Genomic DNA, 111,382 nt, shown 5'->3' on the forward strand with positions numbered 1-111,382 from the left:
GGGGCGGGAGGTGGTGGGGTGGCGCAGCCGGCCAGGAGGGCCAGGGCAGCGACGGCGAGAAGTTTCAGGCGCATGGGATGCTCCGCTCAGGGACGTTGGTTGCTGGCCATGTTCTGGCCGACGTTGTTCGGGATGACGTGGGCGGCCAGGCCGCTGCTGAACACCTGGTTGCCGACCACGCGCAGGGCGATCACCTGGTAGCGCTGGTCGACCTTGACCAGCACCTGGGTGCCGCCCAGGGCGCTGGGCAGGCTGAGCCTGTGCTCGCCCTGCTTGAGGCGCAGGCGTGTCACCTGGGTGGCGTCCGGCAGGGTGCGCCAGGTGCGGGTGTCGGCGCCTTCGGTGATGGCCGAGGCCAGGCCCACGGCGAGGCCGGCCAGGGGGTTGGCCTCGTTCAGGTTCTTTTGCGCGACGCCACGGGTCACGGCGCGCACGGTGGTGCGCAGGATGATGCCCGGCATGTCGTCGCGCAGGGCGCGGCGGGACATGGCAGTGGTGCTGTTGAGCAGGGTCAGGTCCTGCTGCCGGCCGTCGATGCCGATCTGGGCGAAGGCCTGGGTCGAGGTGTCGGCCTTGATCACCGGGAACGACAGCGGGGTGATCACCAGCTTGTCGTGGATCGGGATGGGCAAGGGGATGCGTACCGAGTCACGGGCCGGGGCCAGGCCGCTCTGCACCACGATCAGCACTTCGCTTTCATCCGCTGCCAGGGCCGCTGGCGCCGGTGGGCGGACCGGGGCCTTGGCCGCGACCTTGCGTTTGTTCTTGCCCGAGGCCTTGGCCGGAGCCTCGACCTGTACCGGTTCCACCGGGGCGTCCAGGTTCAGCAGGGCCTGTTCCAGCAGCGGTGTGTTGGGACGCAACTCGGCGGCCTTGCGGTAACCGGGGGCCGCCAGGTCCTTCTCGCCCAGGGCCTCGTAGACGAAGCCCGCCAGGTAGTGGCTGAAGGCGCTCTGGTAGCTGTTCTTCAGGTTGGTCACTTCCGGGGCGTCGAGGGCGGCCACCGGGTAGCCCTGGAGGTCCTTGTACTGGGTCTTGATTCCTTGCTTCTCGGCTTCGTCCTCGCGCTTGAGGTATTCCTTGTCCCGCAGTTCGGCGATCACCGCCTCGCGTTCGTGGGTCTTCTTGATCGCCATGCGGGCGCCGTCGAAGTCGTTGCTGGCCAGCAGGTTCATGGCCATCTGGGTGGTCAGCATGACCTTTTCGTAGTCGTAGCCTTCGTAGCGGCGGACCTTGTCGTTGATCAGGAAACTACCGAACTGGGCCAGGTATTTCTCGCTGTCGAACTTGACCGAGTCTTCCCAGTTGCCCACCACTTGGTCGGCGTGGCCCCAGGCTGCCTGGCTGCCGGCCAGGTCGCCCTTGGCGCGCAGCAGTTCACCTTTTTCGAAGTAATAGAGCAGGTCCTTGTCTCCACCCTGGTTGTTCTTTTCCAGCAGGGTCAGGGCGGCATCGAGGTTGCCGGCGCGAAGCTGCTGGTTGGTTTCCTGGAGTTCGCTGTCGTAGCTGCGAAAGACCGAACAGCCGGCAAGCAGGGTGATTGCGCCGAGCGCAACCGTGGTGAGGGCGCGGGATGCCATGGGTACTTCTTCTTCCCTGAATGAAACAGCCTGGCTGCGGGTCGGGCTGGACGAACCCTCTGGCAGGAAAGCTGGACACCTGCCAATTCCTCATTAAAAAAGGAGCTTGAATAGCGATTCGCGATAACGAGGGCGCGGCATTATAGACATCGGACCTGGCGCTGTAATGGCTTTTTAATGTTGTTTTGATCGGTGATTGCCAGTATCGGACAATGACTTGCGGAGATCTTCGACGCGCAGTTGCGGGCTGTTGCGGCAGGCAGTGCAGAGGAAACATGAGCTTGCCGGTGCTGAAACGCTTGCTCGGCAATAGATGCCGACAATGTGCGTTAACCCGATTAATACCTGTGCCGGTGCCATCGGCCTGGCCGCGAGGCTACGCAAGAAACAGCAGAGGAGGAACCGCAGGGCTAGTGCTTGCGGGCTGAAGATGTTTCAGAGGGCCGATAAACCTTGAGTGAAACCGATTGGAAGGGAACAATATGTTACTTCGTATTTCCCTTTGAGAATCATTCATGACTGCCCCTTCCCGTTTACTGGCGCTGCTGGTACTGCCGGTACTGGTGTTCTGCAGCTCCAATCTCCTGGCCGATACCGTCGATGGCGCGCCCAAGGCCTTGCATTTGCTGGACTACATCGGCGCGGACTACCCGGCCACGGTGGCGGACGGCAAGGTCATCGATGAGTCCGAGTACCGTGAGCAGGTGGAGTTTCTTGGGGTCTTGCAGGGGTTGATCGCCGACTTGCCGGCCAAGCCGGAGAAGGCCGAGCTGGAGCAGGACATCGCCAGCTTGCGCAAGGCGGTCGCCGACCGTGTGGATGGCGGCCAGGTAGCGCATCAGGCACGGCAGATGGGCGCTCGGCTGGCGGTGGCCTACGAGGTCAGCCAGGCCCCGGTCATCACCCCGGATCCTTCCCGTGGAGCGCCGTTGTACGCCCAGCACTGTTCGGTATGCCATGGCCAGCAAGGGGCCGGTGACGGCCCGGCGGGCCTGGGCATGACGCCGCCGCCGGCCAACCTGCGGGATTCCGAGCGCCTGGATCGCCTGAGCCTGTACGCCATCTACAACACCTTGGGACTGGGAGTGGAGGGCACCGACATGCCGTCCTTCGCCGATCAGCTGGATGACCGCCAGCGTTGGGACCTGGCGACCTACATTGCCGGCTTCAGCGCCGATCCGGCAGCGGCCAAGGGCGAGCAGGACTTCAATCTGGCGGACCTGGCCCGGCAGACCCCGGGGGAGGTCCTGGCCGCCCAGGGGCCACGGGCCGCGGCGACTTTCCGGGCCCAGCGGGCCCAGCCACCGCAGGTCAAGCGCGGTCCGGGGCAATTGCTGGACTACACCGCGTCGACCCTGGACAAGAGCCTCGCGGCCTATCGCAACGGCGATCGTGAGCAGGCCTACGATCTTTCGGTGGCAGCCTACCTGGAAGGGTTCGAGCTGGTGGAAAGCTCCCTGGACAACGTCGACACCGCTGTGCGCAAGGACACCGAGAAAGCCCTGATGGCCTACCGTCAGTCGCTGCAGGATGGGCTGGCGGTGGAACAGGCCGAGCAGCGCCTGGACGCAGCCAAGGCCAAGCTCAAGGAGTCCGCGGAACGGCTGGGCGGCGACAGCCTGAGCTGGTCCCTGAGCTTCATCTCCGGCTTGCTGATCCTGCTGCGCGAGGGCCTGGAAGCCATCCTGGTGCTGGCGGCGATCCTCGCCTTCCTGCGCAACACCGGCCAGCAGTCGGCGGTACGCAGCGTCAACGTCGGCTGGGGCCTGGCCCTGTTGGCCGGCCTGGGAACCTGGGCCCTGGCGGCCTATGTGATCGATGTCAGCGGTTCCCAGCGCGAGTTGCTGGAAGGCGCCACCGCGCTGTTCGCCAGCGTGATGGTGTTGTGGCTCGGGGTATGGATGCACGACCGCCGGCACGCGGCGGCCTGGCAGGACTACATCAAGAGCAGCCTGGTGGGCGGCGGCGGTCGCTTCGGGTTCGCCGTGCTGGCGTTCTTCTCGGTTTACCGCGAGCTGTTCGAAGTGATCCTGTTCTACGAAACCCTGTGGCTGCAGGCCGGTCCAGCCGGACACAACGCGGTGCTGGCCGGTGGCGGCACCGCCCTGGTGCTGCTGGTGGGTCTGGCCTGGGTGATCCTGCGGGGTTCGGCCAAGCTGCCTCTGGCGCTGTTCTTCAGCATCAACGCCGCATTGCTGTGCGCCTTGTCGGTGGTTTTCGCCGGCCATGGCGTCAAGGCACTGCAGGAAGCGGGGATCTTCGGTACCCGGCCGGTGCCGTTCTTCGACTTCGACTGGCTGGGCATCCATGCCGACGCCTACTCGCTGGGGGCCCAGGCCATGGCGATCGTGGCGATCGCGGTACTCTACAGCCGCAGCCGGATGAGCGAGAAGCGCCGCCTGCAGGCCTCCTGAACCGAGGCCTGACCCTCGCGGGCAAGTCGCTCCTACAGCGGCTTGCCCGTTTTGCATTGTGTAAGGAGAAGATTCGATGCGTGTCTGGATCGATGCCGACGCTTGTCCCAAGGCCGCCAAGGAACAAGTGGTGCGCTTTGCTCTCAAGCGCCAGTTCGAGGTACTGCTGGTGGCGGGGCAGCCGCAGATCAAGCCGCCGTTCGCCTGCGTCAAGCTCATCGTGGTGCCCAGTGGCCCGGATGCCGCGGACGACTACCTGGTGGAGCACGCGGTGCCCGGCGAGCTGGTGATCTGCAGCGACGTGCCCTTGGCCGACCGATTGGTGAAAAAGGGCGTGGCGGCCCTCGACCCACGGGGCAAGGAGTTCGATGCGCAGAACATGGGCGAGCGCCTGGCGGTACGCAACCTGTTCACCGACTTGCGGGAGCAGGGCCAGGTCAGCGGCGGGCAAGCGCCCTATGGGGATCGGGAGAAGCAGGCGTTCGCCAATGCCCTGGACCGGATCCTGACCAGGCTGGCGCGCCAGGGCTGATGCGGCGGGGGAGCACGCGCTCCCCGGCCGTTGGCGTAGTTGTTACTGCTGGCCTTCGTGGGTCAGCTCCAGTACTCGGTCCACCAGCTTGTTGATGCCGGCGGCGGCCTGGCTGATGGACTGCGCCAGCATGTAGGCCGGAGTGGTCACCAGCTTGCGTGCCTTGTCCTCGATGATCTCGTCCACCGCGCACTCGGCATGGTTGGCGCCCATCTTGCCCAGGGCTGCGGCGGTGTCGGCATCGTTGCCGATGGTGCATGTCACGCCGGGGCCATAGATCTTCGCGGCCATGGCCGGGGCGATGCACATCAGGCCCACCGGCTTGCCGGCTTCGGCGAAGGCTTCGGCCAGGGCCAGGACATCGGCCTGGACCGAGCAGGCCGCGCCTTCGGTGGCGAAGCTGGAGAGGTTCTTGGCGGCGCCGAAGCCCCCGGGAACGATCAGCGCGTCGAAGTCCTCGACCTTGGCCTCGCGCAGGTCCTTGACCTCGCCGCGGGCGATGCGCGCCGATTCCACCAGGACGTTGCGGGTCTCGGGCATGGTGTCCCCGGTCAGGTGGTTGAGCACGTGCATCTGCGGGATGTCCGGGGCGAAGCACTGCACCTGGGCACCACGCTGGTCGAGGCGCAGCAGGGTGATCACGCTTTCATGGATCTCGGCGCCGTCGAAGACTCCGCAACCGGAAAGGATCACTGCAACTTTTTTGCTCATGGGGTTTCTCCAGGTTCATCACGCTAAATGTCCGGCAGTTTGTCATCAGTCGCCGCAGAGGGATATCACGATCGGGCCGGGATTTTTCCGGGCGCGTCGAGCCGCGGCCATACCGTCTTGGAAAGCCGTTGGGTGCGCGAGTTCAGGAGTTCGAGGAGTAGGGGTTCGAGGAGTCGAGAGTCGCGGCGCCCATGTCCAGGCGCCGCGTAGGGGCCGCTTACTCGGCCGGCTTGTTGTGCTGCTCGGCTTGTTCGGCTTCGTAGATCTGCTTGGCCAGGCGGGCATTCTTGAAACGCCGCCGCAGCCACAGGCAGAAGCCCAGGACCAGCAGGGCGCCCAGGACCCACAGCTCGTACTTCTTGATGCTGCCGAGCATGCCTTCCATGACGGCGCCGAAGTGGAAGGCTGCCTGCGCCAGGGCTACCGCCCAGATCGCCGCGCCAATGCCGTTGAGCAGCAGGTAGCGTCCCGGCGGATAGCCGGACAGGCCAATGGCCACCGGCATCACGGTACGCAGGCCATAGACGAAGCGGAAGCTCAACACCCAGATGTCCGGGTGCTTGCGGATGTGCTCCAGTGCCCGATCGCCCATCATCTGCCAGCGCGGCCTGCGCGCCAGCAACTTGCGGCCATGCTTGCGCCCCAGGAAGTACCACAGTTGGTCACCGGCATAGCTGCCGAAGAAGGCAACCACCATCACCAGGTTGATATCCATGTATCCACGGAACGCGAGAAACCCGGCTAGAACCAGAATGGTCTCGCCTTCGAAGAACGTGCCGAGAAAGAGGGCGAAGTAGCCGAAATCCTGAAGAAATTGTTGGAGCATTGTCTGGATGCTGGCGAAATGAACGCGCAGCCTACCCCTTCGACGGCGTTGGGGAAAGTATCGAAATGTGTCTCGACGTGAACATTTCCCCTCAATGACAATGTGTGTTGCTGTCGGTCAACAGCTTGAGCATAACTGTCATCTGTTCGTCATAATGCCCGCTTATAACTGTCACGCTCGCCCGCCAGCGCGGGCCATGGAGTCCGTCGTGAGCTTTACTCCCGCCAATCGTCTGTTTCCGGCCACTCGTCTGCGGCGTAACCGTCGCGATGACTTTTCCCGACGTCTGGTGCGCGAGAATCGCTTGAGCGTGGACGACCTGATCCTGCCGGTGTTCGTGCTCGACGGCGAGAATCGCCGTGAGGCGGTGGCCTCGATGCCGGGCGTCGAGCGCCTGAGCGTCGACCTGCTGCTGGAAGAGGCGGCGCACTGGGTCGAGCTGGGGATTCCCGCCCTGGCCCTGTTCCCGGTGACGCCCGGGGAACTCAAGTCCCTGGACGCTGCCGAAGCCTGGAACCCGGCTGGCATCGCCCAGCGTGCCACCCGTGCCTTGCGCGAACGCTTCCCGCACCTCGGGGTGATCACCGACGTCGCCCTGGACCCGTTCACCACCCACGGCCAGGACGGCATTCTCGACGCACAGGGCTACGTGCAGAACGACGTCACGGTCGATGCCCTGGTGCGCCAGGCCCTGTCCCACGCCGAAGCCGGAGCCCAGGTGGTGGCACCCTCGGACATGATGGACGGTCGCGTCCAGGCGATCCGCGAAGCGCTGGAGCTGGCGGGTCATGTCAACGTGCGGATCATGGCCTATTCGGCCAAGTACGCCAGCGCCTACTACGGGCCGTTCCGCGATGCGGTGGGGTCGGCGCTGAACCTGGGCAAGGCCGATAAGGCCTCGTACCAGATGGACCCGGCCAATGCCGAGGAAGCCCTGCATGAAGTGGCGGCGGACCTGGCCGAAGGCGCGGACATGGTCATGGTCAAGCCGGGGATGCCTTACCTGGACATCCTCTGGCGGGTCAAGGACGCCTTCAAGGTGCCGACCTTCGTCTATCAGGTCAGCGGCGAGTACGCCATGCACATGGCGGCGATCCAGAATGGATGGTTGGCCGAGGGGGTCGTTCTCGAGTCCCTGACTGCTTTTAAACGTGCAGGTGCCGATGGCATCCTGACTTACTTTGCCGTTCGTGCTGCTCAATTGTTACGAGAGCAAAAATAGCCCTCCCAGGAACACGCGATGAATACCGAAGGACTCACAGAAGTTGCCGTAAAAGAAGCCCAGCCAGTGGTCGAGCAAGTAGCCGAGACCCCGCCGGAGCTGGAGCCCGTTCCCGCGGCCCCGGCCACCGAGGCGCAACCGGTACCGGCCATCGTCATCCCCAACCTGGACGACAGCAGCCTGTACATCCACCGCGAGCTGTCGCAACTGCAGTTCAACATCCGCGTGCTGGAGCAGGCGCTGGACGAGTCCTATCCACTGCTGGAGCGCCTGAAGTTCCTGCTGATCTTCTCCAGCAACCTGGACGAGTTCTTCGAGATCCGGGTCGCCGGCCTGAAGAAGCAGATCACCTTCGCCCGTGAACAGGCTGGCGCCGACGGCCTGCAACCGCACCAGGCGCTGGCACGCATCAGCGACCTGGTGCACGGTCATGTGGATCGCCAGTACGCGATCCTCAACGACATCCTGTTGCCGGAGCTGGAGAAGCACCAGATCCGCTTCATCCGCCGTCGCTACTGGACCGCCAAGCTCAAGACCTGGGTCCGTCGCTACTTTCGCGACGAGATCGCGCCGATCATCACCCCCATCGGCCTGGATCCGACGCACCCCTTCCCGCTACTGGTGAACAAGAGCCTGAACTTCATCGTCGAGCTGGAAGGCATCGACGCCTTCGGCCGCGACTCGGGCCTTGCGATCATCCCGGCCCCGCGCCTGTTGCCGCGGATCATCCGGGTGCCGGAAGAGGTGGGTGGTCCTGGCGACAACTATGTGTTCCTGTCGTCGATGATCCATGCCCATGCCGATGACCTGTTCCAGGGCATGAAGGTAAAAGGCTGCTATCAGTTCCGCCTGACTCGAAACGCCGACCTGGCACTGGATTCCGAGGACGTCGAGGACCTGGCCCGTGCCCTGCGCGGCGAGCTGTTCTCCCGCCGTTACGGCGACGCGGTGCGCCTGGAAGTGGCCGATACCTGCCCCAAGCACCTGTCGGACTACCTGCTCAAGCAGTTCAACCTGCATGAGACCGAGCTCTACCAGGTCAATGGTCCGGTGAACCTCACGCGCCTGTTCAGCATCACTGGCCTGGACAGCCATCCGGAGCTGCAGCACCCGCCGTTCACCCCGCAGATTCCCAAGTTGCTGCAGAACAGCGAGAACATCTTCAGCGTCGTTAGCAAGCAGGACATCCTGCTGCTGCATCCCTTCGAGTCCTTCACCCCGGTGATCGACCTGCTGCGCCAGGCCGCCAAGGATCCCCACGTGCTGGCGGTGCGCCAGACCCTGTACCGCTCCGGGGCCAACTCGGAGATCGTCGACGCCCTGGTGGATGCGGCGCGTAACGGCAAGGAGGTCACGGCGGTGATCGAACTGCGCGCGCGCTTCGACGAAGAGTCCAACCTGCAGATGGCCAGCCGCCTGCAAGCGGCCGGCGCGGTGGTGATCTACGGCGTGGTGGGCTTCAAGACCCACGCCAAGATGATGCTGATCCTGCGGCGCGAGCAGGGCGAGATCGTGCGTTATGCGCACCTGGGCACGGGTAACTACCATGCGGCCAACGCCCGCCTGTACACCGACTACAGCCTGCTGACTTCCGACGATGCGCTGTGCGAGGACGTCGGCAAGCTGTTCAGCCAGCTGATCGGCATGGGCAAGACCCTGCGCATGAAGAAGCTCTTGCATGCGCCGTTCACCCTGAAGAAGGGCATGCTCGACATGATCGCCCGGGAGACCCAGTTCGCCCTGGACGGCAAGCCGGCGCACATCATCGCCAAGTTCAACTCGCTGACCGATCCGAAGATCATCCGCGCGCTGTACAAGGCCAGCCAGTCCGGCGTGCGCATCGACCTGGTGGTGCGTGGCATGTGCTGCCTGCGTCCGGGGATCGCCGGGGTGTCGCACAACATCCACGTGCGCTCGATCATCGGGCGCTTCCTGGAGCACACCCGGGTGTTCTACTTCCTCAACGGCGGCGAAGAGCAGATGTTCCTGTCCAGCGCCGACTGGATGGAGCGCAACCTCGACAAGCGGGTCGAGACCTGCTTCCCGGTGGAGGGCAAGAAGCTGATCCTGCGGGTCAAGAAGGAGCTGGAGAGTTATCTCACCGATAACACCCACAGCTGGAGCCTGCAGTCCGACGGGCGCTATGTGCGCAACACGCCGACCGGCAACCAGAACCCGCGTAGCGCCCAGGCTACCTTGCTGGAGCGCCTTGGCAGCCCGGTCTTGCCGGTGCGCTAGGTTCAGCCGGCGCCAATGAAAAAGGCCAGCCCGAGTGATCGGGCTGGCCTTTTTGTTTGACCGGAGCTGGGCTCAGCTGACGTTGAGTACGATGCCGACCCGGGTCAGCCACTCGGCCTCGAGGGCGAAGTCCGCCTGGGTCAGCTGGTTTTCATCCAGCCAGTTGGCCGGGAACTGCACGTCCAGCTGGTCGCCGTTGGCGCTGAGCTGCACCTGGGGCATCTGCTGGGTACCGCGGATATGGTGGAACAGGATGGCGAAGCGCAGCAGCACGCACAGACGGATCAGCTTGATGCCGTCGTCGCCGAACTCGGCGAACTTCTCCCTGGGAATATTGCGGCGGTGACCGCGTACCAGCAGGGCCAGCATTTGCTGGTCCTCACGGGAGAAGCCAGCCAGGTCCGAGTGTTCGATCAGGTAGGCGCCGTGCTTGTGGTAGTGATAGTGGGCGATATCCAGGCCCACTTCATGCACCTTGGCGGCCCAGCCCAGCAGCTCGCGCCAGATGCCGTCTTCCAGGTCCCAGTCGGCCGCGACCTGGTCGAAGGAGCGCAGGGCCTTGCCTTCGACCCGCGAAGCCTGTTCCAGGTCCACGTGGTAGCGCTCCATCAGCGAGCCCAAGGTGCGCTCGCGGACGTCTTCATGGTGATGACGGCCCAGCAGGTCGTAGAGCACACCTTCGCGCAGGGCGCCTTCGCAGTGATCCATGCGCTGCAATTCCAGGGCATCGAAGATCGCCTCGAGGATCGCCAGGCCAGCAGGGAAGATGGCCCGGCGGTCGGGCTTGATGCCTTCGAAGTCGATCTTGTCGACGTCGCCGAGCTTGAACAGCTTGCGCTTGAGCCAGGCCAGGCCTTCGACGTTGATCTCGCCGCTGCCCTGGCCGCCGGCCTTGAGGGCCAGGCCGATGGCGCGAATGGTGCCGGAGGAGCCGATGGCTTCATCCCAGGTCAGGCGATGCAGCGCATGTTCGATGCTCATGATTTCCAGGCGTGCGGCGGTGTAGGCCTGGGCGTAGCGGGCCGGGGTGATCTTGCCGTCGCGGAAATAGCGTTGGGTGAAGCTCACGCAGCCCATCTGCAGGCTTTCGCGCAGCAGGGGCTCGAAGCGCTGGCCAATGATGAACTCGGTACTGCCGCCGCCGATGTCGGCCACCAGGCGCTTGCCGGGGGTGTCGGCGAGGGTATGGGAAACCCCGAGGTAGATCAGGCGCGCTTCTTCACGTCCGGAGATGACTTCCACCGGGTGGCCTAGGATCTCTTCGGCCCGGCGAATGAACTCGCCACGGTTGCGAGCCTCGCGCAGGGCGTTGGTGCCTACGATGCGCACGGTGCCCTGGGGCATGCCGTTGATCAGCTGGGCGAAACGCTTGAGGCAGTCGAGCCCGCGTTGCATGGATTCTTCGTTGAGCTGGCGTTCTTCATTGATGCCGGCGGCCAATTGAACCTTTTCACCCAATCGCTCGAGAATGCGGATTTCACCGTTCCGGGCCTTGGCCACGACCATGTGAAAGCTGTTGGAGCCCAGATCGATCGCGGCGATCAAGGACAGATTCTTGGCTTGGGATTGGGGCATGGCTGGGGTCTCGGTCGATAACCTCGCCATCCTGCCACGATCAACGGCTCGCGCCAACGCGCAGTGGCCAATGCGTTGATGCATCGCATCAAACCTTGCGCCAGCCAGCATTCCCAGATGTGCCATGAGGGACTTGAGAGCGCTGGTGCTACCGCTCATCCGGTCGATATTCGTGCGCAGGATTGCCCGAAGGGCGCCTGGACCGCGTGGAAAGGCACATGTAGCGGCCTCGACGACATTAATAGGAGATGCCGCACGAAGTTGTCCCGGCTTTTATAGGCATCGGTGGAATTCTCGCTTTGCGCCGGGCTGAGCTATACCCAAACTCAAGGGGCACCATAGTGAGAGTCAATCACCTGCGGCTTCCTGAACGCAGGAAGGGCAGATATGATGGGCCACGTTTTTTTGCTTACAACCTGGAGAATTCCATGAGCAGCGATCTCATCAAACACGTCAGCGACGCCAGCTTCGAGACCGATGTACTCAAGGCCGAAGGCGCTGTACTGGTCGACTACTGGGCTGAGTGGTGCGGCCCATGCAAAATGATCGCTCCGGTTCTGGACGAAATTGCCGAGACCTACAAGGGCAAGCTCACCGTTGCCAAACTGAACATCGACGAGAACCAGGAAACCCCGGCCAAGCATGGCGTACGTGGTATCCCGACCCTGATGCTGTTCAAGAACGGTAACGTTGAAGCCACCAAGGTCGGTGCGCTGTCGAAGTCGCAACTGGCGGCTTTCCTCGACGCGAACATCTGAACCTCGGTTTCAGCATGTTAGAAAAGGCCCCGCAAAATGCGGGGCTTTTTCGTAATTGAGGGCTAGACGCTCCGAAACTCAGGTGTTACATTCGGCCCCGCACTGGTTTCTCCAGTGCCCCCTGCAAGCCGTCGCCGACGCTCTCCTTCGAATAAGTACGCGATCCTGTCGCCTTCTCCGCGGCGCGGCCTCATTAAGCCAAAAGCTTAATTTCCCCCTCTATAAATGATTACGTCATTCCTATATGAATCTGACTGAACTCAAGCAAAAGCCGATTACCGAACTGCTCGAATTGGCCGAACAGATGGGCATAGAAAATATGGCCCGTTCGCGCAAGCAGGACGTGATTTTCTCCCTGCTGAAAAAGCACGCGAAAAGCGGTGAGGAAATCTCCGGTGATGGCGTGCTGGAGATCCTCCAGGACGGCTTCGGCTTCCTTCGCTCCTCCGATGCCTCCTACCTGGCCGGGCCGGACGATATCTACGTGTCGCCAAGCCAGATCCGTCGCTTCAACTTGCGCACCGGTGACACCATCGTTGGCAAGATCCGCCCTCCGAAGGAAGGCGAGCGTTACTTCGCGCTGCTCAAGGTCGATACCATCAACTACGACCGTCCCGAGAACGCCAAGAACAAGATCCTGTTCGAGAACTTGACCCCGCTGTTCCCCAACGATCGCCTGAAGATGGAAGCCGGCAACGGTTCCACCGAAGACCTCACCGGCCGTGTCATCGACCTGTGCGCCCCGATCGGCAAGGGCCAGCGTGGCCTGATCGTCGCTCCGCCGAAAGCGGGTAAAACGATCATGCTGCAGAACATTGCGGCCAACATCACCCGCAACAACCCCGAGTGCCACCTAATCGTCCTGCTGATCGACGAACGTCCGGAAGAAGTGACCGAGATGCAGCGCACCGTGCGTGGCGAAGTGGTCGCCTCCACCTTCGACGAGCCGCCAACCCGCCACGTGCAAGTGGCCGAGATGGTGATCGAGAAGGCCAAGCGCCTGGTCGAGCACAAGAAGGACGTGGTGATCCTGCTGGACTCCATCACCCGCCTGGCCCGTGCCTACAACACCGTGATCCCGAGCTCCGGCAAGGTCCTGACCGGTGGTGTCGATGCCCACGCCCTGGAGAAACCCAAGCGTTTCTTCGGCGCCGCGCGGAACATCGAGGAAGGCGGCTCGCTGACCATCATCGCTACCGCGCTGGTCGAGACCGGCTCGAAGATGGACGAAGTGATCTACGAAGAGTTCAAGGGTACCGGCAACATGGAACTGCCCCTGGACCGTCGTATCGCCGAGAAGCGCGTATTCCCGGCCATCAACATCAACAAGTCCGGTACCCGCCGCGAAGAGCTGCTGACGGCCGACGACGAGCTGCAGCGCATGTGGATCCTGCGCAAGCTGCTGCATCCGATGGATGAAGTCGCCGCCATCGAGTTCCTGGTCGACAAGCTGAAGCAGACCAAGACCAACGATGAATTCTTCCTGTCGATGAAACGCAAGTAACATCAGCAGGTCGAGCGAAAGCCGGGGCAACCCGGCTTTTTGCTGTCTGCACTTTGGCCATTGCGGCCTGAACGGCGCTACACTCTGCACCCCGACCGATACGGCCAACACGAGGCTCTTGCATGCAGTATCGCGATTTGCGCGACTTCATTCGTGGCCTGGAACAGCGCGGTGAACTCAAGCGCATCCAGGTTCCCATCTCTCCTGTCCTGGAAATGACCGAAGTCTGCGACCGCACCCTGCGCGCCAAGGGCCCGGCGCTGCTGTTCGAAAAACCCACGGGTTTCGACATCCCGGTGCTGGGCAACCTGTTCGGCACCCCCGAGCGGGTGGCCATGGGCATGGGCGCCGAGTCCACCGACGAATTGCGCGAGATCGGCAAGCTGCTGGCCTTCCTCAAGGAACCCGAGCCGCCCAAGGGCCTGAAGGATGCCTGGTCCAAGCTGCCGATCTTCAAGAAGGTCGTGTCGATGGCGCCGAAGGTGGTCAAGGACGCGGTGTGCCAGGAAGTGATGGTCGAGGGCGACGATGTCGACCTTTCGCAGTTGCCGATCCAGCATTGCTGGCCGGGCGACGTGGCGCCGCTGATCACCTGGGGCCTGACGGTGACCCGCGGACCGAACAAGGACCGGCAAAACCTGGGCATCTATCGGCAACAGGTGATTGGGCGCAACAAGGTGATCATGCGCTGGTTGAGCCACCGTGGCGGCGCGCTGGATTATCGCGAGTGGTGCGAAAAGCACCCGGGCCAGCCATTTCCGGTTTCCGTGGCCCTGGGGGCCGACCCGGCCACCATCCTCGGAGCCGTGACCCCGGTGCCGGACACCCTGTCCGAATACGCCTTCGCCGGCCTGCTGCGGGGCAACCGCACCGAGCTGGTGAAGTGCCGGGGCAATGACCTGCAGGTCCCGGCCACCGCCGAGATCATCCTCGAGGGCGTGATCCATCCGGGCGAAATGGCCCCGGAAGGCCCCTATGGCGACCACACCGGCTACTACAACGAAGTGGACAGCTTCCCGGTGTTCACCGTGGAACGCATCACCCATCGCACCAAGCCGATCTACCACAGCACCTACACCGGGCGTCCGCCGGATGAGCCGGCGATCCTCGGCGTGGCGCTCAACGAAGTGTTCGTGCCGATCCTGCAGAAGCAATTCCCGGAGATCACCGACTTCTACCTGCCGCCCGAGGGCTGCTCGTACCGCATGGCGGTGGTGACCATGAAGAAGCAGTACCCGGGCCACGCCAAGCGCGTAATGCTCGGCGTGTGGTCGTTCCTGCGACAGTTCATGTACACCAAGTTCGTTATCGTCACCGACGACGATATCAACGCCAGGGACTGGAACGACGTGATCTGGGCCATCACCACGCGCATGGACCCCAAGCGCGACACGGTGATGATCGACAACACCCCGATCGACTACCTCGACTTCGCCTCGCCGGTATCCGGCCTGGGTTCGAAGATGGGGCTGGACGCCACTCACAAGTGGCCCGGAGAAACCACCAGAGAGTGGGGACGGGTCATCGTCAAGGATGAGGCGGTCACCCGCCGGATCGATGCCATCTGGAATCAATTAGGAATAGATTGATGCGTGTAACCTTGCAGCCCTCCGGAGCGGTGCTAGAGACACTGCCCGGCGAGCGTATTCTCGATGCGGCGAGGCGCCTGGGCTATGACTGCCCCCAGAGCTGCCGCAATGGCAACTGTCACGTCTGTGCTGCCCTGTTGGTGGAAGGCAGCGTGCGGCAGGCCGGCGATGTGCGTGACCACGGCGAGTTCTACACTTGTATCGCGGAGCCGCTGCAAGACTGCATCGTGTTGTGGGACGGCGTCCTTGCGCTGGGAGAGTTGCCGGTGCGCAGCCTGTCGTGTCAGCTCGTTGAATGCCTGGAAGTCGGCGGTGATGTCTGGCGGGTCCGGCTGCGGGCGCCGGCGGGCAAGCCGCCGCGCTACCACGCCGGCCAATATTTGCTGCTGGAGCGGGACAACGGCGAGAAGTCGGCGTTTTCCCTGGCATCGGCGCCTCACTGCGGGCGTGACCTGGAGCTGCATGTGCTGGCCCGGGAAAACAGCGCGCAAAGCCTGATGGAACAACTGCAGCGCAACGGCATGGCCCGGGTCGAGTTGCCGTTTGGCGACACCCACCTGGCCGAGCTGCCCGATGGTCCGCTGGTGCTGATCGCCGCTGGCACCGGCATGGCGCAGATGCACAGCTTGATCGAGCATTGCCGGGCCAAGGGTTTCAAGCACCCGGTGCACCTGTATTGGGGTGTACGCCGGCCCGAGGACTTCTACCAGCTGGAGCACTGGGACCAGTGGCAGCAACTGCCCAATCTCTACCTGCACAAGGTGGTCAGCGACCTGTGTGGCTGGGAAGGGCGCTGCGGCATGCTGCATGAGGCCGTGAGCGAGGACATCGACGACCTGTCGTCGGTGCATGTCTATGCCAGCGGTTCGCCGGCGATGATCTACGCCACCCTCGACGCCCTGGTGAACGCCGGCATGGACGCCCACCAGATGCGTGCGGATGTGTTCGCCTACGCTCCGCGGTCCTGATCCTGCCGCCCCTGTACCGCGCGTTATAACTTGCTATATAGCCCATCGATATTTATCTAATTTGATAAATATCGGTAGGTTATATACCTGTCCTTCAAGTTAAGTAGCCTTGGTTATTGTTACTTACCTTGCCTTGTAACTTATGTGTCTTGTAGTTACTGCCGGGCGTTCTATTAAGTAACTTCTTTCTCGCGGGGAGCTGAACGCTATTCGCCATGACCGCCCTTGAATCCAGCTACCTGAACCTGGCTTACCCTCCGCGTCTCGATCTCGGGCCGCAGCTGACCCACGAACAACTTCGCAGCTCCATGCAAGCCACCATGGCCCGCCATCAGGGCGGGCCGGTCTGGTTGTTCGCCTACGGTTCGCTGATCTGGCGTCCGGAGTGCTCGGCGGTCGAACGGGTACGCGGGCGGGTACATGGTTATCACCGGGGCCTGTATTTGTGGTCCCACGAGCACCGGGGGACGCCCGAGCTACCGGGCCTGGTCTTCGGCCTGGACCGTGGCGGCTCCTGCAGCGGTTTCGCCTACCGATTGTCGGAAGAGTGCCTGGAAGATTCGTTGTATGCGCTGTGGCTGCGGGAAATGCCTTATCCCTCCTACCGTCCGCACTGGCTCAACTGCCGCCTCGAAGACGGCAACCAGGTCCAGGCGCTGGGGTTCGTATTGGAGCGGCACCTGCCCAGCTACGCCGGCAACCTGCCGGACCACGTGCTGAACCAGGTGTTCGAAAGCGCCTGCGGGCGCTACGGCACCACCCGCGACTATGTCGAGCAGACGGTCCACGCCCTGCGCAGCCACGCCATGCCGGATCGCAATCTGGAGGCGCGGCTCAAGCGTTGCAAGGCCTGCTGAGGGCGTAGCTCTTGGCGGCTCAGCGCACCTGCACCACCACCTTGCCCACGGCCTTGCGCTGGCCGAGGTCGTCGATGGCCCGGGCCGTCTCGGCCAGGGGATAGACTTGCGACACCAAGGGCTTGAGCTTGCCTTCGGCGTGCCAGGCGAACAGTTGCTGGAAGTTCGCCGCATTGTCCTGGGGTTGGCGCTGGGCGAAGGAGCCCCAGAACACGCCTACCACCGCAGCACCCTTGAGCAGGGCCAGGTTCACCGGCAGCTCGGGGATGCGCCCGCTGGCGAATCCCACCACCAGCAGCCGGCCGTTCCAGGCGATGGAACGGACGGCCTGGTCGAACAGGTCGCCGCCCACCGGGTCGTAGATCACATCGGCGCCATTGCCGCCTGTCAGGCGCTTGATCTCGTCCTTGAGGCTGGCCTCGCTGTAGTTGATCAATTCGTCGGCACCGGCGGCCTTGGCCACGGCGAGTTTCTCGGCGCTGCTGGCGGCGGCGATCACCCGGGCCCCCATGGCCTTGCCGATCTCCACCGCTGCCAGGCCCACGCCACCTGAAGCGCCGAGCACCAGCAGGGTTTCGCCGGGCTGCAGGTTGCCCCGTTGCTTGAGGGCATGCATCGAGGTGCCGTAGGTCATGCTGAAGGCCGCGGCGGTGTTGAAGTCCATGGCCTGGGGAATCGGCAGCACGTTATAGCCGGGCACCGCCACCTGTTCGGCGAAGCTGCCCCAGCCGGTCAGGGCCATGACCCGGTCGCCGGCCTTCAGATGGCTGACCTTCTCGCCCACTGCACTGACCACGCCGGCCGCCTCACCACCCGGAGAGAAGGGGAACGGTGGCTTGAACTGGTACTTGCCCTCGATGATCAGGGTGTCCGGGAAGTTGACCCCGGCGGCATGCACGTCCAGCAGGATCTCGTTCTTCTTCGGCACAGGGCTTGCGACCTCTTCCAGCACCAGCGTTTCGGCAGGGCCGAAGACTTTGCACAGCACGGCTTTCATCAGGGCTATTCCTTTGGGAGTGGTGGCCGATAAGTGTAGGAGTGTGAACCAGGTGGTCAACGAGCATGCCCGGCCCTGATAACCAGCCATAAGCTTGTGCTTGGGCTCAGGCTGGCGGGCCTTTATGCTAGGCCGCAAACCGGATTAAGGAGCGAATTGTGAAAGCGTGGATCATGTTGCTGCTGGCCCTCTCCCTGCCTGTGGCAGCGATGGCCGAAGAGGCTAAAGAAGGCGAAGCGCCGAAAGTCAGCTACATCAGCCTGACCCCGCCCTTCGTGGGCAACTACGGCCTGGATGGCGGCCCCAAGCTCAAGGTCTACAAGGCCGACGTGGCCCTGCGGGTGACCGGCGACCCGGCGGCCCAGGCGGTCAAGGCCAATGAGCCGCTGATCCGCAACCAGCTGGTGGCGCTGTTCGCCCAGCAGACCGCCGAGACCATGAACAATGTCGAGGCCAAGGAAAAACTGCGCCAGGAAGCCCTCAAGCAGGTGCAACAGGTGATGAACGACGAGACCGGCAAGCCGGTGGTCGAGGACCTGCTGTTCAATAACCTGATCATCCAGTAATGCTGGATCCGTAGGAGCGAGGCTTGCCCGCGATAGCGATATCGCGACCCCCGCCAGATTCCAGCCTTGCGGCTGATCGCGAGCAAGCTTCGCTCCTGCATATCGGCGTCCCGAGGCAACCTCAGGACGCCAGGCTCTTGCGAAACCGCGCCAGGGCGATGGCGAAGAACGCCAGGCCGATCCCGCCCAGGGCCAGCAGGTCGGGCCAGACCACGCTGACGCCGGCGTCGCGGAACAGGATCGCCGCGCTCAAGCTGACGAAATGCGTCGATGGCGAACCCTGCATCACCCATTGCAACCACTGCGGCATGCTGTCCAGCGGTGTACTGCCGCCGGATAACAACAGCATCGGAATGATCACCGGGATCGCCAGCAGGCCGAACTGCGGGGTCGAGCGGGCCAAAGTGGCGAGGAAGATGCCCAGGGCCGTGCTGGCGAACAGATAGAGCGCGGTGACCATCAGGAACAAGCCCAGGGAGCCGGCCAGCGGCACGCCCAGCAACCCCTTGACGACCACTTCCAGCGATATCCAGGTGCACAGCACCACCACCAGCATGTTGCTCCAGATTTTCGCCAGCATGATCTCCAGGGCTGTGAGCGGCAGCACCAGCAAGTGATCGAGAGTACCGTGCTCGCGTTCGCGCAGCAGCGCGGTGCCGGTGAGCACGATGGCCAGGATGGTGATGTTGTTGACGATCTGGATCACCGCCAGGAACCAGCCGCCCTGCAGGTTGGTGTTGAACAGCGCGCGGGTGGTCAGCAGGGCCGGGGCCTTGGCGGGTGTGTCTCCCTGGCCGGCGTAGTCGAGCAGCTCGCGCTGGAAGATCCGGCCGATGTAGCCCGCCCCCATGAAGGCCTGGCTCATGGCGGTGGCGTCGACGTTGACCTGTACCGCCGGCTGGCGCCCGGCCAGCAGGTCGTTCTGGAAGTTGGCCGGGACGTTGATCACGAAGGTGTACTGGCCGCTGTCCAGCACTGCGTCCAGCCGGTCGTAGGGCAGGGTTGCCGGGGCCTGGAATTCCGGCGGTTGCAGGGACTCCCCCAGCAGGCGCGACAGGGCGCTGTGGTCCTCGTCCACCAGGGCCACGCTGGCGTTGTGCACGCCGATCACCGAGCCGGCGGCTGGCAGGTAGATGGCCACGGTGAAGGCGTACATCAGGAACAGCAACAGTACGCTGTCATGGCGCAGGCTGGTGAGTTCCTTGAGGCCCAGGCGCAGGATATGGGCAAGCCGGTTCATCAGACCTCCTGCTTTTTCAACATGACCAGGCTCAGCCCGGTGAAGCCGAGGAAGAACCCCACCAGTGCCAGGCACTGGGGCCAGAGTTCACGCACGTCCAGGGCCTTGGTGAAGGTACCGACCGCGATGTCGAGGAAGTAGCCCGCGGGGAACAGCTGGCCCATGATCGCCGCCGAACCGTCCAGGGACGAGCGCGGCACGATCAGCCCGGAGAACTGGATGGTCGGCAGGCTGGTGATGATCATGGTGCCCAGGATCGCCGCGATCTGGGTGCGGGTGAAGGCCGAGATCAGCAGGCCCATGCTGGTGGTGGCCAGCACGTACAGTACCCCGCCCAGGGCCAGGGTCAGGCCGCTGCCCTTGAACGGTACGCCGAACAGCCAGCGGTTCATGGCCACCAGCAGCCCCAGGTTGATCAGGCTGACGGCCAGATATGGCGCCTGCTTGCCCAGGAGGAACTCCAGACGCGTCAGTGGTGTGGCGTAGAAATTGGTGATCGAACCCAGCTCCTTCTCGCGGACGATGCCCAAGGCGGTGAGCATGGCCGGGATGAACGCCAGGATCAGCGCCATGACGCCGGGGCCGATGGCGTTCACGCTAACCACGTCCTGGTTGTAGCGGAAGCGGGTTTCCAGCTTGGCCGCAGGTCGTGAGTTGCGCGGCAGGCTGCTGTGTTCCGCCAGCAGTTCCAGGTTGCCCTGGTGCACCGCCTCGACATAGTTGCGGCTGGTCTCCGCGCGAAACGGCATGCCACCGTCGAGCCAGGCGGCGACCACGGGCTGGCGCCCGGCATAGAGGTCGCGGCCGAAGCCGGGAGGGATTTCCAGGGCCAGCTTGATCTCCGAGCGTTGCAAGCGTCGGTGCAGCTCGGCGGAGTTGCGGATCGTCGGTTTTTCCTCGAAGTAGCGTGAGCTGCGGAAGGCTTCCAGGTAGGCGCGGCTTTGCGGGGTCTGGTCCTGGTCGTAGACGGCGAAGGCCAGCTTCTCCACATCCAGGGAAATACCGTAGCCGAAGATCACCATCATGAAGATCGCTCCGAGCAGGGCGAACCCCAGGCGCACCCGGTCGCGCAGCAGTTCCTTGCCTTCGCGGGTGGCCACCGCCAGCAACCGCGCCAGGCTCAGGCCCGAGTGCACGGGGGCGCTGGCCGCAGCCGGGGCTGCTGGTTCCGGCTGGGCGGGAGGTGGAGTGTCCGGGGCGCCCTGGGCGTCTTCCAGGCAGCGCACGAAGGCCGCTTCCAGGGTCTCGCCGGCGTACTGGCGCTGCAGCGCCTCTGGGGTATCGCAGGCCAGTACCTTGCCGGCGTGCATCAGGGAAATACGGTCGCAGCGCTGGGCTTCGTTCATGAAGTGGGTGGACAGGAAGATGGTCACGCCCTGTTCCCGGGACAGCTCCACCAGCAGGCGCCAGAAATTGTCGCGGGCCGCCGGGTCCACCCCGGACGTGGGCTCGTCGAGGATCAGCACTTCCGGCCGGTGCAGCACCGCCACCGCCAGCGACAGGCGCTGGCGCAAACCCAGGGGCAGGGCGCCGGACTGCTGCTCGGCGATTGCGCCCAGGTCGAAGCGCTGGATCAGTTCCTCGATGCGCGGGCCGCTCTGGTCCTTGGGCAAGTCGAACAGGCGGGCGTGCAGCTCCAGGTTCTGGCGCACGCTGAGCTCGCCGTACAGCGAGAAGCTCTGGGACATGAAGCCGACCCGCTTGCGGGTGGCCAGGTCCTTGGCATTCACCGGGTTGCCCAGCAGCTTGGCGCTGCCCTCGGTGGCCGGCATCAGCCCGGTGAGAACCTTCATGGTGGTGGTCTTGCCGCAGCCGTTGGAGCCCAGGAAGCCGAAGATCTCCCCGCGGCCGATGGCGAAGCTGACCTTGTTCACGGCGGTGAAGTCGCCGAAGCGCAGGATCAGTTCATGGGCCTCGATGGCGATGTCCTGGTTGGCGCTGGAGCGGGGCGGGATCACCAGCGGCGGATTGTCCTGGCCGCCGTCGCCCTGGAAGTGGGTGAAGGCGTCGTCCAGCTTGCCGCTGGCGGTGACCTTGGCCAGCTCCTGGCTCAGGCCCTGGGCGATCAACCGGCCGCGATCGAGCATCAGGCAATGCTCGAACTGCTCGGCTTCCTCCATGTAGGCGGTGGCCACCAGCAGCGTCAGCTGTGGTCGTTGCTGGCGCACGTTCTCCACCAGTTCCCAGAAGCGTCGGCGCGAGAGCGGGTCGACGCCAGTGGTCGGTTCGTCGAGGATCAAAAGGTCCGGCTCGTGGATCAGTGCGCAACACAGGCCGAGCTTCTGTTTCATCCCGCCTGACAGCTTGCCGGCCGGGCGCTCGGCGAAGCGCAGCAGGTCGGTGGCCAGCAGCAGGCTGTGCATGCGCTGCGCGCATTCCTTGGCGGGCAGGCCGAACAGGGTGGCGAAGAAGCGGATGTTCTCGCTGATGGACAGCTCGGGGTACAGGTTGCCGCCCAGGCCCTGGGGCATGAAGGCGATGCGCGGATAGAGGCTGCTGCGGTGGCGCCGCTGGGTGATGTCGCCCCCGAGTACCTGGAGCTGGCCCTGCTGGAGTTTCTTGACCCCGGCGATCAGCCCCAGCAGGCTCGACTTGCCGGCGCCGTCCGGACCGATCAGGCCGCAACGGGTACCGGCCGGCAGGCTGAAGGCTATATCGACCAGGGCCTGTTGCGGACCATAGCGATGAGCGATGCCGGTCGCTTGCAGCGCCAGGCCGCTCATTGCAGGTTAGCCGGCCAGTCCACGGGGGCGGTGCGCACGTAACCGGCACCGGGCATGCCCGGCTTGGCTTGTGGCACGGCGGCGGGTTGGGTCAGGCGCACCTTGACCCGGAACACCAGTTTCTGGCGTTCGTCGCGGGTCTCCACTTCCTTGGGGGTGAACTGGGACTTGGCCGCGACGAAGTTGATCTTCGCCGGTAGTGGCTGGTTGGGCAGGCCGTCGAGCAGCAGGCGTGCTTCATCGCCCACGGTCAGGCGCCCGGCGACGGAGGCGGGCAGGTAGAGGTTCATGTACTGGTCGTTGGGATCGATCAGCAAGAGCACCCGGCCACCCGCGCCCAGGACCTCGCCAGGTTCGGCCAGGCGCAGTTGAATGATGCCGTCGATGGGCGCGCGCAGGCTGCTGTCGTCGATTTCGCTGATGAGCTGGGCCACCTGGGCCTGGGCGGCGCCGATGGCGGCCTTGACCGAGGCGACCTGGGCCTGGGCCGCCAGCACTGCCGCGTTGCCGGTGCTCAGGCGGGCTTGCTGCTGATCGATGATCTGCTGGCTGGCGAAGCCGCGACGGAACAGTTCCTGGGAGCGCTTGAGTTCCTGGTTGGCCAGTAGCAGTTCGCTCTGGCGCAGTTGCACATTGGCTTCGGCGGCAGAGAGGTTTTCCCGGGCCCTGGCCACTTCGGCCTCGGCCTGGGCGCGCTGGGCTTCCAGGGTCCGGGTATCCATGCGTGCCAGCAGTTGGCCCTGGAGCACCTTGTCGCCCTCATGGACTCGCACTTCGGCCAGGCGCCCCGGGATCTTGCTGGCGATCTGCACCTCGGTGGCCTCCAGGCGGCCGTTGCCCATGCTCAAGCCTTCGGGCAGGCGGTCCTGGAGGGACTTCCAGTAGCCGAAACCACCGGCAGCGAGCAATAGGATCAAGAGGGAAACAGCGAAAACACGGGAGGAACGGCGGTTCTTCGACATGGGGTCTGCGTCCTGCGGCTATAGCGTCCTAGTCTGACGAACCTCAAGCCTGGGCCGCTTGATGCTCGTCAAATGTAAAGGGCGCTAGCCTAACCTCAATGGTTGCAGGCTGCATGAGGGACGTGACAAAAAACCGGCAACGCTGCCATGGCTTGCATGGCCATGGCGTGCGCGGGGATCAGCGCAGCGCGAGCACCGCCGCCCACTGCTCGGCGGTTACGGGCATCACCGAGAGGCGGCTGCCTTTGTGCACCAGGGGCATCTCGGCAAGGGCTGCCTGCTGCTTGAGGTAGTCCAGGCGCAGGACCTTGCCGAAGGTCTGCACATGGGCCACGTCGATGGCGTTCCAGGCGTTCTTCTCGGCGCTGGACTTGGGATCGAAATAGACGCTGTCCGGCTCCAGGGCGGTGGGGTCCGGGTAGGCAGCCTTGACGATCCGGCCAATCCCGGCGATGCCCGGCTCGGGGCAGCTGGAATGGTAGAAGAAGAACTCGTCGCCCTCGGCCATGGCCCGCAGGAAGTTGCGTGCCTGGTAGTTGCGCACGCCATCCCAGCGCGCCTGGCCGAGTGCCTGCAGGCCTTCGATGGAGAGCTCGTCCGGCTCGGATTTCATCAGCCAATAGGCCATGTGCTTGCCCTCCGACAAGGTGGGTGAACGGGTGATCTGGCAATTTTATGACAAACCGACGGTCGGTTGACGCCAGCATTTGCGTGTCGGTTCACGTTATCGCAAAATGCCGGGATTTTAAGCTTGACGCTGCCGCATGGCTTGTTATGGATGCCGTGCCGCCAGCGTGTGTGATTTGCCTGAGGGGGGGCAATCGATGAAACGCCAACCGGATTTGCTATGGATTTTGGTTATTTTGTTCGGTTTGGGCGTTGTGACCACCGGTTATGCACAGAGCCTATGGGCCAGCAAGACCGATGCTCCGGTCGAGATCGCACAACAGCAGCAACCTCTCAAGCGCTGAGTCAGCGTCGATAGAATGCGGCGCCTAGCGGGCGCCGTACCATCCCCGATCGGTCACCGTGCCCTGCAGCGGCACATCCCAGCTGGCCTGATCCAGTTTTCCGACTTTCTGGCATTCATGGGCCAGCCCCAGCAGCTTCGGCTTGCGCCATGTTTTCCGGCGCGCCAGATAGGCCAGGCTGCGGTCGTAGAATCCACCGCCCATCCCCAGGCGTCCTCCCTCTTCATCGAACCCCACCAACGGCAACAGCACCAGGTCCAGGGCCCAGACCTTGCGCTGGCGGGCGACATTGATTTTGGGTTCGAGAATGCGAAAGCGATTGGGCCGCAGCTGCTCGCCCGGACGAATGCGCTGGAAGACCATCTTGGTACGTGGCCAGGCGCTGAGGACCGGCAGGTAGGTGGCCTTGCCCCGGCGCTGGGCGGCGCGCAACAGCAGGCGCGGGTCGATTTCACCGTCGGTGGGTAGGTACAGCGATAGATGTCGCGCACGGCGAAATACCGGATCCTGCGCCAACTGTCGATACAAGCCACGGGCGGCCTGGCGCTGCTGGGCGGGTGTCAGGGCGCGACGGGCTTTGCGCAGCATGCGGCGAAGTTGCGGGCGGGAGGGCGGCGCAGGTGCGGTCATGGAGGAGGCTTTGCAAGTCGGGATGGCAGGACAGCCTACCCGGAAAAACCAATGCCAGCATGGATAACTGGCATTGATCGATAATTCAGGCTCCCCAGGCGAACCGCTGTCGACTTAGCCCTTGAACCCGAGAGTTCAAGGCGGGAGATGCAGCAGGCTTTAAGGCTTTCCGTCTAGCGGACATGCACACCAGCCCAACGTGCAACTTCCAGGGTAGTGCAAATCGGCTCAGGGACATCGCCAACTGGCAAGCACCCCAGGGAGTGGCGGGAGTATAACGCAACCGCTGTCAGGAATCAGCCTTGCTTGCGTCCGATTCTGTCGCCAGGACCAGGTCGACCCGCTCCAGCAGGTCGCGTACCTGTTCGCGGGTGGTCGTGCTGGCCTGCACGTCCGGGCGCTCCTGGCGATGCAGCAGGTCGTGGGTGATGTTCAGGGCGGCCATGACTGCGATTCGGTCGGCGCCGATGACCTTGCCGCTGCTGCGGATCTCGCGCATCTTGCCGTCCAGGTAGCGGGCGGCGCTCACCAGATTGCTGCGTTCTTCCTGGGGGCAGATGATCGAATATTCTTTGTCGAGGATCTGCACGGTAACGCTATTGCTTGAACTCATGAGTCTTGCTCCAGGGCCTTGAGGCGCGAAATCATCGATTCGACCTTACGCCGGGCGATTTCGTTTTTTTCAATGAGGTGCGCGCGTTCCTCGCGCCAGGTCTTTTCCTGAGCTAGTAAGAGTGCGTTTTGACTCTTTAGTTGCTCGACCCGGGTAATCAGCAGTTCGAGTCTGGCCATCAGTGCGTGCAGGTCGGTGTCTTCCATTGTGTCCCACTGAATTTGATCTGATGAGTGGCAACTGGCAGTACAGCAGCCGGCGCATCCGGTGCTGTCCGCTCGGCGAACTGTCCGTCGCCCAAGGCCCCGCGCGCCGTTGTGACAGGGCGCAAGGCACAACGCGACGCTAGCAATGAGTGATGACACGCCCTACGATACAAGGCCTTCATTCTAGACATTGCGCCGCTTGGCGCCTAGCTGCCCATGCCCATTCAGAACTCCCCTTACGATGCCTTCGCCACCCTGCTCAGCAGCAGCGGCCATTCTGTTTCTCCCGCCGAACTGCACGGCCTGTTGCTGGGGCGCAGTTGCGCCGGCGCCGGCTTTGAAGTCGACGGCTGGCTGGTGGACGCTGCCGAGCTGCTCGAAGGCGAACCTCAGGAAAACGTACGCAACGCCTTGATCGGCCTGCAGGAAATGGTCAAGGGCGAGCTCACCAGCGACGACATGACCGTGGTCCTGCTGCTGCCCAGCGACGATGCTCCGCTGGCCCAGCGCGCCACCGCCCTTGGCCAGTGGTGCCAGGGTTTCCTCTCCGGTTTCGGCCTCAACTTCCGCGACAGCAGTGCCCTGAGCACCGAAGGTACGGAAGTGTTGCAGGACCTTGCAGCCATCGCCCAGGTCCAGGACGCGCTGGAAGAATCCGACGACGGTGAGAACGACTACATGGAAGTGATGGAGTACCTGCGGGTCGCGCCACTTCTGCTGTTCACCGAAACCAACAAGGCCGGCGCACCGGCTGCCAAGCCTTCTCTGCATTGACCTGACAGGGACCCGGGCCTGCCCATGATCCATATCCCGAAAGCTGAATACAGCCGGCGCCGCAAGGCGCTCATGGCGCAGATGGAGCCCAACAGCATCGCGATCCTGCCGGCGGCGGCCGTGGCCATTCGCAATCGCGACGTGGAGCACGTCTACCGCCAGGACAGCGACTTCCAGTACCTCAGCGGCTTTCCCGAGCCACAGGCGGTAATCGTGCTGATGCCCGGTCGCGAGCATGGCGAGTACGTGCTGTTCTGCCGCGAGCGCAATGCCGAGCGCGAGCTCTGGGATGGCCTGCGGGCCGGCCAGGAGGGGGCGATCCGCGACTATGGCGCGGACGATGCCTTTCCCATCACCGATATCGACGACATCCTCCCGGGGCTGATCGAGGGGCGCGACCGGGTCTATTCGGCCATGGGCAGCAACCCCGAGTTCGACCGGCACCTGATGGAGTGGATCAACGTGATCCGCTCCAAGGCCCACCTGGGTGCCCAGCCACCGAACGAATTCGTTGCCCTGGATCATCTGCTGCACGACATGCGCCTGTATAAATCGGCGGCGGAAGTGAAGGTGATGCGCGAGGCTGCGCGGATTTCCGCCCAGGCACATATCCGTGCGATGCAGGCCAGCCGTGCCGGCCTGCACGAATACAGCCTGGAGGCCGAGCTGGACTACGAGTTCCGCAAGGGCGGGGCGAAGATGCCGGCCTACGGGTCCATCGTTGCGGCTGGACGCAACGGTTGCATCCTGCACTACCAGCAGAATGATGCCGTGCTCAAGGACGGCGACCTGGTGCTGATCGACGCCGGCTGTGAAATCGACTGCTATGCCAGCGACATCACCCGCACCTGGCCGGTCAATGGCCGGTTCTCGCCGGAGCAGAAGGCGATCTACGAGCTGGTGCTGGCCGCCCAGGAGGCTGCCTTCGCCGAGATCGCCCCGGACAAGCACTGGAACCAGGCCCACGAAGCGACGGTCCGGGTGATCACCGCTGGCCTGGTGGAGTTGGGCCTGCTGGAGGGCGCTGTCGACGACTTGATCGCCAGCGAAGCCTACAAGGCGTTCTACATGCACCGCGCCGGGCACTGGCTGGGCATGGATGTACACGATGTCGGCGAATACAAGGTCGGCGGCGAGTGGCGGGTGCTGGAGGTCGGCATGGCGCTGACCGTAGAGCCGGGGATCTACATTTCTCCGGACAATCAGCAAGTGGCGAAGAAGTGGCGCGGCATTGGCGTGCGCATCGAGGACGACGTGGTAGTGACCAAGCAGGGCTGTGAAATTCTGACAGGCGGCGTGCCCAAGAGCGTCGCCGAGATCGAGGCGCTGATGGCCGCGGCCCGGGGCCAGGCGTCATGAGTCGGGTCAATCTCGCCATCATCGGTGGCGGCCTGGTCGGCGCCAGCCTGGCCCTGGCCCTGCAAGCGGGCGCCAAGGCCCGGGGCTGGAAGATCGTGCTGATCGAACCCTTCGCTCCTGGCGACAGTTTCCAGCCCAGCTATGACGCACGCTCCTCGGCGCTGTCCTTCGGCGCGCGGCAGATCTACCAGCGCCTGGACCTGTGGCAGGCAATCTCCCGGCGCGCCGAGCCGATCAAGCAGATCCATGTGTCCGACCGTGGCCGTTTCTCCACTGCGCGGCTGTCGGCCATGGAAGAGGGCGTCCCGGCCCTGGGTTACGTAGTGGAGAACGCCTGGCTCGGCCAGTGCCTGTGGCAGGGGCTGGACCAGGACGTGATCAGCTGGCGCTGCCCGGCGGAAGTCACCCGCCTGGAGCCCCTGGAAGGCGGCTACCGCCTGACCCTGGATGACGAGACCACCCTGGAATGCGACCTTGCGGTGCTGGCCGATGGCGGTCGTTCCAGCCTGCGCGAGCAGCTGGGCATCGGGGTTCGCAAGCGCCCTTACAACCAGAGTGCGCTGATCGCCAACATCACCCCCAGCGAAGCCCATGGCGGCATGGCCTTCGAGCGCTTCACCGACGACGGGCCCATGGCCTTGTTGCCGCTGCCGGAAAACCGCTGCGCGCTGGTCTGGACCCGCCAGGGCATGGATGCGCAGCGCCTGGCCGCGCTGGACGAACGCAGCTTCCTCAGCGAATTGCAGGGAGTGTTCGGTTATCGCCTGGGCACTCTCAAGCAAGTGGGCGCCCGGCACCTGTACCCGCTTTCCCTGGTGGAGGCCGAGGAGCAAGTGCGCCCGCACCTGGTGGTGCTGGGCAACGCCGCCCACAGCCTGCACCCGATTGCCGGCCAGGGATTCAACCTGTCCCTGCGCGACGCCCAGGCCCTGGCCGATGCCCTGCTCGGCAGCGAACGCACGCCGGGTGATTTCTCGGTGCTGCAGGCCTATCGCGAGCGCCAGCGCCTGGACCAGGACCTGACCGTGGGCTTTTCCGACCAGGTCACGCGGCTGTTCGGCAGCAAGCTGCCGCTACTGTCGGTAGGGCGCAACCTCGGCTTGCTGGGCCTGGATCTGCTACCGCCGGCCAAGCGCTGGTTCGCCCGCCAGGCCATGGGCCTGGGTGTTCGCCCGGATGCGTGACTGGTTGGCCCGGCGTGTCGGCAAGGCACGCCTGTTGCGTTGGGTGTTGAATCTGTACCCACCCTACTTCGGCGCAGGAGTACGGATTCGCCACATCGCCGCGGACTTTCGCGAGGCTCGCGTGTCCATGGGCCTGGGCTGGTACAACCGCAACTATGTCGGCACCCAGTTCGGCGGCAGCCTGTATTCGATGGTGGACCCGTTCTTCATGTTGATGCTGATGGAAAACCTGGGACGCGACTACATCGTCTGGGACAAGGCCGCGGCCATCGACTTCATCGCACCGGGCAAGGGCCCGGTGTTCGCCCGGTTCAGCATCGACCAGGCCCTGATCGACCAGATCCGCCAGCACACCGCTGCCGGAGAAAAGTACCTGCCGCAGCTGCAGGTCGAGATTCACGATGGCTCCGGCACCCTGGTGGCGCGGGTCGACAAAACCCTTTATGTGCGGCTCAAGCCGCAAGCGAGACAGGCCTAAAGCATGGAAATGCGCGCAGATGTGCTGATTGTCGGAGCCGGCATGGTCGGCAGTGCCCTGGCCCTGGCGTTGCAGGGCAGCGGCCTGGAAGTGCTGCTGCTCGACGGTGGTTCCCTGAGTGTCAAACCTTTCGACCAGCAGGCGCCGTTCGAGCCCCGGGTCAGTGCGCTGTCGGCGGCCAGCCAGCGGATCCTGCAGCGCCTCGGCGCCTGGGACGGGATTGCCCGGCGCCGTAGCAGTCCCTACCGCGACATGCAGGTCTGGGATGGCAGTGGCACCGGCCAGATCCACTTCTCGGCGGCCAGCGTGCATGCCGAGGTATTGGGGCATATCGTCGAGAACCGAGTGGTCCAGGACGCCTTGCTCGAACGCCTGCATGAGTGCGATATCGGTTTGCTGGCCGATGCCCGGCTGGAGCAGATGCGCCGTTCCGGCGACGACTGGCTGCTGACCCTGGCCGACGGCCGGAGCCTGCGGGCGCCGCTGGTGGTGGCCGCCGACGGTGCCAACTCGGCGGTGCGCCGCCTCACCGGTTGCGCTACGCGGGAGTGGGATTACCTGCACCACGCCATCGTCACCAGCGTGCGCAGCAGCCAGCCCCACCAGCTGACGGCCTGGCAACGCTTCACCGACACCGGCCCGCTGGCCTTTTTACCCCTGGTGCGGGATGGGCAGCACGACTGGTGCTCCATTGTCTGGTCCACCACGCCCACCGAGGCCGAACGCTTGATGGCCCTGGACGACGCAAGCTTCTGCGCCGAGCTGGAACGGGCTTTCGAGGGTCGCCTGGGCCAGGTGCTTGGCGCCGATCCACGGCTTTGCGTGCCGCTGCGCCAGCGCCATGCCAAGCGCTACGTGGCCGAGGGCCTGGCGCTGATCGGCGATGCGGCCCACACCATCCATCCGCTGGCGGGGCAGGGGGTCAACCTGGGGTTCCTCGATGCGGCGGTACTGGCCCAGGTGTTGCTGGGGGCCGCCGGACGTGGCGAGCGCCTGGCCGAGGTCAAGGTGCTCAGCCGTTTCGAGCGCAAGCGCATGCCTCACAACCTGGCGCTGATGGCCGCCATGGAGGGCTTCGAGCGGTTGTTCCAGGCCGATCCGTTGCCGCTGCGCTGGCTGCGCAACACCGGGCTGAAGGTGGTCGACCAGATGCCCGAGGCCAAGGCCCTGTTCGTGCGCCAGGCACTGGGCCTGAGTGGCGACTTGCCGGAGTTGGCGCGGGCCGAGTGATCCGGGGCCAGGGAGGTGCCTGCCGATGACGAGCAGGCGCCGCCGCACAGGGCAAGGCTTTCCGCGCAACATCTGGTTACTCCTCGGCTCCGGGTTCGGTTGAGCCAGCAAATGGGAGTCCTTATCATTTCGCCTCACTTTGCATACGAGAGACTGCTCCCATGTTGGCACCGAAGCGTCTACTGACCGCCCTGGCACTCACCCTCATCGCCGGCACCGCCCAGGCCGCCGACGAAGTGGTGGTCTACTCCTCCCGTATCGACGAGCTGATCAAGCCGGTGTTCGATGCCTACACCCAGAAGACCGGGGTGAAGATCAAGTTCATCACCGACAAGGAAGCGCCGCTGATGCAGCGCATCAAGGCCGAGGGCGAGAACGCCACCGCCGACCTGCTGCTGACCGTGGACGCCGGCAACCTCTGGCAGGCCGAGCAGATGGGCATCCTGCAGCCCTTCACCTCCAAGGTCATCGACAGCAACATTCCCCTGCAATACCGCTCTTCCAGCCACGCCTGGACCGGCCTGAGCCTGCGGGCGCGGACCCTGGCCTACTCCACCGAGCGGGTCAAACCGGGCGAGCTGACCACCTACGAGGCCCTGGCCGGCAAGCAGTGGGAAGGCCGCCTGTGCCTGCGCACCGCGAAGAAGGTCTACAACCAGTCGCTGACTGCCACGCTGATCGAGACCCACGGCGCGGACAAGACCGAGGAAATCCTCAAGGGCTGGGTCAACAACCTGTCCACCGATGTGTTCTCCGACGACATCGCCGTGCTGGAAGCGATCAATGCCGGCCAGTGCGACGTGGGTATCGTCAACACCTACTACTACGGCCGCCTGCACAAGCAGAAACCGAACCTGGCGGTGAAGCTGTTCTGGCCGAACCAGGGCGATCGCGGAGTGCACGTCAACCTGTCGGGAATCGGCCTGACCAAGCATGCACCGCATCCGGAGGCCGCCAAGGCGCTGGTGGAATGGATGACCACTCCTGAAGCGCAGAAGATCTTCGCCGACGTCAACCAGGAGTTCCCGGCCAACCCGGCGGTGGCGCCGTCTGCCGAAGTCGCCAGCTGGGGCAAGTTCGTCGCCGATACCCTGCCGGTGGAAATTGCCGGCAAGCGCCAGGCCGAGGCCATCCGCCTGATGGACCGCGCTGGCTGGAACTGAGCCTGCCGTTATACTGCGCCCCGCTTTTGCGGGGCGTTTTCTTTAGCGGCTGGGCTTTTTGTGGCGAGGGAGCTTGCTTGCGCTTCAGCGCGCAGCGCTGGCAAAGCCTGATTTCGTGATTCAACTGTCGGAACGGGTTTGCAGCCCTTGGGGCGGCCAAGTCGCCAGCGGGAGCAAGCTCCCTCGCCATGCGTGTCTTGCACAAGTATTTTTGTCTGTTCAATCTGCCCGAGAGTTTTTTGTGGCCCATCCCGCCCAACGTCGTTGGTATCCCCTGGTCTTTGCCGTCGCGGCCCTGGTCCTGCTGCCGCTGAGCGTACTGCTGTTTTCCTGGCAGGCGGTCGACCAACAGATCTGGTCCCACCTGTGGGAGACCCAGATGCCGCGCCTGCTCGGCAATACCCTGACCCTGGTGCTCGGGGTCGGCGTCGGGGTCACGTTGCTGGGGGTGAGCCTGGCCTGGCTCACCAGCCTCTGCGAGTTCCCGGGGCGGCGCTGGCTGGACTGGGCGCTGATGCTGCCGTTCGCGATCCCGGCCTATGTGCTGGCCTTCGTCTTCGTCGGCCTGCTGGACTTTTCCGGGCCGGTGCAAAGCCTGTTGCGGGAGTGGTTCGGCAGTGGCCTGAGGCTGCCCAGGGTGCGCTCCACCGGCGGGGTCATCCTGGTGCTGGTGCTGGTGTTCTACCCCTACGTCTACCTGCTGGCGCGCAGTGCCTTCCTGGCCCAGGGCAAGGGCTTGATGGAGGCTGCGCGGGTGCTCGGGCAATCGCCCTGGCAGGCCTTCTGGCGCGTGGCCCTGCCCATGGCCCGACCGGCCATCGGCGCCGGCGTGGCCCTGGCGTTGATGGAGACCCTGGCGGACTTCGGCGCGGTGGCGGTGTTCAACTTCGATACCTTCACCACTGCCATCTACAAGACCTGGTACGGCTTCTTCAGCCTGTCCAGCGCCGCGCAGCTGGCCAGCCTGTTGCTGCTGGCGGTGATGCTGGTGCTGTACGGCGAGCGGCGTGCCCGGGGCGCCAGCCGTACCGGCAACGAGCGCCCTCGGGGCAAGGCCCTGTACCAGCTGCGGGGATTCAAGGCACTGGCGGCCAGCGGCTGGTGCCTGCTGGTGTTCGCCTGCGCCTTCGTGATTCCGCTGCTGCAACTGCTGGCGTGGTTCTGGCAGCGCGGGCGCTTCGACCTGGACGAGCGCTACGCCGGCCTGATCGTCCACACCTTGTACCTGGGAGGCATGGCGGCGCTGATCACGGTCAGCGTGGCCTTGTTGCTGGCCTTCGCCCGGCGCCTGGCGCCGACCCGGGGCATCCAGGCGGGTGTCAGCCTGGCCAACCTGGGCTACGCCTTGCCGGGGTCGGTGCTGGCGGTGTCGATCATGTTGGCCTTCAGCTACCTGGACCGCGAACTGGTGATCCCGCTGTCCGGCTGGCTGGGCGGAGCGGGCAAGCCCTTGTTGCTGGGCAGCCTCTGCGCCTTGTTGCTGGCCTACCTGGTGCGTTTCATCGCCGTGGCCTACGGCCCCCTGGAAACCAGCCTGGAGCGCATCCGTCCGTCACTGCCGGAAGCCGCCCGCAGCCTGGGAGTCGGTGGCCCGCGACTGTTTTTCAAAGTGTATCTGCCGCTGCTGCTACCCGGGACCTTGAGCGCCGCCCTGCTGGTGTTCGTCGATGTGCTCAAGGAAATGCCCGCCACCTTGCTGATGCGCCCATTCGGCTGGGACACCCTGGCGGTGCGGATCTTCGAAATGACCAGTGAGGGAGAGTGGGCGCGGGCCTCGTTGCCGGCCCTGACCCTGGTGCTGGTGGGACTGTTGCCGGTGATCGGCCTGATCCGTCGCTCGGCCCATCGAATCGGTTAGGTGTCAGCCCGCCACCTTGCGGCTACAATGCGCGGCATTCGGTGCGGTCTGTTGTTTGGCCGGGACGCTGGAACCGGCTGGGAGCCATGTATTCCAAGGCTTTCACCTTTGCAGCGCCAGGCCGCACCCTCGCCACGCCCGGAAGGAGAAACCCATGGGACAGCGTACGCCTCTGTATGACCTGCATCTCGCCCTCGGCGCGAAAATGGTCGATTTTGGCGGTTGGGATATGCCCTTGCATTACGGCTCGCAAGTCGAGGAACACCATCAGGTGCGCCGGGATTGTGGAGTGTTCGATGTATCCCACATGACCGTGATCGATGTCGACGGCGACCAGGCCAGGGCCTGGCTCCAGCACTTGCTGGCCAATGACGTCGAACGCCTGCAAAGCCCCGGCCAGGCCTTGTACAGCGCCATGCTCAACGAGCAGGGCGGCATCGTCGACGACATGATCGTCTACCGCCTCCAAGACAGTTATCGCCTGGTGGTCAACGCCGCGACCCGCCAGCAAGACCTGGCCTGGATGCAGTCCCGACTGGGAGACTTCCAGGTCCGGCTGCGCGAGCGGGCGGAACTGGCCATGCTGGCGATCCAGGGACCCCAGGCGCGCCAGCGCATCGCCGAACTGGTGAGCCAGCCCCGGGCCACCCTGATCCAGCAACTCAAGCCTTTCGAGGGCCGTGTCGACGGTGACTGGTTCATCGCCCGCACCGGCTACACCGGCGAAGATGGCCTGGAGATCGTCCTGCCCGCCGAACAGGCGCCGGCCTTTTTCAACGACCTGGTGGGCGCGGGCATCTCGCCCATCGGCCTTGGCGCCCGTGACACCCTGCGCCTGGAAGCCGGCATGAACCTCTATGGCCAGGATATCCACCAGCAGGTTTCACCCCTGGCGGCGAACATGGCCTGGAGCATCGCCTGGGAGCCGGCTACGCGCCAGTTCATCGGGCGTGCCGCCCTGGAAGCCGAGCGGGCGGGTGGAATACAGCACAAGCTGGTGGGCCTGGTGCTCGAGGAACGTGGCGTCCTGCGGGCGCACCAGGTGGTACGCATCGCCGATGTTGGCGAAGGTGAGATCACCAGTGGTAGTTTCTCCCCTACGCTGAGCAAGTCGATTGCCCTGGCGCGAGTACCGATGGCCACCGGCGATCGGGCCGAAGTGGAAATCCGTGGCAAGTGGTACCCGGTGCGGGTAGTCAAACCGACCTTCGTGCGCCATGGCAAAACCTTGATCTAACATTTTTGCAGCCGGCATTGCGCCGCTGTTCATTTCTTCTTGAGGACACAGAACATGAGCGATATCCCTGCCCACCTGCGTTTTGCCGAAAGCCACGAGTGGGCCCGCCTGGAAGCCGACGGCAGCGTGACCGTGGGTATTAGCGACCACGCCCAGCAAGCCCTGGGCGATGTGGTATTCGTCGAGCTGACCGAAGTCGGCCAGGTGTTCGGCGCAGGGGACCAGGCCGGCGTGGTGGAGTCGGTCAAGGCCGCTTCGGACATCTACGCCCCGGTGGCCGGTGAAGTGATCGAAGTCAACGAGGAGCTGAGCGCCAGCCCCGAGTTGCTCAACAGCGAGCCCTACGACGCCTGGATCTTCAAGCTCAAGCCGGCCAACCCGGCGGACCTGGAAAAACTGCTGGACGCCGCAGGCTACAAGGCCTCCATCGGCGAATAAGGCATACGCGGCCGGCCCCCGAGCGGGCCGGCCGCGAGCCCCTTACCTCTGCAACACCTCCTTGACCGCGGCTACCGCGCGCTCCACATCGCTCTTGTCCATCGCCGTGAACATCGGCAACGACACGATCAGGCGTCCCACCCGTTCCGCTACCGGGAACATTCCTTCCTTGAAGCCGCGCTCGCGGTACAGGCTCAACAGGTGAATCGGCGGATAGTGATAGCCGATGCCGATACCCCGTTGCTGCATCTGCTCCATGAACGTGGCGCGGGCCGGCTGGCCATCCTGGCGCTCGGGCAAGACCAGCTGGAACAGGTGCCAGTTGCTGTTGCTGAAGTCCGCCGGTGGCAGCTGGGCGCCGTAGCGCTCCTGGAAATCGCTGCCAAAGCATTCGAAATAGTGCCGGGCCAGCTCGCGACGGTGGGTGGTGATCGCCTCGATATGGGCGAACTGCCCGAGGCCGATGGCCGCGGCGACGTCGGTCATGTTGAACTTGCCGCCCAGCACATCCACGTCCAGGCCGTCGTGGCCGCTGCGGGTCACCCCTTGCAGGCGGTACTTCTCGGCCAGGCGCACTTCTTCCCGGGTATTGAGCACCAGGCAGCCACCTTCGGAGCAGGTGACGTTCTTGTTGGCCTGGAAGCTGAACGACACGAAGTCGCCGCCGGCGCCGATGCGCTGGCCGTTCCAGCTGGAGCCCAGGGCCTGGGCGGCGTCCTCCACCACCCGCAGGCCATGCTTGCTGGCCAGGGCGTAGAGGCGGTCCATGTCCAGCGGCAGGCCGGCCAGGTACACCGGGATGATGGCCTTGGTGCGCGGGGTGATGGCGGCCTCGACCTGGTCCAGGTCGAGGTTGCGGGTCACCGGGTCGATGTCGGCGAACACCGGCGTGGCGCCCACTTCGAGAATCACGTTGGCGGTGGCGACCCAGGAGATCGGCGTGGTGATCACTTCGTCGCCCGGGCCGATGCCGGCGATGCGCAGGGCGATCTCCATGGTGCAGGTGCCGGAGTTGAAGGTCCGCACGGTGCGGCCGCCGAAGAACTGCGAAAGCTGCGTCTCGAAGGCCTGGACCTTGGGACCGCTGGTGATCCAGCCCGAGCGCAGCACCTCGCCGACGGCGGCGATGGTGGGTTCATCGATGGTGGGTTTGGAGAACGGCAGGAAGGGCAGTTGGCTCATGACGATGGGACACCCGATAAGCGGACGCTGGGAACATGGATTGAGGCGCGCCGGGGCGCGCGCTGACGCCCAGCATGATGGTCCCGAAAGCCTTGGGACGCCAGAGCGCCGAGGGGCAAAATCGGCTGCTATGCTGCTTGGCACCCTGTCGCATCGACGCTGAGCGCCGTTCATCGGAGAGAGACTGCCATGCCATCCCTGACCCAGCTACGTGAGCCCAATGCATTTCTCGACCGGCACCTGGGACCCGATGCCCAGGAGCAGCAAGCCATGCTTGCCAGCCTCGGGCTCGGCAGCCGGGTCGAGCTGATCGAGCAGACGGTACCGCCAGCCATTCGCTTCAATCGCGCCCTGGACCTGCCGCCGGCCCTCGACGAGGCGTCGGCCCTGGCGCGGCTCAAGGGCTATGCGGCGCAGAACCAGGTCTGGACCAGCCTGATCGGCATGGGTTACCACGGCACCCGCACGCCCAACGTGATCCTGCGCAACGTGCTGGAAAACCCCGGCTGGTACACCGCCTATACCCCTTACCAGCCGGAGATCGCCCAGGGCCGGCTCGAGGCGCTGCTGAATTTCCAGCAGATGACCATCGACCTCACCGGCCTCGACCTGGCCAATGCCTCGCTGCTGGACGAAGCCACTGCCGCGGCCGAGGCCATGGCCATGGCCAGTCGTGTGGCCAAGTCCGGGAGCAAGCGGTTCTTCGTCGACGAACATTGCCATCCGCAGACCATCTCGGTGGTGCGGACCCGGGCCGAGGGCTTCGGCTTCGAGCTGGTGGTCGATAGTCTCGACAAGCTTTCCGAGCACGAGGTCTTCGGCGCCTTGTTGCAGTACCCGGATACCCACGGCGAGATCCGCGACCTGCGGCCGCTGATCGACCAATTGCATGCCCGCCAGGCCCTGGCTTGCGTCGCCACCGACCTGCTCAGCCTGTTGCTGCTGGCCCCGCCTGGCGAACTGGACGCGGACGTGGTGCTGGGTTCGTCCCAGCGCTTTGGCGTGCCCATGGGCTACGGTGGCCCCCACGCGGCGTTCTTCGCCTGCCGCGACGAGTACAAGCGGGCCATGCCCGGGCGCATCATCGGCGTGTCCCGCGATGCCCGGGGCCAGGTGGCCCTGCGCATGGCGTTGCAGACCCGCGAGCAGCACATCCGCCGCGAGAAGGCCAACTCCAACATCTGTACCGCCCAGGTACTGCTGGCCAACATCGCTGCTTTTTATGCGGTGTACCACGGCCCCAAGGGGCTCAAGCGCATCGCCCAGCGGGTGCATCGGCTGACCTGCATTCTCGCTGCGGGGCTGGAGCGCCATGGCATCGCCCGGGTCAACCGGCACTTCTTCGATACCCTGACCCTGGAGGTGGGCGGCAGCCAGACCGCGATCATCGAGAGCGCCAGGGCCCAGCGGATCAACTTGCGGATCCTCGGCCGTGGCCGGCTGGGCCTGAGCCTCGACGAGACCTGCGACGAAACCACCGTCGCCCGGCTATGGGATGTGTTCCTGGGGGCCGACCATGGCCTGGACGTAGCCGTGCTGGATGCCGAGGAGCTGGAGTCCGGCGTGCCCGATGAGCTGCTGCGCCGCAGCCCGGTGCTGGGGCATCCGGTGTTCAGCGCCCATCACAGCGAGACGCGGATGCTGCGTTACCTCAAGCAGCTGGAGAACAAGGACCTGGCGCTCAACCAGTCGATGATTCCCCTGGGCTCCTGCACCATGAAGCTCAACGCCAGCAGCGAGATGATCCCCATCACCTGGCCGGAGTTCGCCGACCTGCATCCCTTCGCGCCCCGGGAGCAGGCCGCCGGCTACAGCTTGATGATCGACGAACTGGAGCGCTGGCTGTGCGCGATCACCGGTTTCGATGCCATCTGCATGCAGCCCAACTCCGGGGCCCAGGGCGAATATGCCGGGCTTTTGGCCATCCGCCGCTACCACGAGAGCCGGCACCAGGGACAACGGCACATCTGCCTGATCCCGGCCTCGGCCCACGGCACCAACCCGGCCTCGGCGCAGATGGCGGGGATGCAGGTGGTGATCGTCGAGTGCGACGAGGCCGGCAACGTCGATCTGGCGGACCTGGCGGCCAAGGCTGCGCAAGCCGGCGAGCGCTTGTCCTGCCTGATGGCGACCTATCCCTCGACCCATGGGGTCTATGAAGAAGGCATCCGCCAGATCTGCGAAGTCGTCCACAGCCATGGCGGCCAGGTATACATGGACGGCGCCAACCTCAATGCCCAGGTGGGCCTGGCCCGGCCCGCGGATATCGGCGCCGACGTCTCGCACATGAACCTGCACAAGACTTTCTGCATTCCCCACGGCGGCGGTGGCCCGGGGATGGGACCGATTGGCGTGCGCACGCACCTGGCGCCCTTCGTCGCCAACCACCCGGTGGTGCCGATCGATGGCCCGCTGCCCCAGAACGACGCAGTCAGCGCCGCGCCCTGGGGTAGCGCGAGCATCCTGCCCATCAGCTGGATGTACATCGCCATGATGGGGCCGCAGCTGGCCGATGCCAGCGAGGTGGCGATCCTCGCCGCAAACTACCTGGCCACCCAGCTCAGCGGCGCCTTCCCGGTGCTCTACAGCGGGCGCAACGGGCGGGTGGCCCATGAGTGCATCCTCGACCTGCGGCCCTTGAAGGCGTTGACCGGGATTACCGAGGAGGACGTGGCCAAGCGCCTGATGGATTACGGCTTCCATGCGCCGACCATGTCGTTCCCGGTGCCGGGCACGCTGATGGTCGAGCCCACGGAGAGTGAGTCCAAGGCCGAGCTGGACCGGTTTGTCGAAGCCATGCTGAGCATTCGCGCCGAGATCGCCCAGGTCCAGGAGGGCCAGTGGCCGGCCGAGGACAATCCGCTCAAGGGCGCGCCCCATACCCTGGCCGATATCACTGGCGCCTGGACGCGGGCCTACAGCATCGAGCAGGCGGTCTTGCCCAGCGCCCATGTGCGGGCCCACAAGTACTGGCCGGCGGTGAACCGGGTGGACAATGTCTACGGCGACCGCAATCTCTTCTGCGCCTGCGTACCGGTGGACGCCTACCGCTGAGCCGGTTGCCAGGCCGACCGGGCAGCCTGGGCGCGGGTCCGGCGCGGCTGGGCGTCGAGAGGGTACAGGTGCAGCAGTTCTTCCTCGACGACCTGGTTGCTCAGGCCCAGCTCCAGTTCTGGGCAATCCAGGTCCAGCCAGTCGCCATGTTGCAGTTGCAGTTCGCTCTCGCGGCGGCTGGCGCTGTGGAACACATAGTGGACCATGCCCGGCTGCAGGAACTGTTCGTGCTGTTCGAGGAAGGTCTGGGAGTACTTGCGAATCGCCCCCCAGGCCTGCTGGTCGAGGCGGTAGCTGAGGTAGGACAGCTGCGCACCCTGGCGCTCGACCCGGACGTTGAGCGACAGGCTGCCCTGCAGCTCGCCGAGGATCAGCGCCGGGGTGATCGCGCAGTGGCGCAGGCGCGACTGTGCGCAGGAGCTGGCGTCTTGGCGGCTCAGCAGCGGGTCGCGGATGTCATGGCCGAGGCTGAAGCCTACGAACCGCAGCTGGCCGAAATGATCCACCAGGTACACGCAGACCACCCCGGGTTGGCTGGCGATGCTCAGGGCGTGATAGGGAACCGCCAGTGGCTCGCCGTCGGTCTTGAGCAGGCTGCCGTTGCCCTTGTAGAACCAGCCCTGGTGGGTGTGCTGGGTATTGAGGGTGACTTCGCTGACCTGGGCCAGCAGGCTGTCGCTGGGCTTGAGGGGCGGGCGCAACGGGCCCTCCTGGCGCCCGTCGGCGGCGAGCTGGGGATGGGCCGGCAGGCTGCGCAGGTGCTCGCTCCAGCCCAGGTGCCGCCGGGCGCAGAACTGCAGGGTCTCGTACAGCCCGCCATGTTCGGAGAGCGCCCGCACACTGCGGCCATTGTGCAAATCGAACAGCCCGATGGCGCGCTGGTCCTTGTGGCAGACATCCAGCAACAGCAGGTAATCATCCATGATTCTCTAGTCCTCAATCGGCAAGGGGGCGGGGAGGCAAGGGGCGTGGCTCGCGGCTCGGCGTGCGGCCGGGCTCGAGGGCGCTTTCCTTGAGCAGCAACGACAGCAGCAGGCCGGCCAGGCTACCGCTCAGGGCGACATACAGGATCGACGGCAGGCCGAAATGGGTGGCGGCGAACCCGGCCACCGCCGGCGACAGCCCGCCACCGAGGATCTCGCCGAAGCCCACGACTATCCCGGTCGCGGTGGGCAGCAGGGCAGCGGGCACCGACTCGCTGGTCAGCGGGCCGACGGTCATGCAGATCAGGCTGAAGTTGAAGAACGACAGCAGGAACAACAGCAGGAACAGCAACCAGGGAATGGCCGGGCTGACGATCAGCAGGCCGACCAGGGTGCTGCTGGTCATGAAGCACACCGAGACCACCGGCTTGCGCCCCAGGCGATCGGACATCCCGGGGATGATCAGCTGGCCGATGAAACCGCCCAGGCCGATGGCCGAGATGATGAAGGCCATGGACAGGGTTTCCAGGTGCAGGTAGTCGGTCAGGTAGCTGGGCAGCATGGCGCAGAGCACGAACTGGCAGGTGAGGATGCAGAACATGATCAGGATGTTCAGGCTCACGTTGCCGCTCTTGAAGGCTGCCAGCCAGCGCGTCCCGGCATGGCCGCAGGCTTGTTCGGCGGTGGGTGCCGGCTGTGGCCGGTAGACCTTCCACAGGTAGGCGGCCAGCACCAGGCCCGGCAGCGAGATGATGGCGAATACGGCGCGCCAGGAACCGGTCATCTGCAGCAGGCTGGCGGCGATCAGCGGGCCCAGGCACAGGCCGAGAATCGGGAACAGCGCTTGCTGGATCCCCAGGTTCAGCCCGCGTCGACCGGGGCGCGACACTTCGTTGGTGACGATGATGCTGGTGGGCGTGAAGGCACCTTCGCAGATGCCCATCAGCCCACGCAGGATCACCAGCCCCAGCACGCCGGTGGCCAGCGCGGAAAAACCGGACAGCAAGGACAGGACGGTGATGGACACCACCAGCACGCGGCGGGTGCCCAGGCGCTCGATCACGCTGCCCATGCCCAGGGCCGACAGGCCCCAGGTGAAGGCCAGCGCGGCGGATAGGTAGCCCAGGTCCTGATAGTCAAGGTGCAGGTCATGCATGATCACCGGGAACAGCGGCAGGATGATGAAGCGATCCAGCCCCACCAGCCCGAAGCTCAATGACAGCAATAGCACCATGGATCTTTCGTAGCGGCTGTTGGCCGCCGTGATTGGCATTCCAGTGTTCATCGCTCAGCTTCCTTGGCAAACCATGAACTCGGCGCGAGGCGCCGTGGAGGGTACGGCCTGGCGCTGCCTTGAAGCCCGGCAGCGTCAGGTCGCACAGACGCGGGGTGTCACATCAGGCGGTCCACTGGCCGACCGCCATCTCCGCGGTGAAGCCCGGGCCGAAGGCCGCCAGCAGGCCGATATCGCCCTTGTTCAGGTTGGAATCGAACTGGCGCTTGAGGACGTCGAACACCACCACGCTGGCGATGTTGCCGGCCTCGGACAGGCTGCTGCGCGATTGCGAGACGCGGTTCGACGCCAGGTCCAGGTGCATCACCAGTTCGTCGAGGATCTTGCGGCCGCCGGTGTGGAAGATGAAGAAGTCGTTGTGCGCGCAGTTCTGCTCGAAGCTCTCGTAGTTGAGGCGCTCCATGACCGGTGCCACGTCCTTGATGGAGTTCATCACCGCCTTGTCGAGGGTGAAGTGGAAGCCGGTGTCCTTCACGTCGTACTTGATGTAGTGCTCGCTCTTGGGCAGGAAGTACGACTCGGTCTTCTTGATCTTGAAGCCGCCGGCCTGGTCGTCGGCGCGCAGCACGCAGGCCGATACCGCATCGCCGAACAGCGCCGCCGAGATGAAGGCGTGCAGCTTGGTGTCGTCCGGCTGGTAGCACAGCGAGGAGAACTCCAGGGACACGATCAGCACGTGGTTGCGCGCATCCAGGCTGGCGAAATCGTTGGCCCGGTTGATCGCCGCGGCACCGGCCACGCAGCCCAGCTGGGCGATCGGCAGCTGCACGGTGGAGGTGGGCAGGCCCAGGTCGTTGATCAGGTGCGCGGTCAGCGACGGCATCATGAAGCCGGTGCAGGAAGTGACGATCACCATGCGGATGTCGCTGATCTGCAGCCCGGCATTCTCGATGGCCTGGCGTGCGGCGGCCGACGACATCTGCCGTGCTTCACGCTCGTAGACGATGCTGCGGTGGGTGAAGCCGGTGTGCACCGCCAGCTCGTCGATCGGCAGCACCAGGTGGCGCTCGTTGACCTCGGTGTTGGCGATCATGCGCTTGGCCAGGGCCATGCGTGGGTGGTCGGCGTGCAGGCCTTCCAGGTGATCGACCATCTGCTGCTGGGTGATCTTGTGTTTCGGAAACATTACGTGTGGGAGGCAAAGAGTAGACATGACCAATCCTTGGCTGTATTCAGGCCAATAAGTAAGTGTTGGGGAGTGTCCCCGTTAATAGGCAATAGAATTCATAGAGCCCAAGCAAACCGGGGCCCAAGGGCGACTTCCAGAACTGAAGTTGCCGCTGATGTAACTTTTAAGTTGGATTTTATTTTTATGGCTTACTTCAAGGTGCCTTTTGGCAAGGCACCTTGAACAACAAGTTATTTATCCAGCACGAACTTGTAGGCGTACTGCCAGGCCAGGTTGCTCTCGCGCACGTGCTTGCGCACCACCATGCGCACCGGCGCGCCGACCTTCAGTTGCTGGGCATCGCAGACATCAACGATTTCCGAGGCGATCACCAGGCCGTCGTCCAGGCGGACCATGGCCATGCAGCGCGGTACGGTCTCGCCGTAACCCATGGCCGCCAGGATCGGGTTGTCGGCATGAGCCATGACCTCGATCTTGCCGGTGCGGGCGCAACGATAGGGTTTCACGCTCATGGAGTTGCAAGCGCCGCAGACCGTACGCCGGGGGAAGAAAATCTCGTTGCACTCTTCGCACTGGCTGCCTTCGAGGCGGTACTTGCCACCATGCTCGCGCCATTCGCGGAGCATGCTGGCGGTGGTCATTCTGTGGATCTGTTCTGGGTACATGGACATGGTCCGGGCTCCTTAGTCGTTCGAGAGGACAATCACCGAGTTGTGCGCCGCATAACCGCCAAGGTTCTGCGACACGCCGATGCGCGCGCCCTTGACCTGGTTGTCGGCTTCACCCCTCAGCTGCCGGAACAGCTCGGTGATGTGCAGGATGCCGTCGCAGCCGGACGCATGGCCGCGGCCGATGTTGCCGCCGTCGGTGTTCAGTGGCAGCTGGCCGTCCAGGGCGATGCCGCCTTCGAGAACGAAGTCGCCAGCCTGGCCCTTGCCGCAGACGCCCATGGATTCCATCTGGATCAGGCCGGCGCCGAGCAGGTCGTAGACCTGGGCGACATCGATGTCCTTGGGAGTGATCCCGGCTTTCTTATAGGCAATCTCCGCGCAAGCGATGGAGTTGGCCGAGACGGCCATGCCCACGTCCTTGGGCAGGCCCGGGTGGTGCAGGGTCGGGTTGTGGAAGCGGGTACCGAAGTAGTGGGAAACCCCGGTATAGGCGCAACCCCGCACGAACACCGGTTTGTCGGTGTACTTGTGGGCCAGGTGTTCGGCGACCAGGATCGCGCAGCCACTGGCTTCGCCCCAGGCCAGCATCGAGCCGCAGGCTTCGCTGTTCTTCAGCGCTTCGAGGGTCGGGATCGCCTGGCCATAGCGGGTGGCGGTAGGGGTGTTGTGCGCATAGATGCGCATCTGCCGGCCAAAGGTGGCCAGGACGTCGGCTTCGCGGCCGGCATAACCGAACTTCTGGAAGTACTCGGCGGTCGCCAGGGCGAAAGCGTCGGTGTGGGAGATGCCGAGGAAGTAGTCGTACTCGCACTCGGTACTGGAACCGATGTATTCGGCATAGTTGAAGTGGTCGGTCATCTTCTCGAAACCGCCGCACAGGACGATGTCGTACTCCCCGGAAGCCACCATCTGATGGCCCATCTGGAAGGATACCGAGCTGCTGGTGCAGTTGGCGGTGCTCATGAAGGTCGGCGCCGGGCTGATCCCCAGGGCGTCGGAAATGGTCGGGCCCAGGCCGCCATATTCGGAGATGCCTTCACCGTGATAACCATAGGCAACGCCCTGGATTTCGCGGGGATGCATCTTGGCATCCTTGATGGCCTTGTAGGCGGACTCGACGATCATTTCCTTGAACGTCTGCCGAACTCGTGAACTACCGGGCTTCGGCGTATAGGCAGCCGAAACTATTGCAACACGACGTGCGCACATGTACATGCTCCTTGCGTAGACAGGCGTAATCAGAGGTAGGCGGTCAGGGCGTAGTCAGCCCGCAGGTACTTGAACTCGTACTTGATGGACGTGCCGTAATCGACATAGGTCTTGTCCTCGAGCAGTTGGCGCAGCGGCTTGTTGCGCTTCTGGTACTGCCCGATGGCGTCGGTGACGGTCAGGGCGATGGCGTCGCTGCCGGCGCCGAAACCGTAGGACACCATGAGGATCTTCTGCCCCGGACGGGCCTGGTCCAGGACGTTGATCAGGCCCAGCAGCGGGCTGGCTGCCCCGGTATCACCGACGCTGCCGGCGTAGATGCCCGGTTCGATCTGCTTGGCGGTGAAGCCCAGGTGCTTGCCCAGGGAGTAGGGCGTGGACACCAGGTTCTGCTGGAACACCACGTAGTCGTAGTCGGCGGCGCTGGTGTGCAGCTTGGCCATCAGTCCTTCGGCGGCGCGACGGGTCTGGTCTTCCAGGCCGATGCTGTTCTTGTCCGAACCCAGGCCCATCCCGGAACGAATGTAGCGATCGCCCTGGGGGCGGATGTTGTCGGCGATGTCGGCGGCGCAAGAGAAGCTGCCATCGAATTGGGCGATGACATTCTCGGTGCCGACCAGCAGCGCGGCGGCGCCGGCGCCGGCATAGGACTCGGTCAGGTCACCGGGAGCGGTGTTGCGGTTGATGGTGTCGGCGCCAATGGCCAGGGCGCTGCCGGTCATGCCCGAGGCCACCAGGGCCTGGCAGATCTGCAGGGCGGAGGTACCGGATTTGCCGGCGAACTGGACGTCGGCGCAATAGGCGTCGTAGCCGCTGCCGAGCATTTCCAGGATGATCGAGGCCGAGGCCCGCGAGTCATAGGGGTTGGTGCAGGTTCCCAGGTACAGGGCCTGGAGTTCATGGCCGGGGACTTTGTCCAGGGCCCGCTGCGCTGCCAGTACGCCGAGGGTGATGACATCTTCATCCGGCTGCAGCACGGCTCTTTCGGTGACGCCCAGGTTCTCCTCGACCAGCTTCAGGTCGGTGTTCTTCCAGACGTTGATGACTTCCTGCACTTTGAGGCGGCAGACCGGAATGCCCGCGCCATAGCTGACTATGCCTACTTTTTTCACGTTCATTTTCCTCTTGATTCCATTCTCTTCAGAAAACTGGGGCGTGCCTGCTTCAGGAGCAGTCTTGAAACATACGGAAAACTGTTTTGCTGCCTTCAGCTGGCCGGCGTCATGCAAACCCGCGAAGTAGAGCGGTTCTTCTATAGAAGAAAGCCATACGAAAGCAGTTTTTTTTTCACCTCGTTATGTTATAATACGGAACGTTTCGTTTAATAAGAATCTAGGGCGATCTTTGCTCTTGAAAGCAAAAGATCGAGGCCTTGAATTCGAAGCTGTATTTGCCTAAGGCCCCGTATTATCTGGCTATTAGGCAATAATTAAAAAATCTAGATGGATCGGTACAAGAAATTCGTAGATCTCTTTAGAATGAAACGAAACGGACCGTTTCATTTCGATTCGGGGGAATCCTATACCCTGCGTTGCGTTTGTCAAGCGCCCTGCCTGGAGATTTTTTTATCGTGGCTCGTACACCATCTCGCAGCTCCATCGGCTCTTTGCGAAGTCCTCATACTCATAAAGCCATCCTCACTTCCACCATCGAAATCCTCAAGGAATGCGGCTATTCCGGGCTCAGTATCGAGTCTGTGGCTCGTCGAGCCGGTGCCAGCAAACCGACGATCTACCGCTGGTGGACGAACAAAGCGGCGTTGATCGCAGAAGTCTACGAAAACGAGAGCGAGCAAGTCAGAAAGACTCCTGATCTCGGCTCGTTCAAGAAAGATCTCGATTTTTTGCTGCACAATCTCTGGAAAGTCTGGAGAGAAACCATTTGCGGGGAGGCTTTCCGTTGCGTGATAGCTGAAGCGCAACTGGATCCAGCAACATTGATCCAGCTCAAGGATCAGTTCATGGAGCGCAGGAGGGAGTTGCCAAGAAAGCTGGTGGAAAATGCCATCAGCAATGGTGAGTTGCCCAAGGACACCAACCGTGAATTGTTGCTCGATATGATCTTCGGTTTTTGCTGGTATCGACTGCTGACCGAGCAGTTGACGATGGAGCAGGACATCGAGGAGTTCACTTCCATGCTGATCAACGGTGTTTGCCCTGGTGCACAACGTTGATTCATTCCAACCAATGAGCCCGCGAATATCGCGGGCTCATTGGTTTTGTGCGTCAAGCTGAAGGTTTCGCGAACTCCCGATACAGGTCCGGAAGAAAGCTGGCCAGGTGGTTGAACTCGCACATGTCGTGTACGGCGAATTCATAGGCCAGGGTTTCCAGCTCGGTGGCACCCAGGCCGTTTTCCCCCAGGATGGCCGCCGCCTTGTCTGCCCCGGGAAAGCGGGCCATCGAAGGATGCGCGCCGATCCAGTAGCGGCTGGTCAGGTACATGCCGCCCGGCACTTCCTTGAACAAGTGCACCATCAATGACACCGGAACCTGTGGATGATCGGCCAGGCTCATCAGGGCGCTGACGCTGCCGTCGATTTTCGCTTCGCGATAAAGATCGGGGTCCAGGCCCAGCTTGCCTGGCTCCTGGAAGTCGATATGCAGGTGCATCAGGCGGTCGCCGACATACTCGGAGGCGCAGAAGGTGTTGCCATATAGCCGCTCTTCGAAGCTCAAGGATTCGTCGCACAGGCGCTGATGGTTCACGCAGGGGTTGCTCACATGGGCGTAGGGGAACCACAGGGTGTAGCGCTCCGACTCCAGCGGGTGCCACATGAACCACCACTTGAACATCTCGGCTGTGCAGCTGGGAAAGAACTTGCGGCTTTGCACATAGGCCATCGGCCCCGGCAGCAGGGCATAGCCGGACTCCTCGCTGACGAAGTCCGGATCGAGCAGGCGGTTGATGTCCTCGATGCTCGGGGTGAGGGTGTCCTTCAGGGGCATGGGGCCTTGCTGGATCTTGCGCACCGCGGACAGCGGCACCTGCATGTCCCCGCGAAAGTACTTGGCATAGGGCTTGTTCCTGACCTCCGCCTGGTTGTGCAGGAACAGCTTCTGCATGGGCAGGGAGAAGTAGGTGAAGGGGGTCATGACGCGTGCTTCCATGCTGATATCCTTTGGCTGAATAGACGAGTAGCCGCCACTTCACAGCAACCTTGGATCCTGGTTGAACGAGAAACTGGCGCTTTGTAGCTAAGCAGTCCATAAACAAAAGTCAAATTTGAATTTAACTTAGTGAGGAGCTCATGGTCGTTCCCGTTTCCCCGCAGGCAGCTGTAGCTCGTGCACCGCGCCAGGATGGCCAGGCGACTCGCCAGCAGATTCTGGAGATGGCCGGCCAACTGTTTGCCGAGCTGGGGTATGCCAATACCACCAGCAAGCAGATCTGCGAGAGTTCCAGGGCCAACAATGCGTCGGTCAATTATCACTTCGAGAACAAGGACGGCCTGTATCGGGCGGTGTTGCGCGAGGCTCATGATCGCCTGGTTGGAATAGAAACCATGATCAGCCTGAGCGAGAGCCAGCAAAGCCCTGAAGACAAGCTGCGGGCGATCATCACCATGCTGATCGAGGGCCTTGGGAGCGCGCGCCAGGGCTGGGCCTTGAAGGTGCTGACCCGCGAGCTGCTGTCGCCCTCTTCGGTCTTGCCCGAGGTGCTCGAGGAGCAGGCCTTCCCGAAGGCGCTGATCGTGCGCACCATCCTTGGTCAGATCATGCAGCGCTCGCCCGACGATCCAGCCACCTTGCGCTGTGCGGTCAACGTATTCGCGCCCTGCCTGTTCCTGCTGATCGCCCATGGCCAGTTACAGCGCAATGTGCTGCCCGGCTTGCAGCTCGATCCGCCCGAGTTGATCGAGCACATGATGAGCTACGCGCTGGCCGGTTTGCAGGCGGTGTCCCGGACTGCCCAGACCGGCTAGGAATTGGCCTGGCAAAAAAAACGCCGACCCTGTGGTCGGCGTTTGCTGTCGGCCATCCCTGGGACGATCCTTACTCCTGGGCGACGGCGTTCTTCGCCAGGATGGCGTTGGCCAATTCCATGTCGCTGGCCTGCAGGCCAGGGTTCTCGGCGCGGACCTTCTGGATCGCGGCCTCCAGGTACGGGCCGCGAATGCTGCCCTGGCTGGCGACGAAGCTGCCAGCGTCGTCCTGGGCGGCGACGATCAGCTTGTGGTCCTTGAAGGTCAGGTAGGTGGAACCTGTGGTCGCACCGGAGGAAATGACGTTACGCCAGAAGGTGTCGGCCATTGCCGAACCTACGGGGAGCGACAGCAGGGCAATTGTGACGACAGCTGTTTTCAGACGCATGATGGGTGACTCCGACTAGGGGGGAACTACAGGGTTTGATTCTAGTTTCCGCGGTCGAGTTCCGTGACTGTTCAGTCGAGATTTTCGACCAGCAGGATCGCCCCTTCCTGGCCCACCACCCGGACCCGCGCGCCTTCCGGGGCGTCGGCACCCTTGGCGATCCAGACGCCATCGGCAACCTTGATCCGGCCCCGGCCGTTGACGATCGCCTGATGCACCACGAAGGTCTTGCCGATCAGCTCGCGGCCCCGCAGGTTGAGGTTCGGCTGGTCGCTGGCGCGGATCGCGCTGCGCTGGCGTCGCCACCAGTACAGGGCCGTCAGCAGCGACAGCAGGCCGAATAGCAGCAATTGAACTTCCCACGCCAGGCTCGGGACCAGGAACGCCAGGACCCCCACGCAAATCGCCGCCAAGCCGATCCATAGCAGGTAGCCGCCGGCACCGAACACCTCGAAGATCAACAGGATGGTGCCCAGGGCCAGCCAGTCCCAGAACGACAGTGCTTGCAGGAATGCCGACATGACGCTTGCCTCAGGTCTTCTTGCCGTCGAAGGTGGCCTTGACGATCTCGCTGATGCCGCCCACGGCGCCTATCACCTGGCTGGCCTCCAGCGGCATCAGGATCACCTTGCTGTTGTTGGCCGAGGCCAGCTTGCCCAGGGTATCGACGTATTTTTGCGCCACGAAGTAGTTGATCGCCTGGACGTTGCCGCTGGCGATGGCTGCGGACACCACCTGGGTCGCCCGGGCCTCGGCCTCTGCCTGGCGCTCCCGGGCTTCGGACTCGAGGAAGGCCGCCTGGCGCTCGCCCTCGGCTTCCAGGATCTGTGCCTGCTTCTTGCCCTCGGCGGTAAGGATGGCCGCCGCCCGCAGGCCCTCGGCCTCGAGGATTTGCGCACGCTTGACCCGTTCGGCCTTCATCTGTCCGGACATGGCGGCCATCAGGTCGGCCGGCGGGCTGATGTCCTTGATCTCGATACGGGTGATCTTGATCCCCCAGGGCGCGGTGGCTTCGTCCACGGTCTTCAGCAGTTTCTCGTTGATCGCGTCACGTTGGCTGAGCATCGCGTCCAGTTCCATGGAGCCCAGCACGGTGCGGATGTTGGTCTGCAACAGGTTGCGCACGGCATGCTCGAGGTTGTTGACCTCATAGGCGGCCTGGGCGGTGTTGACCACCTGGAAGAAGCACACCGCGTCGATCTGCACCGTGGCGTTGTCGGATGTGATGACCTCCTGGGGCGGGATGTCCAGGACATTCTCCATGACGTTGAGCTTGCGCCCGATACGGTCCATCACCGGGATGATGATGTTCAGCCCTGGCTTGAGGGTGGTGGTGTAGCGGCCGAAACGCTCCACGGTCCACTGGTAGCCCTGGGGCACTACCTTGAAGCCCATGAACACCAGGGCCACGGCCAGGCCCACGAAAAGTAGCAGCACGCTTGTGATCTGCATCAGGCTCACCTGTTCACTGTTGGTTCATGGGGCCGGCCTCGGCTTCACAGCTGGAAGCGCGTGACCGAGGTCTGCAGGGTGGCTACCGAACTCTCCATCTGTTCCACGGTGAGGCTCAGGTCACGCATGGCCTGGCTGTTGCGCCGGGCCACTTCACTGATCATCTCCACCCGCTGGGCGACTTCGCTGCTGGCCTTGGATTGTTCGCCGATGGTGTGGGAGATCTCCTGGACCATCAGCGCCGAGCGCTGGGCGCCCTGGCGGATCTCGTTGATCGACGTGCCCGCCTGCTGGGCCATGTGCACCCCGTCGTTCACCCGGCTGACTCCGGTCTGCATGCTGCTGACCGCTTGCTCGGTGGTTTCCCGGATGCGCTGGATCATGCCGGTGATCTCCTGGGTCGATTGCGCGGTTCGTGCCGCCAGGTTACGGACCTCGTCGGCGACCACTGCGAAGCCGCGTCCGGCCTCGCCGGCCCTGGCGGCCTCGATGGCGGCGTTGAGCGCCAACAGGTTGGTTTGCTCGGCGATGCTGTTGATCACCTGGATGATCGAGTGGATTTCTTCGGAGGACTGGCCCAGGGCGGTGATGCTTTCAGAGGACTGGTTGACCGCCTCGGCAATCTGGCTCATGCCGTCCACCACCCCGAGTATCACTTGGCCGCCGCTGCCGGCCAGGGATTCGGACTGGGCCGAGATGCTCTGGGCATTACGCGCATGTTCGGCGACCTGGGCGATGTTGCTGATCATCTGCTCCATGGCCGCCGCCATGTTGGTGGCGCCATCGGCCTGCTCGCTGGCGCCGTCGGCGATGTTCGACGAGGTACCGCTGAGGCTGTGGGAGCGGCCACGCAGTTCCTCGCTTTCATGGCGGATGGTGGTGATCATCCGCCGCAGGTTGTCCTGCATTTCGCCCAGGGCCTGTTGCAGCTGGCCGGCTTCGTCGTGGCTGTCGACGCTGATGCTGCGGGTCAGGTCGCCCTGGGCAATGGCCCGGGCCGTGGCCACTGACTTCTCCAGGGGCTTGAGCACGCGGTTGAGCAGTTGCCGGGTCAGCAGGCACAGGGCCAGGGCGGCGCACAGGCTGCCACCGATCAGCCAGCCGGCGGCCTGGCGCACGGCCGTTTCGCTACGGTCGCGGGTTTGCGCGCTGCTGGCTTCGATCTTGCTGCTCAGTGCCTCGTTGCGGGTTTCCACTTCCGTGAAGCGCTGGGAGAACTCCGCCATCTGCAGGCGTGCGGCCTGGGGATCCTTGAGGGCCAGCCCGGCAATGTCCTGGGCTGCCCGGATGTAGTTCTCCAGCACCGGCTGCAGTTCGGCGATAGCCTCGCGGATATCCGGCGCCAGGGGCAGCCGGGCATTCTCGGCCAGGGACTTGCGGAACCAGTCGCCATGCTCGCGCAGGCTGTCGCGCACCTCGTTGCCCGCCGCCTCGTCACCGGGCTGGCTGCTCAGCGCTTGCAGCACATCGGCCCGCAGGGCGTCATGCATCATGTCGGCTTCCAGGTGGTTGCGCAGGGCGCTGGCATTGAGTTCGTTGTCATGCAGGGCGCTGGCCAGGCGCGACTGGCCCCAGAGGCCGATACCGGCCACCAGGGCGATAGCCAGTAGGCTGATGGCCCCTGAAGTGATCATGTTGTGGCGGATGTTCATGCCCGGCTCCCTGCACGTTTCGGCTGTGCCTAAAGCGTAGTCCAGCCCTTGGGGCGCGCCCTCGTGGCACTATCAGGACTCGTTACAGGGCGTGACCCGCAGGGCTTCCTCCAGGCTGGTCAGCCCTTGCGTCACCTTCTGTGCGGCTGCCAGGCGCAAGCTGCGCATACCGTCGGCAGCAGCTTGGCGGCGCAGCCTGGCCAGGTCGAGGTCCGGCTGGATCAGGGGCCTCAGGGCATCGTTCAAGCGCATGATTTCGTAGATCCCGACCCGCCCGCGGTAGCCGGTGCCCCGGCACTCGGCGCAGCCTATGGCGCGGTGGGCGTGCAGGGACGCCGGCAGTCGTTCGGCCGGGGCCAGGCTGCGCCATTGATCCGCGTCGAGAACCACCGGTTGCTTACAGTGCCGGCACAGGGTGCGCACCAGGCGCTGGGCCATGACCCCGAGCAGCGTGGCCTTGATCAAGTAGTGCGGCACGCCCAGTTCCAGCAGGCGGCTGATGGCGCCCGGGGCATCGTTGGTATGCAGGGTGGACAGCACCAGGTGCCCGGTGAGGGCAGCCTGGATGGCCATCTCGGCGGTTTCCAGGTCGCGGATCTCGCCGATCATGATGATGTCCGGATCCTGGCGCAGCAGCGCACGCACACCGCTGGAGAAGCCCAGGTCGATGTTGTGCCGGACCTGCATCTGGTTGAAGGACGGCTCGATCATCTCGATCGGGTCCTCGATGGTGCACAGGTTGACCTGGGGCGTGGCCAGCTTCTTCAGGGTGGCGTAGAGGGTGCTGGTCTTGCCCGAGCCGGTGGGGCCGGTGACCAGGATGATGCCGTGGGCCTGGGCGGTCATGGCTTGCCAGCACGCCAGGTCCTCGGCGGCGAAACCCAGCTGGTCGAAGTCCCTGAGCAGGACCTGGGGATCGAAGATGCGCATCACCAGTTTCTCGCCGAAGGCGGTGGGCAGGGTCGAGAGCCGCAGCTCGACGGCGTTGCCCTCGGGAGTGAGGGTCTTGATCCGGCCATCCTGGGGCTTGCGACGTTCCGCGACGTTCATCCGGCCCAGGCTCTTGAGGCGGCTGACGATGGCCTGGGTCACATGGGGTTCGAAGGCATAGACCTCGTGCAGCAGGCCGTCGATGCGCAAGCGCAGGTTGCCCTGTTCACGCCGAGGTTCGATATGGATATCGCTGGCTCGCTGTGCGAAGGCGTATTGCAGCAGCCAGTCGACGATATTGACGATGTGGGCGTCGTCGGCGTCCGGCGCCTGGCCGCTGTTGCCTGGTTTGAGCAATTGCTCGAAGTTGCCGGGGCCGTTGCCCCGATGTTCGTTGCTGGCGCCGCTGACCGACCTGGCAAGGCGATAGAACTCCAGGGTCAGGTGACGGATCTGCGCCGGGCTGGCCAGCACCCGCCGCACGGAGCGCTTCAGGGCATGGGCCAGGTCGGCTTCCCAGGCGCTGACATAGGGCTGGGCGCTGGCCACGGTCACGCTCAGGGTATCCACGGCGATGGCGAGGATTCCGTGTCGCTGGGCGAACGCCCGGGACATCAGCGGGGTGATGGCGACTGCATCGATCTGCAGTGGGTCGAGGCGTAGATAGGGCTGGCCGGCTTCCTGGGCGAGCCAGGCGGTGAGGCTGTCCAGGTCCAGCTGGCGGCCCGGCCGATGCAGGTCTGGCAATTGCTGTTCGGCAATGTTTTCCAGCGGGTGCCGGGGTTCTCCGATGTCATGTTGCCTTGCCGCCATGACCTGCCCGGCGGCTTCCTGGCTGATCCGCCCCTGGGCCTGCAAGTCGCGCAGCAGCTTGCCCAGCTCCAGCTTGCGATCCCGGGGCAGATGGTTGGCACCCATGGGGTTCTCCCTGCTCGTGGTCGAGAGCCGACCGGAACAGCCAAGGGTAGCCCCGAGTAGCGCCGGGGCGGCCAACCAAGGGTTGCAGGATTTTGCCGGCTTCAGCCAGCGGCTTGCAGGCGCATGGGTTCCAGTTGTTGCAGCTCGACCGAGCAGACGCACACCAGGTTGCGCAGTTTTTCGGCAATCACTCCGGCGCGATGCCAGCTCAAGCCTGCAAGCTCCACTTCCATGTGCAGCATATCGTCCTGCTGTTGCATCGAGATCCGTTGTGGCACCAGGAACTGCAAGGCGAAATGGTTGAGGACCCGGCACAGCACATCGGCTTCGGCGTCGGCTGCCAACTGGTATTGCACGCGACAATGGGCCTGGCTGGGGCTCCAGACATCAGGACGGGGCGAGGGGCCAAAGGCGGTGTCGAGCGAGGGCATGGTGGTCTCCAATTCAATGGAGAAATTTTTACATTCGGTTTCGGGTATTTCTTATCTAAGATTGATCATTATTCAAATTTATTGAATTTAAATATTCGCGATTTAACCAATATGGAGATTATTCATGCATAGCGAGCTGGACGCCTATGACCGCCGGATTCTCGCCCTCTTGCAGGAAGATGCCTCGCTATCCAGCGCGCAGATCGCCGAGCAGGTGGGATTGTCGCAGTCGCCATGCTGGCGGCGGATCCAGCGTTTGAAGGAGGAAGGGGTGATTCGCGGCCAGGTGACCTTGCTGGATCGCAAGAAGATCGGGCTGAACACGCAGATCTTCGCCGAGATCAAGCTCAATGCCCACGGTCGCTCCAACTTCACCGAGTTCACCGAGGCGATCCGTGGTTTCCCGGAAGTGCTGGAGTGCTACGTGCTGATGGGAGCGGTGGACTTCTTGCTGCGGGTGGTGGCGGCAGATATCGAGGCCTACGAGCGCTTCTTCTTCGAGAAGCTGTCCATGGTGCCGGGTATCCAGGAGGTGAACTCGATCGTTGCCCTGTCGGAGATCAAGTCCACCACCAGCCTGCCGCTGCTGCGCTGATCACATGCGCAGCAGGGTCTTCCAGGCACGGTTCTGGAAGACCGCGATGGCTTGCTGCTTGCGTGCCGCCAGGGCTTCGTCGCTGATCGGCTCGTTGGCCAGCTGCGCCAGCTTGTTCAGCTCACCATAGAGGCGGTCCAGCTCGGGGATCTCCAGCACGCTGCGGGCGTGGTGCAGCCAGGCCTGGATGCGCTCGATGCGCGGCAGTTGCTCGGCCAGGTCCTCGGGTTGCTGCTGGTAGCGCGGCAATTGCAGGGACGTGGCTTCTTCGGCCAGCAGGCGTGGCAGCCAGCTGTCCAGGCGCGCGGCACCCTGGCGATTGCCCCGGGTGTTGCGCTCGGCGGTCCAGGCCCGGGCCAGCAGCCAGCGCGAGGTATTCAGCGAGAACAGGCCCCAGCGCACGTCTTGCAGTTCTTCGATGAACTGTTCCGGAGCGGCCTTGCGCACGTCTTCGTCATCGAGGCCGGCTTGTACCAGCGGACGCCAGTCTTCGAGCAGCGCGTCCAGGGCGCTGCGCAGTTCGGCGGTGGACTGGCGTGGCGCTGCCTGGCCCAGGCTGCTGGCCAGGGCGCGCAATTCGGCGAGGTTTTCCACCCAATCCTGCAGCAGGCGCCAGTGGCCGTTGAAGCGGTACTGTTCGGCCAGGCGCTGGCTGCTGCCCAGCAGGTGCCAGGCCAGGGCAGCGAAGGCTTCGTCCAGCGATGTTTCGGCAGTCAGTTGCGGAGCCGGCAGGCTCAGGGTGTAGCTGCCGGCATCGAACAGGCGGTAGCCACGCTCGGCCTTGCTGATATCGCAGGGCATCAGCGGCAGGGTCATGGCCAGTTCCGAGGCCAGTTCCAGCAGGGCGGCCGGTTCGCCTTCGCGCAGTTCCAGCTCCAGCTCGCAGATCTCTTCCTTGTGCTTGCCGGCGACCACCTGGCCCAGGTCCAGGGCCGCTTCGATCACCACCTTGGCCTTGCCGCGACCCCAGGCGATTTCCGCGCGCTCGCGGACGAAATCGGTGGTGAACATCGGCTTGAGGGTCTTCTTGTCCAGCTCGGCCAGGGCTTCGGGCCAACATTGATCGTCGAGCTTCTTCAGGTCGAGCTTGGCCTTGGGTAGCTGCCAGTCGTACTCGTTGCGTACGGACAGGCCGGCGATGCTCTGGCCACGAGTCTTGAGGGTCTGGATCACCACGTCGCCATCGCGGCGCAGGCGCAGGGCCACCTTGGCCTGGGCCAGGTCGCGGTCCGGGCTGTCGAAGTACTGGTTCATCAGTTCACGGCGTTCCCAGCCACTTTTGTTGCGTTTCTTCAGCAGCGGGTGCTCGCGCAGGGCGGCGAGGGTCTCGCGGCTGGCGCGGAGTTTGATTTCGGTTTCTTTCTGCATGGCCGGACAATCCAGGATCGGGAGCGCAGCCGGGGAAGAGTTGGCTGCCAAGGTCGTGCAGTGTACAGGACAAGGCGTCGACAGGTGCCGCCGCGGTTCCTTCGGCGGGGCAACAGCCCCTATGATGGGCTTCGTCTTGGACATTCCGGAGCCCGCCCATGCCATTGCCATCGATGAAGGATCAATTCGCCGCGTTGATCGCCGCCCCTTCGGTGAGCTGCACCCAGCCCGCTCTGGACCAGTCCAACCGGCCAGTCATCGACCTGCTCGCCGCTTGGCTCGGCGACCTGGGTTTTGCCTGCGACATCCAGCAGGTCAGCCCCGGCAAGTTCAACCTGCTGGCCAGCTTCGGCAGTGGTCCTGGCGGCCTGGTGCTGTCCGGACACAGCGACACGGTGCCCTTCGACGCCGCGCTGTGGCAGACCGACCCACTGAAGCTGACCGAGGTCGACGGGCGCTGGGTCGGCCTTGGCAGCTGCGACATGAAGGGCTTCTTCGCCCTGGCCATCGAGGCGGTGCGGCCGTTGCTCGAGCAACCGTTCAAGCAGCCGTTGCTGATCCTGGCCACCTGCGATGAGGAAAGCTCCATGGCCGGAGCCCGGGCCCTGGCGGATGCCGGGCGGCCCCTGGGGCGTGCGGCGGTGATCGGCGAGCCCACCGGGCTCAAGCCGATCCGCCTGCACAAGGGGGTGATGATGGAGCGTATCGACATCCTCGGGCGCAGCGGCCATTCGTCGGATCCGAGCCTGGGGCACAGTGCCCTGGAGGCCATGCACGATGCCATCGGCGAACTGCGTGGCCTGCGCCTGCAGTGGCAGCGTGAGTTTCGCAATCCGCAATTTGGCGTGCCACAGCCGACCCTGAACTTCGGCTGCATTCACGGTGGCGACAACCCCAACCGTATCTGTGGCCAGTGTTCGCTGGAGTTCGACCTGCGGCCCCTGCCGGGCATGGACCCGCAAGCCCTGCGCGAGGCGATCCGGCAGAAGCTCAGGCCTGTGGCCGAACGGCACGAAGTGCAGATCGACTATGCGCCGCTGTTTCCTGCCGTTCCACCGTTCGAGCAGCCCGAGGACGCCGAGCTGGTGCGAGTGGCGGAGCGCTTGACCGGGCATCGTGCCGAAGCAGTGGCGTTCGGCACCGAAGCGCCTTATCTTCAGCGCCTTGGTTGCCAGACCCTGGTCCTTGGCCCAGGGGATATCGCCTGTGCCCACCAGCCGGGGGAGTACCTGGAAATGTCACGCTTGCAGCCTACCGTGCATCTATTACGGGAATTGATTGAACATTACTGCCTGAAGCCGGCCCAATTTCAGTAAATTGCCGTCGTCCCTGTCCGTACCCATGAGGAGAGTAAGCGTGTCGCCAAGCCTGTTCCGACGATAACCATCAGCCCGCTGTGCGTTTTCCGTTTCGTCCTTCCATAGGCTGCTTTTTATTTACAGGCTCAGGTTCATGCCCGAATACGTCAATTGGCTCCGCCACGCGTCTCCCTACATCAATGCCCACCGCGACTGCACCTTCGTGGTCATGCTTCCCGGCGACGGTGTTGAACATCCCAACTTCGGCAATATCGTCCACGACCTGGTGCTGCTGCACAGCCTGGGAGTGCGCCTGGTGCTGGTGCATGGTTCCCGTCCGCAGATCGAATCACGCCTTGCCGCCCGCGGCCTGACTCCGCATTACCACCACGGGATGCGGATCACCGATGCCGCCACCCTGGAGTGCGTGATCGACGCCGTGGGCCAACTGCGCATCGCCATCGAAGCGCGCCTGTCCATGGATATGGCCTCCTCGCCGATGCAGGGCTCGCGGCTGCGGGTCGCCAGCGGCAACCTGGTGACCGCGCGGCCGATCGGCGTGCTCGAAGGCGTCGACTACCACCACACCGGCGAGGTGCGCCGGGTCGATCGCAAGGGTATCAATCGCCTGCTGGACGAGCGTTCCATCGTCCTGTTGTCGCCCCTGGGATATTCGCCCACCGGGGAAACCTTCAACCTGGCCTGTGAAGATGTCGCCACTCGCGCGGCCATCGACCTGGGCGCCGACAAACTGTTGCTGTTCGGGGCGGATCCGGGCCTGCTGGACGAGAGCGGCAAGCTGGTGCGTGAGCTGCGTCCGCAGCAGGTTCCGGCTCATTTGCAGCGCCTGGGCGCGAACTACCAGGCCGAGCTGCTGGATGCGGCGGCCGAGGCTTGCCGGGGTGGGGTAGGGCGCAGCCATATCGTCAGCTATGCCGAGGATGGCGCCTTGTTGACCGAACTGTTCACCCGCGATGGCGGTGGCACCCTGGTGGCCCAGGAGCAGTTCGAGCGTGTGCGCGAAGCGGCGATCGAGGATGTCGGCGGCCTGCTGGACCTGATCAGCCCGCTGGAAGAGCAGGGCATCCTGGTGCGGCGTTCCCGCGAGGTGCTGGAGCGGGAGATCGAGCAGTTCAGCGTGGTCGAGCGCGAGGGCATGATCATCGCCTGCGCCGCGTTGTACCAGATCGCCGATTCCGACGCTGGCGAGCTGGCCTGCCTGGCGGTGAGCCCGGAGTATCGGCACGGCAAGCGTGGTGATGAACTGCTGGAAAGGATCGAGGCCCGGGCCCGGGCCCAGGGACTCAAGACCCTGTTCGTGCTCACCACGCGCACGGCCCACTGGTTCCGCGAGCGGGGCTTCGCGCCCAGCAGTGTGGAGCGCCTGCCATCGGCGCGGGCCTCGCTGTACAACTACCAGCGCAATTCGAAGATCTTCGAAAAAGCCCTCTGAAATCCTTCCTTCTGCTACACCAGCGCCGCGGTTCGATCATGGGATCGGATCGCGGCGCTGTGTATTTCAGAATAATTTCACTTCGATACTAAAACTGTAACAAATTGACGGGAGGATAGGCTCTTAGCCATGATTGCGTCGCTTTTTTGATCCCTTATGACGTTATTCATTGATCTGGCTAAGGGGCTGGAAGAGAGAGCGGCGGGAAAATATTTTTCAGGAATGGGCTCGCGAGGGTCTACGCTGGAGCTTTTGGCTGCCGGATGGCGAGCTTTATTCCTGAAGGGTATGAGAAAGAATGGAATAATTCTTTTTGGGTTTATGAGTTATTCATTAACCTGCATGGACCAAATAACTGCGATTAGACATTGGTCGAAGACACAGATCGTTACGATTGACTTGTCAGTCACGGTCTGGCGCTAATCGCACATCTGTGGCACCCGGGCGTATCGATCTGGGGCCAGGAACCACAAGAATTAGAAAACGAGAGGAGCGATACATGAACAAGTCCACCTTGGCCCTGGCTGTGGCCGTAGGGGTTTTGGCGCAGCAGGCAGGCGCCGCTGGTTTCATCGAGGACAGCAAGGCCACCCTGGGGCTGCGTAACTTCTATATCAATACCGATAACCGTGATGGCCAGCCATCGGCGACGTCCAACACCCGGAACAAAAACTCCGAGTGGGGCCAGGGCTTCGACCTGCGTTTCATCTCGGGTTATACCCAGGGCACCGTACAGTTCGGTGTTGATGCTATCGGCCTGTATGGCGTGCGCTTGGACTCTAGCCGTGCAGAGCATGGCAACTACACCGGTAGTGCTTCTGGCGGTACTGTTTTCCCAAGTGATGGCAACAAAGCTGTCCATGACTTCGCCAGCCTGGGCTTGACCGGCAAGGTCAAGATTTCCCAGACCGAGCTGAAGATCGGCACCCTGATGCCGAACAACCCGGTGATCAAGTACAACGACGGCCGCCTGCTGCCACAGACCTTCCAGGGCGGGCAGATCACCTCCAACGAAATCAAGGACCTGACCCTGACCGCAGGCCAGGTCGAGCGCGCCAAGGGCCGTAACTCGAGCAACAACGAAGGCTTGTCCATCGCTGGTGCCAACGGCAACTCGAACTACGATGCTGGCGAGTTCAGCAACAAGTTCTACTACGCAGGCGCGGACTACAAGATCACCAAGGATCTGACCGCTTCGTACTACTACGGCGAACTGAAGAACTTCTACAACCAGAACTTCCTCGGCCTGGTGCATAACTGGGCAATCGGCCCGGGCGTCCTGAAGAGCGACCTGCGCTACTACCGCAGCCGCGACGATGGCCGCAATGGCGATACCTCCAGCTACTACACCACTGGTTACTACGGCAACAAGGTCACCAAGGGCAAGGTCGACAACGACCTGTATAGCTACCTGGCCCTGTACTCGATCGAAGGCCATACCTTCGGTGCCGGCTACCAGTACACCAAGGGTGACAGCGACTTCCCTTGGCTGAACCAGGGCGATGGCTCGTCCAACAGCACCATCACCGACATGCAGATCCAGAAGTTCGCCCGCGCTGGCGAGCGTACCTGGCAAGTCCGCTACGGTTATGACTTCGCCAAGGTCGGCCTGCCAGGCCTGACCGCCAACGCGGTCTACCTGCGTGGCAACAACATCGATACCGCCCTGGGCAGCAAGACCGAGTGGGAGCGCGACCTGACCGTTGCCTATGTCATTCCGGAAGGCCCGCTGAAGAACCTGGGCTTTGCCTGGAAAAACGCCATGTGGCGTACCGACCTGGCCAATACTCGTTCCCAGGACGAAAACCGCCTGATCGTCAGCTACTCGATCCCGCTGCTGTAATCGGCAATAAAAAACCTCGCCCGGCGCAATGCCGGGCGAGGCTTCGTTCCAAGTCAGGCCCACCCCCGTGAGCCCTTCCTGAATTCCCCTCTTTCTTGCAGCTACTCAAGGCCTTCTCGAACCTTGTGGCCAAGAGTGTTCCCGGCCTGTCCGCGAGTCCAGTGAAGAGATTTTTAATATTCATTTTCGATCTTAATAAATCGATATTTATTCTTTTTAAATAAACTGCGCCCGAGGCAGAGTAGCGTCATCACGCACTCACAGGAGCAGCACCCATGAGCCTCAGACTGGGCGATATCGCCCCCGACTTCGAACAGGATTCCAGTGCCGGCAAGATTCGTTTCCACGAGTGGCTGGGCGATAGCTGGGGCGTGCTGTTTTCCCATCCGGCGGACTTCACCCCGGTTTGCACCACCGAGCTGGGTTTTACCGCCAAGCTCAAGGACGAATTCGCCCAGCGTGGGGTCAAGGCCATTGCCTTGTCGGTGGACCCGGTGGATTCCCATCACCGCTGGATCGAGGACATCAACGAGACCCAGGACACCCGGGTCAACTTCCCGATCCTGGCCGACGCCGACCGCAAGGTCTCGGACCTCTACGACCTGATCCATCCCAATGCCAGCGATACCCTGACCGTGCGCTCGCTGTTCATCATCGACCCGAACAAGAAAATCCGCCTGACCATCACCTACCCGGCCAGCACCGGGCGCAATTTCCACGAGATCCTGCGGGTGATCGACTCGCTGCAACTCACCGACAACTACAAGGTGGCCACCCCGGCCAACTGGCAGGACGGTGAGGAAGTGGTGATCGTGCCGTCTCTCAAGGACGAAGAGGAAATCAAGCGGCGTTTTCCCAAAGGCTATCGCGCGGTGAAGCCCTACCTGCGGCTGACTCCACAACCCAACCGTTGAGGCGCGTGACAGATCCACAAAGCAGGGGTTTTCAGGCCGTTTCGACGGCCTTTTTTTGGGCCTGCGAAACGGTGTTCCTTATATTCATATAAGGAATAAACAAATGAAAAAATAAGATTTATGGATATAAAAATAGACTGTTAAGGTCTGTTCAGTCCGGCGAGATCGCATCCCGCGAATCGCCCCAATCGCTCAAGGAATCCCTGCATGCTGGTGGTCTCTCTCGGTGGCAGTCCCAGCCAACGCTCCCGTTCCGGGGTGCTGCTGGAGTTGGCCAGGCGCTGGTTGCAGCAGCAGGGCGTAGAGGTGGTCAGCTACCAGGTGCGGGATTTCCCCGCCGAAGACCTGCTCCATGCCCGCTTCGACAGCCCCAGGATCATCGACCTGCTGCAGCAGATCGAACAGGCCGATGGTTTGCTGATCGCTACTCCGGTGTACAAGGCGTCTTTCTCCGGAGCGCTCAAGACCCTGCTCGACCTGCTGCCCGAGCGCGCCTTGCACCACAAGGTGGTGCTGCCCATGGCCACCGGCGGCAGCATCGCCCATATGCTGGCGGTGGATTACGCCTTGAAACCGGTGCTGTCGGCGCTCAAGGCCCAGGAAATGCTACAGGGCATCTTTGCCGAGGACAGTCAGATCGCCTATGGCGAAGGCAGCGCCCAGCCACAATTGGCCGAGGCCCTGGAGCAGCGCCTGCGCGAAGCCCTGGAGCAGTTCCACAGCGCCCTGGCGCGCCGACCCAGGCCGCTGGACCCGGGCCTGCTGAACGAACGCTTGCTCAGTGCTCGCTGGAGTATCTGAGCCACACCCCTGATTTGCATCACTGGCCTTACTCGCCCGCCAACGGGCAAGCAGGTGCAGCCATAACCCAACAGCCAAAAGGAGAGCGCCATGCGCCCTGTCATTTTGCGCCGTGGTCTGGTCGCTCTGTTTGCTGCGGCTGTGTCCTTCGGTGCCATTGTCCAAGCCCAGGCCGAGACCCTGCGTATCGGTTATCAGAAGTACGGCACCCTGGTCCTGCTCAAGGCCAAGGGCTCCCTGGAGAAGCGCCTGGCCCAGCAAGGTGTCGACGTGCAATGGACCGAGTTTCCCGGTGGTCCGCAACTGCTGGAGGGGCTGAACGTCGGCTCCATCGACTTCGGCGTGACCGGCGAGACCCCGCCAGTGTTCGCCCAGGCTGCTGGCGCCGACCTGCTCTACGTGGCCTATGAACCGCCGGCGCCCCTGAGCGAAGCGATCCTGGTACCCAAGGACTCGCCGATCCGCTCGGTGCAGGAGCTCAAGGGCAAGAAAGTGGTGCTCAACAAAGGCTCCAACGTCCATTACTTGCTGGTCCGTGCCTTGGAAGATGCCGGCCTGAAGTACAGCGACATCCAGACTGTGTTCTTGCCTCCGGCCGATGCCCGCGCCGCTTTCGAGCGTGGCAGCGTCGATGCCTGGGTGATCTGGGACCCATACCAGGCCGCCGCCGAACAGCAGCTGCAAGCGCGAACCCTGCGTGATGGCAGCGGTATCGTCGACAACCACCAGTTCTACCTGGCCACCAAGCCTTATGCGCAACAGCACCCTGAGGTGATCAAGACCCTGGTGGAGGAAGTGCGGGCGGTGGGCGAGTGGTCCAGGGCCAACCCGCAAGAGGTTACCCAACAGGTGGCGCCGCTGCTGGGCCTGTCCCCCGAGATCACCCTGACCTCGGTCAAGCGCCAGGGCTACGGCGCAGGCTTCCTGACCCCGGAAGTGATCGCCGCACAACAGAAAATCGCCGACAGCTTCTACCAGCTCAAGCTGATTCCCAAGCCCCTGAACATCAAAGACGTGATCTGGACGCCCGGCGCTGCCGTGGCCAAAGCGCCGTAACCCGACCCCTTAGGAGACCACTCCATGAGCCTCAATATCTTCTGGTTCCTGCCCACCCACGGCGACGGCCATTACCTTGGCACCGCCGAAGGCGCCCGCGCCGTCGATCATGGTTACCTGCAGCAGATCGCCCAGGCCGCCGACCGCCTGGGTTTCGGTGGCGTGCTGATCCCTACCGGACGGTCCTGCGAAGACTCCTGGTTGGTGGCGGCGTCGCTGATTCCAGTGACCCAGCGCCTGAAGTTCCTGGTGGCCCTGCGCCCCGGGATCATTTCCCCGACGGTGGCGGCGCGCCAGGCAGCGACCCTGGATCGGTTGTCCGGCGGACGGGCGCTGTTCAACCTGGTGACGGGTGGCGACCCCGACGAGCTGGCCGGCGATGGCTTGTTCCTCGACCATGAAGAGCGCTACCAGGCTTCGGTTGAGTTCACCCGGATCTGGCGTCGGGTGCTGGAAGGCGAGACCGTCGACTACGACGGCCAGCACATCAGCGTGAAGGGCGCCAAGCTGCTCTATCCACCCTTGCAGCAACCGCGTCCGCCGCTGTATTTCGGTGGCTCTTCGGAAGCGGCCCAGGACCTGGCCGCCGAACAGGTGGACATGGTGCTGACCTGGGGCGAGCCGCCCGCCGCCGTGGCCGAAAAAATCCGCCAAGTACGGGAAAAGGCCGCTCGGCAAGGGCGCAGCGTGCGCTTCGGCATTCGCCTGCACGTGATCGTGCGGGAAACCAACGAAGAGGCCTGGAAAGCCGCGGAAAAACTCATCTCCCACCTGGATGACGAGACCATCGCCCGGGCCCAGGCGTCCCTGGCGCGCTTCGATTCCGTGGGGCAGCAGCGCATGGCGGCCTTGCACGGCGGTCGTCGCGACAAGCTGGAAGTCAGCCCCAACCTCTGGGCCGGCGTCGGCCTGGTGCGCGGTGGCGCTGGCACCGCCCTGGTAGGCGACGGGCCTACGGTGGCGGCGCGGATGCAGGAGTACGCGGACCTGGGGATCGATACCTTCATCTTCTCCGGTTATCCGCATCTGGAAGAGTCCTATCGGGTGGCCGAACTGCTGTTCCCGCACCTGGACATCGAGCGGCCCAAGCTGCCGGAGGCTGCCGGTTATGTCAGCCCGTTCGGCGAGATGGTGGCCAACGACATCATCCCCAAAGCCGCGTCCCAGAGCTGAGGTGCGGCCATGAACAGAGAACGCATAGTGCAACGGTTGGCGCCCTGGGTGCTACCGCTGCTGTTGCTCGCGGTGTGGCAGCTGGCGGTTTCGGCCGGCTGGCTGTCGACGCGCATCCTGCCGGCACCCAGCGCGGTGATCGAGGCCGGGGCCAACCTGATCCGCAGCGGCGATATCTGGACCCACCTGGCCATCAGCGGCTGGCGCGCCGGGCTGGGCTTCCTGATCGGCGGCGGTATCGGCTTGGCGCTGGGCTTCATCACCGGCCTGTCGAAATGGGGCGAGCGCCTGCTGGACAGCTCGGTGCAGATGATCCGCAACGTGCCGCACCTGGCGCTGATCCCGTTGGTGATCCTGTGGTTCGGCATCGATGAGTCGGCGAAGATCTTCCTGGTCGCCCTGGGGACCTTGTTCCCGATCTACCTCAACACTTACCACGGCATCCGCAACGTCGATCCGGCACTGGTGGAAATGTCCCGCAGTTATGGGCTGTCGGGCTTCGCCCTGTTTCGCCAGGTGATCCTGCCCGGTGCCTTGCCTTCGATCCTGGTGGGGGTGCGCTTCGCCCTGGGTTTCATGTGGCTGACCTTGATCGTCGCCGAGACCATTTCCGCCAGTTCCGGTATCGGCTACCTGGCGATGAATGCCCGGGAGTTCCTGCAGACCGACGTGGTGGTGCTGGCCATCGTCATGTACGCCGTGCTGGGCAAACTCGCGGACCTTGCCGCGCGTGGCCTGGAGCGGGTCTGGCTGCGTTGGCACCCGGCCTACCAGGTCGCCAGGGGAGGTGCGCAATGACTGCCCAGCAACCGCCGCGGCTGCTGCGGGGCATCCCGGTGGCGGTGCGCAAGCTGCAGAAGACCTTCGGCTCGCGGCAGGTGCTGCGGGAAATCGACTTGCATATTCCCGCTGGCCAGTTCGTCGCGGTGGTGGGGCGCAGCGGCTGTGGCAAGAGCACCTTGCTGCGCTTGCTGGCCGGACTCGACCAGCCCAGCGCTGGCCAGTTGCTGGCTGGTGCCGCGTCGCTGGCCGAGGCTCGCGAGGACACCCGGTTGATGTTCCAGGACGCGCGCCTGCTGCCCTGGAAGAAGGTGATCGATAACGTCGGGCTCGGACTCAAGGGCAACTGGCGGCCCCAGGCCCTGGAGGCCCTGGAGGCGGTGGGCCTGGCGGATCGGGCCAATGAATGGCCGGCGGCCTTGTCCGGTGGCCAGAAGCAGCGCGTCGCCCTGGCCCGGGCGCTGATCCATCAACCACGGCTGTTGCTGCTGGATGAGCCGCTGGGGGCCCTGGATGCCCTGACCCGGATCGAGATGCAGCAGTTGATCGAGCGCTTGTGGCAGCAGCATGGCTTCACCGTGCTGCTGGTGACCCACGATGTCAGCGAAGCGGTGGCGATCGCCGATCGGGTGATCCTGATCGAAGACGGCGAGGTCGGCCTGGACCTGCACGTCGAGCTGCCGCGCCCGCGAGTGCGAGGTTCCCATCGCCTGGCGGCGCTGGAGACCGAAGTGCTCAATCGCGTGTTGTCATTGCCCGGGTCGCCGCCCGAGCCGGAACCCGTTTCACCTTTGCCCACGCAGCTGCGTTGGGCGCTCTAGAGCAGCGGCAAGCAAGAGTGTCGTGCTTGGGCTTGCCGCTGACCGCTTGAAACTTGCAGTTCTGTTTTTCGACCCCAGGAGAAATACCATGACCATCAAAGCCATCAACGTTCGCAACCAGTTCAAGGGCACCATCAAGGAAATCGTCGAGGGTGATGTACTGTCGGAAATCGACGTGCAGACCGCTTCCGGCATTGTCACTTCGGTGATCACCACGCGCTCGGTCAAGGAGCTGGAACTGTCCATCGGCAGTGAAGTGATCGCCTTCGTGAAGTCCACCGAGGTCTCGATCGCCAAGTTGTGAATGCCGCCGTAGACAGCCCCGCAGGGTACGCGCCCTACGGGGCTTTTTTCATGGACGCTGTAAATACCGGTCAGATTTGATACTTTCCCTGCTTTCGCACGGCCTGAACAGTACAGACATGACAACAAAGCAGGGTCCAAAAGCAGGGTACCTGGAGTTCGATCGCGACCGTTGGGCCGCTCTCCGGGCCGGGGAACCCATGAGCCTGGCGCCGTCCGAGATGGAGACGCTGACCAGCCCGACCCAGCCCATGGCGCCCGAGGAGGTGAGGCAGATCCTGCTTCCTTTGTCGCGCCTGCTGCATTTGCACGCAACCCGGGTGCAGGCATTGAAGGCGCCGCAGGCCGGGGCCAGGGTGCCCTATGTGATCGGCGTGTCCGGTAGTGTCGCGGTGGGCAAGAGCAGCTTTGCCCGAGTCCTGGCAGCATTGCTGGCCTACTGGCCAGGCAAGCCCAATGTGCACTTGGTGACCACCGATTCGTTCCTTTTTCCCCTGGCCACCCTGCAGGAAAAGAACATCCTGCACCGCAAGGGGTTTCCCGAGTCCTACGACGAACCGCTGTTCCTGGAGTTCCTGCAGGCGGTATGCCGGCGGGGCGAGACTGCGCAGATTCCCATCTACTCCCATGTCCGCTACGACATCCTGGCCGATGAAACGCAGTCGGTGGAGGCGCCGGACATCGTCATCCTCGAAGGCCTGAATGTCCTGCAGGGCGCGCAAGGGCAGGGCCTGCATGCCCTGGACTTCATCGACTTCTCGATCTATGTCGACGCCGCGCCGCAAGCTATCAAGACCTGGTACCTGGAGCGCTTCGTCTACCTGAAGAACACCGCGTTCCAGTCAGCGGATTCCTACTTCAACAAGTTCAAGGGGCTCTCCGACCCCGAGGCCCTGGCCATGGCGTCCGATACCTGGGACCGGGTGAACCTGAAGAACCTCGTCGAGAACATCCTGCCCACCCGGGAGCGGGCCAACCTGATCATCCACAAGACCGTGGACCACCACATCGACAAGCTGTTGCTGCGCCAGGTCTGAAGTTCAGGTTCAAGTCCGGCTTCAGGGCTGCGTGGAGCGCTTGGGCAGGTAGGGCGGCAGGTACAGGCCCAGGTAGGCGTCGAACACCCGCATGCCTTCCTCGGCCATGCGGGCGGTGATTTGCCCGTGCTGCTGCACCGAGCGTGCGTAGACCCGATCGCCCAGCTCCATGGCCAGGGCGAACACGTCCACATCCCGGGGCAGTGCAGGTAGTTCGAAGTGCCGGTCGAACAGCTGGAGCATCAGCTCGCCCAACTCCAGGTCATGCTGGCGGTCGGCCTGGGTCACCTCGGTGAGTCCGTGTTGCGCCAGGATCAACTGGCGGGCCGCGGCGTCTTCGTCGTAGATGGCCAGCATGCGCTGCTCCACCAGGCGTGACAGATCCCGCCAGCTGGTGAGCTGGCCGTGTTCGATGGGGGCCTGGAGGCAGGCGCGGAACGCAGCGTGGACATCGGCGGTGAGGGCTTCCAGCAGGGCCGGGACGCTGGCGAAGAAGTGATAGACCGATGAGGGTGGAATCTGCGCCCTTTCGGCCACGCTGTAGATCGACAGGCTGGCCACGCCCTCGGCGGCCAGCAGGGTGCGGGCGGCGTCGAGTATCGAGTCGATCCGGGCCTGGCTGCGAGCCTGGGGCTTGCGAAGGGGGGCAGTGCGGGTCATCGGGGTCTCCTGTTGGACAGCCGGCATTGTACGCCAGGGCGCTGTTTCCTGTAGTGGCAGGCATGAGCCACGATCACGTATCACGGGCATAAAAAAACGCCGCGAGCCTTGGGCTACGCGGCGTTCTTGGCTGCCGACCGTTCAGACGGTGTGCAGGTACCAGTTGTACTCGAGGTCGGAGATGGAGTGTTCGAACTCCTCCAGCTCGCTTTCCTTGCACGCGACGAAGATGTCGATGTACTTCGGATCGATGTACTTGTTGAGGATCTCGCTGTCGTCCAGCTCGCGCAGGGCATCGCGCAGGTTGTTCGGCAGGCTCTGCTCAACCTGTTCGTAGGCGTTACCCTCGATTGGCGCGCTTGGCTCGACCTTGTTGGTCAGGCCGTGGTGCACGCCCGCCAGGACGGCAGCCATCAGCAGGTAGGGGTTGGCATCGGCGCCGGCTACCCGGTGCTCGATACGTACCGCGTCCGGTGCACCAGTCGGTACGCGCAGCGCTACGGTACGGTTGTCCAGGCCCCAGCTCGGCGCGTTCGGTACGTAGAACTGGGCGCCGAAACGCCGGTACGAGTTGACGTTCGGGCACAGGAACGCCATCGACGCTGGCAGGGTCTCGAGCACACCGCCGATCGCGTGACGCAGCGCGGCGTTCTGCTCGGGATCCTCGCTGGTGAAGATGTTCTTGCCATCCTTGTCCAGCACCGAGATATGGACGTGCAGACCATTGCCCGCCTGGCCTGGATAAGGCTTGGCCATGAAGGTGGTGTCCATTTCATGGTCGTAGGCGATGTTCTTGATCAGGCGCTTGAGCAGTACTGCGTAATCGCAGGCCTTGAGCGGGTCGGCGACGTGGTGCAGGTTGACTTCGAACTGCGCCGGGGCGCTTTCCTTGACGATGGCGTCGGCCGGGATGCCTTGTTCCTTGGCGCCTTCGAGGATGTCCTGCAGGCAATCGACATATTCGTCGAGGTCGTCGATCAGGTAGACCTGGGTCGATTGCGGGCGCTTGCCGGAAATCGGCGAGCGTGGAGGCTGTGGACGGCCGTTCACGTTCTCCTGGTCGATCAGGTAGAACTCCAGTTCGAACGCGGCGCAGATGGTCAGGCCCAGTTCGTCGAACTTGCTCACTACCTGGCGCAGCACTTCACGGGGGTCGGCGAAGAACGGCTCGCCTTCCAGCTCGTGCATGGTCATCAGCAGCTGTGCGGTGGGGCGCTTCTGCCAGGGTTCGTTGGAGAGCGTGTCGGGGATCGGATAGCAGATCCGGTCGGCGTCACCGATATCCAGGCCCAGGCCGGTGCTTTCCACCGTGGAGCCGTTGATATCCAGAGCAAAGAGGGAAGCCGGGAGGTTGATGCCTTTTTCGTAAACCTTGTGGAGGCTGGTGCGTTCGATGCGCTTGCCGCGCACCACACCATTCATATCCGCAATCAGAAGGTCGACGTACAGAACCTCAGGATGTTCCTTAAGGAACGCGTTCGCTTCGTTAAGCTGAACGGCACGCGGGGGTACCGACATGATGCAACACCTTTGTTGTTAAAAATATCAATCATTGATCTTTTCTGGTTTCAGTCAACCCGAACGGCATGCCGAAGTCAAGCGAGGCCTTTTTTGCCCTAATAAAGGGCTGGCGGGGCATTTTTGCAGTAAAACAGGGCGCTTTTATGGGCTCGGGCACCCTGCCTGCCCCAGGCTTGAGTGAGCTGTGTTGTATCTTTTACAGGGGTGTTGTGTAAAAAAATGAACAAGGCTAAGCTCGGCTCAAACCCATAACATCAATAATACCGGGGTGTTTCATGTCTCGCCGGCCGTTAATCGGCGTCACCGCCTGCTCCAGGCAGATCGGTCTGCACGCTTACCACATCAGTGGCGACGAGTATGTCCAGGCAGTGGCCACCGCGGCCCAGGGCCTGCCGGTGATCCTTCCATCCCTGGCTCCATTGTTGGCACCGTCCGATATTCTGGACGGACTGGACGGTATCCTCTTTACCGGCTCCCCTTCCAATATCGAACCTTTCCATTATCAGGGCCAGGCCAGCGCGCCGGGCACTGCTCATGATTCTGCACGGGACGCCGCCACCTTGCCGCTGCTCCAGGCCGCCGTCGAGGCCGGGGTCCCGGTGCTGGGCATCTGCCGCGGATTCCAGGAAATGAACGTCGCCCTGGGCGGCAGCCTGCACCAGAACGTGCACCAGGTGCCGCCGTTCATGGACCACCGCCATGCGGATGAACCCGGCCAGCCCCTGGATGACTGGTACGCCCCGGCCCATGAACTGCATGTCGAGGCTGGTGGCGTGTTGGCCGACCTGGGCCTGCCGCAAACCCTGCAGGTCAATTCCATCCATGCCCAGGGCGTGGAGCGTCTGGCTCCGGGCTTGCGGGTCGAGGCGCGTGCTCCGGACGGGCTGGTCGAGGCGATTTCCGTCGATAGGAGCAAGGCTTTTGCTTTGGGGGTGCAATGGCACCCCGAATGGCAGGTAAGCTGCAATCCTCACTACCTGGCCATCTTCCAGGCTTTTGGTGATGCCTGCCGCGAGCGGGCAAAACAGCGCGACGCCGAAGCGTCACACAACGCCTGACTTAATAGAGAGTCAGGAAACTCAGCCTAGAGGCATTTATGAGTACCAACCTCGACCAGCTCACCGATTGGTTGAAAGACCACAAGATCACAGAAGTCGAATGCTTGATCGGCGACTTGACCGGCATCACCCGGGGCAAGATCTCGCCGACCAACAAGTTCATCGCCGAAAAAGGCATGCGCCTGCCCGAGAGCGTGCTGCTGCAGACCGTGACTGGCGACTATGTCGAAGACGACATCTATTACGAACTGCTGGACCCGGCGGACATCGACATGATCTGCCGCCCGGACCATAACGCGGTGTACCTGGTGCCCTGGGCCATCGAGCCCACCGCCCAGGTGATCCACGACACCTACGACAAGCAAGGCAACCCCATCGAGCTGTCGCCACGCAACGTGCTCAAGAAGGTCCTCAAGCTCTATGCCGACCATGGCTGGCAGCCGATCGTGGCGCCGGAGATGGAGTTCTACCTGACCAAGCGCAGCGACGACCCCGACTACCCGCTGCAGCCGCCGGTGGGCCGCTCCGGGCGTCCGGAAACCGGGCGCCAGTCGTTCTCCATCGAGGCCGCCAACGAATTCGACCCGCTGTTCGAGGACGTCTACGACTGGTGCGAGTTGCAGGAGCTGGATCTCGACACCCTGATCCACGAGGACGGCACGGCGCAGATGGAGATCAACTTCCGTCACGGCGACGCGCTGTCCCTGGCCGACCAGATCCTGGTGTTCAAGCGCACCATGCGCGAAGCGGCGCTCAAGCATGATGTGGCCGCCACCTTCATGGCCAAGCCGATGACCGGCGAGCCGGGCAGCGCCATGCACCTGCACCAGAGCATCGTCGACATCAGCACCGGCAAGAACGTCTTCTCCAACGACGACGGGACCATGAGCCAGCTGTTCCTCAACCATATCGGCGGCTTGCAGAAGTTCATCCCCGAGTTGCTGCCGCTGTTCGCCCCCAACGTCAACTCGTTCCGCCGCTTCCTGCCCGATACCTCGGCGCCGGTGAACGTCGAGTGGGGCGAGGAAAACCGCACCGTGGGCCTGCGGGTGCCAGATGCCGGGCCGCAGAACCGCCGGGTGGAAAACCGCCTGCCGGGTGCCGATGCCAACCCCTACCTGGCCATCGCCGCCAGCCTGTTGTGCGGCTTCATCGGCATGGTCGAAGGGCACAACCCGAGCGCGCCAGTGGTGGGCCGTGGTTACGAGCGCCGCAACCTGCGCCTGCCGCTGACCATCGAGGACGCCCTGGAACGCATGGAGAACAGCAAGACCATCGAGAAGTACCTGGGCCACAAGTTCATCACCGGCTACGTCGCGGTCAAGCGAGCCGAGCATGAAAACTTCAAGCGCGTGATCAGTTCCTGGGAGAGGGAGTTCCTGTTGTTCGCCGTCTGACACGCCAGGCGCCGCTGCCCGTCGGTGGCGCCTTCACTGATACCAAGGAGACATTGATGACTCATAAAAACCCGCAAACCCGCGAGTGGCAAACCCTCAGCAGTGATCACCACCTGGCACCCTTCAGCGACTTCAACCAGTTGAAGGAGAAGGGGCCGCGGATCATCACCCATGCCAAGGGTGTGTACCTGTGGGACAGTGAAGGCAACCAGATCCTCGACGGCATGGCCGGCCTGTGGTGCGTGGCCGTAGGTTACGGCCGCGATGAACTGGCCGAAGTGGCCAGCAAGCAGATGCGCGAACTGCCGTACTACAACCTGTTCTTCCAGACCGCCCACCCGCCGGCGCTGGAGCTGGCCAAGGCGATCATCGACGTCGCGCCCAAAGGCATGAGCCACGTGTTCTTCACTGGCTCCGGCTCCGAGGGCAACGACACCGTGCTGCGCATGGTCCGTCACTACTGGGCGCTCAAGGGCAAGCCGAAGAAGCAGACCATCATCGGCCGTATCAACGGCTACCACGGCTCCACGGTGGCCGGCGCCAGCCTGGGCGGCATGAGCGGCATGCACGAGCAGGGCGGCTTGCCGATCCCGGGTATCGTGCATATCCCGCAGCCATACTGGTTCGGCGAAGGCGGCGACATGACGCCGGATGAGTTCGGTGTGTGGGCTGCCGAGCAACTGGAGAAGAAAATCCTCGAAGTCGGCGAAGACAACGTCGCGGCCTTCATCGCCGAGCCGATCCAGGGCGCGGGCGGTGTGATCATCCCGCCGGAAACCTACTGGCCGAAGATCAAGGAAATCCTCGCCAAGTACGAAATCCTCTTCGTCGCCGACGAAGTGATCTGTGGTTTCGGCCGTACCGGCCAGTGGTTCGGCTCCGACTACTACGACCTTGCACCTGACCTCATGACCATCGCCAAGGGCCTGACCTCCGGTTACATCCCCATGGGCGGTGTGGTCGTGCGTGACACCGTGGCCAAGGTGCTCAGCGAGGGCGGTGATTTCAACCACGGCTTCACCTATTCCGGCCACCCGGTGGCAGCGGCGGTGGGCCTGGAAAACATCCGCATCCTGCGCGAAGAGAAAATCGTCGAGAAGGTGCATGAGCAGACGGCACCGTATTTGCAGAAGCGTTTGCGCGAGCTCAGCGACCACCCGCTGGTGGGCGAAGTTCGCGGCCTGGGCATGCTGGGGGCTATCGAGCTGGTCAAGGACAAGGCTACCCGGGCGCGTTACGAAGGTCGGGGCGTGGGCATGATCTGCCGGCAGTTCTGCTTCGACAATGGCCTGATCATGCGTGCCGTGGGCGACACCATGATCATCGCCCCGTCGCTGGTGATCAGCGAGGGGGAAATCGACGAGCTGGTGGCCAAGGCGCGCAAGTGCCTGGACCTGACCTTGAGTGCGCTGCAGGGCTGAGTGCTAGGCTTTGAGCGCAGTGCTTGCGGGCACTGCGCGCGAAGCGGATATAAAGGCCGGAACGTGCCTTGAAAGCCGGCCTTGGATCTTGCCAGACTAGCCGCCGTTTTCAGTGGTCCCGGACAGTGGCACCCGGCAGCGGGTCACCGAGAATGTGCTTAAAAAGAACAATTGGAGCATTACGCATGAAGGCATTAGGTATGAAGTTAGCTGGCAAGACCCTCCTCGCCATGTCCCTGATGGGCGTGATGGCGACGGCGGCACAAGCGGACGATAAAGTGCTGCACGTCTACAACTGGTCCGACTACATCGCGCCAGACACCATCAAGAAGTTTGAAGCCGAATCCGGCATCAAAGTGGTCTATGACGTGTTCGACAGCAACGAAACCCTGGAAGCCAAGTTGCTGGCCGGCAAGTCCGGCTACGACGTGGTAGTGCCTTCCAACAACTTCCTGGCCAAGCAGATCAAGGCTGGTGTGTACCAGGAACTGGATAAATCCAAGTTGCCGAACTGGAAGAACCTCAACGAATCGCTGCTCAAGGCGGTATCGGTGAGCGACCCGGGCAACAAGCATGCCTTCCCTTACATGTGGGGCTCGATCGGCATCGGCTTCAACGCCGAGAAGGTCAAGGCCGCACTGGGTGCCGACGCTCCGACCAACTCCTGGGACCTGCTGTTCAAGCCGGAAAACGCCGAGAAGCTGAAGTCTTGCGGCATCAGCTTCCTCGATTCGCCGACCGAGATGATCCCGGTAGCGCTGCATTACCTGGGCTATCCGACTGACAGCCAGGACAAGAAGCAACTGGACGAGGCCGAGAAGCTGTTCCTCAAGATCCGTCCTTCGATCGGCTATTTCCACTCTTCCAAGTACATCTCGGACCTGGCCAATGGCAACATCTGCGTGGCCGTCGGCTACTCGGGTGACATCTACCAGGCCAAGGCCCGCGCCGCCGAGGCCGGTGACAAGGTCAAGGTCAGCTACAACATTCCCAAGGAAGGTGCTGGCAGCTTCTACGACATGGTCGCCATTCCCAAGGATGCGGAAAACGTCGAGGGTGCCTACAAGTTCATGACCTTCCTGCAGAAGCCGGAAATCATGGCCGAGATCACCAACGCCGTGCGTTTCCCCAACGGTAACGCGGCCGCGACCCCCCTGGTCGATAAAGACATCACCAGCGACCCGGGCGTCTACCCACCTGCCGATGTCCAGGCCAAGCTGTACGCGATCGCCGACCTGCCGGCCGCGACCCAGCGCATCCTGACTCGCAGCTGGACCAAGATCAAATCCGGTAAATAAGCCGATTTGCAGCGATACCTGTTGCCGTCGTCATGGCGAGGGCGGTAACAGGAAACAATTAAATGACAGAAAGTTTTGCTGGATTGGTTTATCGAGGGTAAGTTGCGCGCCGGTTTTGTTGCTGGGCAGCTTGGGGGCTGTCAGGTAGCGCGGGGCAACTTTGGCCCAACTATTCAAGAGGACCTCCACTTGCCTACTACTTTATTTCGCAAAGCCATGCTGGCCGCCGCCAGCCTGACGCTGGTGGCAAGCGCCCAGGCGGCATCGACCGTGCATATTTATAACTGGTCCGACTACATCGGTCAGAACACCCTGTCTGAGTTTGAAAAGACCACGGGTATCAAGCCGCTGTATGACGTATTCGATTCCAATGAAACCCTGGAAGGCAAGTTGCTGGCCGGTCGCACCGGCTACGACGTGGTAGTGCCGTCCAACCACTTCCTGGGCAAGCAGATCAAGGCCGGGGCGTTCCAGAAGCTCGACAAGAGCCTGTTGCCCAATTACGCCAACCTCGACCCGAAGTTGCTCAAGCGCCTCGAGGTCAACGATCCGGGCAACCAGTACGCAGTGCCCTACCTGTGGGGCACCAACGGCATCGGCTACAACGTCGATAAAGTGAAGGCCGCCCTGGGGGTGGAGAAGATCGACTCCTGGAGCGTTCTGTTCGAGCCGCAGAACATCAAGAAACTCAGCAGCTGCGGCGTGGCCTTCCTCGATTCCGCCGACGAAATGATGCTCACGGTGCTCAACTACATGGGCCTGGATCCCAACAGCACCAACCCCCAGGACTACAAGAAGGCCGAGGCCAAGCTCCTGGCGGTACGTCCCTACGTGACCTACTTCCACTCGTCCAAGTACATCTCGGACCTGGCCAACGGCAATATCTGCGTGGCCGTCGGCTTTTCCGGCGACGTGTTCCAGGCCCGGGCCCGGGCAGCCGATGCCGGCAAGGGCGTGAACATCGCCTACACCATTCCCAAGGAAGGCGGCGCCCTGTGGTTCGACATGCTGGCCATCCCCAAGGACTCGAGCAACGTCAAGGAGGCTCACGCCTTCATCAACTATTTGCTGCAACCTGAGGTGATCGCCCAGGTCAGTGATTATGTCGGTTATGCCAACCCCAACCCCGGGTCGGACAAGTTGATGGACCAGTCCATCCGCACCGATGAAGCGGTTTATCCACCGCAGGCCGTGCTCGACAAGACTTACGTGTCCATAGAGTTGCCAGCCAGTATCCAACGCTTGATGAACCGCAGCTGGACCAAGGTCAAGACGGGTAAATAGTTCTACAGGCTCAAACTATCCGGGACCCGTCCACCAGGGGCGGGCTGAAAATTTTGTTGGGAGTTTCGCAAATGGCAGTTGCCTCCGGCGCCTATAAGAAAGCCCTCGAGGGCGACCAGACACCCAAGCAGGTGCTGGTCAAGATCGACCGGGTCACGAAGAAGTTCGACGAGACGGTGGCCGTGGACGATGTGTCCCTGGAGATCAAGAAAGGCGAGATCTTCGCCCTGCTGGGCGGCTCCGGTTCGGGCAAGTCCACCTTGTTGCGCATGCTGGCCGGCTTCGAGCGGCCTACCGAGGGCCGGATCTTCCTCGATGGCGTGGACATCACCGACATGCCGCCCTACGAGCGGCCGATCAACATGATGTTCCAGTCCTATGCGCTGTTCCCGCACATGACCGTGGCCCAGAACATCGCCTTCGGCCTCAAGCAGGACAAGATCCCTTCGGCGGAGATCGACGCCCGGGTGGCGGAGATGCTCAAGCTGGTGCAAATGAGCCAGTACGCCAAGCGCAAGCCGCACCAGCTCTCCGGCGGCCAGCGCCAGCGCGTGGCCCTGGCCCGCTCCCTGGCCAAGCGACCCAAGCTGCTGCTGCTCGACGAGCCCATGGGCGCCCTGGACAAGAAGCTGCGCTCGCAGATGCAACTGGAGCTGGTGGAGATCATCGAGCGCGTGGGCGTGACCTGCGTGATGGTGACCCACGACCAGGAAGAGGCCATGACCATGGCCGAGCGCATCGCCATCATGCACCTGGGCTGGATCGCCCAGATCGGCAGCCCGATCGATATCTACGAGACCCCGGTCAGCCGCCTGGTCTGCGAGTTCATCGGCAACGTCAACATCTTCGAGGGCGAAGTGGTGGACGATGCCGAAGGCCATGCCTTGATCACTTGCAAGGACGTGGACCGCAATATCTACGTCGGCCACGGCATCAGCACCTCGGTCCAGGACAAGTCGGTGACCTACGCCATCCGCCCGGAAAAACTCCTGGTGACCGCCGAGATGCCGACCTGCGAGTACAACTGGTCCAGTGGCAAGGTCCACGACATCGCCTACCTGGGCGGCCACTCGGTGTTCTACGTCGAGCTGCCGAGCGGCAAGCTGGTGCAATCCTTCGTCGCCAACGCCGAGCGCCGCGGGGCGCGGCCGACCTGGGGTGACCAGGTCTACGTGTGGTGGGAAGACGACAGCGGCGTGGTACTGCGCTCATGAACATGCGAAAGCTCAAGCGCCGACTCGACCGAATAATTCCCGGAGGCCGCCAGCTGGTCATCGGGATCCCGTTCATCTGGCTGTTCCTGTTCTTCATGCTGCCGTTCTTCATCGTCCTGAAGATCAGCTTCGCCGAAGCGGACGTGGCCATCCCGCCGTACACCGAGATCTACAGCTACGTCGACCAGAAGCTGCAGATCCTGCTGAACCTGGGCAACTACGCGATGCTCGGGGACGACGAGCTGTACATCGCCGCCTACCTCGGCTCGCTGAAGATGGCATTCATCAGCACCATCCTCTGCCTGCTGATCGGCTACCCGATGGCCTATGCCATCGCCAGTGCCCGCAAGGAAATGCAGACCGTGCTGGTGCTGCTGATCATGATGCCGACCTGGACCGCGATCCTGATCCGCGTCTATGCCTGGATGGGCATCCTCAGCAACAACGGCCTGCTCAATGGCTTCCTGATGTCCATGGGCTGGATCAGCGAGCCGCTGCAGATCCTCAACACCAACACCGCGGTGTACATCGGCGTGGTCTATTCCTACCTGCCGTTCATGGTGCTGCCGCTGTACGCCAACCTGGTCAAGCATGACCCGAGCCTGCTGGAAGCCGCCGCCGACCTGGGGTCGGGGACTTTCAACAGTTTCTGGAGGATCACCGTACCGCTGTCCAAGAACGGCATCATCGCAGGCGCGATGCTGGTGTTCATCCCGGTGGTGGGCGAGTTCGTGATTCCTGAGTTGCTCGGCGGTCCGGAGACCCTGATGATCGGCAAGGTGCTGTGGCAGGAGTTCTTCAACAACCGCGACTGGCCGGTGGCCTCGGCCCTGGCGGTGGTGATGCTGGCGATCCTGATCGTGCCGATCATCCTGTTCAACCGTAGCCAGGCCAAAGAAATGGAGGCCAAGGAATGAAGCGCTTCAGTTTCTCCAACTTGATGCTGGTCCTGGGCCTGCTGTTCATCTACCTGCCGATGCTGATCCTGGTGATCTACTCGTTCAACGCCTCGCGGCTGGTGACGGTGTGGGGTGGCTGGTCGGTCAGCTGGTATGTCGGCCTGCTGGACAACACCCAGCTGATGGGCTCGGTACTGCGCTCCCTGGAAATCGCCTGCTACACCGCCGTGGCGGCAGTGGCCCTGGGCACCCTGGCGGCGTTCGTCATGACCCGGATCAGCCGCTTCAAGGGGCGCACCCTGTTCGGCGGCCTGGTCACCGCGCCACTGGTGATGCCCGAGGTGATCACCGGCCTGTCGCTGTTGCTGCTGTTCGTGGCCATGGCCCAGGCCATCGGCTGGCCCCAGGAACGTGGCATCGCCACCATCTGGATCGCCCATACCACCTTCTGTGCCGCCTACGTGGCGGTGGTGGTGTCGGCGCGCCTGCGCGAGCTGGACCTGTCCATCGAGGAAGCGGCCATGGACCTGGGCGCGCGGCCGTTCAAGGTGTTCTTCCTGATCACCATCCCGATGATCGCGCCCTCCCTGGCGGCGGGCGGCATGATGTCCTTCGCCCTGTCGCTGGACGACCTGGTGCTGGCCAGCTTCGTGTCCGGACCGGGCTCCACCACCTTGCCGATGGAAGTCTTCTCGGCGGTGCGCCTGGGGGTCAAGCCGGAGATCAACGCCGTGGCCAGCCTGATCCTGCTGGCGGTATCGCTGGTGACCTTCCTGGTCTGGTTCTTCAGTCGGCGCGCCGAGGAGGCCCGCAAGCGGGCGATCCAGCAAGCCATCGAAGAGAGCGCCGCCGACTCCTGGAAACAGCCGGACGTGCGCCGGCCCAAGGCGCCGCAAGCCGCTTGAGCCTGTTGCAATAGCACAACGCCCCTTTCCAGGGGCGTTGTGGTTTCTGGCCTCGTGTCCTGGCTCAGGAAACCCAGGGCGAGCGGCGAATCACTTCGACGAAGTTCGTCGGCTGGAACCCAGGCTGCTGGTCGGCCAGGACATCGGTCTTGACGTTGCCGAAGGTGGTCTGCGGCCGATGGCGCAGGCCGTCGGCGAATGCGCAGATGATGCACTCCTTGAAACCTTCGCCCCGGGGATGGGCATGCACCACCGCCTCGCGCTGGGCGCTGGGGAAGGCCGCGTAGTCGATGCCCAGGACGTCCATCTCGACCCCGGCTGTGACCAGGGCCACGGTGGGGCGCAGGTGCTGGGGGATGCCAGGAGTGGTATGCAGGGCGATGGACAGCCAGACTTGCTCGATATCGTCGTCGCTCAGCCCGTAGGGCTTGAGGAAGTCCCGGGCGGCATTGGCGCCGTCGACTTCGAAGCGCTGGTCGTCGCTGCGGTGGCCGGGCACCAGGCCCAGGTCGTGGAACATCGCGCCGACGTACAGCAGCTGTGGGTCGTATTGCAGCTGGCGGCGTTCGCCGCTCAGGGCGCCGAACAGGAATACCCGGCGCGAGTGGTGGTAGAGCAAATCGGATTCGATATCGCGAATGTAGTCGGTGGTGGCCCGGGCCAGGGCGCTGTCGGGAATCTTGATCCCGGCGATGGTGGAGCTCATGGGGCGGTCCTCGTGGCGGGCGCCGTACTGGCGCTGGAGCCCAGAGTCTGTGCCTGGCCAGGCATGGGGACAATCGATCCGGAGCTGCGATCCGGGCCAACCTGGGGGCATTTACGGCCATGGGCTGTCGCCTCGGGGGCCTGGTTGCGACAATCCAGCGTCGGGCCTGCCTGCCCGGCCCATAGAAGAAGGTGCGTGCCATGGCCAGATCCGTTGCCATCCTGGTGTTTCCCGGTGTCCAGGCCCTCGATGTGACGGGCCCCATGGACGTATTTTGCGAGGCCAACCGGTTCTTGCCGGTCGAAGACCATTACCGCCTGGAGGTGATCGGGCTCCAGGCCGGCGCGCAGGTTTGCTCCAACGGCCTGGTGCTGCAGGCCCGGCGCTCCTTCGAAGAGGCTGTGGAAGCCTTCGACCTGTTGCTGGTGGCGGGTGGGCCGCAAGTCCCCGGCAGCGACTTCGGTCCGATCTTCGACGCCTGGCTGCGCGGGGCTTGTGCCCGGGCCGCGGGCTTCGGTTCGATCTGCAACGGCGCGTTCATCCTGGCTCGGGCGGGCCTGCTGGAGGGACGCACGGTGACCACCCACTGGAGCGATGCGCCGGCGCTCGCGACCTTGTATCCCTCGACCCGGGTCGAGGTCGACCGCCTGTATGTCGAGGACGACAGGCTGTTCACCTCGGCGGGGGTCACCGCCGGCATCGACCTGTCGTTGTATCTGCTGGCCAGGGATCGGGGCGCCGAGGTGGCCTTGAACGTGGCCAAGCGCCTGGTGGTGTTCACCCAGCGCGCCGGAGGCCAGTCGCAGTTCAGCCCGTTCCTGCTGCCCCAGGCTACAGCCACTTCCGTCGTGGCCCAGGTCCAGCAACATGTGCTGGATCACCTGCAGGACAACCTGAGCATCGGCGAGCTGGCGCGTGCGGCGCACATGAGCCCACGCAACTTTTCCCGGGTCTTTGTCCGTGAGGCTGGAATAACCCCTGCAGAGTTCGTCGAGCGGGCACGGGTAGATGCCGCTCGGGCGCTGCTGGAGCGCTCGTCGGCGCCGCTCAAGACCCTGGCCTATCGCTGCGGGTTTCGCGATGCCCAGCACCTGCTCCGTGTGTTCAAGCGCCGCCTGGGGCTGACCCCGCAGCAGTTCCGGGCGAACTTCGCCCCGCCGTCCTGGTAGCCAGCGGCGGCTACCAGGGCGCCTGGTTCAGGGGCGGCGGGCCGGTAGCAGTTTCAGGGTGCTGCGGGTGTTGGCGGTGACTTCCTCTTCGCTGAAGTGCGCCTGCTGGTAAACCCCTTCGATGTAGGCTTCGGCCTGATCGTCATAGTGCTTGTCGAACAGCACACCGCTCTGGCCGACCGGATTGATGGTCAGGCTATGGGCCGGGTCGGCGAAGTCGATGATGCGCCGGGTCGAAGGGCCGTAGACCACCGCCCAGGGCGCCGGGCCGATCTTGCTGGTGAGGTTGTTCGGTACCTCATGGCTGCCGGGGGCCTCCAGCGGCCCGACGTTGAACACGCGGTCCAGGGGCTTCTGCATGCCCAGCGGGTGGCCATGGGTCAGGGTGTGGGCACTGCCCCAGCGCCATTGCGTCGGGTTTGGCCCGAGGGTGCGCTTGAGATGGTCGATGCTCGCGCGCCAGGCTTGCTTCACCGTATCGGCACGGCTTTCCCGCTGCGCTGTGGTGCGGTCGTCCCACCAGGGCGAGTCGGGGTCTGCCGCCAGGCGCGGCAGGGCGGCGTCCACCACCCGGGCCTGGATCAGGGCGTCGAAATAGGCATCGCCGAGCTTCTCATGGAAAGCCGCCCGGGCCAGTTCGAACAGGAACTGGTTGAACAGGGTGGCGGTGGTGGATTCCAGCGGATAGTCACCCTGCCATTGCGCCAGTTGCTCCACCAGCTTGAGTTCCTCGGGGGCTACGAGCACTTCGCGCAGCACTGGCAGCAAAGGCGCCAACAAGCGTGGGCCGTAGGCGGTGGTGGTGCCCAGTTGCAGCTTCTGGGTGTTCTCCAGATCCCATTTCAGCGTCTTGTCGCTGAGCTGGCGATCCAGCTGCTGGCCTCGGTCGGGCAGGTTGTAGTAGCCGGGAATCTCCATGCCGGTGGGGGAGGTCGGCTGGAAGTTGGCCGAGACGATGTAGCCCCGGGCCGGGTTTTCTTCCTGGGGGTTGGCGCTGAAGGGGTAGAAGCCGTCCTTGTCCGCCAGGGCGGTGCTGCCATCGAGGATGAAGGTCGGCTTGGCTCCGGCCGGGCGCTTGGGCAGCAGGGCGGCGGCCCACCAGCCGATATCGCCCTTGGCATTGGCCCAGACGATGTTCAGTCCCGGCGCATGGACCTTGGCCGCGGCCGCCCGGACCTTGGGCAGGGTGTCGGCGCGATTGAGCTGGTAGAAGCCGTCGAGGATCGGGTTGGGCGTCTCCAGGAATCCCCACCACATGGCGATCGGGGCCTTGCCCACGGTGCTGCCGAGCATGTCGTTGATGATCGGGCCATGGGGCGACTGGCGCAGGGTCAGGGTCACCGGCGCCTGGCCCTTGACGGCGATCTGCTGCTCGCTGCTGATCAGGTCCACCCATTGGTCATGGAACCAGACCTGGTTGGGGTTCTCCGGGTTGACCTTCTCGGCGATCAGGTCGAGATCGTCGTTCTGGAACATGGTCAGGCTCCAGCCGAAGTCCAGGTTGTGACCCAGGAAGGCAAACGGCACCAGCGCCTGGTAGTGGCCGTAAAGCTCGAAGCCCGGGGCCGAGAGCTGGGCTTCGTACCACACCGATGGCAGCGAGTAGCGGATATGCGGGTCGCCGGCCAGCAGCGGGCGGCCGCTCTTGGTCCGGCTACCGGACACGGCCCAGGCGTTGCTGCCTTCGAATTGCGGCAGGCCGGCGTCGGCCAGTGCCTGCTGGCTCAGGTGGCCGATTTTCGCCAGGTCCTGCCAGTCGATGGCGGCCAGGTGCGGCGTGGCTGGGGTCTTGCCGTTGGCCAGGACGCCCTTGGGCTGCCACTCCAGGTCGAACACCTTCAGGTAGTCGTTGCCCAACTGGTCACGGATATAGGTCATCAGCGGTTCGGTACGAAACGCCATGGCGAAGCTGTAGGCCATGAAACCGGCGACGCTGACGGTGTCTTCGGCGGTGAAGGGCCGCTTCTGGATGCCCAGGATGTCGAACTCCATGGGCCGTGGGTGGCTGTCCTGATACTGGTTGATACCGTCCAGGTAGGCTTGCAGGGCTTGCCAGGCGGGAGACTGGCGGTCGAGCCCGGCCACGTAGCTGTCGGCCCGCTCGCGGATGCGCAGGCTGCGAAACAGCTTGTCGGTGTCCAGCAGCTTGGGCCCGAGAACCTCGGCCAGCTCGCCACGGGACAGGCGGCGCAGCACTTCCATCTGGAACAGCCGGTCCTGGGCATGCACGTAGCCCAGGGTGCGGTACAGGTCGGTTTCGTTCTCCGCGCGAATATGCGGTACGCCGCGCTCGTCGTAGCGCACCGTGGCCGAGCCCTGCAGGCCGCTGAGCTCCACCTGGCCCTGACGCACCGGCTGCTTGCTGTACAGGTAGCCGCCGAGGCCCAGCAACAGGGCGAGGATCAACACGGCGACGACGGTGAGGCTGCGTTTCATGCGGGCTCCTTGCTGCGTTGTTATGTTCGGTGCCGCCCTGGTCGGGCAGCAGACATGTAACACATCTGGCCTGCGGTGCGCAGGAGGCAGTCCTCGATTAGTCGCGAATGCCTTGCTCGGTGCCGTTGGCCCATGGGCAATAGCAGCCGACCGCCAGGGTATGGGTGGCGCTGACCGCTCGCTCTTCTTGCAAGGCCTGGAGGATGGGCTCGATGAAGCTGTTGCTGGAGTTGCAGGTCAAGCCTTCGCTGTAGGGGCCGAAGTAGGCCAGCTTGCCGTTGCGGTCCCAGATCGCCACGGCGGGGCTGGCGGGGACCTGCTCGGCGCCGGGCAGGTGCTCCAGGGACTTGAGGCGCTCCAGGGTGACCGGCAACTGGCCGTGGCTGCCGGCCTTGCGCACCGAATAGAACTCCACACCCCGTGGGCCGTAGGTTTCGATCAGTTCGGCCAGGTGCTGCTGGTTGCCGACGTTGCAAGGGCAGGCCGGGTCCCAGAAGTGCACCAGGCGGATCGCCCCCGGTCCGGCGAGTTCGGCAGGCAGTTGCAATGGATCGCCGGAGAACATCGCCGTGTGCTCGCTGAAGGCCCGCAGGTAGCGACCCTGGAACCAGTCGTAGGCACTCCACAGCACCACGGCGCAGATCAGGACGAGCAGGCTGGCGAGCAGGGATGTGCGGTAGGGCTGGCGCATGGAGATAGGTCCTCGAAGGTCGCGTAGCTTGCCATGCTTGCCGCGACAGATGAATATCGCAGGCCCATAAAGCCCGTTTTGCCCTGGTGTCCCTGTTTTGCAAACCTCCATGCCTACGACCTTCGACCCCGACCTCCTGCGTGCCAGCCTGCAACCCCTGGCGGCTGGCCAGCCGCTGTCGGCCCAGGGCCAGGCCTACCAGCGCTTCTACGGGCTGGATTTCGCCGGCCGCGCCCGGGTGCCGCGCAGTCGCCTGGGGCGCTTCCAGGTGGATGGCTATGAGGTGGTCGCCCAGGCCTGGTGGCCGGAGCGACCTCGGGCGACGCTGTTCCTGTTCCATGGTTTCTACGATCACATGGGCTTGTACCGGCATGTGATCGAGTGGGCACTGCAGCGCGACTTCGTGGTGATTTCCTGCGACCTGCCGGGGCATGGACTGTCCAGCGGCGAACGCGCCAGCATCGACGATTTCGCGGTGTACCAGCGGGTATTGCAGGGCCTGTTCGAGCAGGCGCGGACCCTGGAATTGCCCCAGCCCTGGCACCTGTTCGGGCAGAGCACCGGCGGGGCGATCGTCATCGACCACCTGCTGCACCAGGGCGCCCAGAGCCCGGCCCAGGGCCAGGTGATCTTGCTTTCGCCGCTGGTGCGTCCACGGGCCTGGGGCTGGTCGCTGCTCAGCTACTACCTGTTGCGGCCCTTCGTCAGCGGCATTGCCCGGCGTTTCAGCGAGAACTCCAACGACCACGACTTCCTCGCCTTCCTCCAGGCCGACCCCTTGCAGCCCCAGCGCCTGCCGACGGCCTGGGTCGGTGCGCTGGCGCGCTGGATCAAGCGGCTGGAGGCGGCCCCGCGCAGCGACCGGCAGCCGGTGATCGTGCAGGGGCAGGCGGACATGACTGTGGATTGGCAGCACAACCTGCAAGTGATCCGCAGCAAGTTCAGCGCACCCGAGGTGCTGATGCTGCCGGAAGCGCGGCACCACCTGGCCAACGAGGTACCGCTGTACCGCGACCAGTATTTCGCCTTCCTGACCCGGCATGTTTGAGTCCCGAGTGAACCTGCCTTGGAGTGGCGCAGGCACAGGCTGCGAACGTCCCAAAGGGCCGCAGGGTTCTCAAGATCGCTGGAGGTTTGGCGGATGATTGCCTGGCAAGGTCCTGCGGCTCTTTGCGCAGCCCTGCAGGCTTGGTAGCGGCTACAGGTGGGTGGCCGGGTCAGGGAGCCAGGCTGGAGGTGCTCTGGCCCACCGCCAGGCCGGCGCGGATCGCGGCCAGGGCCGCCTGGTAATAGGCCTTGCCTTCGGCTGATTCGGCAAAAGTGGCGAACTCTTCCAGTTCCGTATCGGACAGGTCCCGGTAGACGTACAGCAGGGTGTTGTTCAGATCATTGCCGATCTGCTGCATCAGGCGCTGGCGCTGGCCATTGAGCATGCCCTGGGCCTGGCCGTTGCCCAGCAAACCGGGAATCATCTGGCTCAGGCTGTCGGCGGCGACTCCGGCAATGGCCAGGCTGACTTCCGCACCGGCTTCGCGGGCGGGCAGGGCCTGGGCCAGGTGGCCGATGATCAATTGGCGATTGTCGCTGGCCTGCATCTTCGGCAAGCCCTGGGCGTTCTTGGCCAACTGGTCGCGACGGGTGGCCAGCAGCTCGGCGGCGACGATCTTGCGGCCCAGGGGCGACTGGAAAAAGGCCAGGGCCGGAGCGGGGTCGGCCAGGTTCTGGCGCAACTGTTCCTCGGCGCGGCGATCCACCGACTGGGGCGCGAAGCGCTGGTTGCTGTTATCCACCAGGGCCTGGTAGACCGCTGGCGGCAGGCTGTTCTGGTAGCGCTGCTGGGCGGCGTTGAGGGCATCGCTGAAATGCGCGCGCTGCTCTGCCCAACCGGCGACCTTGTACAACTGGTCGTGGCTGTCTGCCCAGGCAGGCAAGGTGCAGAACATCAACAGTGAGAAAAGCAAACGACGCATAAGGACTCCTGTCAGCAGGCGACTATTCTCCGGGCCAAGGCGGTAGTTGTCGAGAATTCGTATCAGATGAAGTCATGGTTCCAGGCACCTTGGAAAAAAAGCTGAATCTGCCGCCCTGCGGCTCTGTCAGATTTATCTGCGGCTGGATACTATGCGCGCCATGCACATACCCTCTGATCATCCGCTGTTGTTGAGCATCGTCGACGACCTGGCCGCCCGTGGCTGGTCGCAGCAGGATATTTTCCTGCCTGAGGCTCTGACCCTCGACCTGGCTGCCGAGTGCCGTAAACGCGCCGCCGAAGGCGAGCTGGCTCCAGCGGCGGTCGGGCGCGGGGTTGCCCAGGAAATCCGCGAGGGTATCCGCGGCGACCATATCCAATGGCTCGAGCCCGGCCAGGCCGCGGCCAGCGACGCCTACCTGGCGCTCATGGACAGCCTGCGCGAAGCCTTGAACCGTGGCCTGTTCCTTGGCCTGGAGGATTTCGAGTGCCATTTCGCGATGTATCCGCCGGGTGCTTTCTACAAGCGCCATGTGGACCGCTTTCGCGACGACGACCGGCGCATGGTGTCGGCGGTGATCTACCTCAACTCGCAATGGCTGCCCGAGCATGGCGGGCAATTGCGCATGTACCTGCAGGACCAGGAGCAGCGCGATGTCGACCCGCTCGGCGGCCGGCTGGTGGTGTTCCTCTCCGGCGAATTGCCCCATGAAGTCCTGCCCGCGACCCGGGAGCGCCTGTCCCTGACCGGCTGGTTCCGGCGCCGCGGCAACGAGCCGTTCTGAGGATGCACAAGATCCTGGTCAGCCGCTGCCTTTTGGGCCACCGCGTACGCTACGACGGCGGCGCCAGTGGCCCTTTCGATCAATTGGCGGCCTGGCAGCAGGAGGGGCGGGTGGTGGCCCTGTGCCCGGAAGTGGCTGGCGGCTTGCCGACACCACGGGCCGCGGCGGAGATCCCGGGTGGCCAGGGCATCGATGTGCTGGAGGGACGGGCGCCGGTGATGACCGCGGCTGGTGACGACGTCAGCGCCGAGTTTCTCTCCGGGGCCCGGCAGGCTTTGGCCCTGGTGGAAAAGCACGGTATCCGTATTGCCGTGCTCAAGGCCAACAGCCCGTCCTGCGGCAACCTCTGGACCTATGACGGCACCTTCAGTGGGGCCAAGGTCCCGGGTGAGGGGGTTACCGCCGCCTTGCTCAAGCAGCACGGGGTGCAGGTCTTCAGCGAACTGCAACTGCTCGAGGCTGCCAGCGCCCTCGCTGCATTGTCCTCGTAGCCGCTGTCGAGCTTTAGCGATGCGACGGTGGTGACTACAGGTGAGGTCTATTGCTCGGCGTCGCCCTTGGGCGGCTTGCTGGCGTCCATGCCGAACCATTTCTCCGACAGGGCCATCAGCCGCCCATCCGCCTTGATCCGCTGCAAGGCGCTATCCAGGCTGGCGCGGAACGCCGGATTGCCTTTCTGGAAAGGAATCGCCAGGCTCAGGGTCGGTCCCACCTTGGCGCCTTCCTTCACTGGCAGGCGACTGTCGCGAATCGCATAGGGGATCAGCAGGCGGTCGCTGATGGCGGCGTCGATCTGCTTGTCCGCCACATCCTTGATCGGCTGTTGGGCATCGGCATAGCTACGCAGGTTGATGCCGTCGACGGTCCGTGCCTGGTCGACGAACTGGCTGCCCTGGGCCACGCCCAGGGCCCGGCCGCGCAGGGATTGCAAGGAAAACAGCGGGCGTTGCTCCTCCTTGCGTACGATCAGCTGGGCGCTGGAGTAGCTGTAGGGCTCGCTGAAGTCGAAACGATCCCTGAGCTCCGGTGTCACTGCTATGTGGTTGATGGCCACGTCGAACCTGCCGCTTTCGACGCCGGGCAGCAACTCGTCGGTGTCGGTCACCACGAAGTCCGCGCGCACGTCCAGTTCGCTGGCCAGCAACTGCCCCAGTTCGACTTCGAAGCCGCTGAGCTTGCCGTCATCCTTGAAGTTGAAGGGCGGGGTATCGGCTTCAAGGGCAATACGCAGTTCCCCGCGGTCATTGATGTCATCCATCAACTCGGCATGGACGCAGGTGCTCGCCAGGGGCAGCAAAAGTATCAGGCCAGGCAGGAAACGCATGGTCACTCCTTGAATTCATGTGAGCGATGCGCTGTTCAGGCTCGCTTTGCTAAGGTGTTGAGTGCCTTCGACAACGAACAGCCACAAAGTTGTCATAACCGTAAAAGAATTGCGGAAAACTGGAGAAGATAATGAAAAAGTATATGTCTTGCGCGGCCCTGGCGGGTTTGTTGCTGGGAGCCTCGATGCTGGCCGGCGCAGCTGAAATTCCTCGTACGCAGGCACCTGCCGGTGCCAAGGTGTCCATTGTTTCCCCGGCTGACGGAGCAACCGTGGACAAGACCTTCAAGGTCAAGTTCGGGGTCGAGGGCATCGCCCTGGCGCCAGCGGGCGACCAGACCGCCAACACTGGCCATCACCACCTGCTGATCGACGTCGACCAGCTGCCGGCCGAGAACATGCCGATTCCGATGGATGCCAACCACTTGCACTTCGGCAAGGCCCAGACCGAGACCGAAGTGACCCTGGCCCCGGGCAAGCACACCCTGCAACTGGAGCTGGGGGACAAGAACCACGTGCCGTTCGACCCGGTAATCGTTTCGAAGAAGATCACAGTGACCGTGAAATAAGCGTAAACGCCGCACAAAAAAAGGGAGCCCATCAAGGCTCCCTTTTTTGTACGGCTAGCTACAAGGCTGCAGCTACAAACCAGGGCGGGCCCTTGCTTGCTGCTTGAGACTTGCCGCTTGCAGCTGCTGTCAGAACAGCACGCGGCAGCGGATGGTGCCGTTGATGTGTTGCAGCTTCTCTTGCGCCAGGTCCGAGTACTCGGCGTCGACGTCGATCACCACGTAGCCGACCTTTTCGTTGGTCTGCAGGAACTGGCCGGAGATGTTGATGCCATTTTCCGCGAAGACCTTGTTGATCTCGCTCATCACGCCCGGGATGTTCTCGTGGATGTGCAACAGGCGGTGCTTGCCAGGGTGGGCAGGCAGGGCCACTTCCGGGAAGTTGACCGAGGACACCGAGGTGCCGTTGTCGCTGTACTTGACCAGCTTCTCGGCCACTTCCAGGCCGATGTTGGCCTGGGCCTCGGCGGTGGAACCACCGATGTGCGGGGTCAGGATCACGTTGTCCAGGCCACGCAGCGGGCTTTCGAACTCTTCCTCGTTGGAACGTGGCTCGACCGGGAATACGTCGATGGCCGCGCCGATCAGGTGCTTGTCCTTGATCGCGTCCGCCAGGGCGTCCAGCTCGACCACGGTGCCGCGTGCGGCGTTGATCAGGATGCCGCCCTTCTTGATGGCGCGGATTTCCTTCTCGCCGATCATCCACTGGGTGGCCGCGGTTTCCGGCACGTGCAGGGTGACGATATCGGACATGCCCAGCAGCTCGTGCAGGTTGCCGACCTGGGTCGCGTTGCCCAGTGGCAGCTTGGTCACGGTGTCATAGAAGAACACCTGCATGCCCAGGCCCTCGGCCAGGACCGACAGTTGGGTACCAATGGAGCCATAACCGACGATGCCCAGCTTCTTGCCGCGGATCTCGAAGGAGTTGGCTGCGCTCTTGATCCAGCCGCCGCGGTGGCAGGAGGCGTTTTTCTCGGGGATACCGCGCAACAGCAGGATGGCCTCGGCCAGTACCAGCTCGGCGACCGAGCGGGTGTTGGAGTAAGGCGCGTTGAACACCGCGATGCCGCGCTCGCGGGCCGCGGACAGGTCAACCTGGTTGGTGCCGATGCAGAAGCAGCCCACCGCGACCAGTTTCTTCGCGTGGTCGAAGATCTCTTCGGTCAGTTGGGTGCGGGAGCGAATACCGATGAAGTGCGCATCGGCGATCTTTTCCTTGAGCTGGGCTTCCGGCAGAGAACTGGTGAGGTACTCGATGCTGGTGTAGCCGGCGGCCTTGAGCACGTCGACAGCGGATTGGTGGACGCCTTCGAGGAGAAGGAACTTGATCTTGCTCTTATCGAGAGAAGTCTTGCTCATCTGCGTAAACCTGTGTCCCGGAGAAAAATGGCAGGGAAGTGGACAGCTTGAGCTGACCTGGGCGGCGCGCGGCCGACACCGCAGAAGGCCCTTGGGCACTCTTCTGCGGGGGCGGTATGCTAGCATACGCGCCCCGCTAAACACTCATTCCTGCGACGTGAAGCGTTCTCAGGATGACCATGAATTGTTCGAGAGTTCTGTCGATGACCAATCCTGCCCTGATTGATGAGCTGAAGACCCTGGTTGAGCCCGGCAAGGTGCTGACCGACGCTGACTCGCTGAATGCCTACGGCAAGGATTGGACCAAGCACTTCGCCCCCGCCCCGACCGCTATCGTGTTCCCCAAGACCATCGAACAGGTCCAGGCCATCGTCCGCTGGGCCAATCAGCACAAGGTGGCGCTGGTGCCTTCGGGCGGTCGTACCGGGCTTTCGGCGGCAGCGGTAGCCGCCAACGGCGAAGTGGTGGTGGCCTTCGACTACATGAACCAGATTCTCGACCTGAACCTGACCGACCGCACCGCGGTATGCCAGCCAGGCGTGGTCACCGAGCAACTGCAGAACCTGGCGCAAGACAACGGCCTGTACTATCCGGTGGACTTCGCATCGGCAGGTTCCAGCCAGATTGGCGGCAATATCGGCACCAATGCCGGCGGGATCAAGGTCATTCGCTACGGCATGACCCGTAACTGGGTGGCTGGCATGAAGGTGGTCACCGGCAAGGGCGACCTGCTGGAACTGAACCGCGACCTGATCAAGAACGCCACCGGCTATGACCTGCGCCAGCTGTTCATCGGCGCCGAGGGCACCCTGGGTTTCGTGGTCGAGGCCACCATGCGCCTGGACCGGGCGCCGAAGAACCTCACTGCCATGGTCCTGGGCACGCCTGACTTCGATTCGATCATGCCGGTGCTGCATGCATTCCAGGGCAAGGTCGACCTGACGGCTTTCGAATTCTTCTCCGACAAGGCGCTGGCCAAGGTCCTGGCCCGCGGCGACGTCCCGGCGCCATTCGAATCGCAATGCCCGTTCTATGCCCTGCTGGAGTTCGAGGCCACCACCGAGGAAGTGGCCAACCAGGCCCTGGAGACCTTCGAGCATTGCGTCGAGCAGGGCTGGGTCCTGGATGGCGTGATGAGCCAGAGCGAAACCCAGTTGCAGAACCTGTGGAAGCTGCGCGAGTACATCTCCGAGACCATCTCCCACTGGACCCCGTACAAGAACGACATCTCGGTCACTGTGTCCAAGGTGCCGGCATTCCTCCAGGAAATCGACGCCATCGTCGGCAAGCACTACCCGGACTTCGAGATCGTCTGGTTCGGCCACATCGGCGACGGCAACCTGCACCTGAACATCCTCAAGCCGGAAAACCTGAGCAAGGACGAGTTCTTCGCCAAGTGCGCCACGGTCAACAAGTGGGTGTTCGAAACCGTCGAGAAGCACAATGGTTCGATCTCCGCCGAACACGGCGTGGGCATGACCAAGCGCGACTACCTGACCTATAGCCGCTCGCCGGTGGAAATCGAGTACATGAAGGCCGTCAAGGCGGTCTTCGACCCGAACGGCATCATGAACCCGGGCAAGATCTTCGCTGCTTGAGTCCGGGCAGCCCTGAACACGCGTACGAACAGGAGTCGGTAATGAGCTATCAGCACCAGTATGTCGACGGTACCCGGATTCATTTTCCCCTGGGCAAGGTGGTATGCATCGGCCGCAACTACGCCGAGCATGCCAAGGAACTGGACAACCCGGTTCCCACCGAACCGCTGCTGTTCATCAAGCCGGGCAGCTGTGTCGTGCCCCTGGAAGGCGGTTTTGCCATTCCCACCGAGCGTGGCTCGGTGCATTACGAAGCCGAGATCGCGGTGTTGATCGGCAAACCGCTGTCCCCCAAGCCCAGTCGTGAAGAGGTGCTGGATGCCATTTCCGGCTTCGCCCCGGCCCTGGACCTGACCCTGCGCGACAAGCAGGCCGAGCTCAAGGCCAAGGGCCTGCCCTGGGAAATCGCCAAGTCGTTCGACGGCGCGGCGGTGATCGCGCCTTTCGTGGTGGGCAGCACATTCGCCGACCTGACCGACATCGGCATTCGCCTGACCATCAATGGCGAGGTACGCCAGGATGGCAACAGCAGCATCATGCTCAACCCCATAGTGCCGATGATCCAGTACATGGCCGGCTGCTTTTCCCTGCAGGCCGGCGACGTGATCCTCACTGGTACTCCGGTGGGTGTCGGCCCGCTGAATGTCGGTGACGAACTGATCCTGGAACTGCCGGGCGCCAGCCGTTTCACCAGCACCGTCCGTTGATCGGAAACTTTCTGCGAGAGCACCAAAAAACCGGACATCTCGCAGAAAGCCCTCCGCGCTTTTACCGTTTTTTCACATTTGCCCCGGATAATTCTCGGGTTCATGGTTCGCAGCGCTCAAATTTGCGTGCTATTACCTGTGGCCGAGCTTCTTGGAATCTGTGAAATGGATGCCCAACCTCTGACCAAAATCCACACTCCCCGGCGTTTGCGACTGCGCATGCGCTGGTATTCCTGGCTGCTGCTGGCCGGGGTGATCAGCTATGGCCTGGCCAGCATCATGCACTGGGACGACCGCGGCGTGCTCTGGCTGCAGGAAGGCTTCGTCACTCCTGCAGAGCGCAGCGCCAGTATCTGGCTACCGGCCTATCGGGCGGTGATCGACGCCAAATTGATGCCTGGCCTGGAGCGCGACGAAGCTTCCGACCTGTCCTACAACCCCAGGACCAAGACGCTGTTCTCGGTAATGGGCAAGCACCCGTTCCTGGTGGAACTGAGCCTGCAGGGCGACGTCCTGCGCAAGATCCCGCTGGTGGGCTGGAGCAATCCGGAAGGGGTGGCGGTCATGGAGGATGGCTTGATGGCCATCGTCGATGAGCGCGACCACTCGCTGGTGATCGTCAAGGTCGATGGCTCCACCAGCCAGTTGAACATCGCCGATTTCCCCAAGTACGACCTGGGCCCTTCGCAAGACCAGAACAAGGCTTTCGAAGCCGTGGCCTGGGACCCGCGCAAGCAGCAGTTGCTGCTGGGCGAAGAGCGGCCGCCGGCGCTGTTCACCTGGAGCAGCGACGGTCGTGTGCTCAAGGGCGACAAGCAAAGACTGCCTAGCGACGAGCTCGACCTGCGCAACTTGTCGGCCCTGGGTATCGATCCGCGTACTGGTCATACCCTGGTGCTGTCGGCCGAGTCGCATTTGCTGCTGGAGCTGGACGAGCAGGGCGAGCAAGTCAGCTTCATGACCTTGCTTGGTGGTTTCAACGGCCTGAAGAACACCATCCCCCGCGCCGAAGGCGTGGCCATGGACGAGGCGGGCAACCTGTACATGGTCAGCGAGTCCAACCTGTTCTACCGCTTCGAGAAGCGCTGAACACCGGACCCGGACGTTGTCCGGGTCGTGCCGATTAAGCTTGAATTCAGGCGCCGGTGATATTCATGGGGCCGTCCTGTATTCGAGCTTGCCTGCCATGTATCGCCTGAGTCGTGTCCATCCCCTCTATCTGCTCCTTGGTCTTGTAGTCGTGTTGCTGGCGGCATTCGCCCACAACCATCGGCTGTGGCAGCGCGCCTGGTTCGACTGGCAGGCCTACTGGCAAGCGACTGATCCGCATTCACTGGGGCTGGGCGACTACCGAGTGGTGCGCGAGGCCCAGCCCATCGAGGGCCTGGACGATGTTTCGGCGCTGACCTACGACCCGCTGCGCAATAGCCTGTTCACCGTGACCAACAAGCAACCCGAGCTGATCGAGCTGTCCCTGGATGGGCAGGTGCTGCGACGCATCGCCCTGGTGGGGTTCGCCGATCCTGAGGCAGTGGAGTACATCAGTGCCGGTACCTATGTGATCAGCGACGAGCGCCAGCAGCGGTTGATCAAGATCCATCTGCAGGACGACACCCAGGTAGTGGATGCGGCGCAGTCCGAGCAGGTGACCCTCGGTGTGCACCTGGGCGGCAACAAGGGATTCGAGGGCTTGGCCTACGACTCCCGGGGCAAGCGCCTGTTCGTCGCCAAGGAGCGTGATCCGATGCTGATCTACGAAGTGCAGGGGTTTCCCGACAGCGAGCCGGATACGCCCTATGGCATGCACGTGGTGAACAACCCCAAGCGGGATGCCGCGCTGTTCGTGCGTGATCTTTCCAGCCTGCAATACGATGAGCGCAGCGGCCACTTGCTGGCGTTGTCGGATGAGTCGCGACTGGTGCTGGAGCTGGACGCCCAGGGGCGCCCCCTGAGCACCCTGGCGCTGGGCAAGGGTCGCCAGGGCCTGGACCGAGCGGTGCCCCAGGCCGAGGGTATCGCCATGGACGATGAAGGCACGTTGTACCTGGTCAGCGAACCGAACCTGTTCTACGTCTTCAAGAAGCCCGCGCGCTAGTTCGGGCGTTGCCGGGATTGGCTCGCCATAGCGGCCAATCCGGCAGGGGGAGCGTGATCAGGCCTTGAGGGTCTGCACGCCTTCGGCGGTGCCCAGCAGCAGCACGTCGGCGGGCCGGGCGGCGAACAGGCCGTTGGTGACCACGCCGACGATGGCGTTGATCTGGCTTTCCAGCTCCACCGGGTTGCTGATCTGCATGTTGTGCACGTCGAGGATGATGTTGCCGTTGTCGGTGATCACGCCTTCGCGGTACACCGGATCGCCGCCCAGCTTCACCAGTTCGCGAGCCACGTGGCTGCGGGCCATCGGGATCACTTCCACCGGCAGTGGGAAGGCGCCCAGCACCGAGACCAGCTTGCTGGCATCGGCGATGCAGATGAAGGTCTTGGCCACGGCCGCGACGATCTTCTCGCGGGTCAGGGCCGCGCCGCCGCCCTTGATCAGGTTCAGGTGCGCATCGCTTTCGTCGGCGCCGTCGATGTAGAACTCCAGCTCGCTGACGGTGTTGAGTTCATACACCGGGATGCCGTGGCCCTTGAGGCGCGCGGCGGTGGCTTCGGAACTGGCCACGGCGCCATCGAAGGCGCCCTTGTGCCGGGCCAGGGCGTCGATGAAGCAGTTGGCGGTGGAGCCGGTGCCGACCCCGACGATGCTCTTGTCGTCGAGTTTCGGCAGGATGAGGTCGACGGCGGCCTGGGCGACGGCCTGTTTGAGTTGATCCTGGGTCATGCGGGCTCCGAAGCGGGCAGGGGGGCACAAAGCCCGGCATTATAGGCGTCGGCGCCGGCCAGGTCATTGCCCGTCTGGCCACTCGCCCGGCGGCGTTGCCCACAGGGCCCGCAGGCAGGCTAAAACCTCTGGATTCGTGTGGTCGCCCGGGCAAACGCTGGGTTAGACTCCTTGGCCCTGCCCAACCCGCTCAGTGATGCTTCCCGATGCTCGAACAGTACGTAAAGAAGATCCTCACCTCGCGCGTTTATGACGTTGCCGTGGAAACCCCATTGCAGGCCGCCCGCCAGCTCTCCGAGCGGCTGGGCAACCAGGTCTGGCTCAAGCGCGAAGACTTGCAGCCGGTGTTCTCGTTCAAGATCCGTGGCGCCTACAACAAGCTCACCCAGCTCACCGACGCCGAGCGCGCCCGTGGCGTGGTCACCGCATCGGCGGGCAACCACGCCCAGGGCCTGGCCCTGGCTGCCAAGGTGCTGGGGGTCAAGGCCACCATCGTGATGCCCAAGACCACTCCCGAGATCAAGGTCGAAGGCGTGCGTTCCCGTGGCGGCAAGGTAGTGCTGCATGGCGATACCTTCCCCGAGGCGCTGGCCTATTCGCTGAAGCTGGTGGACGAGAAGGGCTACGTCTACATCCATCCTTATGACGATCCCCACACCATTGCCGGGCAGGGCACGGTGGCGATGGAGATCCTGCGCCAGCATCCCGGCCCGCTGGATGCGATCTTCGTACCGGTCGGTGGCGGCGGCTTGATCGCCGGCATCGCCGCGTACGTGAAGTACCTGCGCCCGGAGATCCGGGTCATCGGTGTCGAGCCGGACGATTCCAACTGCCTGCAAATGGCCATGGCCGCCGGCGAGCGGGTGGTGTTGCCGACCGTGGGCATCTTCGCCGATGGCGTGGCCGTGGCGCAGATCGGCCAGCACACCTTCGATATCTGCAAGGATCACGTCGACGAGGTGATCACCGTCAGCACCGACGAGATCTGTGCGGCAATCAAGGATATCTACGACGATACCCGCTCGATCACCGAGCCTGCCGGTGCACTCGGCGTGGCGGGGATCAAGAAGTACGTCGAGCAGCGCGGCATCACCGGGCAGACCCTGGTGGCCATCGATTCCGGCGCCAACGTCAACTTCGACCGTCTGCGCCACGTGGCCGAGCGCGCCGAGCTGGGTGAGGGTCGCGAAGCCATCATCGCCGTGACCATTCCCGAGCAGCCCGGCAGCTTCAAGGCGTTCTGCGAGGCGGTGGGCAAGCGCCAGATCACCGAATTCAACTACCGCTACAACACCGGCAGCGAGGCGCATATCTTCGTTGGCGTGCAGACCCACCCGGAAAGCGATCCGCGCAGTGCCCTGATCGCCAACCTGAGCGAGCAGGGCTTCCCGGTGATCGACCTGACCGACAACGAGCTGGCCAAGCTGCATATCCGCTACATGGTCGGCGGCCGGGCGGAGAAGGTCAGCGACGAGCTGGTGCTGCGCTTCGAGTTCCCGGAGCGTCCGGGTGCCTTGTTCAACTTCCTCAACAAACTGGGCGGGCGCTGGAACATTTCCATGTTCCACTACCGCAACCACGGCGCGGCAGATGGGCGAGTGGTCGCCGGCCTGCAGGTGCCGGCCGAGGAGCGCCACCTGGTGCCGGCGGCCCTGGAGCAGATCGGTTATCCGTACTGGGACGAAAGCGACAACCCCGCCTACCAGCTGTTCCTCGGCTGAGCGGCTACGCTGAGGATCGAGGCCTTAAGGACGCGAGAATATGGAAACGCTGACCACGCTCAAGACACTTCATGTACTGGCCACGGTGCTGCTGCTGGGCAGTGCGCTGGGCCTGGCGATCTGGGTCTGGCGCCTGCGTCGCCAGGGTGACGCGACCGCCTATAGCCGGGTGCTGCACCGTCCCGGCCTGTTCGCCTGGCTGCTGCTGGCCCTGGGCCTGGTGACCCTGCCGGTCACCGGTTGGTGGCTGGTGCACCTGGTGGGCTGGCCGCTGGGGCAGACCTGGGTCCTGGGCTCCAGTGTGCTCTACACCCTCGGGGCGCTGGCCTGGCTATGGCTGATGGTGCGCCTCAATCGCCTGCGCGTGGCCAAGGCTGCCAGTGGCCTGGCCTTTACCCTGGTCCTGGCGGTCTTCAGCGCCCTGTGCTTCGTCACCATTGCCGGCCTCATGGGGGCCAAGCCGGTCTGACCCGGCTTTAAGGATCGCCATGAAGGTCGTTCTGGTGGGGGCCACGGGGTTCGTCGGCCGTCATCTGCTGGCAGCGTTGCACGCCGCCGGTCATCAATTGATCGCTACCAGTCGCCAGCCACAACCTCGGGGTTTGCCCGGGGTGCAGTGGCTGCAACTGGATCTGGATCGCCTCGGTCGTGAGCCTGGTTCGTTCGAGCTGCCGGCTGATACCGACCTGCTGATCAATGCCGCCGGGTTGCTGAGCAATGATCCCCAGGCCCTGAGCCTGACCCAGGACCTGGGCACGCGGGCGCTGTTCGACCTGGCTGCGGCCCGCGGTGCCCGGGTGCTACAGATTTCTGCGTTGGGCGCCGGCACCCAGCCCCGGGTGCCATTCCTGGCGAGCAAGGCCATGGCGGACGATTATCTGCTGGGCCTTAATATTCCGGCAGTAGTGCTGCGCCCGTCATTGGTGCTCGGTGCCGGGGGCGCCAGCAGTGGCTGGCTCGCGCGATTGTCGCCCTGGCCGCTGATTCCGCTGCTGTCCTCCCAGGCGCGGATGCAACCCCTGCATGTGGATGACTTGAGCGCCGCGGTGCTGGCGCTGCTGCGGCACTGGCCGCAAGAGTCCATGGTCTTGCCGCTGGTCGGCCCGGAGCGGATGACCATGGGGCAATTGCTCGATCGCCTGCGGGCAGCCCAGGGTTGGGCGCCAGCTCGTTACCTGCAACTGCCGGGACCGCTCCTGGGCCTGGCCGCGCTGCTGGGCGAGCGCCTGGGTTGGCGGGCCTTGAGCCGGCAAAGCTTGAGCATGGCGCGGCAGGACAACCTGGCGGGCCCCGAGGTGCTGGCATCGGTCTGTGGTTATCACGCCGCGCCGTTGGCGACGCGCTTGCAGGATTGGCCCCAGGCCGGACAGACCACCCAGTGGGTGCTGCGGCCGTTGCTATTGGCGGTGATGGTGTTGATCTGGCTGGGCACGGCGGCGGTGTGCATCGGCCCCGGCTACGACTGGGGCCTGCGGATCATGGCCGAGGCCGGGGTGCAGGGCGCCTGGGCGGTGCTGGCGGTGATCGGCGGTTCGCTCTGCGACGCGGTGCTGGGCGTCGGCCTGCTGCTGCGACGCTGGCGCCGGCGAGCCTTGCAGGCGCAATTGCTGCTGATGCTCGGCTACACGCTGATCATCAGCCTGATCCTGCCGCATTTCTGGTTTGACCCTTATGCCGCCGTCGCCAAGAACCTGGTGCTGATGGTGGCGACCCTTTGGCTGTTGTGGACCGAACCTCGTCGATGAGCGCTTACCTGCTGCTGAAAACCCTGCATATCCTGTCTTCCACCGTGCTCTTCGGCCTGGGTGCCGGGTCGGCCTACTACGCCTTGCGGGCCTGGCGCAGTGGCCAGGTGCAGGTGATCGCCGTGACCTTCAAGCATCTGGTGTTCGCCGACTGGGCCTTCACCGCGACCACAGCGGTGTTCCAGCCGCTGAGCGGGCTGGGTTTGATCCACTTGGCGGGGTGGTCGATCCAGCAGCCCTGGCTGATGTGGAGCCTGGGGCTCTATGTACTGGCGGGGGTGTGCTGGCTGCCGGTGGTCTGGCTGCAGATCCGGGTGCACAAGATGGCTGAACAAGCCTTGCGCGATGGGACGCCGATGCCGATGCGCGCCACTCTCTATATGCGCTGGTGGTTTGCCCTGGGCTGGCCGGCTTTCCTGGCCTTCATGGCGATCTTCTACCTGATGGTGGCCAAGCCGGCCTGAACCCCATGAGCGCCCCCGGACCGCAGGGCGGCCCGGGGCGCCGCTTCAGTCGCGCAGGCTGATTACCTGCCAGCCGCGTTGCTGGGCTTCGGCGCGCAGGTTGGGGTCAGGGTCGACGGCCACCGGTGTGGTCACCTGTTCCAGCAGCGGCAGGTCGTTCATCGAGTCGCTGTAGAAATAGCTGTCTTGCAGGTCGTGACCGGTTTCCTCCAGCCAGCGCTGCAGGCGGGTCACCTTGCCCTCGCGAAAGCACGGGACGTCGGTGCTGCGGCCGGTGTAGCGACCATCCTGCATCTCGCACTCGGTGGCGATCAGGGTTTCCACGCCCAGGCGCTCGGCGATCGGGGCGGTGACGAAGCGGTTGGTGGCGGTGATGATCACCAGCTTGTCGCCGGCCTCGCGGTGCCGGGCCAGCAAGGCCAGGGCCTTGGGCAGCAGGATCGGCTCGATGCAGTCGCGCATGTAGTCGCGATGCCATTGGGCGAGCACGTCCATTTCGGTGCGGCCGAGGATTTCCAGGCAGAAATTCAGGTAGGCGGCGTTGTCGAGCTTGCCGGCCAGGTAGTCCTGGTAGAACTCGTCGTTGCGGGTCTTGTAGGCCACCGGATCGAGGTGGCCCTTTTCGCACAGATAGTCGCCCCAGGCGTGATCGCTGTCGCCGCCCAGGAGGGTGTTGTCCAAGTCGAATAAAGCCAGACGCATTGCGGTTACTCACTGAAAAGTCTTGGAAAAGGTCCCCAGAATACGGTCTTTTCACAAGAGTGCACATAAGCTTGGCAGCCTCGTTGCTGCATTCCCAAGCTTTATGGAACAATGCGGCGACATGCGTTTGCGAGGTTGTAGCCGTGATCGACCCCGATGGTTTTCGCCCCAATGTCGGGATCATTCTGACGAATGATGCCGGCCAGGTGCTATGGGCTCGCCGTATCAATCAAGATGCCTGGCAGTTTCCCCAAGGCGGCATCAACCCCGACGAGACGCCGGAAGACGCTCTTTATCGTGAGTTGAACGAAGAAGTGGGCCTGGAGCGCGAAGATGTGCAAATTCTCGCCTGCACCCGCGGCTGGTTGCGCTATCGTTTGCCGCAGCGTTTGGTAAGGACCCACAGCCAACCGCTGTGCATCGGCCAAAAGCAGAAATGGTTTCTCTTGCGCCTGATCTCCAACGAGCAGCGGGTGCGGATGGATTTGACCGGTAAACCGGAATTCGATGGCTGGCGTTGGGTCAGTTATTGGTACCCGTTGGGCCAGGTGGTGACATTCAAGCGCGAAGTGTATCGCCGCGCTCTCAAAGAGCTTGCCCCGCGCCTTCTAGTGCGCGACTGACGACGGAGTTCGACCCCGAGCCATGCTCAATACGCTGCGCAAGATCGTCCAGGAAGTTAACTCCGCCAAGGATCTCAAGACGGCGTTGGGGATCATTGTCTTGCGCGTCAAAGAGGCCATGGGCAGCCAGGTCTGCTCGGTCTACCTGCTGGACCCGGAAACCAACCGTTTCGTGCTGATGGCCACCGAAGGCCTGAACAAACGTTCCATCGGCAAGGTCAGCATGGCTCCCAACGAAGGCCTGGTGGGCCTGGTAGGCACCCGGGAAGAACCCCTCAACCTGGAAAACGCCGCCGATCACCCCCGCTACCGCTACTTCGCCGAGACTGGCGAGGAGCGCTACGCTTCCTTCCTCGGGGCGCCGATCATCCACCACCGGCGGGTGGTCGGGGTCCTGGTCATCCAACAGAAGGAACGTCGCCAGTTCGACGAGGGCGAAGAAGCCTTCCTGGTGACCATGAGCGCCCAGCTGGCCGGGGTTATCGCCCATGCCGAGGCCACCGGCTCGATCCGTGGCCTTGGACGCCAGGGCAAGGGCATCCAGGAAGCCAAGTTCGTCGGTGTGCCGGGTTCCCCCGGGGCCGCGGTGGGCAGTGCGGTGGTGATGTTGCCGCCGGCCGACCTGGACGTGGTGCCGGACAAGCACATCACCGATATCGACGCCGAGCTGACGCTGTTCAAGAGCGCCCTGGAAGGGGTGCGCGCCGACATGCGGGCGCTGTCGGAAAAACTCGCTACCCAGCTGCGTCCCGAAGAGCGGGCGCTGTTCGACGTCTACCTGATGATGCTCGACGACGCTTCCCTGGGCAGCGAGGTCAAGGCGGTGATCCGCACCGGGCAATGGGCCCAGGGCGCACTGCGCCAGGTGGTCAGCGATCACGTCAACCGCTTCGAACTGATGGACGACGCCTACCTGCGTGAGCGCGCATCGGACGTCAAGGACCTGGGCCGGCGGCTCCTGGCCTACCTCCAGGAGGAGCGCCAGCAGACCCTGGTCTACCCCGACAACACCATCCTGGTCAGCGAAGAGCTGACCCCGGCCATGCTCGGCGAAGTGCCCGAGGGCAAGCTGGTGGGCCTGGTCTCGGTGCTGGGGTCGGGCAACTCCCACGTGGCGATCCTGGCCCGGGCCATGGGCATCCCGACGGTGATGGGCCTGGTCGACCTGCCTTATTCCAAGGTCGACGGCATCCAGATGATCGTCGACGGCTACCATGGCGAGGTCTACACCAACCCCAGCGATGTGCTGCGCAAGCAGTTCGCCGATGTGGTGGAAGAGGAGCGGCAACTGGCCCAGGGCCTGGATGCGCTGCGCGACCAGCCATGCGTGACCCCCGATGGCCACCGCATGCCGTTGTGGGTCAACACCGGCCTGCTGGCCGACGTGGCCCGGGCGCAGAAGCGTGGCGCCGAGGGCGTGGGCCTGTACCGCACCGAAGTGCCGTTCATGATCAACCAGCGCTTCCCCAGCGAAAAGGAACAGCTGGCGATCTATCGCGAGCAGCTGGCGTCCTTCCATCCGCAACCGGTGACCATGCGCAGCCTGGACATCGGCGGCGATAAATCGCTGTCCTATTTCCCGATCAAGGAAGACAACCCGTTCCTGGGCTGGCGCGGCATCCGCGTGACCCTCGACCATCCGGAGATCTTCCTGGTGCAGGCCCGGGCCATGCTCAAGGCCAGCGAGGGCCTGAACAACCTGCGCATCCTGCTGCCGATGATCTCCGGCATCCACGAGCTGGAAGAGGCCTTGCACCTGATCCACCGGGCCTGGGGCGAGGTGCGCGACGAAGGTACCGACGTGCCGATGCCGCCGGTGGGGGTGATGATCGAAATTCCCGCGGCGGTCTACCAGACCAAGGAGCTGGCGCGCCAGGTGGACTTCCTGTCGGTGGGCTCCAACGACCTGACCCAGTACCTGCTGGCGGTGGACCGCAACAACCCGCGGGTGGCCGACCTCTACGACTACCTGCACCCGGCGGTATTGCAGGCGTTGCAGACCGTGGTCCGCGATGCCCACGCCGAAGGCAAGCCGGTGAGCATCTGTGGCGAAATGGCCGGCGATCCGGCCGCTGCGGTGCTGCTGATGGCCATGGGTTTCGACAGCCTGTCGATGAACGCCACCAACCTGCCGAAGGTGAAGTGGATGCTGCGCCAGATCAGCATGACCAAGGCCAGGGAACTGCTGGATGAGATGATGACCATCGACAACCCGCAAGTTATCCACAGTTCGCTGCAGCTGGCGCTGAAGAAGCTCGGCCTGGCGCGCATGATCAACCCCGCGTCGAACAAGACCCTCTAGTGGGCGCGCCGGTCCCTCGGGACCGGTCGCCGGCCGCGCCTCAAATCTTCAGTTCTATCTCTCCCAGTTGCCCGCCATAGGGGCCGAAACTGCGCTCGACCAGATGCCGGGAACCGTCGGCGTGGACGATCAGCGCAGTACTGGCGCGGGTGCCGTAGCTGGGGCTGGCAATGAAGACGCTCGACAGCAGGCTCTCGGTGGCCAGGCCCACGCCGGTGTCCGGCAAGTCGGCGAAAGGCGCGGTCTGCGGATCGCCCAGTAACGCCAGCAGCGCTTGGGGCTGCGGGTCGTGCAGCACTTCCCGGAGCGCCGCCTTGGCCTTGAGCAGCTTGGGCCAGGGGGTGTCGAGGCCGGCGTTGGACAGGCCATAGACACCGGCCTCCAGCTGGCGCGGCTCCGCATCCTGGGCGTTGTAGTGCCAGAGCTGCTCTGCGGTGCCCAGCAACAGGTTGAAACCAGCGTACTCCAGGGAGCGGCCCACTACGTCACGCAGGTATTCGTCCAGGTCGATGGTGCCGGCCAGGAAGCGCGCCACCAGTTCCCCGCGGGAGCGACGTGCCGGAGGCTGGTGCGGGTTGCGGATATTGGTCAGGGCGGCGAAGCGCCCGTCGGCGCCGACCCCGAGCCAGGTGCCGCCGGCTTCAAGATCGCGCCCGGCGTGGATCTGCGGTAATTCCGGCCATTGCGCCAGGGGCAGGCTGGGCCGGGCATAGAACTCGTCGCGGTTGGCCGCGACGATCAGTGACTGGGCATGACCCGGCCGCCAGGCAAAGACAATCAAGCACATGAAGGTGGCCCCCTGTGTGTTTCTGCCCACTTTACGCACAGATCCGGCGGGTATCCATCGTCAGCTGGTGGAGTCCCGGGCCGTGCATCCGTTACCATGCCGGACTCATTTTTGGATGCTCCCATGGAATTTCTGCTCTATCTGCTCTTGGGCGCCTGTGCGGGCGTGCTGGCCGGGCTGTTCGGCGTCGGCGGCGGAATCATCATCGTTCCGGTGCTGGTGTTCAGCTTCACCCTGCAAGGTTTCGACGCCTCGGTGCTGACCCACCTGGCGGTGGGCACCTCCCTGGCCAGCATCATCTTCACCTCCATCAACTCGGTCCGCGAACACCATCGCCGGGGCGCGGTGCGCTGGCCGATATTCGCCTGGATGACCCTGGGCATCCTCATGGGCGCCGGTTTCGGGGCGCTGACGGCGGAAGCGATTTCCGGCCCGCACCTGCAGAAGATCATCGGTGTGTTCGCCTTGGTGATCGCCATGCAAATGGCCCTGGAGCTCAAGCCCAAGGCCAGTCGCGAGGTTCCCGGCAAGTTCGGCCTGACCGCCGCCGGTGGCGTCATCGGCTGGGCCTCGGCGATCTTCGGCATCGGTGGCGGCTCGCTGACGGTGCCGTTTCTCACTTGGCGCAGCGTGCCGATGCAGCAGGCGGTGGCCACGTCCTCGGCCTGCGGTTTGCCCATCGCCCTGGCCAGTGCATTAAGTTTCATGATTCTGGGCTGGCATGATCCCCTGTTGCCGGCTCATAGTCTGGGTTTCGTCTACCTGCCTGCGTTGCTGGGCATCGCCCTGACCAGCATGGTGTTCGCCCGTATCGGCGCGCGCCTGGCCCACAAATTGTCACCGCGATTGTTGAAGCGGATGTTCGCCGCGCTGCTGTTTTGCGTCGGGGTCAGCTTCCTGTTCTGAGTCGTGACGCAATCCTGGCTTAATCCTGGCGTGACAGTTTCGCCCGGGAACCGAAGTCCCAACCCTTACGAGGAGTCGTAATGCTGCCTTACCCGCAGATTGATCCGGTGGCCGTGGCCATCGGTCCGCTGAAAATCCACTGGTACGGCCTGATGTACCTGATCGGTATCGGCGGCGCCTGGCTGCTGGCGTCGCGCCGGCTGAACCGCTTCGATCCGACCTGGACCAAGGAAAAGCTCTCGGACCTGGTGTTCTGGCTGTCCATGGGCGTGATCGTCGGCGGGCGCCTGGGCTACGTACTGTTCTACGACCTCGGCGCCTACTTGGCCAACCCGACCCTGATCTTCGAGGTGTGGAAGGGCGGCATGTCGTTCCACGGCGGTTTCATCGGGGTGATGCTGGCGGCCTGGTGGTTCGGCAAGCGCAACAACAAGACCTTCTTCGAACTGATGGACTTCGTCGCACCCATGGTGCCGATCGGCCTGGGCGCCGGGCGCATCGGTAACTTCATCAACGCCGAGCTGTGGGGCAAGGCCACCGACCTGCCCTGGGCCATGGTGTTCCCGCCCTTCAGCGACCCGGCCCAGTTGCCGCGCCATCCGTCGCAGCTGTACCAGTTCGCCCTGGAAGGCGTGGCACTGTTCCTGGTCCTCTGGCTGTTCTCGCGCAAGCCGCGCCCGACCATGGCGGTCTCCGGGATGTTCGCGCTGTTCTACGGGATCTTCCGGTTCATCGTCGAATTCGTGCGGGTGCCGGATGCCCAGCTGGGCTACCTGGCATGGAACTGGCTGACCATGGGTCAGATTCTGTGCGTGCCGATGATCCTCGGTGGCCTCGGACTGATCTGGCTGGCTTATCATCGCGCTCCGGCCAAGAGCGCCGCGCAATAAATTCGAATCCCGGGACGCAGGTCCCGGGTTCAAGGATGCAGGTAACTCATGAAGCAATATCTTGATCTGGTGGCCCACGTCATCAACAACGGCACTAAGCAGGCCAACCGCACGGGTGTGAACACCATCAGCTTCCCCGGGGCGATGCTGCGCTACGACCTCAAGGAAGGCTTCCCGGCCATCACCACGCGCAAGATGGCGTTCAAGTCGGCCATCGGCGAAATGGTCGGCTTCCTGCGCGGTGTGAACAACGCCGCCGAGTTCCGTGCCCTGGGCTGCAAGGTCTGGGACCAGAACGCCAACGAAAACGCCCAGTGGCTGGCCAACCCGTTCCGCCAGGGCGAGGACGACCTGGGCGAGATCTACGGCGTGCAGTGGCGCAAGTGGCCGGCCTACAAGCAGATCAAGGTCGCCAACCAGGCTGCCATCGAGTTGGCGCTGAGCCAGGGCTACCGGCAGATCGCCGCGGGAGAGGAAGAGGGCGAGGCCTACGTGGTGCTGTACAAGGCCATCGACCAGGTGCGCCAGTGCGTCGACACCATCATCAACGACCCGGGCAGCCGGCGGATCCTGTTCCATGGCTGGAACTGCGCGCAACTGGATGAAATGGCCCTGCCGCCATGCCACCTGCTGTACCAGTTCCATCCGAATGTCGAGACCCGGGAAATTTCCCTGACCCTCTACATCCGCTCCAACGACCTGGGCCTGGGTACGCCGTTCAACCTCACCGAGGGCGCGGCGCTGCTGAGCCTGATCGGCCGCCTGACCGGCTATACCCCACGTTGGTTCACCTATTTCATCGGTGATGCCCACGTCTACGAAAACCACCTGGACATGCTCAACGAACAGCTCAAGCGCAAGCCGTTCCCGATGCCCAGGCTGGTGATTTCCGACCGGGTGCCGGAGTTCGCCAAGACTGGCGTGTACCAGCCGGAGTGGCTGGAACTGATCGAGCCGAGCGACTTCTCCCTGGAAGGCTATGAGCACCATGCGCCGATGACCGCGCCCATGGCGGTCTGATCGTCCCCCGCGTCACCTGGGGCCGTGCGCTGGATATCGCCCGGCCCTGTCGCTTTTCCCTGTTGTCTTCATCGAGCCTGCCCGGAATTTGCTCCGGGCATCGCCGTGCCTGGTGGGCGACCATGCTCCTGGAACCGGCGCTCTCTTTGCCTTCTGAACGCGAGCCACCGAATGGAAGAACTCAACCGCAGCCTGTTCCTGGTCATCAATGCCAGTGCCGAAGCATCGCTGCCCATGCGCGACCTGGCGCTGTTCATGGCGCAATGGCTGGTCCTGGCCGTGCCATTGCTGCTGTTGCTGTTCTGGGTTTTCGGCGACCGGCGCCAACGGATGATCGTCCTGCTGGCGACCCTGAGCATTGTTCTGGCCTTGGCCAGCAACCTGGTGATCCGTGGCCTGTGGTTCCACCCGCGGCCGTTCATGCTGGAGCTGGGGCAGAACTTCTTGGCCCATGCTCCCGGCGCGTCCTTCCCCAGCGATCACGCCAGCGGCATGTTCGCCATGGGCTTCGCGCTGCTGCTGGCGTCCCTGCGCAAGACCGGCCTGGTGATGCTGGCCCTGGCGGTGCTGGTGGGCTGGGCAAGGATCTACCTCGGAGTGCACTTCCCGCTGGATATCCTCGGTGGTTGTCTGGTGGGGCTGGGGAGTGCCTGGCTGGTGCGCCGGTACAGCGTGTGGCGGCAGCTGGACCAGCGCCTGCTGGCGCTGCTGGAAGGGATCTACCTGCGCATGCTGCCGCGGCGCCACGGCTCCTGAGAGCCGCGCGCCTGGCGGGCAGGCTCAATGACCGTGGCTGCGGCCAACGTGGGATGGCTCGGTTTCGCTGGGAACCACCGAGCCACTGACCTCCAGGCGCTGGAGGATGCCGCAAGGCTCAAGGTCCGGCTCCTCGCCGCAGCGCTGGCGCAGGTCCACCAGTTGTTCCTGCAGGGCCAGCAGGCCATCGATTCGCGCCTTGACGTGGTGGATGTGCTCATCGATCAGGGCGTTGACGCTGGCGCACTGGTCCTGGGGGCTGTCCCGCAGGTTCAGCAGGCTGCGGATCTCCTCGAGGGTCATGTCCAGGCTGCGGCAGTTGCGGATGAAGGTCAGCCGCTCGCCATGGGCCTGGGTGTAGAGGCGGTAGTTGCCCTCACTGCGGGCCGGTTCCGGTAGCAGGCCCTCGCGCTCGTAGTAACGGATGGTCTCGACCTGGCAGTCGGTGAGTTTCGCCAATTCGCCAATCTTCATCGCCGTCGTCTCCCATTGGGTGCTTGACCCTATAGTGGCTACAGGGTGTTCACTTGGCAACAAGCACCTTTTCATATGGAAGCGACCCGATGAGCGATTCTCTCCATAACCCACGCAAGCCCGACGCCCAGCAAGCCCATGCTGGTCACGATCACGATCACGATCACGATCACGATCACGATCACGATCACGATCACGATCACAGCCATGCCCATGCCGCTGTGGGCAAGCTGCAACCGCTCAAGCCCCACGAGCATGCCAGCCATGGTGGTTCCTGCTGTGGTTCTGCGGCTGTCGCACCATCCCGAGTGGTCCTGGGCGAGACGTCGGGCGCCGGTGCGCGCTCGAGCAGCTTTCGCATCGAGGCCATGGATTGCCCCACCGAACAGACCCTGATCCAGAACAAGCTGGGCAAGCTGGCCGGGATCCAGGCCCTGGAGTTCAACCTGATCAACCGGGTACTGGGCGTGACCCACGACCTGCCGAACACTGCGCCGATCGTCGAGGCCATCAAGTCCCTCGGCATGCATGCCGAACCCCTGGAGGCAGGGAGCGATAGCCAGCCTGCCAGCGCGCAGCCGGTGAAGAAACCCTGGTGGCCCCTGGCGCTGTCCGGCGTCGGGGCGCTGGCTGCCGAAGTCATTCACTTCACCAGTGCCGGGCCGGATTGGCTGGTGGCGCTGGTGGCCCTGGTCTCGATCCTCAGCGGCGGGCTGGGCACCTACAAGAAGGGCTGGATCGCCCTGAAGAACCGCAACCTCAACATCAATGCGCTGATGAGCATCGCCGTGACCGGCGCGGTGCTGATCGGCCAGTGGCCAGAGGCGGCCATGGTGATGTTCCTGTTCACCGTGGCCGAGTTGATCGAGGCTCGCTCCCTGGACCGCGCGCGCAATGCCATCAGTGGCCTGATGCAGATGACTCCGGAGCAGGTCACGGTGCAGCAGAACGATGGCAGCTGGCGTGAACAAGAGGCGAAAAGCGTCGAGCTGGGGGCACTGGTACGGGTGCGCCCGGGTGAGCGCATCGGCCTGGACGGCGAGGTGACCAGTGGCAGCTCCACCATCGACCAGGCACCGATCACCGGTGAAAGCCTGCCTGTGGAAAAGACCGTGGGCGACAAGGTGTTCGCCGGCACCATCAACCAGGCCGGCGCCCTGGAATACCGGGTCACCGCTGCGGCCAACAACTCGACCCTGGCGCGGATCATCCACGCCGTGGAACAGGCCCAGGGTGCGCGGGCACCGACCCAGCGCTTCGTCGACAGTTTCTCGAAGATCTATACCCCGGCGGTGTTCGCCTTCGCCCTGGCGGTGGCGCTGATTCCCCCGCTGCTCATGGGCGGCCTGTGGTTCGACTGGATCTACCGCGCCCTGGTGCTGCTGGTGGTGGCCTGCCCATGCGCCCTGGTGATCTCGACCCCGGTGAGCATCGTCAGCGGCCTGGCTGCTGCAGCGCGCAAGGGCATCCTGGTCAAGGGCGGGGTCTATCTGGAAGGTGGCTACAAGCTGGATTACCTGGCCCTGGACAAGACCGGCACCATTACCCATGGCAAGCCGGTGCAGACCGACTTCCTGCCCCTGGACCCGCTGGCCAACGACAGCGCCCCGGCCCTGGCCGCCAGCCTGGCTGGCCGTTCCGATCACCCGGTGTCCCTGGCCATCGCCCAGGCGGCTGTGGATAAACAGCTGGCCATGCACCCTGTGGATAACTTCGCGGCCCTGGCCGGCCGTGGCGTGCGCGGTGAAATCGACGGCCAGTTGTACCACTTGGGCAACCACCGCCTGGTGGAGGAGCTGGGCCTGTGCTCGCCAGCCTTGGAAGAAAAGCTCTTCGCCCTGGAGAAGCAAGGCAAGACCGTGGTCCTGCTGCTGGACAGCAAGGGCCCGCTGGCGCTGTTCGCGGTGGCCGACACGGTCAAGGAGTCCAGTCGCGAGGCGATCCAGCAGTTGCACGAGCTGGGCATCAAGACCCTGATGCTCACCGGCGACAACCCCCACACCGCCAAGGCCATCGCCGCCCAGGTGGGTATCGACCAGGCCCGGGGCGACCTGTTGCCCACCGACAAGCTGCAAGCCATCGAGGACCTGTATGCCCAGGGGCACCGGGTGGGGATGGTGGGCGACGGCATCAACGATGCCCCGGCCCTGGCCCGGGCGGAGATCGGCTTCGCCATGGCGGCCGCCGGCACCGATACCGCCATCGAGACTGCGGATGTTGCGCTGATGGACGACGATCTGCGCAAGATCCCGGCTTTCATCCGCCTGTCGCGCCAGACCTCGGCAGTGCTCAAGCAAAATATCGCCCTGGCCCTGGTCATCAAGGCGATCTTTCTTGGGGTAACCTTTGCCGGATTGGCCACCATGTGGATGGCCGTGTTCGCCGACATGGGAGTCAGCCTGTTGGTGGTGTTCAACGGCCTGCGCCTGCTGCGCAAATAGGACGCCGTAGCTGCAAGCAACTGAGGGGGAATCAGAGTGATGAACTCACGCGCACCGGCTTCAGCTTGCGGCTTGCCGCTGAAAGCTTGCAGCTGCGGTAAGCCGTCATGCTGAGTGCCGAGCTGAAGGCCTTCTACATGGTCGCCCGCCTGGGCAGCATCACCCAGGCGGCGAAGAAGCTCGGCCTCAGCCAGCCTACGGTGACCACCCAGATCCGCAACCTGGAAAGCCAGTACTCGGTGGAGCTGTTCTACCGTGGTGGCCGGCGCCTGAGCCTGAGCGACGAGGGCGCGCGCCTGTTGCCGATGGTCAAGGAGCTGTTGCAGAAGGAGGCCGATATCGAGTTCTTCCTGCGTAACAGCGGGCAGGTCCAGGGCACGTTGCGCATTGCCGCCACGGCGCCGTACTACATCCTCGACCTGGTGAAGACCTTCCGCCAGCACCTGCCCCAAGTGGAGGTGGCGGTGGAAATCGGCAACTCCCAGCAGGTGCTGGAGGCCCTGGAGGAATACCGCGTCGACGTGGCTGCATCCTCGCAATTGCTGGAGGACTCGCGGCTGGTGCGCCGGGTGCTGGGCAGCGATCCGCTGGTGCTGGCGGTGCATCGCAACCATCCGTTGGCGGCCCTGGAGCATGTGCCGCTCAGCGCCCTGGCCGGCCATACCCTGCTGATGCGCGAGCCGGGTTCCACCACCCGCAGCCTCACTGAAGAGCTGCTCAAGAGCGCCAACGTCGGGTTTGGCCCGCTGCTGGA

General features: G+C 63.8%; 103 protein-coding genes, 1 other RNA gene and 2 pseudogenes (1 of these 106 cut by a window edge). 64 read left to right on the top strand and 42 right to left on the bottom strand.

The window, feature by feature from the left end; genetic code table 11:
- Together AC3WK8_RS22470 and AC3WK8_RS22475 are read right to left on the bottom strand one after the other, a co-directional pair.
- A pseudogene (locus AC3WK8_RS22470) lies at positions 1–74 on the bottom strand (YcfL family protein); the annotation flags it as partial.
- A 12-nt stretch (positions 75–86) separates the two neighbouring features.
- A complete protein-coding gene (locus AC3WK8_RS22475; RefSeq protein ID WP_103325923.1) occupies positions 87–1,580 on the bottom strand; it encodes a COG3014 family protein in 1,494 nt (497 codons plus the stop codon).
- A gap of 515 nt (positions 1,581–2,095) precedes the next feature.
- Between AC3WK8_RS22475 and AC3WK8_RS22480 the strand changes: the two genes are divergently transcribed.
- Both AC3WK8_RS22480 and AC3WK8_RS22485 read left to right on the top strand, forming a co-directional pair.
- Positions 2,096–3,994, top strand: a complete 1,899-nt coding sequence (locus tag AC3WK8_RS22480) for an FTR1 family protein (RefSeq protein WP_103325922.1) — start codon at positions 2,096–2,098, stop codon at positions 3,992–3,994.
- 76 nt (positions 3,995–4,070) lie between these two features.
- Positions 4,071–4,526: a YaiI/YqxD family protein gene (locus AC3WK8_RS22485; protein WP_022641771.1), complete on the top strand. Its 456-nt coding sequence runs from the start codon at positions 4,071–4,073 to the stop codon at positions 4,524–4,526.
- A gap of 42 nt (positions 4,527–4,568) precedes the next feature.
- On the opposite strand, the gene elbB is transcribed toward AC3WK8_RS22485, so the two are convergent.
- Together elbB and AC3WK8_RS22495 are read right to left on the bottom strand one after the other, a co-directional pair.
- On the bottom strand, positions 4,569–5,237 hold the full coding sequence (gene elbB, locus AC3WK8_RS22490; protein WP_085594290.1) for an isoprenoid biosynthesis glyoxalase ElbB: 669 nt from the start codon (positions 5,235–5,237) through the stop codon (positions 4,569–4,571).
- 217 nt (positions 5,238–5,454) lie between these two features.
- Positions 5,455–6,063, bottom strand: coding sequence for a DedA family protein (locus AC3WK8_RS22495; protein WP_053133727.1), 609 nt, complete (start codon positions 6,061–6,063; stop codon positions 5,455–5,457).
- A 208-nt stretch (positions 6,064–6,271) separates the two neighbouring features.
- Between AC3WK8_RS22495 and hemB the strand changes: the two genes are divergently transcribed.
- Positions 6,272–7,285, top strand: a complete 1,014-nt coding sequence (hemB, locus tag AC3WK8_RS22500) for a porphobilinogen synthase (protein WP_103325921.1) — start codon at positions 6,272–6,274, stop codon at positions 7,283–7,285.
- 18 nt (positions 7,286–7,303) lie between these two features.
- Entirely contained in the window at positions 7,304–9,523 is a 2,220-nt protein-coding gene (ppk1, locus tag AC3WK8_RS22505) for a polyphosphate kinase 1 (RefSeq protein WP_085594295.1), read from the top strand.
- Between the two features lie 72 nt (positions 9,524–9,595).
- On the opposite strand, the gene ppx is transcribed toward ppk1, so the two are convergent.
- Positions 9,596–11,098 (bottom strand): exopolyphosphatase, encoded by a 1,503-nt coding sequence (gene ppx, locus AC3WK8_RS22510; RefSeq protein ID WP_085594297.1) that lies wholly within the window; start codon positions 11,096–11,098, stop codon positions 9,596–9,598.
- 428 nt (positions 11,099–11,526) lie between these two features.
- Here ppx and trxA point away from each other — a divergent pair, with 428 nt between their 5' ends.
- The 5 genes from trxA to AC3WK8_RS22535 all read left to right on the top strand — a co-directional run bounded on the left by trxA (position 11,527) and on the right by AC3WK8_RS22535 (position 16,774).
- On the top strand, positions 11,527–11,856 hold the full coding sequence (trxA, locus tag AC3WK8_RS22515; RefSeq protein WP_044465682.1) for a thioredoxin TrxA: 330 nt from the start codon (positions 11,527–11,529) through the stop codon (positions 11,854–11,856).
- A 244-nt stretch (positions 11,857–12,100) separates the two neighbouring features.
- The gene (gene rho / locus AC3WK8_RS22520; RefSeq protein ID WP_022641764.1) at positions 12,101–13,360 is read left to right on the top strand and encodes a transcription termination factor Rho; all 1,260 of its coding nucleotides are present in this window, start codon (positions 12,101–12,103) and stop codon (positions 13,358–13,360) included.
- A 122-nt stretch (positions 13,361–13,482) separates the two neighbouring features.
- The gene (gene ubiD / locus AC3WK8_RS22525) at positions 13,483–14,949 is read left to right on the top strand and encodes a 4-hydroxy-3-polyprenylbenzoate decarboxylase (RefSeq protein WP_103325920.1); all 1,467 of its coding nucleotides are present in this window, start codon (positions 13,483–13,485) and stop codon (positions 14,947–14,949) included.
- On the top strand, positions 14,949–15,917 hold the full coding sequence (locus AC3WK8_RS22530) for a CDP-6-deoxy-delta-3,4-glucoseen reductase (protein WP_085594301.1): 969 nt from the start codon (positions 14,949–14,951) through the stop codon (positions 15,915–15,917). The genes ubiD and AC3WK8_RS22530 overlap by 1 nt, the downstream gene beginning before the upstream one ends.
- A gap of 215 nt (positions 15,918–16,132) precedes the next feature.
- On the top strand, positions 16,133–16,774 hold the full coding sequence (locus AC3WK8_RS22535; RefSeq protein WP_085594303.1) for a gamma-glutamylcyclotransferase: 642 nt from the start codon (positions 16,133–16,135) through the stop codon (positions 16,772–16,774).
- 19 nt (positions 16,775–16,793) lie between these two features.
- Here AC3WK8_RS22535 and AC3WK8_RS22540 read toward each other — a convergent pair whose 3' ends face one another.
- On the bottom strand, positions 16,794–17,771 hold the full coding sequence (locus AC3WK8_RS22540) for an NADPH:quinone oxidoreductase family protein (protein WP_103325919.1): 978 nt from the start codon (positions 17,769–17,771) through the stop codon (positions 16,794–16,796).
- A 158-nt stretch (positions 17,772–17,929) separates the two neighbouring features.
- Here AC3WK8_RS22540 and AC3WK8_RS22545 point away from each other — a divergent pair, with 158 nt between their 5' ends.
- Entirely contained in the window at positions 17,930–18,337 is a 408-nt protein-coding gene (locus AC3WK8_RS22545; RefSeq protein WP_022641759.1) for a flagellar basal body-associated protein FliL, read from the top strand.
- Between the two features lie 121 nt (positions 18,338–18,458).
- Here AC3WK8_RS22545 and AC3WK8_RS22550 read toward each other — a convergent pair whose 3' ends face one another.
- The 4 genes from AC3WK8_RS22550 to AC3WK8_RS22565 all read right to left on the bottom strand — a co-directional run bounded on the left by AC3WK8_RS22550 (position 18,459) and on the right by AC3WK8_RS22565 (position 23,890).
- The gene (locus tag AC3WK8_RS22550) at positions 18,459–19,577 is read right to left on the bottom strand and encodes an ABC transporter permease (RefSeq protein WP_085594307.1); all 1,119 of its coding nucleotides are present in this window, start codon (positions 19,575–19,577) and stop codon (positions 18,459–18,461) included.
- Positions 19,577–22,300: a ribosome-associated ATPase/putative transporter RbbA gene (gene rbbA / locus AC3WK8_RS22555; RefSeq protein WP_103325918.1), complete on the bottom strand. Its 2,724-nt coding sequence runs from the start codon at positions 22,298–22,300 to the stop codon at positions 19,577–19,579. Before rbbA ends, AC3WK8_RS22550 begins: the two co-directional genes overlap by 1 nt.
- Complete coding sequence (locus AC3WK8_RS22560) at positions 22,297–23,262, bottom strand: HlyD family secretion protein (protein ID WP_022641756.1); 966 nt, start codon at positions 23,260–23,262, stop codon at positions 22,297–22,299. Before AC3WK8_RS22560 ends, rbbA begins: the two co-directional genes overlap by 4 nt.
- Positions 23,263–23,440: 178 nt before the next feature.
- The gene (locus tag AC3WK8_RS22565; protein ID WP_103325917.1) at positions 23,441–23,890 is read right to left on the bottom strand and encodes an EVE domain-containing protein; all 450 of its coding nucleotides are present in this window, start codon (positions 23,888–23,890) and stop codon (positions 23,441–23,443) included.
- 196 nt (positions 23,891–24,086) lie between these two features.
- On the opposite strand from AC3WK8_RS22565, the gene AC3WK8_RS22570 reads away from it, so the two are divergent.
- Positions 24,087–24,233: a hypothetical protein gene (locus AC3WK8_RS22570; RefSeq protein WP_164485043.1), complete on the top strand. Its 147-nt coding sequence runs from the start codon at positions 24,087–24,089 to the stop codon at positions 24,231–24,233.
- 24 nt (positions 24,234–24,257) lie between these two features.
- On the opposite strand, the gene AC3WK8_RS22575 is transcribed toward AC3WK8_RS22570, so the two are convergent.
- The 4 genes from AC3WK8_RS22575 to AC3WK8_RS22590 all read right to left on the bottom strand — a co-directional run bounded on the left by AC3WK8_RS22575 (position 24,258) and on the right by AC3WK8_RS22590 (position 25,682).
- Positions 24,258–24,863, bottom strand: coding sequence for a 5-formyltetrahydrofolate cyclo-ligase (locus AC3WK8_RS22575; RefSeq protein WP_103325916.1), 606 nt, complete (start codon positions 24,861–24,863; stop codon positions 24,258–24,260).
- Between the two features lie 87 nt (positions 24,864–24,950).
- Positions 24,951–25,129: non-coding RNA, 6S RNA (gene ssrS / locus AC3WK8_RS22580), on the bottom strand.
- 23 nt (positions 25,130–25,152) lie between these two features.
- On the bottom strand, positions 25,153–25,476 hold the full coding sequence (locus AC3WK8_RS22585; RefSeq protein WP_022641752.1) for a cell division protein ZapA: 324 nt from the start codon (positions 25,474–25,476) through the stop codon (positions 25,153–25,155).
- Positions 25,473–25,682 carry a TIGR02449 family protein gene (locus AC3WK8_RS22590; RefSeq protein ID WP_011064144.1) on the bottom strand — a complete coding sequence of 70 codons (210 nt, stop codon included), beginning with the start codon at positions 25,680–25,682 and terminating at the stop codon, positions 25,473–25,475. The genes AC3WK8_RS22585 and AC3WK8_RS22590 overlap by 4 nt, the downstream gene beginning before the upstream one ends.
- A 216-nt stretch (positions 25,683–25,898) precedes the next feature.
- Between AC3WK8_RS22590 and AC3WK8_RS22595 the strand changes: the two genes are divergently transcribed.
- The 9 genes from AC3WK8_RS22595 to gcvH all read left to right on the top strand — a co-directional run bounded on the left by AC3WK8_RS22595 (position 25,899) and on the right by gcvH (position 35,403).
- Positions 25,899–26,456: a YecA/YgfB family protein gene (locus AC3WK8_RS22595; RefSeq protein WP_022641750.1), complete on the top strand. Its 558-nt coding sequence runs from the start codon at positions 25,899–25,901 to the stop codon at positions 26,454–26,456.
- Positions 26,457–26,480: 24 nt separating this feature from the next.
- Positions 26,481–27,815: a Xaa-Pro aminopeptidase gene (gene pepP, locus AC3WK8_RS22600; RefSeq protein WP_103325915.1), complete on the top strand. Its 1,335-nt coding sequence runs from the start codon at positions 26,481–26,483 to the stop codon at positions 27,813–27,815.
- On the top strand, positions 27,812–28,999 hold the full coding sequence (ubiH, locus tag AC3WK8_RS22605) for a 2-octaprenyl-6-methoxyphenyl hydroxylase (RefSeq protein ID WP_085594317.1): 1,188 nt from the start codon (positions 27,812–27,814) through the stop codon (positions 28,997–28,999). Before pepP ends, ubiH begins: the two co-directional genes overlap by 4 nt.
- A complete protein-coding gene (locus AC3WK8_RS22610; RefSeq protein ID WP_031320682.1) occupies positions 28,992–29,477 on the top strand; it encodes a DUF4442 domain-containing protein in 486 nt (161 codons plus the stop codon). Before ubiH ends, AC3WK8_RS22610 begins: the two co-directional genes overlap by 8 nt.
- Before the next feature lie 9 nt (positions 29,478–29,486).
- Positions 29,487–30,707, top strand: coding sequence for a 2-octaprenyl-3-methyl-6-methoxy-1,4-benzoquinol hydroxylase (locus tag AC3WK8_RS22615; RefSeq protein WP_177409187.1), 1,221 nt, complete (start codon positions 29,487–29,489; stop codon positions 30,705–30,707).
- A gap of 161 nt (positions 30,708–30,868) precedes the next feature.
- Positions 30,869–31,870, top strand: coding sequence for an extracellular solute-binding protein (locus tag AC3WK8_RS22620; protein ID WP_053133756.1), 1,002 nt, complete (start codon positions 30,869–30,871; stop codon positions 31,868–31,870).
- A 241-nt stretch (positions 31,871–32,111) separates the two neighbouring features.
- Positions 32,112–33,728, top strand: a complete 1,617-nt coding sequence (locus AC3WK8_RS22625; protein ID WP_022641744.1) for an ABC transporter permease — start codon at positions 32,112–32,114, stop codon at positions 33,726–33,728.
- Positions 33,729–33,882: 154 nt separating this feature from the next.
- Positions 33,883–34,965 carry a glycine cleavage system aminomethyltransferase GcvT gene (gene gcvT / locus AC3WK8_RS22630; protein ID WP_103325914.1) on the top strand — a complete coding sequence of 361 codons (1,083 nt, stop codon included), beginning with the start codon at positions 33,883–33,885 and terminating at the stop codon, positions 34,963–34,965.
- A gap of 54 nt (positions 34,966–35,019) precedes the next feature.
- Positions 35,020–35,403, top strand: coding sequence for a glycine cleavage system protein GcvH (gene gcvH / locus AC3WK8_RS22635; protein WP_022641742.1), 384 nt, complete (start codon positions 35,020–35,022; stop codon positions 35,401–35,403).
- A gap of 42 nt (positions 35,404–35,445) precedes the next feature.
- Here gcvH and AC3WK8_RS22640 read toward each other — a convergent pair whose 3' ends face one another.
- Positions 35,446–36,585, bottom strand: a complete 1,140-nt coding sequence (locus AC3WK8_RS22640) for a DegT/DnrJ/EryC1/StrS family aminotransferase (protein WP_085594325.1) — start codon at positions 36,583–36,585, stop codon at positions 35,446–35,448.
- A gap of 189 nt (positions 36,586–36,774) precedes the next feature.
- Here AC3WK8_RS22640 and gcvP point away from each other — a divergent pair, with 189 nt between their 5' ends.
- Positions 36,775–39,639, top strand: a complete 2,865-nt coding sequence (gene gcvP, locus AC3WK8_RS22645) for an aminomethyl-transferring glycine dehydrogenase (RefSeq protein WP_103325913.1) — start codon at positions 36,775–36,777, stop codon at positions 39,637–39,639.
- Here gcvP and AC3WK8_RS22650 read toward each other — a convergent pair.
- The 6 genes from AC3WK8_RS22650 to AC3WK8_RS22675 all read right to left on the bottom strand — a co-directional run bounded on the left by AC3WK8_RS22650 (position 39,630) and on the right by AC3WK8_RS22675 (position 45,983).
- Complete coding sequence (locus AC3WK8_RS22650) at positions 39,630–40,562, bottom strand: fumarylacetoacetate hydrolase (protein WP_053133771.1); 933 nt, start codon at positions 40,560–40,562, stop codon at positions 39,630–39,632. The genes gcvP and AC3WK8_RS22650 overlap by 10 nt on opposite strands.
- 13 nt (positions 40,563–40,575) lie before the next feature.
- Positions 40,576–41,847: an MFS transporter gene (locus AC3WK8_RS22655; RefSeq protein ID WP_256592342.1), complete on the bottom strand. Its 1,272-nt coding sequence runs from the start codon at positions 41,845–41,847 to the stop codon at positions 40,576–40,578.
- Positions 41,848–41,959: 112 nt separating this feature from the next.
- Positions 41,960–43,009 (bottom strand): type III polyketide synthase, encoded by a 1,050-nt coding sequence (locus AC3WK8_RS22660; protein ID WP_031320680.1) that lies wholly within the window; start codon positions 43,007–43,009, stop codon positions 41,960–41,962.
- Positions 43,010–43,215: 206 nt separating this feature from the next.
- A complete protein-coding gene (locus AC3WK8_RS22665) occupies positions 43,216–43,656 on the bottom strand; it encodes a Zn-ribbon domain-containing OB-fold protein (RefSeq protein WP_053133774.1) in 441 nt (146 codons plus the stop codon).
- Positions 43,657–43,668: 12 nt separating this feature from the next.
- Positions 43,669–44,865: a thiolase family protein gene (locus AC3WK8_RS22670; protein ID WP_031320678.1), complete on the bottom strand. Its 1,197-nt coding sequence runs from the start codon at positions 44,863–44,865 to the stop codon at positions 43,669–43,671.
- A gap of 29 nt (positions 44,866–44,894) precedes the next feature.
- Positions 44,895–45,983, bottom strand: a complete 1,089-nt coding sequence (locus AC3WK8_RS22675; protein ID WP_103325912.1) for a hydroxymethylglutaryl-CoA synthase — start codon at positions 45,981–45,983, stop codon at positions 44,895–44,897.
- 452 nt (positions 45,984–46,435) lie between these two features.
- Here AC3WK8_RS22675 and AC3WK8_RS22680 point away from each other — a divergent pair, with 452 nt between their 5' ends.
- The gene (locus tag AC3WK8_RS22680) at positions 46,436–47,038 is read left to right on the top strand and encodes a TetR/AcrR family transcriptional regulator (protein WP_031320677.1); all 603 of its coding nucleotides are present in this window, start codon (positions 46,436–46,438) and stop codon (positions 47,036–47,038) included.
- Between the two features lie 52 nt (positions 47,039–47,090).
- Here the strand turns inward: AC3WK8_RS22680 and phlG are convergent, their stop codons facing one another.
- Positions 47,091–47,975, bottom strand: a complete 885-nt coding sequence (gene phlG, locus AC3WK8_RS22685; RefSeq protein WP_085594335.1) for a 2,4-diacetylphloroglucinol hydrolase — start codon at positions 47,973–47,975, stop codon at positions 47,091–47,093.
- 140 nt (positions 47,976–48,115) lie between these two features.
- On the opposite strand from phlG, the gene AC3WK8_RS22690 reads away from it, so the two are divergent.
- The gene (locus tag AC3WK8_RS22690) at positions 48,116–48,790 is read left to right on the top strand and encodes a TetR/AcrR family transcriptional regulator (protein ID WP_085594337.1); all 675 of its coding nucleotides are present in this window, start codon (positions 48,116–48,118) and stop codon (positions 48,788–48,790) included.
- A gap of 70 nt (positions 48,791–48,860) precedes the next feature.
- On the opposite strand, the gene AC3WK8_RS22695 is transcribed toward AC3WK8_RS22690, so the two are convergent.
- From AC3WK8_RS22695 to AC3WK8_RS22725, 7 genes and pseudogenes are all read right to left on the bottom strand, one after another.
- Positions 48,861–49,178, bottom strand: coding sequence for a DUF2388 domain-containing protein (locus tag AC3WK8_RS22695; RefSeq protein ID WP_031320675.1), 318 nt, complete (start codon positions 49,176–49,178; stop codon positions 48,861–48,863).
- 71 nt (positions 49,179–49,249) lie between these two features.
- The gene (locus AC3WK8_RS22700) at positions 49,250–49,699 is read right to left on the bottom strand and encodes an NfeD family protein (RefSeq protein WP_103325911.1); all 450 of its coding nucleotides are present in this window, start codon (positions 49,697–49,699) and stop codon (positions 49,250–49,252) included.
- A gap of 10 nt (positions 49,700–49,709) precedes the next feature.
- The gene (locus AC3WK8_RS22705) at positions 49,710–50,630 is read right to left on the bottom strand and encodes an SPFH domain-containing protein (protein WP_022641726.1); all 921 of its coding nucleotides are present in this window, start codon (positions 50,628–50,630) and stop codon (positions 49,710–49,712) included.
- Between the two features lie 44 nt (positions 50,631–50,674).
- Positions 50,675–51,538, bottom strand: coding sequence for a methyl-accepting chemotaxis protein (locus tag AC3WK8_RS22710; protein ID WP_371916602.1), 864 nt, complete (start codon positions 51,536–51,538; stop codon positions 50,675–50,677).
- Positions 51,530–52,282, bottom strand: a pseudogene (locus AC3WK8_RS22715) (HAMP domain-containing protein); the annotation flags it as partial. The gene AC3WK8_RS22710 and the pseudogene AC3WK8_RS22715, both read right to left, overlap by 9 nt.
- A gap of 72 nt (positions 52,283–52,354) precedes the next feature.
- A complete protein-coding gene (gene tfpB / locus AC3WK8_RS22720) occupies positions 52,355–54,130 on the bottom strand; it encodes a type IV pilus assembly ATPase TfpB (protein ID WP_085594343.1) in 1,776 nt (591 codons plus the stop codon).
- 101 nt (positions 54,131–54,231) lie between these two features.
- The gene (locus AC3WK8_RS22725) at positions 54,232–54,561 is read right to left on the bottom strand and encodes an ACT-like domain-containing protein (protein ID WP_085594345.1); all 330 of its coding nucleotides are present in this window, start codon (positions 54,559–54,561) and stop codon (positions 54,232–54,234) included.
- A 124-nt stretch (positions 54,562–54,685) separates the two neighbouring features.
- Between AC3WK8_RS22725 and AC3WK8_RS22730 the strand changes: the two genes are divergently transcribed.
- Positions 54,686–55,156, top strand: coding sequence for an Lrp/AsnC family transcriptional regulator (locus AC3WK8_RS22730; RefSeq protein WP_085594347.1), 471 nt, complete (start codon positions 54,686–54,688; stop codon positions 55,154–55,156).
- Here AC3WK8_RS22730 and AC3WK8_RS22735 read toward each other — a convergent pair whose 3' ends face one another.
- Positions 55,157–56,524 carry a CYTH domain-containing protein gene (locus AC3WK8_RS22735; RefSeq protein WP_085594349.1) on the bottom strand — a complete coding sequence of 456 codons (1,368 nt, stop codon included), beginning with the start codon at positions 56,522–56,524 and terminating at the stop codon, positions 55,157–55,159. It lies immediately after the preceding gene.
- A 158-nt stretch (positions 56,525–56,682) separates the two neighbouring features.
- Between AC3WK8_RS22735 and argE the strand changes: the two genes are divergently transcribed.
- The 11 genes from argE to coaA all read left to right on the top strand — a co-directional run bounded on the left by argE (position 56,683) and on the right by coaA (position 68,003).
- Positions 56,683–57,840, top strand: coding sequence for an acetylornithine deacetylase (gene argE, locus AC3WK8_RS22740; RefSeq protein ID WP_103325910.1), 1,158 nt, complete (start codon positions 56,683–56,685; stop codon positions 57,838–57,840).
- A gap of 136 nt (positions 57,841–57,976) precedes the next feature.
- Positions 57,977–59,275, top strand: a complete 1,299-nt coding sequence (gene argA / locus AC3WK8_RS22745; RefSeq protein WP_053133808.1) for an amino-acid N-acetyltransferase — start codon at positions 57,977–57,979, stop codon at positions 59,273–59,275.
- 499 nt (positions 59,276–59,774) lie between these two features.
- A complete protein-coding gene (locus AC3WK8_RS22750) occupies positions 59,775–61,118 on the top strand; it encodes an OprD family porin (protein WP_085594353.1) in 1,344 nt (447 codons plus the stop codon).
- Positions 61,119–61,393: 275 nt separating this feature from the next.
- The gene (locus tag AC3WK8_RS22755; protein WP_085594356.1) at positions 61,394–62,032 is read left to right on the top strand and encodes a peroxiredoxin; all 639 of its coding nucleotides are present in this window, start codon (positions 61,394–61,396) and stop codon (positions 62,030–62,032) included.
- Positions 62,033–62,239: 207 nt separating this feature from the next.
- Positions 62,240–62,833, top strand: a complete 594-nt coding sequence (ssuE, locus tag AC3WK8_RS22760; protein WP_022641714.1) for an NADPH-dependent FMN reductase — start codon at positions 62,240–62,242, stop codon at positions 62,831–62,833.
- 90 nt (positions 62,834–62,923) lie between these two features.
- A complete protein-coding gene (locus AC3WK8_RS22765; protein WP_053133817.1) occupies positions 62,924–63,889 on the top strand; it encodes a sulfonate ABC transporter substrate-binding protein in 966 nt (321 codons plus the stop codon).
- 24 nt (positions 63,890–63,913) lie between these two features.
- A complete protein-coding gene (gene ssuD, locus AC3WK8_RS22770; protein ID WP_022641712.1) occupies positions 63,914–65,062 on the top strand; it encodes an FMNH2-dependent alkanesulfonate monooxygenase in 1,149 nt (382 codons plus the stop codon).
- A 9-nt stretch (positions 65,063–65,071) separates the two neighbouring features.
- Entirely contained in the window at positions 65,072–65,860 is a 789-nt protein-coding gene (ssuC, locus tag AC3WK8_RS22775; RefSeq protein WP_085594358.1) for an aliphatic sulfonate ABC transporter permease SsuC, read from the top strand.
- Positions 65,857–66,663 carry an aliphatic sulfonates ABC transporter ATP-binding protein gene (ssuB, locus tag AC3WK8_RS22780; protein WP_103325909.1) on the top strand — a complete coding sequence of 269 codons (807 nt, stop codon included), beginning with the start codon at positions 65,857–65,859 and terminating at the stop codon, positions 66,661–66,663. Before ssuC ends, ssuB begins: the two co-directional genes overlap by 4 nt.
- Before the next feature lie 88 nt (positions 66,664–66,751).
- Entirely contained in the window at positions 66,752–66,967 is a 216-nt protein-coding gene (locus AC3WK8_RS22785; protein ID WP_011064106.1) for a TOBE domain-containing protein, read from the top strand.
- A 118-nt stretch (positions 66,968–67,085) separates the two neighbouring features.
- Positions 67,086–68,003, top strand: a complete 918-nt coding sequence (gene coaA, locus AC3WK8_RS22790) for a type I pantothenate kinase (RefSeq protein WP_085594360.1) — start codon at positions 67,086–67,088, stop codon at positions 68,001–68,003.
- A gap of 21 nt (positions 68,004–68,024) precedes the next feature.
- Here the strand turns inward: coaA and AC3WK8_RS22795 are convergent, their stop codons facing one another.
- Both AC3WK8_RS22795 and AC3WK8_RS22800 read right to left on the bottom strand, forming a co-directional pair.
- Positions 68,025–68,663: a TetR/AcrR family transcriptional regulator gene (locus tag AC3WK8_RS22795; RefSeq protein ID WP_085594362.1), complete on the bottom strand. Its 639-nt coding sequence runs from the start codon at positions 68,661–68,663 to the stop codon at positions 68,025–68,027.
- A gap of 141 nt (positions 68,664–68,804) precedes the next feature.
- Entirely contained in the window at positions 68,805–70,181 is a 1,377-nt protein-coding gene (locus tag AC3WK8_RS22800; RefSeq protein WP_103325908.1) for a glutamine synthetase family protein, read from the bottom strand.
- Between the two features lie 278 nt (positions 70,182–70,459).
- Between AC3WK8_RS22800 and AC3WK8_RS22805 the strand changes: the two genes are divergently transcribed.
- The 8 genes from AC3WK8_RS22805 (at position 70,460) to AC3WK8_RS22840 (ending at position 79,660) form a co-directional block, all read left to right on the top strand.
- Positions 70,460–71,242 (top strand): gamma-glutamyl-gamma-aminobutyrate hydrolase family protein, encoded by a 783-nt coding sequence (locus tag AC3WK8_RS22805; RefSeq protein WP_022641708.1) that lies wholly within the window; start codon positions 70,460–70,462, stop codon positions 71,240–71,242.
- A gap of 38 nt (positions 71,243–71,280) precedes the next feature.
- Complete coding sequence (locus AC3WK8_RS22810) at positions 71,281–72,639, top strand: glutamine synthetase family protein (RefSeq protein ID WP_022641707.1); 1,359 nt, start codon at positions 71,281–71,283, stop codon at positions 72,637–72,639.
- Between the two features lie 56 nt (positions 72,640–72,695).
- A complete protein-coding gene (locus tag AC3WK8_RS22815; protein ID WP_085594364.1) occupies positions 72,696–74,060 on the top strand; it encodes an aspartate aminotransferase family protein in 1,365 nt (454 codons plus the stop codon).
- A gap of 200 nt (positions 74,061–74,260) precedes the next feature.
- Positions 74,261–75,358 carry a polyamine ABC transporter substrate-binding protein gene (locus AC3WK8_RS22820; protein ID WP_022641705.1) on the top strand — a complete coding sequence of 366 codons (1,098 nt, stop codon included), beginning with the start codon at positions 74,261–74,263 and terminating at the stop codon, positions 75,356–75,358.
- A gap of 189 nt (positions 75,359–75,547) precedes the next feature.
- Positions 75,548–76,642 (top strand): polyamine ABC transporter substrate-binding protein, encoded by a 1,095-nt coding sequence (locus AC3WK8_RS22825; RefSeq protein ID WP_085594366.1) that lies wholly within the window; start codon positions 75,548–75,550, stop codon positions 76,640–76,642.
- 71 nt (positions 76,643–76,713) lie between these two features.
- Positions 76,714–77,856, top strand: coding sequence for an ABC transporter ATP-binding protein (locus AC3WK8_RS22830; protein WP_053133831.1), 1,143 nt, complete (start codon positions 76,714–76,716; stop codon positions 77,854–77,856).
- Positions 77,853–78,773: an ABC transporter permease subunit gene (locus AC3WK8_RS22835; RefSeq protein WP_103325907.1), complete on the top strand. Its 921-nt coding sequence runs from the start codon at positions 77,853–77,855 to the stop codon at positions 78,771–78,773. Before AC3WK8_RS22830 ends, AC3WK8_RS22835 begins: the two co-directional genes overlap by 4 nt.
- Entirely contained in the window at positions 78,770–79,660 is an 891-nt protein-coding gene (locus AC3WK8_RS22840; RefSeq protein ID WP_022641701.1) for an ABC transporter permease subunit, read from the top strand. The genes AC3WK8_RS22835 and AC3WK8_RS22840 overlap by 4 nt, the downstream gene beginning before the upstream one ends.
- Before the next feature lie 64 nt (positions 79,661–79,724).
- Here the strand turns inward: AC3WK8_RS22840 and AC3WK8_RS22845 are convergent, their stop codons facing one another.
- Complete coding sequence (locus tag AC3WK8_RS22845; protein ID WP_068575411.1) at positions 79,725–80,366, bottom strand: HD domain-containing protein; 642 nt, start codon at positions 80,364–80,366, stop codon at positions 79,725–79,727.
- Positions 80,367–80,566: 200 nt separating this feature from the next.
- Here AC3WK8_RS22845 and AC3WK8_RS22850 point away from each other — a divergent pair, with 200 nt between their 5' ends.
- Positions 80,567–81,535, top strand: a complete 969-nt coding sequence (locus AC3WK8_RS22850; protein WP_103325906.1) for a GlxA family transcriptional regulator — start codon at positions 80,567–80,569, stop codon at positions 81,533–81,535.
- Between the two features lie 27 nt (positions 81,536–81,562).
- On the opposite strand, the gene AC3WK8_RS22855 is transcribed toward AC3WK8_RS22850, so the two are convergent.
- Positions 81,563–83,971, bottom strand: coding sequence for a penicillin acylase family protein (locus AC3WK8_RS22855; RefSeq protein WP_103325905.1), 2,409 nt, complete (start codon positions 83,969–83,971; stop codon positions 81,563–81,565).
- Positions 83,972–84,068: 97 nt separating this feature from the next.
- Positions 84,069–84,662, bottom strand: a complete 594-nt coding sequence (locus AC3WK8_RS22860; protein WP_085594374.1) for a DUF6436 domain-containing protein — start codon at positions 84,660–84,662, stop codon at positions 84,069–84,071.
- A 109-nt stretch (positions 84,663–84,771) separates the two neighbouring features.
- Between AC3WK8_RS22860 and bipL the strand changes: the two genes are divergently transcribed.
- Positions 84,772–85,710 carry a phospholipase BipL gene (bipL, locus tag AC3WK8_RS22865; protein ID WP_031320672.1) on the top strand — a complete coding sequence of 313 codons (939 nt, stop codon included), beginning with the start codon at positions 84,772–84,774 and terminating at the stop codon, positions 85,708–85,710.
- A gap of 169 nt (positions 85,711–85,879) precedes the next feature.
- Here the strand turns inward: bipL and AC3WK8_RS22870 are convergent, their stop codons facing one another.
- Entirely contained in the window at positions 85,880–86,632 is a 753-nt protein-coding gene (locus tag AC3WK8_RS22870; RefSeq protein ID WP_022641695.1) for a DUF2059 domain-containing protein, read from the bottom strand.
- Positions 86,633–86,783: 151 nt separating this feature from the next.
- Between AC3WK8_RS22870 and AC3WK8_RS22875 the strand changes: the two genes are divergently transcribed.
- Entirely contained in the window at positions 86,784–87,416 is a 633-nt protein-coding gene (locus AC3WK8_RS22875; protein ID WP_103325904.1) for a 2OG-Fe(II) oxygenase, read from the top strand.
- Positions 87,417–87,418: 2 nt separating this feature from the next.
- Positions 87,419–87,907 carry a 2-thiouracil desulfurase family protein gene (locus tag AC3WK8_RS22880; RefSeq protein WP_103325903.1) on the top strand — a complete coding sequence of 163 codons (489 nt, stop codon included), beginning with the start codon at positions 87,419–87,421 and terminating at the stop codon, positions 87,905–87,907.
- A gap of 47 nt (positions 87,908–87,954) precedes the next feature.
- On the opposite strand, the gene AC3WK8_RS22885 is transcribed toward AC3WK8_RS22880, so the two are convergent.
- A complete protein-coding gene (locus AC3WK8_RS22885; protein WP_103325902.1) occupies positions 87,955–88,740 on the bottom strand; it encodes a transporter substrate-binding domain-containing protein in 786 nt (261 codons plus the stop codon).
- Between the two features lie 131 nt (positions 88,741–88,871).
- Between AC3WK8_RS22885 and AC3WK8_RS22890 the strand changes: the two genes are divergently transcribed.
- Positions 88,872–89,309 carry a DUF4399 domain-containing protein gene (locus AC3WK8_RS22890; RefSeq protein ID WP_022641691.1) on the top strand — a complete coding sequence of 146 codons (438 nt, stop codon included), beginning with the start codon at positions 88,872–88,874 and terminating at the stop codon, positions 89,307–89,309.
- Positions 89,310–89,438: 129 nt separating this feature from the next.
- Here AC3WK8_RS22890 and serA read toward each other — a convergent pair whose 3' ends face one another.
- Positions 89,439–90,668 (bottom strand): phosphoglycerate dehydrogenase, encoded by a 1,230-nt coding sequence (gene serA, locus AC3WK8_RS22895; protein WP_103325924.1) that lies wholly within the window; start codon positions 90,666–90,668, stop codon positions 89,439–89,441.
- 203 nt (positions 90,669–90,871) lie between these two features.
- Here serA and AC3WK8_RS22900 point away from each other — a divergent pair, with 203 nt between their 5' ends.
- The 4 genes from AC3WK8_RS22900 (at position 90,872) to AC3WK8_RS22915 (ending at position 95,068) form a co-directional block, all read left to right on the top strand.
- A complete protein-coding gene (locus AC3WK8_RS22900) occupies positions 90,872–92,266 on the top strand; it encodes an FAD-binding oxidoreductase (protein WP_085594380.1) in 1,395 nt (464 codons plus the stop codon).
- Positions 92,267–92,307: 41 nt separating this feature from the next.
- Positions 92,308–92,973, top strand: a complete 666-nt coding sequence (locus tag AC3WK8_RS22905; RefSeq protein ID WP_103325900.1) for a fumarylacetoacetate hydrolase family protein — start codon at positions 92,308–92,310, stop codon at positions 92,971–92,973.
- A 165-nt stretch (positions 92,974–93,138) separates the two neighbouring features.
- A complete protein-coding gene (locus AC3WK8_RS22910) occupies positions 93,139–94,062 on the top strand; it encodes an SdiA-regulated domain-containing protein (protein WP_085594384.1) in 924 nt (307 codons plus the stop codon).
- Positions 94,063–94,159: 97 nt separating this feature from the next.
- A complete protein-coding gene (locus AC3WK8_RS22915) occupies positions 94,160–95,068 on the top strand; it encodes an SdiA-regulated domain-containing protein (RefSeq protein WP_103325899.1) in 909 nt (302 codons plus the stop codon).
- Positions 95,069–95,125: 57 nt separating this feature from the next.
- Here AC3WK8_RS22915 and rpiA read toward each other — a convergent pair whose 3' ends face one another.
- Complete coding sequence (gene rpiA / locus AC3WK8_RS22920; protein WP_022641685.1) at positions 95,126–95,797, bottom strand: ribose-5-phosphate isomerase RpiA; 672 nt, start codon at positions 95,795–95,797, stop codon at positions 95,126–95,128.
- Positions 95,798–96,003: 206 nt separating this feature from the next.
- Between rpiA and ilvA the strand changes: the two genes are divergently transcribed.
- From ilvA to AC3WK8_RS22940, 4 genes are read left to right on the top strand one after another with little or no spacing between them, the layout of a single operon-like run.
- Positions 96,004–97,518 (top strand): threonine ammonia-lyase, biosynthetic, encoded by a 1,515-nt coding sequence (gene ilvA / locus AC3WK8_RS22925; protein WP_085594388.1) that lies wholly within the window; start codon positions 96,004–96,006, stop codon positions 97,516–97,518.
- Between the two features lie 40 nt (positions 97,519–97,558).
- On the top strand, positions 97,559–97,987 hold the full coding sequence (locus AC3WK8_RS22930) for a DUF2269 family protein (RefSeq protein ID WP_103325898.1): 429 nt from the start codon (positions 97,559–97,561) through the stop codon (positions 97,985–97,987).
- A gap of 19 nt (positions 97,988–98,006) precedes the next feature.
- On the top strand, positions 98,007–99,263 hold the full coding sequence (locus tag AC3WK8_RS22935) for an SDR family oxidoreductase (RefSeq protein WP_103325897.1): 1,257 nt from the start codon (positions 98,007–98,009) through the stop codon (positions 99,261–99,263).
- Positions 99,260–99,727, top strand: a complete 468-nt coding sequence (locus tag AC3WK8_RS22940) for a DUF2269 family protein (RefSeq protein WP_085594394.1) — start codon at positions 99,260–99,262, stop codon at positions 99,725–99,727. The genes AC3WK8_RS22935 and AC3WK8_RS22940 overlap by 4 nt, the downstream gene beginning before the upstream one ends.
- A gap of 45 nt (positions 99,728–99,772) precedes the next feature.
- Here the strand turns inward: AC3WK8_RS22940 and AC3WK8_RS22945 are convergent, their stop codons facing one another.
- Positions 99,773–100,429: a histidinol-phosphatase gene (locus AC3WK8_RS22945; RefSeq protein ID WP_022641680.1), complete on the bottom strand. Its 657-nt coding sequence runs from the start codon at positions 100,427–100,429 to the stop codon at positions 99,773–99,775.
- Between the two features lie 143 nt (positions 100,430–100,572).
- Here AC3WK8_RS22945 and AC3WK8_RS22950 point away from each other — a divergent pair, with 143 nt between their 5' ends.
- Both AC3WK8_RS22950 and ptsP read left to right on the top strand, forming a co-directional pair.
- Complete coding sequence (locus tag AC3WK8_RS22950; protein ID WP_011064073.1) at positions 100,573–101,052, top strand: RNA pyrophosphohydrolase; 480 nt, start codon at positions 100,573–100,575, stop codon at positions 101,050–101,052.
- Positions 101,053–101,074: 22 nt separating this feature from the next.
- Positions 101,075–103,354, top strand: coding sequence for a phosphoenolpyruvate--protein phosphotransferase (ptsP, locus tag AC3WK8_RS22955; protein WP_022641678.1), 2,280 nt, complete (start codon positions 101,075–101,077; stop codon positions 103,352–103,354).
- 40 nt (positions 103,355–103,394) lie between these two features.
- Here ptsP and AC3WK8_RS22960 read toward each other — a convergent pair whose 3' ends face one another.
- The gene (locus tag AC3WK8_RS22960; protein WP_103325896.1) at positions 103,395–104,141 is read right to left on the bottom strand and encodes an NRDE family protein; all 747 of its coding nucleotides are present in this window, start codon (positions 104,139–104,141) and stop codon (positions 103,395–103,397) included.
- Between the two features lie 123 nt (positions 104,142–104,264).
- On the opposite strand from AC3WK8_RS22960, the gene AC3WK8_RS22965 reads away from it, so the two are divergent.
- The 4 genes from AC3WK8_RS22965 to AC3WK8_RS22980 all read left to right on the top strand — a co-directional run bounded on the left by AC3WK8_RS22965 (position 104,265) and on the right by AC3WK8_RS22980 (position 107,713).
- A complete protein-coding gene (locus AC3WK8_RS22965) occupies positions 104,265–105,047 on the top strand; it encodes a sulfite exporter TauE/SafE family protein (protein WP_022641676.1) in 783 nt (260 codons plus the stop codon).
- A gap of 80 nt (positions 105,048–105,127) precedes the next feature.
- Positions 105,128–105,937, top strand: coding sequence for a prolipoprotein diacylglyceryl transferase (lgt, locus tag AC3WK8_RS22970; RefSeq protein WP_085594396.1), 810 nt, complete (start codon positions 105,128–105,130; stop codon positions 105,935–105,937).
- 48 nt (positions 105,938–105,985) lie between these two features.
- Entirely contained in the window at positions 105,986–106,957 is a 972-nt protein-coding gene (locus AC3WK8_RS22975) for a thymidylate synthase (protein WP_085594398.1), read from the top strand.
- A 171-nt stretch (positions 106,958–107,128) separates the two neighbouring features.
- Positions 107,129–107,713: an undecaprenyl-diphosphatase gene (locus AC3WK8_RS22980; protein WP_103325895.1), complete on the top strand. Its 585-nt coding sequence runs from the start codon at positions 107,129–107,131 to the stop codon at positions 107,711–107,713.
- A 24-nt stretch (positions 107,714–107,737) separates the two neighbouring features.
- On the opposite strand, the gene cadR is transcribed toward AC3WK8_RS22980, so the two are convergent.
- On the bottom strand, positions 107,738–108,187 hold the full coding sequence (gene cadR, locus AC3WK8_RS22985; RefSeq protein WP_053133863.1) for a Cd(II)/Pb(II)-responsive transcriptional regulator: 450 nt from the start codon (positions 108,185–108,187) through the stop codon (positions 107,738–107,740).
- Positions 108,188–108,276: 89 nt separating this feature from the next.
- Between cadR and AC3WK8_RS22990 the strand changes: the two genes are divergently transcribed.
- Together AC3WK8_RS22990 and AC3WK8_RS22995 are read left to right on the top strand one after the other, a co-directional pair.
- Positions 108,277–110,628, top strand: a complete 2,352-nt coding sequence (locus AC3WK8_RS22990; RefSeq protein ID WP_103325894.1) for a heavy metal translocating P-type ATPase — start codon at positions 108,277–108,279, stop codon at positions 110,626–110,628.
- A 107-nt stretch (positions 110,629–110,735) separates the two neighbouring features.
- Positions 110,736–111,382, top strand: the 5' portion of a protein-coding gene (locus AC3WK8_RS22995) for a LysR family transcriptional regulator (RefSeq protein ID WP_022641670.1). The gene runs 217 nt beyond the window's last position; only the first 647 of its 864 coding nucleotides appear in the window; its start codon is at positions 110,736–110,738; the stop codon falls past the right edge of the window.

It is taken from the genome of Pseudomonas sp. FW507-12TSA (assembly GCF_058781435.1).

What these genes read in the sequence shown, in the direction of transcription:
- ssuE (WP_022641714.1), top strand. Translation starts at nt 62,240, where the DNA reads ATGCTGGTGGTCTCTCTCGGTGGCAGTCCCAGCCAACGCTCCCGTTCC.
- AC3WK8_RS22650 (WP_053133771.1), bottom strand. Translation starts at nt 40,562, where the DNA reads ATGGATGATTACCTGCTGTTGCTGGATGTCTGCCACAAGGACCAGCGC.
- AC3WK8_RS22840 (WP_022641701.1), top strand. Translation starts at nt 78,770, where the DNA reads ATGAAGCGCTTCAGTTTCTCCAACTTGATGCTGGTCCTGGGCCTGCTG.
- AC3WK8_RS22830 (WP_053133831.1), top strand. Translation starts at nt 76,714, where the DNA reads ATGGCAGTTGCCTCCGGCGCCTATAAGAAAGCCCTCGAGGGCGACCAG.
- gcvH (WP_022641742.1), top strand. Translation starts at nt 35,020, where the DNA reads ATGAGCGATATCCCTGCCCACCTGCGTTTTGCCGAAAGCCACGAGTGG.
- ppk1 (WP_085594295.1), top strand. Translation starts at nt 7,304, where the DNA reads ATGAATACCGAAGGACTCACAGAAGTTGCCGTAAAAGAAGCCCAGCCA.
- bipL (WP_031320672.1), top strand. Translation starts at nt 84,772, where the DNA reads ATGCCTACGACCTTCGACCCCGACCTCCTGCGTGCCAGCCTGCAACCC.
- AC3WK8_RS22765 (WP_053133817.1), top strand. Translation starts at nt 62,924, where the DNA reads ATGCGCCCTGTCATTTTGCGCCGTGGTCTGGTCGCTCTGTTTGCTGCG.
- AC3WK8_RS22485 (WP_022641771.1), top strand. Translation starts at nt 4,071, where the DNA reads ATGCGTGTCTGGATCGATGCCGACGCTTGTCCCAAGGCCGCCAAGGAA.
- elbB (WP_085594290.1), bottom strand. Translation starts at nt 5,237, where the DNA reads ATGAGCAAAAAAGTTGCAGTGATCCTTTCCGGTTGCGGAGTCTTCGAC.
- AC3WK8_RS22480 (WP_103325922.1), top strand. Translation starts at nt 2,096, where the DNA reads ATGACTGCCCCTTCCCGTTTACTGGCGCTGCTGGTACTGCCGGTACTG.
- ppx (WP_085594297.1), bottom strand. Translation starts at nt 11,098, where the DNA reads ATGCCCCAATCCCAAGCCAAGAATCTGTCCTTGATCGCCGCGATCGAT.
- AC3WK8_RS22805 (WP_022641708.1), top strand. Translation starts at nt 70,460, where the DNA reads ATGTCTCGCCGGCCGTTAATCGGCGTCACCGCCTGCTCCAGGCAGATC.
- AC3WK8_RS22695 (WP_031320675.1), bottom strand. Translation starts at nt 49,178, where the DNA reads ATGCGTCTGAAAACAGCTGTCGTCACAATTGCCCTGCTGTCGCTCCCC.
- AC3WK8_RS22860 (WP_085594374.1), bottom strand. Translation starts at nt 84,662, where the DNA reads ATGCGCCAGCCCTACCGCACATCCCTGCTCGCCAGCCTGCTCGTCCTG.
- AC3WK8_RS22535 (WP_085594303.1), top strand. Translation starts at nt 16,133, where the DNA reads ATGACCGCCCTTGAATCCAGCTACCTGAACCTGGCTTACCCTCCGCGT.
- AC3WK8_RS22915 (WP_103325899.1), top strand. Translation starts at nt 94,160, where the DNA reads ATGTATCGCCTGAGTCGTGTCCATCCCCTCTATCTGCTCCTTGGTCTT.
- AC3WK8_RS22530 (WP_085594301.1), top strand. Translation starts at nt 14,949, where the DNA reads ATGCGTGTAACCTTGCAGCCCTCCGGAGCGGTGCTAGAGACACTGCCC.
- AC3WK8_RS22640 (WP_085594325.1), bottom strand. Translation starts at nt 36,585, where the DNA reads ATGAGCCAACTGCCCTTCCTGCCGTTCTCCAAACCCACCATCGATGAA.
- trxA (WP_044465682.1), top strand. Translation starts at nt 11,527, where the DNA reads ATGAGCAGCGATCTCATCAAACACGTCAGCGACGCCAGCTTCGAGACC.
- coaA (WP_085594360.1), top strand. Translation starts at nt 67,086, where the DNA reads ATGACAACAAAGCAGGGTCCAAAAGCAGGGTACCTGGAGTTCGATCGC.
- AC3WK8_RS22735 (WP_085594349.1), bottom strand. Translation starts at nt 56,524, where the DNA reads ATGCAGAAAGAAACCGAAATCAAACTCCGCGCCAGCCGCGAGACCCTC.
- AC3WK8_RS22820 (WP_022641705.1), top strand. Translation starts at nt 74,261, where the DNA reads ATGAAGTTAGCTGGCAAGACCCTCCTCGCCATGTCCCTGATGGGCGTG.
- gcvT (WP_103325914.1), top strand. Translation starts at nt 33,883, where the DNA reads ATGGGACAGCGTACGCCTCTGTATGACCTGCATCTCGCCCTCGGCGCG.
- AC3WK8_RS22620 (WP_053133756.1), top strand. Translation starts at nt 30,869, where the DNA reads ATGTTGGCACCGAAGCGTCTACTGACCGCCCTGGCACTCACCCTCATC.
- AC3WK8_RS22975 (WP_085594398.1), top strand. Translation starts at nt 105,986, where the DNA reads ATGAAGCAATATCTTGATCTGGTGGCCCACGTCATCAACAACGGCACT.
- serA (WP_103325924.1), bottom strand. Translation starts at nt 90,668, where the DNA reads ATGAGCAAGACTTCTCTCGATAAGAGCAAGATCAAGTTCCTTCTCCTC.
- AC3WK8_RS22495 (WP_053133727.1), bottom strand. Translation starts at nt 6,063, where the DNA reads ATGCTCCAACAATTTCTTCAGGATTTCGGCTACTTCGCCCTCTTTCTC.
- AC3WK8_RS22855 (WP_103325905.1), bottom strand. Translation starts at nt 83,971, where the DNA reads ATGAAACGCAGCCTCACCGTCGTCGCCGTGTTGATCCTCGCCCTGTTG.
- AC3WK8_RS22965 (WP_022641676.1), top strand. Translation starts at nt 104,265, where the DNA reads ATGGAATTTCTGCTCTATCTGCTCTTGGGCGCCTGTGCGGGCGTGCTG.
- ssuD (WP_022641712.1), top strand. Translation starts at nt 63,914, where the DNA reads ATGAGCCTCAATATCTTCTGGTTCCTGCCCACCCACGGCGACGGCCAT.
- AC3WK8_RS22910 (WP_085594384.1), top strand. Translation starts at nt 93,139, where the DNA reads ATGGATGCCCAACCTCTGACCAAAATCCACACTCCCCGGCGTTTGCGA.
- AC3WK8_RS22700 (WP_103325911.1), bottom strand. Translation starts at nt 49,699, where the DNA reads ATGTCGGCATTCCTGCAAGCACTGTCGTTCTGGGACTGGCTGGCCCTG.
- AC3WK8_RS22990 (WP_103325894.1), top strand. Translation starts at nt 108,277, where the DNA reads ATGAGCGATTCTCTCCATAACCCACGCAAGCCCGACGCCCAGCAAGCC.
- AC3WK8_RS22875 (WP_103325904.1), top strand. Translation starts at nt 86,784, where the DNA reads ATGCGCGCCATGCACATACCCTCTGATCATCCGCTGTTGTTGAGCATC.
- AC3WK8_RS22730 (WP_085594347.1), top strand. Translation starts at nt 54,686, where the DNA reads ATGCATAGCGAGCTGGACGCCTATGACCGCCGGATTCTCGCCCTCTTG.
- AC3WK8_RS22960 (WP_103325896.1), bottom strand. Translation starts at nt 104,141, where the DNA reads ATGTGCTTGATTGTCTTTGCCTGGCGGCCGGGTCATGCCCAGTCACTG.
- AC3WK8_RS22560 (WP_022641756.1), bottom strand. Translation starts at nt 23,262, where the DNA reads ATGTCGAAGAACCGCCGTTCCTCCCGTGTTTTCGCTGTTTCCCTCTTG.
- AC3WK8_RS22880 (WP_103325903.1), top strand. Translation starts at nt 87,419, where the DNA reads ATGCACAAGATCCTGGTCAGCCGCTGCCTTTTGGGCCACCGCGTACGC.
- cadR (WP_053133863.1), bottom strand. Translation starts at nt 108,187, where the DNA reads ATGAAGATTGGCGAATTGGCGAAACTCACCGACTGCCAGGTCGAGACC.
- AC3WK8_RS22935 (WP_103325897.1), top strand. Translation starts at nt 98,007, where the DNA reads ATGAAGGTCGTTCTGGTGGGGGCCACGGGGTTCGTCGGCCGTCATCTG.
- AC3WK8_RS22655 (WP_256592342.1), bottom strand. Translation starts at nt 41,847, where the DNA reads ATGAACACTGGAATGCCAATCACGGCGGCCAACAGCCGCTACGAAAGA.
- AC3WK8_RS22940 (WP_085594394.1), top strand. Translation starts at nt 99,260, where the DNA reads ATGAGCGCTTACCTGCTGCTGAAAACCCTGCATATCCTGTCTTCCACC.
- argE (WP_103325910.1), top strand. Translation starts at nt 56,683, where the DNA reads ATGCCATTGCCATCGATGAAGGATCAATTCGCCGCGTTGATCGCCGCC.
- rpiA (WP_022641685.1), bottom strand. Translation starts at nt 95,797, where the DNA reads ATGACCCAGGATCAACTCAAACAGGCCGTCGCCCAGGCCGCCGTCGAC.
- gcvP (WP_103325913.1), top strand. Translation starts at nt 36,775, where the DNA reads ATGCCATCCCTGACCCAGCTACGTGAGCCCAATGCATTTCTCGACCGG.
- AC3WK8_RS22900 (WP_085594380.1), top strand. Translation starts at nt 90,872, where the DNA reads ATGACCAATCCTGCCCTGATTGATGAGCTGAAGACCCTGGTTGAGCCC.
- AC3WK8_RS22905 (WP_103325900.1), top strand. Translation starts at nt 92,308, where the DNA reads ATGAGCTATCAGCACCAGTATGTCGACGGTACCCGGATTCATTTTCCC.
- ptsP (WP_022641678.1), top strand. Translation starts at nt 101,075, where the DNA reads ATGCTCAATACGCTGCGCAAGATCGTCCAGGAAGTTAACTCCGCCAAG.
- AC3WK8_RS22595 (WP_022641750.1), top strand. Translation starts at nt 25,899, where the DNA reads ATGCCCATTCAGAACTCCCCTTACGATGCCTTCGCCACCCTGCTCAGC.
- AC3WK8_RS22590 (WP_011064144.1), bottom strand. Translation starts at nt 25,682, where the DNA reads ATGGAAGACACCGACCTGCACGCACTGATGGCCAGACTCGAACTGCTG.
- AC3WK8_RS22850 (WP_103325906.1), top strand. Translation starts at nt 80,567, where the DNA reads ATGGCCAGATCCGTTGCCATCCTGGTGTTTCCCGGTGTCCAGGCCCTC.
- AC3WK8_RS22810 (WP_022641707.1), top strand. Translation starts at nt 71,281, where the DNA reads ATGAGTACCAACCTCGACCAGCTCACCGATTGGTTGAAAGACCACAAG.
- phlG (WP_085594335.1), bottom strand. Translation starts at nt 47,975, where the DNA reads ATGGAAGCACGCGTCATGACCCCCTTCACCTACTTCTCCCTGCCCATG.
- AC3WK8_RS22755 (WP_085594356.1), top strand. Translation starts at nt 61,394, where the DNA reads ATGAGCCTCAGACTGGGCGATATCGCCCCCGACTTCGAACAGGATTCC.
- AC3WK8_RS22585 (WP_022641752.1), bottom strand. Translation starts at nt 25,476, where the DNA reads ATGAGTTCAAGCAATAGCGTTACCGTGCAGATCCTCGACAAAGAATAT.
- AC3WK8_RS22710 (WP_371916602.1), bottom strand. Translation starts at nt 51,538, where the DNA reads ATGCAGGACAACCTGCGGCGGATGATCACCACCATCCGCCATGAAAGC.
- AC3WK8_RS22540 (WP_103325919.1), bottom strand. Translation starts at nt 17,771, where the DNA reads ATGAAAGCCGTGCTGTGCAAAGTCTTCGGCCCTGCCGAAACGCTGGTG.
- AC3WK8_RS22675 (WP_103325912.1), bottom strand. Translation starts at nt 45,983, where the DNA reads ATGAACGTGAAAAAAGTAGGCATAGTCAGCTATGGCGCGGGCATTCCG.
- ssuB (WP_103325909.1), top strand. Translation starts at nt 65,857, where the DNA reads ATGACTGCCCAGCAACCGCCGCGGCTGCTGCGGGGCATCCCGGTGGCG.
- ilvA (WP_085594388.1), top strand. Translation starts at nt 96,004, where the DNA reads ATGCTCGAACAGTACGTAAAGAAGATCCTCACCTCGCGCGTTTATGAC.
- AC3WK8_RS22845 (WP_068575411.1), bottom strand. Translation starts at nt 80,366, where the DNA reads ATGAGCTCCACCATCGCCGGGATCAAGATTCCCGACAGCGCCCTGGCC.
- AC3WK8_RS22750 (WP_085594353.1), top strand. Translation starts at nt 59,775, where the DNA reads ATGAACAAGTCCACCTTGGCCCTGGCTGTGGCCGTAGGGGTTTTGGCG.
- AC3WK8_RS22835 (WP_103325907.1), top strand. Translation starts at nt 77,853, where the DNA reads ATGAACATGCGAAAGCTCAAGCGCCGACTCGACCGAATAATTCCCGGA.
- AC3WK8_RS22800 (WP_103325908.1), bottom strand. Translation starts at nt 70,181, where the DNA reads ATGTCGGTACCCCCGCGTGCCGTTCAGCTTAACGAAGCGAACGCGTTC.
- AC3WK8_RS22570 (WP_164485043.1), top strand. Translation starts at nt 24,087, where the DNA reads ATGAAACGCCAACCGGATTTGCTATGGATTTTGGTTATTTTGTTCGGT.
- AC3WK8_RS22550 (WP_085594307.1), bottom strand. Translation starts at nt 19,577, where the DNA reads ATGAACCGGCTTGCCCATATCCTGCGCCTGGGCCTCAAGGAACTCACC.
- ubiH (WP_085594317.1), top strand. Translation starts at nt 27,812, where the DNA reads ATGAGTCGGGTCAATCTCGCCATCATCGGTGGCGGCCTGGTCGGCGCC.
- AC3WK8_RS22475 (WP_103325923.1), bottom strand. Translation starts at nt 1,580, where the DNA reads ATGGCATCCCGCGCCCTCACCACGGTTGCGCTCGGCGCAATCACCCTG.
- AC3WK8_RS22930 (WP_103325898.1), top strand. Translation starts at nt 97,559, where the DNA reads ATGGAAACGCTGACCACGCTCAAGACACTTCATGTACTGGCCACGGTG.
- rho (WP_022641764.1), top strand. Translation starts at nt 12,101, where the DNA reads ATGAATCTGACTGAACTCAAGCAAAAGCCGATTACCGAACTGCTCGAA.
- AC3WK8_RS22885 (WP_103325902.1), bottom strand. Translation starts at nt 88,740, where the DNA reads ATGCGTTTCCTGCCTGGCCTGATACTTTTGCTGCCCCTGGCGAGCACC.
- AC3WK8_RS22815 (WP_085594364.1), top strand. Translation starts at nt 72,696, where the DNA reads ATGACTCATAAAAACCCGCAAACCCGCGAGTGGCAAACCCTCAGCAGT.
- AC3WK8_RS22670 (WP_031320678.1), bottom strand. Translation starts at nt 44,865, where the DNA reads ATGTGCGCACGTCGTGTTGCAATAGTTTCGGCTGCCTATACGCCGAAG.
- pepP (WP_103325915.1), top strand. Translation starts at nt 26,481, where the DNA reads ATGATCCATATCCCGAAAGCTGAATACAGCCGGCGCCGCAAGGCGCTC.
- ssuC (WP_085594358.1), top strand. Translation starts at nt 65,072, where the DNA reads ATGAACAGAGAACGCATAGTGCAACGGTTGGCGCCCTGGGTGCTACCG.
- lgt (WP_085594396.1), top strand. Translation starts at nt 105,128, where the DNA reads ATGCTGCCTTACCCGCAGATTGATCCGGTGGCCGTGGCCATCGGTCCG.
- AC3WK8_RS22725 (WP_085594345.1), bottom strand. Translation starts at nt 54,561, where the DNA reads ATGCCCTCGCTCGACACCGCCTTTGGCCCCTCGCCCCGTCCTGATGTC.
- tfpB (WP_085594343.1), bottom strand. Translation starts at nt 54,130, where the DNA reads ATGGGTGCCAACCATCTGCCCCGGGATCGCAAGCTGGAGCTGGGCAAG.
- AC3WK8_RS22890 (WP_022641691.1), top strand. Translation starts at nt 88,872, where the DNA reads ATGAAAAAGTATATGTCTTGCGCGGCCCTGGCGGGTTTGTTGCTGGGA.
- AC3WK8_RS22575 (WP_103325916.1), bottom strand. Translation starts at nt 24,863, where the DNA reads ATGACCGCACCTGCGCCGCCCTCCCGCCCGCAACTTCGCCGCATGCTG.
- AC3WK8_RS22785 (WP_011064106.1), top strand. Translation starts at nt 66,752, where the DNA reads ATGACCATCAAAGCCATCAACGTTCGCAACCAGTTCAAGGGCACCATC.
- AC3WK8_RS22945 (WP_022641680.1), bottom strand. Translation starts at nt 100,429, where the DNA reads ATGCGTCTGGCTTTATTCGACTTGGACAACACCCTCCTGGGCGGCGAC.
- AC3WK8_RS22795 (WP_085594362.1), bottom strand. Translation starts at nt 68,663, where the DNA reads ATGACCCGCACTGCCCCCCTTCGCAAGCCCCAGGCTCGCAGCCAGGCC.
- AC3WK8_RS22705 (WP_022641726.1), bottom strand. Translation starts at nt 50,630, where the DNA reads ATGCAGATCACAAGCGTGCTGCTACTTTTCGTGGGCCTGGCCGTGGCC.
- AC3WK8_RS22980 (WP_103325895.1), top strand. Translation starts at nt 107,129, where the DNA reads ATGGAAGAACTCAACCGCAGCCTGTTCCTGGTCATCAATGCCAGTGCC.
- argA (WP_053133808.1), top strand. Translation starts at nt 57,977, where the DNA reads ATGCCCGAATACGTCAATTGGCTCCGCCACGCGTCTCCCTACATCAAT.
- AC3WK8_RS22665 (WP_053133774.1), bottom strand. Translation starts at nt 43,656, where the DNA reads ATGTCCATGTACCCAGAACAGATCCACAGAATGACCACCGCCAGCATG.
- AC3WK8_RS22610 (WP_031320682.1), top strand. Translation starts at nt 28,992, where the DNA reads ATGCGTGACTGGTTGGCCCGGCGTGTCGGCAAGGCACGCCTGTTGCGT.
- rbbA (WP_103325918.1), bottom strand. Translation starts at nt 22,300, where the DNA reads ATGAGCGGCCTGGCGCTGCAAGCGACCGGCATCGCTCATCGCTATGGT.
- AC3WK8_RS22565 (WP_103325917.1), bottom strand. Translation starts at nt 23,890, where the DNA reads ATGGCCTATTGGCTGATGAAATCCGAGCCGGACGAGCTCTCCATCGAA.
- AC3WK8_RS22870 (WP_022641695.1), bottom strand. Translation starts at nt 86,632, where the DNA reads ATGCGTCGTTTGCTTTTCTCACTGTTGATGTTCTGCACCTTGCCTGCC.
- AC3WK8_RS22690 (WP_085594337.1), top strand. Translation starts at nt 48,116, where the DNA reads ATGGTCGTTCCCGTTTCCCCGCAGGCAGCTGTAGCTCGTGCACCGCGC.
- AC3WK8_RS22615 (WP_177409187.1), top strand. Translation starts at nt 29,487, where the DNA reads ATGCGCGCAGATGTGCTGATTGTCGGAGCCGGCATGGTCGGCAGTGCC.
- AC3WK8_RS22660 (WP_031320680.1), bottom strand. Translation starts at nt 43,009, where the DNA reads ATGTCTACTCTTTGCCTCCCACACGTAATGTTTCCGAAACACAAGATC.
- ubiD (WP_103325920.1), top strand. Translation starts at nt 13,483, where the DNA reads ATGCAGTATCGCGATTTGCGCGACTTCATTCGTGGCCTGGAACAGCGC.